A 115,343-nucleotide genomic window follows, 5' to 3' on the forward strand; every position below is an offset into this window, starting at 1 on the left:
CGGGCCGATCTTTGCCTTCGTCGCGATCTGCTTTGCCGCACTGGGTTTCAAATCCGCGTCTTCGCTGTTCTGGCCGATCCCGCAGGCCTATCTCGATGCGCGGATCGCCGCTGCCGTGATCGCGCTGATCAACTCGGTGGGCAACCTCGGCGGCTTCGTCGCTCCCACCACTTTCGGCTTGCTGGAACAACACACCGGTTCGATCCAGGGCGGCCTCTATGGTCTGGCCGCAACCTCGATCATTGCCGCGATCATCGTGTTCGCCGCCCGTATGACACCCAAATCCGCACCTGACATCGCCGTGGCCGATGCCGCGCCGAAACACGCTTGAAAGGACAATCCCAAATGACCGCACACGACATCGCCAAAGCCCCGATCATCACCGAGATGCAAGTCATTCCGGTGGCTGGCCACGACGGCATGCTGCTCAACCTGAGCGGCGCCCACGGGCCGTTTTTCACCCGCAACATCGTCATCCTCAAGGACAACGCCGGCCATACCGGCGTCGGCGAAGTGCCCGGCGGCGAACGCATCCGCCAGACCCTCGAAGACGCCCGCAACTTGGTGGTCGGCAGCCCGATTGGCACGTATCAGAAGATCCTCAACCAGGTTCGCCAGACGTTCGCTGACCGTGATGCCGGCGGCCGTGGCCTGCAGACCTTCGACCTGCGCATCACCATTCACGCCGTCACCGGGCTCGAAGCCGCCCTGCTCGACCTGCTCGGCCAGCACCTCGACGTGCCGGTGGCCGCATTGCTCGGCGAAGGTCAGCAACGTGATGAAGTGAAGATGCTTGGCTACCTGTTCTACGTGGGCGATCGCCGGGAAACCGACCTCGCCTACCGCAGCGAACCGGATGCCGACAACGACTGGTTCCGCGTGCGTCACGAGAAAGCCATGACCGCCGACGCCGTGGTGCGTCTGGCCGAGGCTGCGCACGCGCGTTATGGCTTCAAGGACTTCAAGCTCAAGGGCGGCGTACTCAGCGGCGATGCGGAAATCGAAGCGGTGACCGCACTGGCCGAACGCTTCCCCGACGCCCGCATTACCCTCGATCCGAACGGCGCGTGGTCATTGAAAGAAGCGATCCGTCTGTGCCGCGACCAGCATCATGTACTCGCTTACGCCGAAGACCCGTGCGGTGCAGAAAGCGGTTATTCGGGCCGTGAAGTGATGGCTGAATTCCGTCGGGCCACCGGGCTGAAAACCGCCACCAACATGATCGCCACCGACTGGCGCGAAATGGGCCATGCGATCCAGTTGCAGTCGGTCGACATTCCGCTGGCCGACCCGCACTTCTGGACCATGCAGGGTTCGGTGCGCGTGGCGCAGATGTGCCACGAATGGGGCCTGACCTGGGGCTCGCACTCCAACAACCACTTCGACATTTCCCTGGCGATGTTCACCCACGTCGCGGCCGCCGCACCGGGCGACATCACCGCGATCGACACCCACTGGATCTGGCAGGACGGCCAGCGCCTGACCAAGGCGCCGCTGCAAATCGTCGACGGCTGCGTGCAAGTGCCGAAGAAACCGGGGCTGGGCGTGGAACTGGACATGGATCAGGTGGCCAAGGCCCACGAACTCTATAAAGGCATGGGACTCGGCGCGCGGGATGACAGCGTGGCGATGCAGTTTCTGATTCCGGGCTGGACGTTTGATAACAAGAAGCCGTGCCTGGTGCGCTAGGCCTGCGCAGCCTCCAGCAACCAGTGTCTGAACGAAGCCATCGCCGACGTCTCCGGCCGTGACTGCAAGCGCGTCAGCCAATAGCTGCCGGTGGTGATTTCGATGGCAAAGGGTTGGCGGATCAGGTCCGCCGCCAGTTGTCGGGCAAACATCAACGGCGGCGCCAGTGCCACCCCGCCGCCCTGCAACGCCGCTTCCATCATCGCCAGCGACGAGTCGAACACGATGCTCTGGGGCGGCGCGGCATGGGTCGCCAGACCCGCCGCGTGAAACCATTCCGGCCACTCATCGGTGCGATAGGAGCGCAGCAAACGGTGCTGCAGAAGATCCCCCGGCGTGTGCAGTTGCCGGGCGATTTCCGGCACGCAGAGCACCGACAATGGCGCCTCCAGCAAACGGGTCGCCTCGATACCGTGCCATGCCCCGGCACCGAAGCGGATCGCGTAATCCAGCCCTTCGGCGGCGACGTCCACCCGGTTGTTGTTGGTCGACAGTCGCAAATCTATGAGCGGATGTTTCGCCTGAAAGTCTGCCAGCCTCGGCAACAGCCATCCCACCGCGAAGGTGCCCACCGCGCCGACCGTGAGCATTTCCCGATATTGCCCGCCCGCCAGACGCTCGAGCATCTGCGCGATATGATCAAACGACGTGGTCAGCACCGGCAGCAGGGTTTCGCCCTCGCCGGTCAGCATCAGCCCACGGGGCAGGCGTTTGAACAGAATCACGCCGAGTTGCGCCTCCAGGCTTTTGACCTGATGGCTGACGGCCGCCTGAGTTACACACAACTCCACGGCGGCGCGGGTGAAGCTCAAATGACGCGCAGAGGCCTCGAAGGCGCGCAATGCATTCAAAGGCAATTGAGGTCGAATCATGCCAAGTCCCAAATTTTTCTAATGGCTCGTCCGAGTTTTCATCGTTTGTCGAAAGACGCCGGACTGCCTAGATTTGGCGGCGCCGATCAGCCGCCCCGACGGAAAACGCTCGCAGTGTAGCGGGATAACACCATCAACACTCATGGAGAGTGGTTCAAGCATGTCTTCGATCAACCTGAACAAATTCAAGTCCTACAGCGCTTTCGGACTTTTCTTCAGCACCGCCACTTGCTTGGCCGCCCCGCCAACCGACGATCAGTTGCAGGCGCTGGTCAAGGCCACCGTGACCCCGGTCATGCAGCAACAGGACATCGCAGGTCTCGCCGTGGCCGTGACAGTCGATGGCAAGGCGCATTACTTTAATTACGGTGTCGCCGACAAAAGCACCGGGCAAGCGGTAAGTGAAAACACCCTGTTCGAAATCGGTTCGGTGAGCAAAACCTTCACCGCGACCCTCGCCGCGTACGCCCAGGCCAGCGGCAAACTGCAATTCTCCGACAAGGCCAGCCAGCACTGGCCCGAACTCAAAGGCAGCGCCTTCGACCACATCAGCCTGCTGCAACTGGGCACGTACAGCGCCGGGGGTCTGCCGCTGCAATTCCCGGATGCTGCGGACTCTTCCGACAAGATGCTCGGCTATTACCAACAGTGGAAACCGACCTTTCCGGCCGGCAGCCAGCGCCTGTATTCCAATCCAAGCATTGGTCTGTTCGGTTACCTGGCCGCAAAAAGCCTCGGCCAGCCGTTCAATCAGGTCATGACCGAAACCCTGCTGCCGAAACTCGGGCTCAAGCACACCTTCCTGTCAGTGCCGGCGTCTGAACGAAAGCTCTACGCCCAGGGCTATGACAAGAACAACAAACCGATTCGAGTCAGCCCCGGCGCCCTCGATTCCGAAGCCTACGGCGTAAAAACCAGCGCCGCCGACCTGCTGCAATACGTCCAGGCCAACCTCAACACCGCCAAACTCGAAACACCTCTGCAACAAGCCATCGCCCTCACCCACACCGGCTACTACACCGTCGGCGACATGACCCAGGGCCTGGGCTGGGAACGCTACACCTACCCGATCAGCCTCGACCGCCTGCTGGACGGCAACTCGACGCCAATGGCCATGGAGGCGCACAAGGTCAAATGGCTGAATCCGCCACAGCCAGAACTGGCGAACGTGCTGTTGAACAAGACTGGCTCCACCGCTGGCTACGGTGCGTATGTCGCGTTTGTACCGTCGAAGAAAGTCGGGATCGTGATTCTGGCGAACCGCAATTATCCGAATGGAGAGCGGGTGAAGATTGCGCACAGGATTCTGGGTGAGTTGACCCGGTAATCACGCCATAAAAAACGGGCGACCTGAGAAGGTCGCCCGTTTTTGTTTGGGGGATTGAAAACTACGCCTGTAGCTTCCAGCCCAGTACATCCATCAGGTCGCAGCTGTCGCGCAGAGGGATTGCCAGTACACGGGCGAAGTCCTGCAACAGTAACGCGTCGTGGCCGGTGCCGTCGCTCAATGAAAGTGTTTCCAACAACTGCGTCACGCTGCGCAAGCGGTAGGCGGCGGTGCCGTGGAGTACATCTACCGGAGCTTCTCGGTCGATCAGGAGACAGGGGATCTGGCAGTCGATGCCGGTGATGGGGATGTAACGGGGTTTGGTTGATTCGGTGGAAATGTCAGGTGATTCGAAATCCGTTTTCTTCATGGGTGTAACTCCGATGGGATTGTAAAAAACGCTACCCATCTCACTTCCACATGAGGGTGGTAGCTGTACGCAGGTGTGGAAGACCGAGCCAATCACCCGAACCCGGCGCACTCGAAAGCGCTCCCGCGTACAGCCACCATAAGGCCGCGATGTTGACATAAAAGATGTCGCCATGCGCTTTATGAGGCTTGGTGAATGAGTCTGAAACCGGACTTCCACATCCGACCGCTGATTTTGCAGCGGCCCGATGAGGTTATCGGCATACGACTCAAGCTACCAGTTCATCAACGCCGCCGCGATTTGAAGGAAATCTCCGACGGCATTGAAGGCCTTTGCGCAGCTAGATTACGTGACATGTGCGGTAACTATTTTTCAAAGATGAGCGATTGGAATGGATGTATCTAAACTGCACCAGATCAATCTTGGGCAGGGGATGACATAATGCTCGTCAAATTCTTTAATCCGGCTGACCCTCAAAGGGCATTGCAATGGAAATCAACAAATTCTTTGTCGAAAATATCAGTCGGTTCACCGATCTTGAGATTCAGTTGGCGCCAACAAGAAGCCACACTTCAAATGTCACGGTGCTTGTAGGCAATAACGGCGCAGGTAAAACTACTCTCTTAACATCATTAGCCGTTTCACTCAGTTGGTTTGTAGCTAGAGTTCGCAACGAGAAGGGCAATGGCAACCACATTACGGATGAAGCTATTCGTAACGGGGCGTCCAGTGCGCTTGTGGTCATTGAAGTTGCAGATTTAACGCATCCACGGACCCATGCTCCCGATGCAGAGAAAAACTCTCACCTCTTTGCATGGGGTGTAGCGCGTACGCGACAAGGGCGAAAAGCAACATTCTTTAGTTCGTTGACCGATGCTTCCGCTCTTGCAGACCACTATCGGAATCAGCTCACAACCGATGAAAAGGCGTCGCTACCGCTGATCGCGTACTACCCAGTAGAGCGCTCCGTGCTCGAAATCCCGCTAAAAATCAAAACCAAACACACCTTCGACCAACTCGACGGCTACGACAACTCACTCAACAGAGGCGTCGACTTCCGCCGTTTCTTCGAATGGTTCCGCGAGCGCGAAGACAGCGAAAACGAAACCGGTATTTCCGACACTGCACTAGCTGAAATCTCCGAAAAGTTCGGCTCGGACAGCGAGGTCTGGCAAACCCTGTCCAAACTGAAAGCCTCCTCCCGCGACCGCCAACTGACTGCCGTGCGCTCCGCCATCGCCGCGTTTATGCCCGGCTTCACCAACTTGCGTGTGCAACGTAAACCTCGCCTACACATGGCCATCGACAAGGACGGTGTCACCCTCAACGTCGCCCAACTCTCCCAAGGCGAGAAGTCGATGATGGCACTGGTCGGCGATATCGCCCGCCGCCTGGCGATGATGAACCAGTCGCTGGACAACCCGCTCCACGGCGACGGCATCGTGCTGATCGACGAAGTGGATCTGCACCTGCACCCGAAATGGCAACGCAGTCTGATCCGCCAACTGAGCGAAACCTTCCCCAACTGCCAGTTCGTACTGACCACCCACTCGCCACTGGTGATCAGCGACGCCAAGGATGTGCTGGTTTACGTGCTCAATGACGGTGAACTCCACGAACACAACGGCCTGTACGGTCTCGATGCCAATCAGGTGTTGCTGGAAGTCATGGACACCGATATCCGCAACAGCGACGTTCAAAAACGCTTGAACGCGCTGCTCGAACGCTTGCAGGACGGTGATCTGGAAGCCGCACAGAAACTCTTCGCCGAACTGGCAGAAGAACTTCCGGACGGTCATATCGAACTGGCGAAAGCCGCGCTGTTGCTGCGCAAGCTGGAGTTGCGCCGTGCGTAAGATCACTAAGGGACCCGAGCCGGAACAACTCATCAGGTGGAAACGAGCCAACACAACATCGCGTTACCAGGACTTGTCCGGCGAAGAACGTGTGACTTTGCGCACAGCCTGCATCGCAGAACAATTCAGCCTTTGCGCCTATTGCTGCCAGACCATTGCAGTCGATGACTCACATAACGAACACGTTGAGGCCCAGGATAAAGCCCCCAATCGCACATTGGAGTTCACCAACATCGTCGCCAGTTGCCAGCGCCAGAACCAATGTGGACATCATCGAGGCACGCGCCCACTGGATCTGACGCCTTTGATGGAGGAATGCGAGTCGGAATTGAAGTTTTATCTGTCCGGTAGAGTGACCGGCAAAACTGAACGCGCAAATTCAGCTCTGGAAATTTTGAATCTCGGTCATACCGAAGAAAGCAATCGCGGACTCATAGGGGCGCGGAAACAGCTGGTTGATCAGTTGATCTTTACAGGAGGCATGCAACCCGATGACCTTGAAGATGAAGAGCTTCTGGGCATTCTCCTTGATGACATGCTGACTCCCAAGAATGGCCAGCTCGCGGCTTTTTCTCCGGTTCTGGTCAATGTCATCCGTCAGCTCCTGCCCTGATATTCAAAGTATCGCGGTCATTCCGGCGGGCAAAAAAATGGCGAACGCTTTACAACGTTCGCCATTTTTATTCAGAGCCTGCCTCAATCAATCATCCGGCATTTCCGGCGGCTTGGCCGGTTTGGTCGGTTTCGCCGGCTTGGTCCCTTTTGCGCCCTTGGCCGGCGCCGGTTCTGCAGCAGCCGGGGCCGTGACCACGGTGGAAGTGGCTTCTTTTTCAGCGGCAGGCAACGCATCAATGGTGTCGAAGATCTTCTTCAGATCGACCGCCGCCGCTTCCTCTCCAGAAGCCGTCAGTTTGGTCTCTCCATCCTTGCCCACCAGGAAGACTTTCGGATACGCCCCGGCGCCCAGCTTCAGCGAGCGCAGCAGCGCCATGGTTTGCTGCTGCTCGAGGCTTTTGCCATCGACCTGACCGCTCATGCTCAGGATGGTGTAGACCTTGATCTTGCGGTCGGCGATGCCTTGTTTGTTGGCCGGGTCGTCCAGCGCTTTTTTCAGGCTGACCCAATAAGAATCGACTGTGCTGGAAGCGATCACGATCAATGGGCGGTTAATACCCTTGTCGACGTCCAGAGGGGAATCGCCGTCGGCGGCGAACAGGGGGCCGGCAATCGCCAGCAAGAGTGTCAGGGTCAGTGACCTGATGAGCATGCGCATCTCCTTTTGATATCCACGCTCTAATGATTGCGCATCGCGGCGATTGTTCCGGGGGCTGCCCGGCAAAAGTGTTTCGCCTTGCCCAAAGCTTAGGTCAGCACCGATTTTGCGCAACCGGTTGGGCGCGACCCTGCGCCCATTTGTTTACCTTTCATGCCGCGTCAGCTGACGCTCGAGCCTTCGGGGTCATGGATGCTCGCCGATCAGAACGCCAGCTTGTAACCGATCAACACCAGCATCGTCGCCAGGCACGGGCGCAGCAGTTCATCGGAGACGCGGCCGGTCAGGTGGCTGCCGAGCCAGATGCCCGGCAGCGAGCCGACCAACAGAAAGCCCAGCACGCCCCAGTCCATGTTGCCCATGCTCGCGTGGCCGAGGCCGGCGACCAGGGTCAGCGGGACGGCGTGGGCGATTTCGGTGCCGACCAGGCGGCGGGTCGGCAGCAGCGGATAGAGGATGAACAGTGCGACGGTGCCAAGGGCGCCGGCGCCGATGGAGGTCAGGGCAACCATGGTGCCGAGGATCAGACCGGTGATCACGGTCATGCCATTCAGGCGCGCACCGCTGGGGTTGTAGTTGCCGCCAGCACGTTTGTGGGCGAATTCCAGCAGGCGTTTCTTGAACAGAATCGCCAGCGCCGTGGCGAACAGCACGAAGCCCAGCGCTTGCTTGATGATGGCGTTCATCGCATCCGGCGCAGTGTGCAGGGTGCTGAGGAACCACAAGGTCATCGCCACCGCCGGAACACTGCCCAGGGTCAGCCAGCCGGTGATGGCCCAGTCGATGTTCTTGTTCTTCCTGTGCACCAGCACGCCACTGGATTTGGTGATGGCCGCGTACAGCAGATCCGTGCCCACCGCCGTGGCCGGATTGATGCCGAACCACAGCAGGATCGGCGTCATCAACGAACCGCCGCCGACACCGGTCATGCCGACGATGAACCCCACCACCAGCCCGGCAATCACCAGGCCGAAATTTGCCAATTCCATTAAGACGTCCAGACAAACCACAGGAAAAATCCGGCCCGCAGCATAACCAGTTTTCTTATAACGCCCTATATCGATCGGATCTATCGTTATGCCATTTCACTGCACTGGCAAAAAATTCAAAAACAGCAGGCTCTGGGCGTAATTCAGTCCAATGCGCCGGTAGCGCTCGTCGAGCATCTGGGTCAGCAGATCCAGACGCGCCACGACTTTGCCGAACTCCGTGGCGAAACTCAGGTTGCTGCCCTCCTCGGAAATCTCGTTGGAAAACAGCAGCGGCTGGCCATCCTTGTTCTGCCGCTGGGCGAGGATCCAAGTGGCTTTCTCGATATTGCGCGCGGCGTTGTTGACGAAGGTCGGGTTGATCGCATCGGTCATGTAGAACTCGGTGCGATTGCCGTGGGCGGTGACCAGCATGCTGCCGATCGCATAGATGAACGCGCCGACCCGGTCGCCGAGGAATTCCGGGCTCATGGCATAGCTCAGCGCTGCCAGATCCTTTTTGCCGCCGAGGGTCGGCAAGGGTTGCTGTTGCTCGATGGCCAGTCGCACCTGCTTGACCGCCGTGCGAATGTCGAGAAAACCGGATTTGCGCAGTTCCTCCGGGTTACGCAAATACAACTTGCCCATCAAGCGGTAGAGGCTGTCGAGGTTGTCACGCATCGCCAGAGTTGCCATGCGATCGACGCTGGTCTGGAGAAATTCCTGAGGCCTGCCTTCGCGCATCTGGGTGATGAAATTGTTGCCGTCCTGATGGCTGCAACCGCCGAGCAGCAGCGTCGACAGACAGGCCAGCAGCAAGCACGGGCGATGAATGAATGCAGCGATGGGGTGCAAAACTCTCGGCATGAATTCTTTGACGGACACGTTCCTGTGCGGCGGAAGTCACCGCACCCTGGCCATGGATAGAGCCGGGGATTTCGCAAAAGTGCAGTGCCGGCGTGGATTCCCGACCTTCGGCGCCCTTGGCTCAATCAATTTAGTCCGACTTTATTTTTGCATTAATCGTTTAATCCGCTATAAATCCTCACTCAAGCATTAATTAGCATGACTATTTAAAGATTTTCAAAACAACAACAAAAAGGAAGGTCAACCCATGCTTCAATCCCGACACTCACTCTGCGGCCTCGGACTGTCCCTGATGATCGCCACCCTCTCCGCCCAGGCCGCCGGCCTGACCAGCGAACACAAAGCCTTCGGCAAAACCAATGACGGCACGCCGGTCGAGCAATACATCCTGCGCAACAGCCACGGCATGCAAGCCACGGTCATCACCTACGGCGCGACCTTGCAGGCGCTGCAAGTGCCGGACAAGCACGGCAAGCTCGACGACATCGTCCTCGGTTTCGATGATGTGCAGGGTTATCAGAAAGGCACCGCGTACTTCGGCGCAACCATCGGCCGCTTCGGCAATCGCCTGGCCGACGGCGCATTCGAACTCGACGGCAAGCGCTATCAAGTGCCGCAGAACGACAAGACCAACGCCTTGCACGGCGGCACTCAGGGCTTCGACAAAAAGGTCTGGAAGGCGAAGGAAACCAAAGACAAGGATTCGGTCGGCGTGACCCTGACCTATCTGTCGGCGGATGGTGAAATGGGTTTCCCCGGCAACCTCACCACCGAGGTGACCTACCGCCTTACCGACTCTAACGAGCTGCGCATCGACTACAAGGCCAGCACCGACAAACCCACTGTGCTCAACCTGACCAACCACAGCTACTTCAACCTTGCCGGCGCCGGCAATGGCGATATCCTCAAGCAAGTCGCCACCCTGCACGCCAGCCATTACACCCCGGTCACCGCCAAGCTGATTCCGACCGGCGAACTGGCGCCCGTGGCCGGCACGCCGATGGACTTCACCAAACCGACCGCCATCGGCCAGCACATCAAGGCCGACCATCCGCAGTTGAAATTCGCCGAAGAAAAACACGGCGGTTTCGATTTCAACTGGGCGCTGGACACCAAGGGTGACGTCAGTAAGCTCGCCGCCGAAGTCAGTGACCCGCAATCCGGTCGCCACTTGCAGCTGTTCACCAACGAACCAGGCGTGCAGTTCTACACCAGCAACTTCCTCGACGGCACGGTCAAGGGCAAGGGTGGCAAGGTCTATCCGCACTGGGGCGCGTTCACCCTGGAGACTCAGCACTACCCGGATTCGCCGAATCAGCCGAACTTCCCGAGCACCCGGCTCGATCCCGGCCAGACCTACACCCAGAGCGTGGTGTTGAAGTTCTCCGCCAAGTAAGCACCTGACCTCCTTTCTGGAACCGGACGGAACCCGTGGGCTATTCTGCTGCCCACCCAAGGTATCGACCGTTTCAGAAAGGAGGTTTGAATGCGTACCCTCGAATTGGCTGGCGTGCAGGTGCCGGTGATTGGTCAGGGCACCTGGCGCATGGGCGAAGACCGCTCGGCGCACACGCGTGAAGTGGCGGCCCTGCGCAGTGGCATCGAACTGGGGATGACCTTGATCGACACTGCGGAAATGTACGGTGAAGGCGGTGCCGAAACCGTCGTCGGCGAAGCCATTGCCGGCCTGCGCGATCAAGTGTTTCTGGTGAGCAAGGTCTACCCGCACAACGCCAGCCGCAAAGGCATTCCCCAGGCCTGCGAGCGCAGTCTGCGCCGGCTCGACACCGATTACATCGACCTTTATCTGCTGCATTGGCGCGGCCAGTATCCGCTGGAAGAAACCGTCGAGGCTTTCGAGCGTCTGCGCGAGGACGGCAAGATCGGCCGCTGGGGCGTGTCGAATTTCGACGTCGACGATCTTGAGGAACTGTCGAGTTCGGCCTGCGCGACCAATCAGGTGCTGTACAACCTGGAAGAGCGCGGCATCGAATTCGACCTGCTGCCGTGGTGCCAGCAACAGCGCATGCCGCTGATGGCGTACTGCCCGATCGGCCAGGGCGGCGCGATGCTCGCCGAGCCGGTGTTGAAACAGATTGCCGCTCGTCACGGCGTGACCCCGGCACAGGTTTCGCTGGCGTGGATTCTGCGTCAGGATGGGCTGATCGCGATTCCCAAGGCCGTGCGCCCGGAACACGTGCAGCTCAATGCACAGGCGGCGCAGCTGCAACTCGAGGCCGGGGATCTGGCGGCGCTGGACCAGGCGTTTCACGCGCCACAACGCAAGCAGCGGCTGGCCATGGTCTGAGCCACCGCAGACTGACAGAGGGCTTCGCCATGAGAAGCACTGATCAGGACGATCCATTCAACCTGCAACGCTTCGTGCTCGCCCAGGACCCGGTGTTCGAACGGGTCCAGCGCGAGCTCGGCGAGGGCCGCAAGCGCAGCCACTGGATGTGGTTCGTGTTCCCACAGTTCGCCGGGCTCGGCGGCAGCGAGATGTCGCGGCGGTTCGCAATTGGCTCGGCCGGTGAGGCCAAGGCCTATCTGGCCCATGATCTGCTCGGCGCCCGGCTGCGGACCTGCACGCAGTTGGTGCTGAACGTGCAGCAGCGTTCGATTGCCGAGATTTTCGGCCATCCGGACGACTTGAAATTCCACTCATCAATGACCCTGTTCGCCCAGTTCGCTGTCGACGACAGCCCTTGGCATCAGGCGCTGGAGCGTTTCTTCCACGGCATTCAGGACGAGTGGACCCTGCAACTGCTGGACTCAAAACAAGCCCAATTGCCCCCCGATCAGGGTTGAGAAATCGTCGTCGACAAACGGCAGGATCGCATCCGCCACCGGTTGCAGCTGGCGAGTGATGTAGTGGTCGTAGTCGATGGCCGCGCGGCGAACTTCCAGCGGTTCGGGCCCGGCGAGGGTGATGACGTAGCTGATCCAGCCACCGTTCTGATACTGGCGCGGGCGACCGTGTTGCGCGTTGTAATCATCGGCCAGCCGCGCGGCGCGCACGTGGGGCGGCACGTTGCGTTCGTAATCGTCGAGGGTGCGGCGCAGGCGCTTGCGGTAGACCAGTCGCTCGTCGAACTCGCCGGCCAACGTCTTGCGCACGTACTCGCGCACGTAATCCTGATACGGCTTGCGCTGGAAGATCCGCTCGTACAGCTCCTGCTGGAATTGCCGGGCCAGCAGCGACCAGTCGGTGCGCACGGTTTCCAGGCCTTTGTAGACCATTTCTTCGCTGCCGTCGGCGCGGGTCACCAGGCCGGCGTAGCGCTTTTTGCTGCCCTCCTCGGCGCCACGGATGGTCGGCATCAGGAAGCGCTTGTAGTGGGTCTCGAACTGCAATTCGAGGGCGCTTTCCAGCCCGTACTGCTCGCGCACATGCTCGCGCCACCAGTCGTTGACGTGTTGCACCAGCGCCCGGCCGATGGTTGCCGCCTCTTCCTGACCATGGGGGTGACGCAGCCAGACGAACGTCGAGTCGGTATCGCCATAAATCACCGCGTGGCCCTGGGCTTCGATCAGCTGCCGGGTGCGCAGCATGATTTCGTGGCCACGCAGGGTGATCGAAGACGCCAGCCGCGTATCGAAAAACCGGCAACCGCTGGAACCGAGCACGCCGTAAAAGGCGTTCATGATGATCTTCAGCGCCTGGGACAGCGGCGCGTTGTGCTCGCGCTTGGCGGTCTCGCGGCCCTCGGCGACCCGAGCGACGATGGACGGCAGGCAATGCCGGGTACGGGAAAAGCGCGCACCGCGAAAGCCCGGCACCGAGTCGCTGTCATCCGGATGCTGCAAGCCTTCGATCAACCCCACCGGGTCGATCAGAAAGGTGCGGATGATCGACGGATAAAGGCTCTTGTAGTCGAGCACCAGCACCGATTCGTACAGCCCCGGTTGCGAGTCCATGACAAACCCGCCGGGACTGGCCTGCGGTGGATTGGTGCCAAGGTTCGGCGCCACAAAACCCTGGCGGTGCATCAGCGGCATGTACAAATGGGTGAATGCCGCCACCGAGCCGCCGCTGCGATCCGCCGGCAGGCCGGTGACGCTGGCTCGCTCCAGCAAAAATTTCAGCAGCTCGGTCTTGGCGAAGATCCGCGTGACCAGTTCGCAGTCCTTGAGGTTGTACTTGGCCAGCGCCGGTTTGTCCTCGGCGAACATGCGGTTGATCTCGTCCATGCGCTGGTACGGATTGTCGATGGACTTGCCTTCGCCAAGCAGGGTCTGGGCGACGTTTTCCAGGCTGAACGAGGGAAAGCTCCAGGTCGCCGAACGCAGGGATTCGATGCCGTCGATGATCAACCTTCCTGCCGCTGCAGCGAAGTAGTGATTGCGGCTGCCGTGTTCGCGCCACTGCATTTCCTCGCCGCCACGCCCGAGCTTGAGCGGCACGCCGAGGCGCCGGGCGTGTTCGTGGAGGATGCGCAGGTCGAACTGCACGAGGTTCCAGCCGATGATCGCGTCGGGGTCGTGGCGGGCGAACCAGTCGTTGAGCTTCTTGAGGATCAGGGTCCGCGACTCGCAGTACTCGAGATCGAAGTCGACAAGGCTGTCATCGCCGTTCGGTGCGCCGAGCATGTATACCTGGCGCTCGCCGCAGCCTTCCAGGGCGATGGAGTACAACTCGCCCTGCTCGGTGGTTTCGATGTCCAGCGAGACCAGCCGCAGTTGCGGGCGATAGTCAGGTGAAGGTTTGAGGTGGGCGTCGAGCAACACGCCGTCGGCATCGGGCGTGCCGCTGAACCAGACGGGCGCGGTGATGAAACGCTCCATCAGGTAGCGCTCGGGCGGTCGCACGTCGGCTTCGAAGACATCGACACTGTGCCGGTTGAGCGCGGTTTCGAGGCGCATCAACTGACCATGCTGCTGGCAATACAGCCCGAGCACCGGGCGATGCTCGAAATCCTGCAGGGCCAAGGGGCGCAGCTCCACGCTCTTTTCGTCCGCCAATACCCGCTCGGCCTGCTCGCGCTGCGCCGCCGGGATGAACGCCACCGACGGCTGATGCGGCAGGCGCACACGGCGCGGCCCGGCGTCGGTCGCCAGCCAGAACTCGACTTCGGTGCCGGCCGGGGTGTCGCGCCAATGCCGGGTCAGGACGAAGCCCTGCTGTAAATCCACCACTGCAACCTCAGGAATTGATTCAGACGGGCATTCTACGCGGCATTGCCGCCACCCGTGACAAAGGCCTCGCCATGAAAAACCCGGTCAAATGACGTTTTTTGCGTGTTATCTGCCGTTTTGCGGCCTTGCCCTGCGCGCCTGCGTCTACGATGCTTGGAGAACAACGACAACACCTGAGTAACCGCCATGAAAACCGTCGCCCAGCTGCTCAAGCTCAAAGATCCGAAAAATCAGGAAGTGCACCAGATCAAACCCGATCACATGGTGCTCGAAGCGCTGATGAAAATGGCCGAGAAGAACGTCGGCGCCTTGCTCGTGGTGGAAGACGACAACGTGGTGGGCATCATCAGCGAGCGCGATTACGCACGCAAACTGGTGCTGCACGGACGCTCCTCGGTGGGCACGCCGGTGCGCGACATCATGGTGGCGAACGTGATCACGGTGGACACCCATCAGACCGTCGACACTTGCCTTGGCATCATGTCCGACAAACGCCTGCGTCACTTGCCGGTGGTGGAGAACGGCAAGCTGATCGGCCTGCTGTCGATCGGCGACCTGGTCAAGGAAGCGATTGCCGAACAGGCCGAACTGATCAAGCAGCTGGAGCAGTACATTCGCGGGGAGTGATCAGCCGGGCCAATGCCGCGCAAAGACCGGCGCCAGCACCGGGTGACGGTCGATGCGCTGCAGCCACGCATGGAAACCGGGTCGGGCCTGGCGCAGGTGTTCGCGGGCACCGGCCCAGCGCGTGACCACTGCCGCCAGCACATCCAGTGCGCCCGGTGTTTCATCGTCCAGGTACAGCTCGGCCGAGAACTGATCGGCAAACACCTCCCAGCTCCAGTGCAGTCGTTCCCGCGCACCCGCCATCAGATTCTGTCGCGAGGCCTCGTCCGGCATCACCAGCCAGCGTTCCGGGTAATCAATGATCCCGATGGCCGCATAACAATTGCTGACGATGTACACCAGGCCCCGAATCGCCTGATCGCGGTCAGCGCCGTTGGCCGGCAGCAGGCCGGATTGCGCAAAGCTTTGCCCCAGATGAATCAGGATCGCCGCACTTTCGGTGATGACACTGCCGTCCGGCAGTTGCAGGGTCGGGATCTGTTTGAGCGGATTGAGCCGCGCCAGCTCCTGCGCCGCTTCCGCACTGGCCTCGATATCGATGAAGCGGTAAGCCACCTGGCACAGCTCGAGCGCCGCCTCGATGGCCGCTGCTCCTGAGTTGCGGTGTCCGTAGAGCTGATACATATCCCCTCCTCCACTGCGAAAGGCATCCCGCCTGGCCCTATTTATAGCCGTTGTATCGAATTTGGCACGGATTGCGCATTCATCGGCAGCTTGCGAATCCCTGATCTCGCAAAACAGCGCTGGCGGTGCCCATCCCGCACCAAGAGCAATCAGCGAACGCTATCCGCGTTCTTGTAAGGTGCGATACCGAACCAAAAGTTCGCGTATCCGAGCTGGCAACAAGGAGTTCACCGCGTGAATCTTCATCTGCTGCGCCACCCTCTTCTCTCCGTGCCCGTTTACCTGCGCCGCGTTCGCCCGCCGAACAGTCCGTGCATTCCTTTTATTACCTGAACACCTTCACTATTTATTTTTTAAATAGCACGCAAGCAGTCATTGCGTGCGCGCTGCATTAATGAATGCCAGAACAGATTGTTCGACAATAACTTTCAGACAGCACACCCGTACAACTTTTGCTGTTCGGAGTTGATGCTCGAAGCGCACCAAAACTGCACTTCCAGTCATTACATCGTTCATGCGGAACGACCGACTTTACTTAAACAAGAACAAGGAACATCGCCTGTGACCCGCTAAAACCCTGACCCGCACCAAATCAGTCCGCCACGCACCATCACGCGCCCTGGCCGACACGAGAACAGCCGCTCTATCTCGCTGAACAGCGCGATACCGCGCCAGAGCTGTCTCGCCCTGAAAAAAGCCCTGCAAACAGGGCCATCGGGACGTCATGCGCCCAGGAAAACCGGCCTGTTTAATGAAACTTATATAAATGCGACATACGTATCACCCATGAAATAACCGATACACATTTGGTCACTCTTTGGCACAGCGGTTGCTATTGCATCAACCATGAGGGCACGAATGATGTTCGCCACTCAATTGCACACTCACTTATAAAAGAACAGCCACGGACCGGATCAATGAACCATCGAAGTCGACATTACTGAAGCAATAAGCTGCACAAGCCCTGTTCAATAGATAGTTCAACTATCGGCTTCTGCACACCTGTATGAAAGTTGCGACCACTCACTCGAACAACGCCCTGTTGTTCGAACGGCACCTTATTGCCCTTCATCCACCCGAGGGAGCTTTAATGAACGATGCGGTAAAGCACAGAAGTCCGCCGGGGCCCTTGCGGGAAGCGCCGCTCCCGTCGGTTGCGGGCCGGCCCGTGTTTAAGGCCAACACTTCGCAGCCCGGCGGCCTGAACAAACAGCAGATGCTGTTGCTGGTGGCGGTGTCGGCGTTGATACACGGCGGCGCCTGGTGGTTTTTCCAGCAGGCGCGGGCCGAGCCGCTGCCCACGCCACCGGAAATTCCGGAAATGACCGTCGAGCTGACCAGCCCGACACCTCCGGCCCCACCGACACCGGAGCCGCCTCCACCCCCGCCGCCCCCTCCCGAACCGGAACAGCCGGTGGAAGACGAGGACGCGGTCAAGCCGCCGCCCAAACCGGTGGAGAAACCCAAGCCGATCGAAAAACCGAAACCGGTCGAGAAACCCAAACCGGTGAAAAAGGCCGAACCGCCGAAAGCGCCTCCCGCCCCTGCGCAACCGGCTGCGCCTGCCGCCCCGGCCACCCCGAGCGCGCCTCCGGCACCTGCTGCGGCACCGGGCCCGGTGAAAGAGTCGGCGGCGATTTCCGGCCTCGCCAGCCTCGGCAACCCGCCGCCGGAATACCCGTCGCTGGCCCTGCGGCGCAACTGGGAAGGCAGCGTGGTGCTGCGGATTCAGGTGCTGGCCAACGGTCGCGCCGGTTCGGTGACGGTGACCAAGTCCAGCGGCAAGCCGCAACTGGATGACGCGGCGGTCGCGGCGGTGAAGGCCTGGAAGTTCATCCCGGCCAAGCGCGGCGACACACCGATCGACGGCTTCGCCACCCAGACCATCGATTTCAAATTGCCGCAATGACGGCACAACAACCGAACTCACAACCGATTAACGCAAGCGAGGTGTAGCCATGAACGATTCCCTGTCTTCGATGATTGTCCCCGGCGTGCTCTGGGGGCTGGTGCTGTTTTCCGTGGTCAGTTGGGCGATCCTGCTGGTCAAGTCGGCGCAATACCTGCGCCAGAAAACCCAGAACAAGCAGTTCAGCAAAGCCTTCTGGGGCGCGCCGGACCTGCTCACCGCTGCCGAACACGCCAGCCAGTATCCGGGCTCCCTGGCGCGGATCGCCAGCAGCGGTTTCGAAGCCTTGCTGGTGGAAGAATCCCCTCGCACCACCCAGCAACTGGCGCACACCATCAACCGCGCCGACCGCCTGGAACGCAACCTGCGCCAGCAGATCCAGAAGGAACGTCGCTCGCTGGAAAACGGCCAGGCGATCCTCGCCAGTATCGGCAGCACCGCGCCGTTCATTGGTCTGTTCGGCACCGTGTGGGGAATCATGGAAGCCCTGCAAAGCATCGGCGCCAGCGGTTCGGCCAGCCTGGAAACCGTGGCCGGGCCGATCGGCCACGCGCTGATCGCCACCGGTGTGGGGATTGCCGTCGCGGTACCGGCGGTGCTGATTTACAACTTCTTTCTGCGGCGTCTGAAGCTGGCATCGGCGGATATGGATGACTTCGCCCACGACTTCGACGCCCTCGCCTCGCGCAGCGCTTTCTCCATCAGCCGCCAGGCCATCGCCAAAACCACGGCCGCCGTGCGGGAGGCCAGCTGATGTCCTTTTCCACTCAAGACAGCGATGAAGTGCTCAGCGAAATGAACGTCACGCCGCTGGTGGACGTGATGCTCGTGCTGCTGGTGGTGTTCATCGTCACCGCGCCGCTGATGACCAACGCGATCAAGGTCAACCTGCCAAAAACCGACGCCGTCGCTCCCGCCGAAAAGAAGGATCCGGTGGTGGTCAGCGTCGATCAGGACGGCAAGTTCTTCCTGGCCAAGACCGAGCTGGCGCCGGAATCACTGGAGGCCAGCCTCAAGGAGGTCAAGGCCAAGGATGCTGACGTGCGCGTGCAGCTGCAGGCCGACTCCGCCGTGAATTACGGCCAGGTCGCCAAAGCCATGGCGTCCATCGAGCGCTCGGGCATCACCAAAATATCGGTGATGACCACCCGCTGACGGCGGTGCCGGGCGCGCAGTGAGGGACGCGCCCGGCACCGTTCGTTGAATCCCGTCGCAATCGGCCGACCGAAAAACGCAGCGCGTCTTCGGAGGGGATCGGCTTGCTTGAAGAAAGTGGTTTTCGCGGCGCGGCACCACCGTGCTCCGTGCAAAGAGGGCTCACAAGGCCATTTCGATAAACGTCTAACAAAGTCGGAAACAACCATGCTGATGAACACTCCACGCTTCACGCTCAAACCCTTGGTGGCGACGATTTCCCGCCACCGTTTCGTTCCGTTGTACCTGGTGGCCATGGGGATGGGCGCCGGGGTTCAGGCCGCCGAGGACGACAACAGCGTCCCGGCCGCCGCGGCGGTGGTCGCGCCGACCACGCAACTGCAACGGGTCGAAGTGACCGGTTCGGCGATCCGTCGGGTCGACGCGGAAACGGCGGTGCCGATCACCGTGCTCAAGGCCGATGAACTGCGCAAACAGGGCGTGACCACCACCGCCGAACTGGTGCAGCGCATCACCGGCAGCCAGTCGATCAACAACAGCGCAGGCTCGGTCGGCGCGGCCACCGGCGGCGCCTCGTTCGCCGACATGCGCGGCATCGGCGCGAACAAGACGCTGGTGCTGCTCAACGGTCGCCGACTGGCCAACAACGCCCTGTCGGGCACCAACTCGGCCGGCGGCGCGGTGGATCTGAACATGATCCCGTTTGCCGCGATCGAGCGCGTGGAAGTGCTGCGCGACGGCGCCTCGGCCCTGTACGGCACCGACGCCATCGGCGGCGTGATCAACTTCATCACCAAGAAATCCATGACCGACGGCCAGCTCACCCTCGGCGGCGAAACCCCGACCCACAGCGGCGGCGGTGCGACCAAGGACATGAGCGCAAGCTGGGGCTACGGCGACCTGGAGCAGGACCGCTTCAACGTGCTCGGCGTGTTCAACTACAACAAGCAGCAGAACCTCGACGCCAACGATCGCTCCTTCGCCCGTGACTACGTGCCCGGCCGGGGCCTGGACCAGACCTCCGGCACCGCGTTCCCCGGCAACTACAGCCAGAACGGCAATGCCACCAACCCGCTGGCCAACAGCAATTGCAACGGCCCCAACCTGGTGGCCCGCGACGGCCTCTGCCGCTTCAGCACCCGGGAATTCATCGACCTGGTGCCGCAGACCGAGAAGACGTCGTTCTTCGGCAAGACCACCGGCAAACTGGCCGACGACCACAACGTCAACCTCGAATACTTCTGGTCGCGCAACAACAACGCCACCGCCGTCGGCCCGGCGCCATTGACCGGCCTGAGCCTGGATTCGTCCTCGCCCTATTACCCCGGCAATGGCATCACCCCGGCGCCCACCGATTTTGCCCTCGACCCGACGCAACCGGTGGACGTGAACTGGCGCGAAACCGCCGCCGGCCCGCGTGAATCGAAAGACCAGAACACCAGCCAACGCTTTTTGCTGAGCTTCGACGGTCTGGTCGGCGGCTGGGACTACAACGTCGGCGCCTCGTACAACCAGAACAAGATCGTCTCCAGCGTCACCAGCGGCTACGTCAGCGATCAGGCGATGATCGACGGTCTGGCCAGCGGTCTGCTCAACCCGTTCGGCCCGCAGAGCAGCGCCGGTCAGCAGTACATCGATCAGGCCGCGTACCACGGCGCCTATTCCACGGCGGTCGGTCGGGTCGCCGGTTTCGACGGGCGAATCAGCCGCGAAATCGGTGACTGGTTCGGTGCCGGTCCGTCCGGCCTGGCCCTGGGCGGCGAGTACCGCAAAGAGAAATTCCACCAAGACTACGAAGCCTTTGCCGGCGACATCCAGAGCCTGGGCATCGACCCGGCCGGCAGCGTCGAGGGCGACCGCAGCGTGAAAGCCGCCTACGCGGAAATCAACGTGCCGGTGCTCGACAGCCTGGAATTGTCCGCCGCCGTGCGTCACGACAAATACAGCGACTTCGGCAGCACCACCAACCCGAAATACTCGTTCCGTTATCAGCCGCTCAAGGAGCTGGTGGTGCGCGGCGCCTACAGCGAAGGCTTCCGCGCGCCGTCGCTGTATGAGCTGTATTCGCCGCGCAGCATCACCTACACCCAGGGCTACTACAACGACCCGGTACTGTGTACCGGCGGCGTGGTGCAACCGGGCGGCAACGGCGGGCGCGATTGCGGTCAGCAGTTCCTCAACCAGATCGGCGGCAACGAAGACCTGGCCCCGGAGAAGGCGCGCAACGTGACGCTGGGCTTTGTCTATCAGCCGGTCAGCAACCTGTCCGTGGGCCTGGATTTCTGGTGGATTCACATCTCCAACCAGATCCAGCCGTTTCCGGAATCCACCGTGTTCGATCAGGCCGGCAGCTACCCTGACCGCTTCGTGCGCAACGCCGACGGCACGCTCAACTACATCGTCACCGGCAACGCCAACTTGGGCATCGTCGAAACCAACGGCGTCGATGTGTCGCTGGACTATCGCTTCCCGAACACGCCGTACGGTCAGTTCGGTCTGGGCCTGCAAGGCACCTATGTCGACGAGTACGACTTCCAGAGCACCATCAAGGGCCCCTTCACCGACAAGGTCGGCGACTTCCGGGGTGATGGTGTGATCGCCCGCTGGAAACACAACCTGACCGGTTCCTGGACCTTCGGCGCGGCCCGTGCGGCACTGACCAACCGCTTCACTACCGGCTACAACGACTACGACCGCGAGACCAACGCGCGGGTCGCGTCGTATTCGGTGTGGGACCTGTCGGCCGGCTACACCTTCGACAAGGTGCTGGACGTCGATGCCGGGGTGAAGAACCTGTTCGACCGCGATCCGCCGTTCTCCAACCAGGCCTACAACTTCCAGAGCGGTTATGACCCGCGCTACACCGATCCGCTGGGCCGCACGCTGTTTGCGCGCATGACGTACCACTTCTAACCGGAAACAGAACACATCTCACCTTGTGGGAGCGAGCCTGCTCGCGAATGCGGTGTGTCAGCGAAGGATGTGTTGACTGACAAGACGCCATCGCGAGCAGGCTCGCTCCCACAGGGAGTCCGTTTCCATTCAGGATTTGGGGGATTTACTTCATGACATTCATGCGCAACATGGCCGGCCTGCTGCTCGGCAGCGCGCTGCTGTGCAACGCGGCATCTGCGCTGGCCGGCGGCAGCTACGCGATGACGGTGTACGGCGAGGCGCCGAAATACCCCGCCGGTTTCCAGCACTTCGATTTCGTCAATCCCGACGCCCCCAAGGGCGGCTCGCTCAGCCGCGCTTCGATGGAGATCGGTCAGTACAACTACATCACCCCGTACGCCGATCAGGGCATTTCCGTGGTGCAGGTCAACGACTGGGTGTATTCGCCGCTGGCGTTCCGCTCGCTGGACGAGCCCTATACCGTCTACGGTCTGGTGGCGCAAACCATGGAGCGCGATCCCGACGGTCTGTGGGTACGTTTCAACCTGAATCCCGAGGCGCGCTTTGCCGACGGCACGCCGATCACCGCCGAGGACGTGCGCTACACCTTCGAACTGTTGATGACCAAGGGCAGCCTGAGTTATCGCCAGCAATACGCCGACGTGCAGGACGTGCTGATCGAAGGCCCGCGGCAGATTCGCTTCACCTTCAAGAACAACCTAAACCGCACCCTGGCGCTGGATCTGGCGTCGCTGCGACCGGTGCCCGAGCACTGGTGGAAAACCCGCGACTTCGCCAACGGCGGCGGTTTCGAACCCCCGCTGGGCAGCGGCCCGTACCGGGTGAGCAAGGTCGATGCGGGACGTAGCATCAGTTTCCAGCGTGACCCGCAGTGGTGGGGCAAAGACCTGCCGGTCAGTCGCGGGATGTACAACTTCGACAGCCTGACCGTGAATTTCTACGGCGACACCGACGTCGCCCGGCAACTGCTGCAGGCCGGCGCGTTCGACTACAACCGCGAGTTTTCCTCGTCCGGTTACGTGGTCGGCTACGACAGCCCGGCCCTGCACGACGGTCGCCTGCAACAGGCAATTCTCGCCCCGGACAAACCGACCTGCGCCCAGGGTTTCGTGTTCAACCTGCAGAATCCGCTGTTCAAGGATCGCCGCGTGCGTCAGGCGCTGAGCCTGCTATGGGATTTCGAGTGGACCAACAAGCAGATGATGCGCGGCTTCTACGTGCGCCAGAACAGCTACTGGCCGAAGAGTGAAATGGCCGCCACCGCACTGCCCGACGCCGAAGAACTGGCGATCCTCGAACCGTTGCGCGGACAGATTCCGGACGAGGTTTTCAGCCGGGTCTATCAGGCGCCGAAAACCGATGGCAGCGGCTACATCCGCGACAAGCAATTGCAAGCCCTGAAGCTGCTGGCCGAGGCAGGATGGACGCCGAAAAACAATCGGCTGGTGAACGCCGCCGGCGAGCCCTTCGAATTCACCTTCCTCGACGGCCAGGGCGGCTTCGACCGCATGCTGCTGCCGTACAAACGCACCCTGGCGCAGATCGGCATCACCCTCAATCTGCGGCGCATCGATTCGGCGCAGTACATCAACCGGCTCAACGCCCGGGACTACGACATGATCGTCACCAGTTTCCCCCGCAGCGGCGATCCGATCGTCTCGCCGGGCCGCGAGTTGTACAGCCTGTACGCCTCGCAGAGCGCCACTCAGGTCGGCAGCTCCAATTCGATGGTGCTGGCCAACCCTGCGGTGGACCGGCTGATCGACGGCCTGGTCCAGGCCAATACCCGCGACGCCATGGTGCGGTACGCCCGCGCCCTCGACCGGGTGCTGCAATGGGGTGACTACATGATTCCCAACTACTACTCCAAAGGCACGCCGACGGTGTTTCAGAACCGCTTCGGCAGGCCGGCGGTGCAGCCGATCTACAGCGAAGGCCTCGATACCTGGTGGGAGGTCTCGGCCAAGCCGCTGACCAACCAGCAGATGAGTGCCCTGCGCCAGCTCGCGGGGGGCCAGTGACATGTGGCGTTATCTGAGTCGACGTCTGTTGCTGATCATCCCGACGCTGCTGTGCATTCTGGTGGTCAACTTCGTCATCGTGCAGGCCGCGCCCGGCGGCCCGGTGGAACAGGCCATCGCCCGCCTGCAAGGCTTCGGCGGGCACAGCATGGGCGGCGCCAGCGAGGTCACCGCCATCGGCGGTGCCGGGCGCAGCAGCCGTGGCCTGGACCCGGCGCTGATCGAAGAGATCAAGCACCACTACGGTTTCGACCGACCGATGCACGAACGCCTGTGGTTGATGCTCAAGAATTACGCCCAACTGGACCTGGGCAGCAGTTTCTTTCGCGGTGCCAAGGTCACCGATCTGATCGTGCAGAAGCTGCCGGTGTCGCTGTCCCTCGGCCTGTGGGCGACCTTGATCACCTACCTGATTTCGATCCCGCTGGGCATTCGCAAGGCAATCAAAAACGGCAGCGCTTTCGATGTCTGGAGCAGCACGGCGATCATCGTCGGTTACGCGATGCCGGCGTTTCTGTTCGCGATTCTGTTGATCGTGGTGTTCGCCGGGGGTAGCTACGTCAACTGGTTTCCGGTGCAGGGTCTGGTCTCGGACAACTTCGCCAGCCTGAGCCTGTGGGGCAAGGTCGGCGACTACTTCTGGCACCTGGTGTTGCCGGTGACGGCGCTGGTGATCGGCGGTTTTGCGACGCTGACGATCCTGACCAAAAACAGCTTCCTCAACGAGATCAGCCGCCAGTACGTGATCACCGCGCGCGCCAAGGGTCTGACCGAAAGGCACGTGCTCTACGGCCATGTGTTTCGCAACGCGATGCTGCTGGTGGTGGCAGGTGTGCCGTCGGCGTTGATCGAGGTGTTTTTCGCCGGCTCGCTGCTGATCGAAACCATCTTCAACCTCGACGGCCTCGGGCGCATGAGCTACGAAGCGGCGGTGTCACGGGACTACCCGGTGGTGTTCGGCACGCTGTTTCTGTTCACCCTGTTCGGCCTGTTGATCAAGCTGATCGGCGACCTCTGCTACACCCTGCTCGATCCGCGCATCGACTTCTCGGCGAGGACTGCCTGATGTTCACACTCTCCCCTCTGGGCCGGCGGCGCATCGCCCAATTCAAGGCCAACCGGCGCGGGCGCTGGTCGCTGTGGCTGTTCATCGGGCTGTGCCTGATCTGCCTCGGCGGCGAGCTGATCGCCAACGACAAGCCGCTGGTGATCCGCTACCACCACGCCTTTTACTTCCCGATCCTCAGCGAGTATCAGGAAACCGATTTCGGCGGTGAACTGCCGTTCCAGCCGGATTACGCCAGCAATTACGTACACAAACTGATCGAGGATCAGGGCGGCTGGATGCTGTTCCCGCCGATCCCGTTCAGCTACGACACGGTCAATTACGACCTCACGGAACCGGCGCCGAGCCCGCCGTCCTCCAGCAACTGGCTGGGCACCGACGATCAGGCTCGGGACGTGTTGGCGCGGGTGATTTTCGGCACGCGGATTTCGATCCTGTTCGCGCTGATTCTCACCGCGGTCAGTGCGCTGATCGGCATCGTCGCCGGAGCGTTGCAGGGTTATTACGGCGGCTGGGTCGACTTGCTCGGGCAACGGGTGCTGGAGATCTGGTCGGGGCTGCCGGTGCTGTACCTGCTGATCATTCTGTCGGGGTTCGTCTCGCCGAGTTTCTGGTGGCTGCTGGGGATCATGGCGCTGTTTTCCTGGCTGGCACTGGTGGACGTGGTACGCGCCGAGTTCCTGCGCGGACGCAGCCTGGAATACGTCAAGGCCGCGCGGGCCCTGGGCCTGACGGACAGCGAACTGATGCGCCGGCACATTCTGCCCAACGCCATGACCTCCACCCTCACCTACCTGCCGTTCATTCTGACCGGCGCCATCGCCACCCTCACCGCGCTGGATTTTCTCGGCTTCGGCATGCCCGCCGGCACCGCGTCGCTGGGGGAACTGATCGGCCAGGCCAAGCGCAATCTGCAAGCGCCGTGGCTGGGGCTGACGGCGTTTTTTGCCCTGGCGCTGATTCTGTCCTTGCTGGTGTTCATCGGCGAAGCCTGCCGTGACGCGTTCGATCCGCGATCCTGATCCCCGGAGCTGAAATGACCGACAACCTGATTGAAATCCGCGACCTGCGCGTCGCCTTCGCCGGGCACGAAGTGGTGCACGGCGTGAACCTCGACATCCGCCGTGGCGAGTGCCTGGCACTGGTCGGCGAATCCGGCTCGGGCAAGTCGGTGACGGCGCACTCGATCCTGCGTTTGCTGCCGGCCAAAACCGTCAGCAGCACAGGCAGCATCCGCTACAACGACGTGGACTTGCTGCACGCCAGCGAACAGCAAATGCGCAGCTTGCGCGGCAACCGCATCGCGATGATTTTCCAGGAGCCGATGACCTCGCTGAACCCGTTGCACACGGTGGAAAAACAGATCAGTGAAGTGCTGGAGATCCACAAGGGCCTCAAGGGCCGCGCCGCGCGCCAGCGCACGCTGGAACTGCTGGAACTGGTCGGCATTCGCCAGCCGTTGCAGCGTTTGAAGGCCTATCCGCACCAGCTCTCCGGCGGCCAGCGGCAACGGGTGATGATCGCCATGGCGCTGGCCAACGAGCCGCAATTGCTGATCGCTGACGAACCGACCACCGCGCTGGACGTGACCGTGCAGCAGAAGATTCTCGAGCTGCTGATCGAGTTGCAGCAACGCCTCGGCATGTCGCTGCTGCTGATCAGTCACGACCTCAATCTGGTGCGGCGCATCGCCCAACGGGTGTGCGTGATGCGCCACGGGGAAATCGTCGAACAGGCCGATTGCGAAACGCTTTTCCGCGCCCCGCAGCATCCTTACAGCCGCCTGCTGATCGAGGCAGAACCGTCGGGCGCGCCGGTGCCGAGCCGCTACGATCACAACTTGCTGGAAGTGGACGATCTGAAAGTCTGGTTCCCGCTGCCCAGGGCGCTGTTCAGTCGCACTCAGGAGTACATCAAGGCCGTGGACGGCGTGAGTTTCCGACTGCAACGGGGCAAGACCCTGGGGATTGTCGGCGAGTCCGGTTCGGGCAAGTCGACGCTGGGCCAGGCGATTCTGCGACTGGTGGAATCCGAGGGCGATATTCGCTTCGGCAACAAGCATTTGAGCCTGCTCAATCAGCGCTTGATGCGCCCGTTGCGCCGGCAGATTCAGGTGGTGTTCCAGGACCCGTTCGGCAGCCTCAGCCCGCGAATGTCGGTACAGCAGATCATTGCCGAAGGCCTGCTGACCCACGGCATCGGCACGCCCGAAGAACGTGAGGCAGCGGTGATCCGCGTGCTGGAGGAAGTAGGCCTCGATCCGCAGAGCCGGCATCGCTATCCCCACGAATTTTCCGGCGGCCAGCGCCAGCGCATTTCCATCGCCCGGGCGCTGGTGCTGGAACCGGCGCTGATTCTGCTCGACGAACCGACCTCGGCGCTGGATCGCACGGTGCAAAAACAGGTGGTGGAATTGTTGCGACAGTTGCAGATCCGCCATGGCTTGACGTACCTGTTCATCAGCCATGACCTGGCGGTGGTGCATGCACTGGCGCACGACTTGATGGTGATCAAGGACGGCAAGGTGGTTGAACAGGGATCGTCCCAGGAGATTTTTGCGGCGCCGCAGCATGCCTATACCCAGGAACTGCTGAAAGCCTCCGGCCTGGCCTTGGTAAAAACCGGGCGCGAGCGGGTTACAGCAATCTGACCTTCAGAGCTTTCAGATTTATTTTCCGGCCACTGCATCCAAACGCCTCCGTCACGGGTAGTCCCTGTAACAGCCCTCTTTCGGCTGTCAGCGGTTTACCCTTTTTCGGAGAAACACTGATGAACATCACCCAACTGATCGGCTTCACTGGTTTGCTCGCCGTCGCCTCGACAAGCTTCGCCCAAAGCAGTTATCCCGACGCGATCAAAGTGCCGGACGGCCACAAGATCGCGATGGAAACCACCGGGGTCGGCGAGATCACCTACGAATGCCGGGACAAGGCCAATGCCGCCGGCCAGACCGAGTGGGTGTTCGTCGGCCCGAAAGCGGTGCTCAACGATCGCAGCGGCAAACAGGTCGGCACCTACTTCGGCCCACCCGCCACCTGGCAGGCCAAGGACGGCTCGAAAGTCACCGGCACGCAACTGGCCGTAGCGCCGTCGAGCCCGGGCAACCTGCCCTATCAACTGGTCAAGGCCAACCCCGCCGAAGGCAAAGGCGCCATGAGCGGCGTGAGCTACATCCAGCGCGTGGCGCTCAAGGGCGGCGTGGCGCCGGGTAGCGAATGCACGGCGGCGAACAAGGGTAAACAGGAAGTGGTGAAGTACCAGGCCGACTACATTTTCTGGGCGGCGAACTGAGCCTGACTGGACGTTTGGCCGATGCTTGCTAGATTGCAGGACATGCCATTACCCGAAACCGCGTTCGATTACGAAGCCCGCCTCGCCGCCTGTGCTCGCGGCGAGCGCGGGGCCCTGCGCGAATTGTATGTGCAGGAAAGTCCGCGGCTGCTCGGTGTGGCCCGACGTCTGGTGCGCGACACGGCGCTGGCCGAAGACATCGTTCACGACGCTTTCATCAAGATCTGGGCCGGCGCGGCGGGTTTCGATCCGGCGCGCGGTTCGGCCCGGGGCTGGATGTTCAGCGTGACCCGTCATCTGGCGCTGAATGTGCTGCGCAATCACGACCGGGAAACCCCGCTCAATGACAGCAACGAATCTCTGGCGAGTGATGACGACTTCGATGCGCTGGCGCAATCGACCCGCATCCATCGCTGCCTGCATCAACTGGAACCGCAACGCCGCCGCTGCATCCTTCACGCCTACGTCGACGGTTACAGCCACGCGCAGATCGCCCACCGCCTCGACACGCCGCTGGGCACCGTCAAAGCCTGGATCAAACGCAGCCTCAATGCGTTGCGGGAGTGCATGGGATGACCACCGAATCGGCGCAGGAACGCGATGAACTGGCCAGCGAATACGTGCTCGGCACGCTCTCGGCCGAAGAACGCACCGAAGTACAACGACGATTGCCCAACGAGCCGGAACTGCGAGCGGCCGTGGATGCCTGGGAGCGACGTCTGCTGGAACTGACCGACCTTGCCCCGGCGCATCAACCTTCTTCGCAGCTGTGGCAACGCATCGAACGCAGTGTCGGGCAACTCACCCACAAGAGGGCGCCAGAGGTTTCCTGGTGGAACCGTCTGACGCTGTGGCGCGGCTTGAGCGCTGCCGGGCTGGCCGCGACCTTGTTGCTGGGCTCGATCCTCCTGACTCAAACAACACCGAAACCGAGCTTTCTGGTGGTGCTGGTCGCCCCGCAGGACAAGGCGCCGGGCTGGGTGATCCAGGCCAGCAGTCCACGGGAGATTCAATTGATTCCGCTGGGCGTGGTCGAGGTGCCGGCCGACAAGGCGCTGGAGTTCTGGACCAAGGCCGACGGCTGGCAAGGGCCGGTGTCGCTGGGGTTGGTCAAACCGGGGCAAGCGCTGTCGATCCCGCTGGATAAGCTGCCGCCGCTGCAACCGAATCAGTTGTTCGAGCTGACGCTGGAGGGCGCCAACGGTTCGCCGATCGGCAAACCCACCGGGCCGATCCAGGCAATTGGCCGCGCAGTGAAGGTGCTATGACAAACCATCATCGGCGTCGATGTTCACCATCACGTCAATGAAGTTCTCTTAAAAATTCCCGGGCGTAACATCCGCTCCATACCAAACAAACAACACCCCCGGAGCACACGACCATGAAACGCCAAGTCATCCTCAGCATTGCCCTTTCGGTTCTGGCCTTCAACGCATTTGCCGCCAAACCGGCTCACACCATGATCGCCGAAGGCGGCTCGGATCGTCTGATCGAACGCCGCGTTGCCGAAGGTGGCTCGGATCGTCTGATTGAACGTCGCGTTGCCGAAGGTGGCTCGGATCGTCTGATTGAACGTCGCGTTGCTGAAGGTGGTTCGGATCGTCTGATTGAACGCCGCGTTGCCGAAGGTGGCTCGGATCGTCTGATTGAACGCCGCGTTGCTGAAGGTGGCTCTGATCGTCTGATTGAACGTCGCGTTGCCTGAATGAATGGCTTGACCGCAACAACCCAGAAAAAACCCGGCTCCCGTCAGCCGGGTTTTTTTATTCCCTTTTGATCGTCCTCAGCCCTTGGCCATGCAGCGCCGATAGCGCTCGTCGACCCGTTTGGCAAACCACGCCGTGGTCAGTTTGCGGGTGATCTTCGGGCTCTGCAGCACGATGCCCGGCAACACCGCACGGGGCAATGTCTTGCCTTCCGCACGCTCCGCCAGCTCAAAGACCCGTTGATACAGTTTGGTCTCCTCGAAGGCCAGGCTATCGCCCTTCTCCAGTTGATCGCGGATCACCGGATTGCGCATGCCCAGTGATTTGCCGAGGGCGCGCACCGCCAGTTCAGTGCTGCCCGGCATGATCGCGCCCGGGCGGATCAGGTCGCCATCCAGCGCCAGCGGAATCCCCGACGCCCGGCTGACCGCGTTCTGAAACGCCGCGTTGCGACTGGCGTACCAGCCGGCGTTGAAGTCGGCGAAGCGGTACAGCGGTTCGCGATAACTCACCGGATAACCGAGCAAATGGGCGATGCCGAAGTACATGCCGCCCCGACGGCTGAACACCTCGCGACGAATGGTCCCGTCCACCGGGTACGGATAGTCCTTGGCATGCTGCTCGGCGAATTCGATGCTGACCTGCATCGGCCCGCCGGTGTGCACCGGGTTGAAACCGCTGAACAGCGTACGACCCATCGGCACCGAGCCGATGAAGTCATCGAAGATCGCGCTCAATTCCTTTTCGCTGCGGGCGGCGCTCAGGCGTTCGCTGTAGGTCTTGCCGTTCGGCGAGCGCACCTGCAAGGCACCGCTGACCAACAGGCTCGGGATGTGCACCTTGGCGGCGCGGCGGTCGATTTCGTCACGGGCGATCTTGCCCAGGCCGGGCACAGGCGGATCGACCTGGAAAGTGGATTCCTGCTCGGTGACGGCCAGCACCGAACACAGATTCTGCGTGGTCGGGCTGATACCCTGGGCGGCGAACGCGGCGTAGATATCGGTGGCCCAGCCCTGACGGTCGACGGTTTTGGCCGGCAGCAGGCGCACGATCTGCGCCTTGACCTCGGCGGGCGGGCGCGGCGCCGCTTCTTCGCTGCGTTGACCGGCGCAACCGGCCAGTACCAGCAGCGCGGCGAGGCTGACGAATAATCGAGGGGGGTGCATAACGCTTCATCCAGTCCGTTGAGCCGGGTTAACCCTACGCTCAATCGCAGGGTGCAGGATAGGACTGCGGGCCGGCGGCGCTGTTCCATCGTTCCGTTTGGCAGGCCGACTGGCCGCCCTCGCCGTCTGATCCATACTTGCTGCTGCAGTGGCAAGTCTCGGATCAGGACACGCGAGGAGCACAGACCATGAACCGCAGTGATGTTCTGATCATCGGCGCGGGCCCCACCGGGCTGGTGCTGGCCCTGTGGCTGAGCAAACTGGGCGTGCGCGTACGCATCATCGACAAGACCTCCGCCCCCGGCACCACCTCGCGGGCGCTGGCGGTGCAGGCGCGCACCCTTGAGCTGTACCGGCAACTGGATCTGGCCGATACGGTGGTGCGCAACGGTCATCGGGTGGCCGCGGCGAATTTCTGGGTCAAGGGCAAACCGGTGGCGCAGCTGCCGCTGAACCGGATCGGCGAAGGCCTGACGCCCTATGCCTTTCTGGAAATGTACCCGCAGGACGAACACGAGCGGCTGTTGATCGACCGACTCGAAGACTACGACGTGACCGTCGAGCGCAACACGACGCTGGAGAGCTTCACGGAAAACGATGACGGCCTCACCGCGCACTTGCGCCTGCCGGATGGCGAGCAGGAAATCTGCCAGGCCTGCTATCTGGCCGGGTGCGACGGCGCTCGTTCAATCGTGCGCAAGACCCTCGACACCGGTTTTCCCGGCGGCACCTATCAGCAGATTTTCTATGTCGCCGATGTGCGGGCCAGCGGTCCGGCGCTCAATGGCGAGTTGCATCTGGACCTGGATGAAGCGGATTTTCTGGCGGTGTTCCCGCTGGCCGGCGAAGGCCGCGCGCGGCTGATCGGCACCGTGCGCGACGAGCGTGCGGATCGCGCCGAAACCCTCGAGTTTTCCGATGTCAGCAACCGCGCCATCGAACACCTGAACGTGCACATCGAGGACGTCAACTGGTTCTCCACCTACCGCGTGCATCACCGGGTGGCGGATCACTTTCGCAAGGGCCGAGCGTTTCTGCTCGGCGATGCGGCGCACGTGCACAGCCCGGCCGGCGGTCAGGGCATGAACACCGGCATCGGCGATGCGATCAACCTGGCGTGGAAACTCGCGGCAGTGCTCGGCGGCGCGGCCACGCCCGGGCTGCTCGACAGCTACGAAACCGAACGCATCGCCTTCGCCCGGCGACTGGTGTCGACCACCGACAAGGTCTTCAGCTTCGTCACCGCCGAAGGCCGCATGGCCGACCTGTTGCGCACACGGCTGGCGCCGTTCCTGATTCCGAAAATGGCCTCATTCGAGAGCAGCCGCGAATTCCTGTTTCGCACGGTGTCGCAGATCACCCTCAACTATCGGGGCATGGCGTTGAGCGAAGGCGTGGCCGGGCACGTCCACGGCGGCGACCGCTTGCCGTGGGCCCATGATGGCGAGGGGGACAATTACGAGCCGTTGCGCCAGCCGTGCTGGCAGGTGCATGTGTACGGCGACACCAGCGACGAGATGATCGCCTGGTGCAATGAACATCACTTGCCGCTGCACGTGTTCGACTGGCGTCCGGCGTTTGAAACGGCGGGCCTGGGGCGCAACGGCTTTTATCTGCTGCGCCCCGATACCTACGTGGCGATTGCCGACAACAGCGCGGATCCGAAGGTGATCGAGCGGTACTTTCGTGATCACGGGATCCGGCCGTTTTTCAATTGCCCCTGAAGGATCAGATCCCGGCCAGGGCCAGATCCATCGCAAAGTAGGTGAAGATCAGATCCGCACCCGCGCGCTTGATCGCGCCGAGGCTTTCGCGCACCACGCGATCTTCGTCGATGGCCCCGGCCTGGGCGCCGAACTTGATCATCGCGTACTCGCCGCTGACCTGATACGCCGCCAGCGGCAGGTTCGAGGCTTCGCGGATGTCGCGGATGATGTCCAGGTACGCGCCGGCCGGTTTGACCATCAGCGCGTCGGCGCCTTCCTGTTCGTCGAGCAACGATTCGCGCAGGGCTTCGCGGCGGTTCATCGGGTTCATCTGATAGCTTTTGCGATCGCCCTTCAGCGCGCTGCCGCCGGCCTCGCGGAACGGGCCGTAGAGCGCCGAGGCGAATTTGGTCGAGTAGGCCATGATCGGAATCTGCGTGAAGCCGGCATCGTCCAGCGCACGGCGAATCGCCCGTACCTGGCCGTCCATCGCTGCCGATGGCGCGATCACATCGGCGCCGGCACGGGCTGCTGCAACTGCCTGTTTGCCGAGGTTGATCAGGGTCTGGTCGTTGTCGACTTCATGGTTGTGCATCACGCCGCAGTGGCCGTGGTCGGTGTACTCGCAGAAGCAGGTGTCGGACATCACGATCATTTCCGGCACGGCGTCCTTGGCGATCCGCGACATGCGCGACACCAGGCCGTTTTCGCGCCAGGTGTCGCTGCCGTTGGCGTCCAGATGATGGGACACGCCGAAGGTCATCACCGACTTGATCCCGGCCCGAGCGTAACGCTCGATTTCGCCGGCCAGTTTGCGCTCGGGAATGCGCATCACGCCGGGCATGCTCTTGATCGGCACAAAATCGTCGATCTCTTCTTCGACGAAGATCGGCAGCACCAGATCGCTGAGGGAAAACTCGGTTTCCTGGAACAGGCTGCGCAGGCTCGCATTGCGGCGCAGACGGCGTGGACGTGCTTCGGGGAACTGACTGGACATGGGGCCTTTCCTGAAAACAGCGGATGAGACGAAAGTCGTAGGGGGCGAAGCTTATGCCTTGCGGGGATCGGGGTACAAACCTGGATCAATCAACAGTGCGTTACCGGGCACGCAACAATCTGCGCCCCCGGTTCCCGCAGAATCAGGAAGGAATGGTCAGGCCGCGCACAACCGCCGGCCGCGCGAGGAAGCGCTCCAGCACCCGGGTGACGTTCGGGAAGTTGTCGATGCCGACCAGATCGCCCGCCTCGTAGAAGCCGATCAGGTTGCGCACCCACGGGAACGTGGCGATGTCGGCGATGGTGTAGCGCTCGCCCATGATCCAGTCGCGCCCTTCCAGGCGGGTGTTCAGGACGCTTAGCAGGCGACGGCTTTCTTCGACGTAGCGGTCACGGGGACGCTTGTCTTCGTAGTCCTTGCCGGCGAATTTGTTGAAGAAACCGAGCTGGCCGAACATCGGGCCGATACCGCCCATCTGGAACATCAGCCACTGGAGGGTTTCGTAGCGCAGCGCGCCTTCCTGGGCCAGCAACTGACCGCTTTTGTCGGCGAGGTAGATCAGGATCGCGCCGGACTCGAACAACGGCAGCGGTTTATCCTCTGGACCGTGGGGGTCGATGATCGCCGGAATCTTGTTGTTCGGGTTCAGCGACAGGAACTCCGCAGACATCTGGTCATTGGTGTCGAAGCCCACGCGATGCGGCTCGTAGGGCAGGCCGATCTCTTCAAGCATGATCGAGACCTTGACGCCGTTGGGGGTCGGCAGGGAATAGAGCTGAATCCAGTCAGGGTACTGCGCCGGCCATTTCTGGGTGATCGGGAACGCGGACAGATCAGTCATGTGTAGCATCCAGTCACAAAATGAAAGGCCTGAGCATAATCCACGATCAGCGCTCTGGCTCGGGTTCTTTACACCCTCGCCCGCCGGCTTACTTAAATCCGCAACATCCTGTGGTTAACCTTCCCTCCAACCGCACAGCCTCAACGGTAAAGTGCGGCGCACTCAAGCGGATCGAACCAAACGGGCCTCAGGGGGCTCCAAGCAAGCCAGTGATGACAGGGAAAACAGCCGGCGCGCATGCACCGGTGCAGAGGTTTGTCAGCCTTAACCGAACAGACTGAAGACTCCTTATCCCATGACGAACTTGATGAAAGTCGCCAACCGCTTCAAGCATCGCGCGTATGTGGCCCTGCCCACCCTGCTGGCAGTCAGCGCGCTGTTCCTGTCGCTGGAATCCAGCGAAAGCCGTGCGCAACCGGTGGACGGCACCCAGACCCTGGTGTTCCTGCGCCATGCGGAGAAACCGGCCGGTGGTCTCGGCCAGCTCAACTGCCAGGGCCTGAACCGGGCCATCGACCTGTCGACCCTGCTGCCGGAAAAATTCGGCAAGGCCGACTACGTGTTCGCCGCCAATCCGACGCGCAACGTCGAAGAAGGCGAACTGGACAACTCCTACAGCTACATCCGCCCGCTGATGACCATCAGCCCCGCCGCGATCAAACTCGGCCTGCCGGTGAACATCGAGTTCTCGGCCAACGACACCAGTGACCTGGCCCGGGAGCTGATCGACGACAAGTACCACAACTCGACCATCTACACCGCGTGGTCCCATGGCTACCTGCCGGAGCTGATCAACAAGGTGGCGGACAAGGCGGTCGGCGGGAAGCAGAAGATCACAGAGGATTGGGAATCCAGCGATTACGACTCGCTGTATGTGCTGACCCTGACCTGGCACAACGGCAAGGCCAGCCTGCAGAGCCACAGCTACAAACAGGGACTGGATAACGGCCAGGAAAGCTGTCCGACCTGAGTTTGTCCGGGGCCCGATGGGGTCCCGTCAGGCCTTGGGTTTGACCCGCTCACGCAGGTACTCGATAACGGCCTGCCGCTCCCCCGCAAACTCGATCCGCCCGCCCTTCTTCTCGCGCTGAAACACATACATCGGGTCGTAATACTCGCGCAGCAAACCTTCGATCCACGCGCGATGCAACTCCACCGTCCCGCTGCGGCCCTGCTCCGCCAGCGCCTCTTCCATCAACACCCGCATCCGTCGATGCCGCTCGCCGCCCAAGCGCTTGTGCACGTTGTCGAGGCTTTCCAGCAAGCGCTCGCAAAACCGCGCGAAACCCTCGTCGCCATGCACAGCCTGAAACTCGGCAGACAAATCCACCACGTAATCGCGCAGGATTCGCTCGACGCGCTGCTCGAAACGATCTTCGAGCCAGACCATCGGGTATTGCTGCATGCCCTGATACAGCGGCAAGGGCAGCGCGCAGCTCCCCACAACCCGGCTCTCATCCTCCAGCACAAACTGATCGATGCCGGCCGCACGCTTTTTCAGGAAGTCGATGGCCAGCCGGTTCTCGAAATCGATGTTCGACGGCTGACCGGTGGCGCGCTTGCCGAAACTCGAGCCCCGGTGATTGGCATGGCCTTCCAGATCCACACTGTTGCGCAGTTGCACCAGCACTTCGGTCTTGCCGGTGCCGGTCATGCCGCCCAGCAGCACGAAATCACACTCGTCCATAGCCGATTCGAGGGTGTCGATCAGAAAACCTCGCAGCGCCTTGTAGCCACCGCCGATACGCGGGTAGTCGATGCCGGCTTCCGACTTTAGCCACTGCTGGACGATTTGCGAACGCAGGCCGCCACGAAAGCAATACAGATAACCCTCGGGATGCGTCCGGGCAAACTCCGCCCAGGCCTGGAGACGCTCGGCCTTCACCGCGCCGGAGACCAGTTGATGGCCCAGTTCGATGGCGGCCTGCTGACCGTGATGTTTGTAGCAAGTGCCGACCCGCTGCCGCTCGATGTCGTTCATCAGTGGCAGATTGACCGCCCCGGGAAACGCGCCCTTGTGGAACTCGACCGGCGCACGGGCGTCCATCAGCGGCCGATCGTTGAGGAAGATGTCGCGGTAGTCGGTGAAGTCGGCGGTCATCAATTCACCTCGACCGCGTGGCTCTGTCGCGCGATCAATTCACCGACCGGCTCAAGCGCGAGGCCGAGTTCGGCAGCGACGGCGAGAAACTCGGCATTGCCCTCGGGAGTCACGGCCACCAGCAACCCGCCGCTGGTCTGCGGGTCGCACAGCACGCGCTTGTGCAATTCCTGCACTCGCCCGACGCGGCTCGAATAACTGTCGAAATTACGTAGAGTGCCGCCGGGCACGCAGCCCTGTTCGAGGTAGTACTCAATGCTCGAAAGCCGCGGCACCCGGTCATAAAAAACCCGCGCCGTCAGGTGACTGCCGTCGGCCATTTCCACTAGATGCCCGAGCAGGCCAAACCCGGTGACGTCGGTCATGGCGGTGACCCCGGCCAGTTTGCCGAAACGGCTGCCGGGCTTGTTCAGCGTACACATCCAGTCCCGGGCCACGCCGATGTCGTCGGGGCGCAGCTTGCCCTTCTTCTCGGCGGTGGTGAGGATGCCGATGCCCAACGGTTTGGTCAGGTACAGCAGGCAACCGGCGGTAGCGGTGTCGTTGCGTTTCATGAAGCGCTTTTCCACCAGCCCGGTGACAGCCAGACCGAAGATCGGCTCCGGCGCATCGATCGAATGCCCGCCGGCCAGCGGAATCCCCGCCGCATCGCACACCGCGCGCCCGCCGCGAATCACGTCTCGCGCCACTTCCGGCGCCAGCACATTGACCGGCCAGCCGAGGATCGCAATCGCCATCAACGGATCGCCGCCCATGGCGTAGATGTCGCTGATGGCATTGGTGGCGGCGATGCGGCCGAAGTCGAACGGATCGTCGACGATCGGCATGAAGAAATCCGTGGTCGACACCACCCCGCGCTCGGCATCGATTTCATACACCGCCGCATCATCGCGCGACGCGTTGCCGACCCACAGTTTCGGATCAAGGTTCTGCGCCCCGCTGCCGGCCAGAATCACCTCCAGCACCTTGGGCGAAATCTTGCAGCCACAACCGGCGCCGTGGCTGTATTGGGTCAGACGGATGGGCTCGGTCATGGGGGCAATCTCCGGGAGGCAGTGGGGCAAATACTAGCAGAGGGGATGGGAAGCACGTTTCTGCCGCTCAATGCAATCGACCACCCTGCGTCCCTACTGCCCCTGGGACTAGCGTTGCACCGCGGCAAAGATCTCGGTGATCGGTCGATGCGGTTGACGCTTTTGCAGTTGGCGTACTTGCTCACTGAGTCGCAGCAACTCTTCACTCGGCTTGGCCCACTGCTCTTTCGGCAGCGGTTCCGACCATTGGCGCATGGCTTCGGGCAACGCCTGTTTGCCGATCCGTTCGAGACGGCGCACTTCCCATTCGACGAGGTGGTTGGGAATCGTCCACAAGGTCATGACGTGATAGAGGTACCAGAAGAAACCCGACAGCCGAGTACGTGAACCGTCGCGGATCTGCTGGTGCATGCGTGCGCGGGCGTTGCGGAAGGTGTGCAGGCCTTCGTGGGGCGGGTCATCGGGGCCTTGCAGGTCTTGAAGGTCTTGAATCGATTTGAGGTCGTGGATTTCGTATTCCATGTAGCCGCGAATGGCCTCCCAATGGCTGATCGCGAGGGGCAGGCCGGCGCATTGGAATTCGAGGCTGGTGAGGGTTTCGCCCTGGTAGAAGCCGATGCCCATGCCGTATTGGCGGTGGATGCCGTATTGGGTTGCGCCCTGGGCTTCGATGATCCATGCGGAGAGGGATTCCCAGGGGACGAACACCGGTTCGGTGGCGCCTTCGGGCATGAAGCAGACTTCGCGGCGTTGGCGGTTGAAGCGGGTTGGGATGATTGAGGCGCGTTTTTTGTGGTTGTGGTGCCAGACCGCGAGACCAATGAGCAAAATAAGGGGGTCTACCATTAGCGAGTTTTCATAGCCTGTTTCGAACATGCCCACCATTGACTCCCATATAGCCTCCTGTCCATACCCAAAACTAATCCCCATCAGTCCGGTAATTAGCGGGAATAAAAATATAACCAAGACAGACAAGCTCAATGGCCCGCCCAAAGTCATCTGCCACATAAATACTTGTGGTGACCCCAGCCCAAAGTCCATATGAACATCATTCAACTCACCAATATGTGGGCCGTAGGGTGGAATCGGTGCAGGCAAGGGTAATGGGGCTAGATAGGTGACCTTACCGCCCGGAAACGGCTCGACATCCCCTGCTTTTCGAGGTGTCTCGACTTGCGGAATAACTCCCGGCTCGACGTGATTATTCAGCATGAGCGGCCTGCTCCAGTAATTGCGTTTCAACTAGCAAAATCGATGGTTTCTCTTTCACCAGTTACGGAGCAACCACCGCAAAATGTCCCTCCCCCCGTGGATCGATATGAATGACACGAGTGCGCGATGTCCATTCATCTTTGTCGTTCAAGTTCTGAACACAAACGGCCAACTCCAGAGTTTCCTTCGCTGGCGTGAATTCGGCCCCCGTGCGCTGTTTGGGAAAACAATTCATGCACGGCGCTTACCCGTAGATGCCGTGCGCTGCACCTCGGCAAAAATCTCGGTGATCGGCCGATGCGGTTGGCGTTTTTGCAGTTGGCGTACTTGCTCACTGAGTCGCAGCAACTCTTCACTCGGTTTGGCCCATTGATCTTCCGGCAGTGGCTCTGACCATTGGCGCATGGCTTCGGGCAGTGCCTGTTTGCCGATTCTTTCGAGACGGCGCACTTCCCATTCGACGAGGTGGTTGGGAATCGTCCACAAGGTCATGACGTGGTACAGGTACCAGAAAAACCCGGATAACCGAGTGCGCGAACCTTCACGGATCTGCTGATGCATGCGTGCGCGGGCATTGCGGAAGGTGTGCAGTCCTTCGTGGGGTGGGTCGTCGGGGCCTTGCAGGTCTTGAAGGTCTTGAATCGATTTGAGGTCGTGGATTTCGTATTCCATGTAGCCGCGAATGGCCTCCCAGTGGCTGATGGCAAGCGGCAGGCCGGCGCATTGGAATTCGAGGCTGGTGAGGGTTTCGCCTTGGTAGAAGCCGATGCCCATGCCGTATTGCCGGTGGATGCCGTATTGGGTGGCGCCCTGGGCTTCGATGATCCACGCGGAAAGAGATTCCCAGGGGACGAAGACCGGTTCGGTGGCGCCTTCGGGCATGAAGCAGACTTCGCGGCGTTGGCGGTTGAAGCGGGTCGGGATGATTGAGGCGCGTTTTTTGTGGTTGTGGTGCCAGACGCCGAGGCCGATAAGTAGTCCCCAGAAAAGGGCAAGAAATGCTTTTCCATAGGCCTCGTGAAAAATCCCGTTTATGGCATGAGTTATGTCCTCCCATCCCATGCCGAATAAGAAAAACAGGAAGCCACCAATTAAGGGAAACAGAAAGGCAATCATGCATGCAACGCTGAAGGGGCCTCCAAGAGTCATTTGCCACATAAATACTTGAGGTGATCCCAAACCGAAGTCCATATAGCCATCATTCAACTCTCCAATGTGTGGGCCGAAAGGTGGAAGCGGTGTAGGCAATGGCAACGGAGCCAGATAGGTAACTCTGCCACCCGGAAACGGCTCGATATATCCTGCCGTTCGAGGTGTCTCAACTTGCGTAATAAGTAGCGGCTCGACGTGATTATTCGGCATGGTCGGCATGCTCCAGAAACTGCGTTTCAACTAGTAGAACCGGCGGCTTGTCTTTTACCAGTTGTGGAGTAAGCACTGCAAAGTGCCCCTCTCCCCTTGGGTCGATATGAATGACACGGGTGCGGGATGTCCATTCACCTTTGTCGTTCAGGTTCTGAACACAAACCGCCAACTCCAGTGTTTCTTTCGTCGGGGTGTACTCGGAATCCGGGTCTATCGGGTACTGGAGGCAAAGCACCAAGCCTTCCGATGACGACTTGACGATGCGCAGGCTGCGGAGGACCTCTTCGCTGACCACATCCTTGCGCTCTCGTGGGGTTCCGCGACTGTGAAGCGGCATTGAAATACGGTGAGCGCCGATGCCCAATAAATGAGTAGCTTTCCCACCCAGAGGCGGCAGTAAATCACCTAGTGTCAGCCTGGGTAACACGAGGTGGATATCGCTGGGTCTGGCTTTGAATAGCAGGGTCTTCAGCCAGGAGTCATACGGATTGAGGCCCAGTTGTGCGTAAGGCGCGTGGATCAGAAAGGCCAGATAACTCTGATAGTCTTCCAGCGAGTGGTCCCCGCGCATTTCGGCATTTCGGCTCCAAGGGGTGATTTTCAGCCACTTGTCGTGAGCGCTAAGGTTGTAGCGATTGAACAGCCAAGTGCCGCTCAACTCCAATACAGTGAACAAAGCCCCCGCTAGATTGAAGCGGAAAAACACAGTAGAGAGACGCGTGCCCGCAGCAGCCCAAGCGGCTGTTCGTGCGGCCTGATTTGGTGACGAGAATACGGTGTAACCCGCATGCAAGGTGTTGCCTAAACCGTAAGCATTAATGGCGGTCATTCCTCCGGCACCTAGTGTGGCCAATTCGGCTGCAGTTTGCGCAGAATGATTGCCGCCGCGAATTGATTGCTGCCACTTCTCTCGATGAGCGCTCGTACTTGCAAGCGAAGAAATAAATCCAAAAAGATAGGTGGGTATTCCTAACCCTACGTGTAACTTCCCCATCTGCACATACACATTCTGCAGTGCATGGCGCTGGAGATTTGCGACTAGCTCTGTACTTCGAGCCTTCAACGCCGTATCACCCAGACTTTGTGCCGCCGTGAACCCAGCAGCACCGGTGGCCATCAAGGCATTCAAAACCGGCCCCCAGCTCCGTTCGTTTCTGGACTGTTTTTTCAGCTCCTTTGCTGCCCCCACCAAATTCACCACCTGCACCAAAACCACCACCAACCCCATCCCTTCCGTCTTCACCAGACTCCCCGCCGATACCCCGCCCAACCCCATCCGGATATTCCCCAACAACCCGCGCAGTTCCTGCTGCTGCGCCGGCGGAAATACCACCGTCACCCCTGCCCTCGCAGGCGTCGCGCCGTACAACCGGGCCGAGCGGTCCGGCAGTTCTTCAATCGGGCTTAACGCTGCCGCCAATCGCCCTTCGATCTGCGTCAATTGCGCCCGCACCCGCACGATCTCTTCCTGCAGCTCCACCGCTCTCGCCGTCTTGTGCCCCTGACGATTCTTGTTGTGGGTGATCTGGTTGCGCTCACGGTTGAGGGTCTTGAGATATTCGCGTTCGCGCAGAACTTCCTTGATCACCGTTTGCAGCGCGGACTGCTCAGCCGGGCTGGCGACAGTGAAGGTCACGCCGCTGGTTTTTGCCGCGTCGAACAGGCGCAGGCGCAGTGCTTTGGGCAGGCGCTGGAACAGTTCATCGAGGTCGGGGATTTTCTCGGCCGAGAGGTCGAAGCCTTCCAGCACGCGGTTCAGGCCCAGGTTCAGTGCCGGGCTGTAGGTGTCCTGCACCGCCGCCGCGACGACGCGGGTGTGTTCGGGCATTTCATCGAGGGCCGGCAGTTGCGGTTGTTCGATCCTTTTCAGCTTGGCCAGCCAGTCCGGCAGGTTGTTGAACGTGGCCATGAGGGCGTTGAACAACGTTGAGTATTGCCCGCTCTGCTCCGATTGCAGGCGCAGCGGCAAGGTGTAGAAGACCGTTCGGGTCAGTTCCGGGTGTTCCTCCAGATAACCGAGCATTTTTTCGCTGGCTTCGTCGCTGCGGCACAGGTCCTTGAGGCAGGCGTATTCGGCGCTGAGGGCCTGATGGAGTTGCGCCGCCACTTGCGCGTCGTAGTACCAGGCTGAACGATGGAAGCGTCCGCCGACCAGCAGTTGCGTGCGGTCGGCGGTGATGCGTTCGAGCATGCGGTTCCAGCGACCGAGGTCGTCACGCAGGAGGTTCAGTCGCTCGTCCATCGCCGGGCGGTCGATCAGATCGTTGATACCGCGTTTACCGCTGAGTAGCGGGCCATCGAGCACGTCTTTGATGCGCCGATCCTGATCCTTGCCGAGGCGGATCAGCGTCTCCAGATGCAGTTCGACAAAGTCCTGGGGAGCGACGGCTTCGAAGTACTGGCGCGTATAAAAACGCCGATCCACCTCAGCCGTAGGGGCCAGACGATTCTGTCCCATGCCGTCATCAAAACCCTGAGCGCGCAGTTTTTGCAGTTCGGGCGGCGCCGGCGCATCGGCTTGGACATCCCCGCCCTTGTTCAAATAATCGAGCAACGCCTTGCGCGTATTCTCGCGATCCGGCTCGGGCAACTGTTCCAGATCGGCAAACAGGGCTTTGGCATGCGGCTGTTCGCTGGTCTTGGCCAATCCGTCGACATCGGTCTCGCTCAGTTGGCTCAGCGACTCGATATAGCTGGCGAGCAGATAATCGCGCGCGTTGTTGCCGGTGTTGCTCCACTCATCGACCCAGCCGACCACGGTGTCCTGATACTCGGCCAGATCGCGCATCACACCCAGATCGTCGTTGACCAGCAGAAACAGCGTGTCGTCCTGATAGGGCCCGCGCACCCGGCCGAGGAATTCGCCGATGTGCGCTGGGCGAAAACGCCGCGGTTGCTCCCACAGATAAGGTTCGCGTTCGTGCTCGGGAGCGTCGCTGACCTGCACGGTTGGCATCCGCGTTGCGTCAACCTCCGCGACAGGTTCCGCGCCGGCGGCCACCTCCGCCAACCACTGTCTGGTCTGCTCCACGGTGAGTAAATGCTCGCCACCGGTCAGACAGTTCACCGCTGCAAGATCGACCGCCTGCATGAAGTGCTCGCGCTCTTCGCGGCTGTCCAGCACCTGATGGCACTTGCCCGCCGTCCACTGCACCTCGGCAAAGGTCACGTACAACGTACTTTGCCGGGGAAAGATCAGCGCCGGATGCGCTTCAATCGCTGCGCGCTGATCCTCGCTGACCTGTTTGCCCTGGTGCAGCAGGGCCGTGACGATACCGTCGAGCATTCGGTATTCGTACAACTGGCCGCTGAGGCTGTCGATGATGTACAGCCAGCCATCGCGCAGCCGGCGAATGCCCAGCGGGCGGGCGGTCAAGGTGTACGGCAATTTCAATTCGGTGCCCGGATCGAACGCTCTTTCCACCAGGCCGTAGCTCAACGGCAGCAGTTGCACATGGGTTTGTTGCAGCGGGCAAGCCGCGGGCGCAACGATGGGGGCTTTCGAGGCGGCGGCAGCGTCGAGGATGGCGGGATGGGTCATGGGCGTTCCCTTTGACTGGCCCAACGCTGCGCCACATCAACGGCCAGCGTGAGGCGCTCGCCCGGTTATTGCAGAGAAGGCGTGTGGAACAAGTGGTGGATTTGCGGGTGTTGGGCGATATCGCGGCTGTCGAGCAACGCCAGCAGGTTGGCGAAGTTGAACAACTCGGATCGGCTGCTCAGGCCAAGCGCGCTGGCCTGGGCTTCCATTTGCTGCAGCGCTGGCCAGCGCTGGGTCAGGGTTTCTCCGACATGAAATCGGGAAAAGTGCTTCAACAGATGCGCATCCAGATCCAGCAACGCTCGGCGCCGATCCACCTGATCCAGCGCCGCGTTCTGTTCCGGGTTCAGACAATAAGGGACGGGCAGCTCCGGACACTCGGCCTGCCGAGGCCGATGGACGTGCCAGGCATCGTTGACGCAGTCCGCCGTCACCACACAGGTCAAAGGCCCGAACAAACGCTGATCGCCACTGGCATACAGCGCATGCACCACCCCGGCATCGGCCAACCGCAACAACGCCGATTGCCCGGCCGGCAATTCGACGCTCAGCAGTTTGCGCAGGTGTTCACCAACGCTGTGCATCGGCGCGCAGCTGAACAACAGCACGCCCCACTCTTGCGCTGCGTGTTGCAGGAAGAACCGTACCAATGGCTCGTCAGCCCGCTCGATGGCCACGAGCAGAGGCGATAGATCGCGCAGTGCCGCGAAGGGTGGCTGGTCATACAGAGCAAATGTGCTGACCGAAGGGTTAATCTGCTTCAACCGCGTTGGCAGATCACTGATCGTCGCCCCATCCAGCAGCAAAAAGGCCTGGTGTCGGGTCCATGGCAAATCGTCGGGCAGACCGGTCGAAAGGCTCACGCGCGGGCAGCCTCGCAGATCAGACAACGCGAAGTGCGCGTAGACACCAGGGCGTGGCGTTGCTGAACCGGATCAAATGCCACTTTCAACAATGGCAACGCCCCCGGCACCAGCGGTTGCGCCGCCATTCCCGGCGCAGGCGCACCGCCCTGAAGAATCGGCACGCTGCTGCAAATGCCTTCGGGCCCCAGCGTCAACCAATGCCCGCCGGCCTTGATCGTCACATGGGTGCCGCCGTCGATGACCACTTGCTGACCGGCCCCGAGGTGGATTTGCTGACCGGCGCTGAGCCGTTGGCTGGCGACCCGAATGTGGCGGTCGCCATGCACCCACAGGTGATCTTCCTGTTTGAGTTCGGTCAGGCGATTGCCGTGGGTCAGATGGTGTTCGTCGCTGTGCAGCTCATGACTGGCAATGCCGCCAACGACCACGGTGCGTTGATTGTCGACCTGGACTCGCTGGTCATTGAGCACAAGCTGGACAAGGTCACGTTGCGCGCGGATGGCGATCTCTTCGGCGCCTTTCTTGTCCTCGATGCGCAACTCGTTGTAACCGCCACCACCGGGGCTGCTCTGGCTGCGCCAGATACTGCGGGTCTGCTCTGCTGGCAGATCCAGCGGCACTGGTGTCACGGCGTTGGGCAGGCAACCCAGCACGAACGGCTTGTCCGGATCCCCCTCGGTGAACCCGACCAGCACTTCCATGCCGACGCGCGGAATCTGCACGCTGCCGTATTGGTCATGAGCCCAGCCTGTGGCTACGCGCAACCAGCAACTGGATTGTTCATTGAGCTGGCCTTCGCGGTCCCACAGCAGTTGGACTTTCACCCGGCCGTAGGCATCGCAGTAAATCTCTTCGCCGGGCGGCCCGGTCACCACAGCATGTTGGTTGCCGTTGATTCGGGGTTTACGGTGTTCGAGGGCGGGGCGAAAAATGACGTCCCAGGGCGTCGCGACGAAGTGGTTGCGATAGCCCTGAGTGAAGCCGTCTGCGGTAGCAAGATCGGTCGCCGACTCTTCCAGCACTTGCGGCTGTCGGCCAACGTGATCGACACGGGTCAGCAGCCATAAACCGTTGTAATCGGCGCGCGGATGTTCCCTGATGTCGACGAAGCTGCCACTGCGCATCAGGCTCTGATCGCTGCGCCCCTGTGCTTGACGGTAATCGGCGCGATGCCGCTCAAGGGCGCGTTGACTGAGATGTCTACCCTGATCGCGATGAGTGAACTGACCGGGAAAGCGGTAATCCTCAAGCACTGGAAGCCGCATTTCTTTGGCTTCGGCGTCCAGTTGCACGCTTGGCTTTTCGAAGTGGTAATCACGGCGACTGACGTGCGTGGTGCGGGTTTCCAGGCGGACGTTGAAGCGGTCTATGACCGCAGTTTCGGCAACCATGCCGCTGCCTTGTGCATAAGCTGTCGGTGCAGCCGGCGTGGGGAAAGCGCTCTGATCATCACCGAATACCAACAGGTGCCCGTCGCGACTGTGCTGAAAATGAAAGTGCAGTCCCTCCTCCTCACACAAGCGCTGGATGAAGAACAAGTCCGTCTCTTCAAATTGCACGCAATACAGACGAGGCTGGTAATCGGCGCTGAGCTGGAAACGCCAGGCATCCGGCTGCATGCCGTGGTCGCTCAACACGCGGGCGATGATTTGCGGCACGCTCTGATGCTGGAAAATTCGTTGGTTATGACGATGGGCGAGGTAGGCCAGATGGGGCACCAGAACAATCTGGTAGCGGGTCAAGCGTGTGCCCGAATCACCTTGGGCGACTCGATGGATCTGGCCGTGAATGCCAGAGCCGTCCGGGCAGAATGACAAAAAGGCAGGCCGGTGCAGCAGGGCTTCGAGATCAAGGTCGCGGCGTTCACTGACCAGCTCAAGTTCGACCTGGTAGATTTGGTTGAGCGCTTCCCGGGCCCGGAATTCGAACACCTGAAGGTCGTGGGGAAAACCCTCTATCTCGAGTCTGAATACAACGGGTTTGCTGGCGCCAAACATCCACTTTTTCCTGTGCCTTTTTCAGGCTCGGGACTTTGCGTGGGTCTACGGTTCGACGCAGTCAGGACAATCGTTTAATCATGTAGGACATGTCCGTGATGCCAGAAACAAGCCTGCCGCTTTAGCAAACTCCTACAGCAAGATCCGAGTTGCGGTGAAAGCACGTCCGCAGCCTGTGATCGGGCAAAAAAAAACCGCCCTTGCGGGCGGCTGAAGTGCTTCGCTCCTGAATCAGAACCCGAGGCTGAAGCTGATGGTCATCGCATGGTCGTTGCTCTCGTTCGACAGCTGCCCCGAGTAACCGATACCGAGTTTGCCGGTCGGGCTGATCTGGAAGTCCACGCCCGCTTCGACCACCGCGCTGTCCTTGGCAATCGGCACGCCCTGGGTGTTGAACGAGGCGCCGCCGTCGATGAAGGTCAGGTCGGCGTCGGGTTTGGTGTCGCCAAAGGCATGCCGCCAGCCGAGGGCCGCGCGCGGGGTGAACTGCCCGCCGTTGGCCAGGGTGATGACCTTGCCGGCGCGCACGCCCAGGGTCGAGAAGGTGATGTCCTGATCGGACTCGGCGCGCAGACGCCCCACCCCGCCTTTTTCCTTGGCCTTGTCGCTGTCGTAGTTGACGTACGCCAGACCGGCGAACGGCTCCAGGGCAATCCCGGCCGCTTCGATGGCATAGCCGACTTCACCGAACACCTGGGCGCTACGGGCGTCGTAATTGGCTTTCAACCGATCGTTGTAGGCGCCGACGCTGACGTCGCGTTTGGTCTCGATGTCGTGCCAGCTGTACGCCGCACCAAGGCGCACCGCCAGGGCATCGAATTGCGAGTTGAGGTACGCCGCCAGGTGGTAGCTCTCGACCGTGGCATCCGAGCGACGATCATGGGCATCCAGATCGCTGCGGGTGTAGCCGGCGGCCATGCCGACGCGCCATTGGTCGTCGAGCTGCTTGTCGGTGCCGAGCATGAAACCGCTCAGGTTGCGATCCAGCTTCGCACTGTTGCTGTTGCCGTCCGACTCGCCCCAGGCGCCGAGTGCGCGGGCCCAGCCGACCATCTCGCCGTGGCAGCCGTTGCTGCTCAACTGATTGTCGCTCGGGGCCAGGGCCCGGCGTGGATCGTCCGGCGCGCTGCACGACGGCTGGCGCATACGGTCGTTGACCGCGTCCCGCACGTAGCGCGAATCCTCGAGGATTGCGCTGGCGGTGCTGGCATGGATTTCCCCCGACAGACTGTCGAAGGCGTTACGTGCCCCGGCTACGCTGAGGTTGACGATTTCGTCCTGCAACGCACTGCCCGCCGCACCGTTACGCATCAACGCCGAGGCGGTGTTGCGCTGGTTGCGGGTGGCGGCGACGTCGACGAACGAGTTGCCGTTGCGGCTGACCACCAGGTTCACCGCGTTAGCGTCATACACCAGCGCCGTGTCGAGGAACGCATATTGCGGCAGGTCGGCGGCGCTGAAGGTGCCGGTCACTCCGCCACCGGCGGTGATCAGCGAGTACACGGTATTGCCGGTGAACGGTGCCAGGCTGTTGACCTGCAGACCGCCGCCCAGGGTGGCGGTACCACCGACCGCCAGTGGGGTGGCGGTCGGCGAACTGACGGTCAGGGCCAGCACACCGTCGGCGGCGTTGGTCAGGTTGCCGGCGACACTCAAGGTGCCAGCCTCGGCACCGGATTGCACCACGCCATGGTTGACCAACGAACCGACGCTGCCGTTACCGCTCAACCCGGCGCCGTTGGCCACGGTGACCTGCCCGCCGAGCGAAGCCCGAGCCGAACGGCTGCCGACCTGCAACACGCCTTGATCAACCGCCACCGTGCCACTGAACGGCTGATTACCGGTCAACAGCAGGGTTCCGGCCCCCCGCTTGGCCAATGCGCCGGTACCACTGAGCACACCGTTGAACTGACCATTGGCGTTCTGCTGGAACACCAGCAATGCGTTGTTGAGGATGTTGCCCTGCAGGCTGGTGGTATTACCGATCAGCGTACCGCCGCTGACCGTAGTCCCGCCGCTGTAGGTGTTGGCGCCGCTGAGGATCAGGGTGCCGGAATCCAGCTTCTCGATGCCGCCACTGCCCACCAGCGGTACGGAGATTTCCGCACTGCCACCGGCATTCACCCGCACCGGCGCGAGGCTGCCGCCCGGGCCGTTGACCGGGGTCAGCGTACCGCCGGCGCCTGGCACCAGGCTGTAACCGCTGGACAGGAACTGCAACCCGGTGAAGTTCTGATTGCCTTGCACCGTGACTATGCCGCTCTGCCCGCCGAACACGGCGAACTGACCGTTCGACGCCAGCGCCTGAGTACCGCTCGGATCGGTCCAGTTGGTGCCCGGCCCCCACACGCCGCTGCCGCCACCGATGCTGCCGTCCGGATTGGTGGTGCCACCGTTCCAGAACTGCACTTCGCCCGGGGTGTTTTGCACCAGCAGGTTGACCTGATTGGCCAGCGCGGTCTGCAGGGTCAGATTGGCCGCCGACACCGGCAGGCTGCCGTAGACCAGACCGTTGTTGGTCAGGCTGCCGCCGTAGCTGAACAGTTGATAGACCCCGGTGCCGAAGCCGCCGGCGTTGCTGATGTTCAGCGTGCCGTCGAGGGTCAGGTTGCCGGCGACGTTGACCACCGTTGTAGAACTGGCGGCCGAGCCGAGGCTGAAGTCCAGGTTGGTGCCTGAAGACAATGCCAGCGAACCCACCGACAACGGCGTTGCAGTGCCGCCGCCGGTCAGCGTCGCACCGTTGGCCAGTTGCACGGCGCCGGCGAACACGCCGCTGCCGCCGACCTTCGCCCCGCTGGCTACGTTGACGCTGGCACTGTTGAGCACACCGTTGACGTTCAGCGAACCGCCCTGCACCGCGGTGTTGCCGGTAAAGGTGTTGTTGCCGGTCAGCAGCAAGGCGCCGGTGCCGGTTTTGTTCAGGACGCCGGCGCCCGTCAGATTGCCGGTGTAGCTGCCGTCGCTGTTCTGCTCGAAGGTCAGCGTCGCGTTGTTGGCGATGGCGCCTTGCAGGCTGCTGGTGTCGCCACGGGTGCTGCCGCCGTTCAGCGTCGTGCCGCCGTTGTAAGTGTTGGCGCCGCTGAGGACGAGATCGCCACTGCCGTTTTTCACCAGACTGCCGCTGCCGGTGATTGCCCCGATCAGCGTGGTGTTCTGGTTGCCGGCCAGGGTCAGTTGCGCCCCCAGGTTGATGGCGTTGGCCAGTTGCAGCGCGCTGGTGCTGTCGAGGGTGCCGTTGCCCAGCACGCTGAGGGCGCCGCTGCTGATCGCGCTGTTGTTGCCCAGGATCAGCGAGCCGCCAGACAGTTGAGTGCCACCGCTGTAAATGTTGCTGCCGTTGAGGGTCAGACTCGACGCGCCGGTCTTGATCAGACTGCCGCTGCCGCTGACCACTCCGCCGAGGGTCAAGGCGTTGGAGCCGGCGACGGTGAGTCCGCCATTGAGCACCACATCGTTGGCCAGACTGACTGCCGCGTTGCTGTCCAGCGCCGTGCCGTTGGCGGCGGTCAACACGCCGGTGCCGAGGGCCGCGTTGTTGCCGACCACGATCTTGCCGCCGTTGAGCGCAGTGCCGCCGGTGTAGCCGTTGGCCGCGTTCAGCACCAGGGTGCCGGTGTCGTATTTGCCCAGTGTGCCGGCGCCGTTGAGCGCCACGCCCACGGTGGCGGTGACGTTCGGGTCGACCCGCACGGTGGCATTGCCCAGCGACCCGTTGACCAGATTCAACGACCCGGCCGTGCCGTTCTGCAGGCTGTAGCCATCGGTGACGAATTGCATGCCAGTGAGGGTTTGCGCGCCGTTGACGGTGACAGTGCCCGCCGTGCCCTGGAACACCGCGAAGTTGTTGGTCCAGGCCTGATTGGTGGTGCCGTTGACGTCGGTCCAGTTGGTGGTGCCGGTACCCCAGGTGCCGCTGCCGCCATCCACCGAACCATTGGCGACCAGTTGGTTGCCGTCCCAGAACTGCACGGTAACGCCCGGTGCGGTAACCAGCAGGTTGATCTGGTTGGCCAGTGCGGTTTGCAGGGTCAGGTCGCCCGGAGTGACGCTGCCCGGCACAGTGCCGATCAGCATGCCGTTGTCGGTCAGGCCGCCGGTGTAGTTGATCAAGCGGTACACGCCGCTGCCGAAACCGCCGATGTCGCTGACGTTGAGGGTGCCGTCCAGGGTCAGGTTGCCGCCGACGTTGACCAGCGCGTTGCCGCCACCGGAGACCGGTGTGCCGAGGCCGACATCGAAGTTGGAATTGGCGTTGAACACCAGCGAATTCACCGAAAGCGTGCTGCCGGTGGCACCGGCCAGATGACCGCCATCCGCCACGGTCACGGCTCCACCGAGCGAGCCGCCGCCGGTCAAGGTACCGCCGCTGTTGACCAGCACACTGGCGCTGTCCAGCGAGCCGCTGACGTTCAAGGTGCCGGCGTTGACCGTGGTGTTGCCGGTCAGGCTGTTAAGGCCGGTCAGGGTCAGCGTGCCGGTGCCGAGTTTGCTCAGTTCGCCGGTGCCGGTGAGCACACCGCCGAAAATGCTGCTGGCGTTGTTGCCGCCGATGCTCAGCGTGTTACCGCCGCCGATCAGTGCGGTGCCGCTGCCGGTCAGGCTGGCGAGGCTGCCCGAACCGCCGAGGTTCAGCGTCGCGGCATTGCCGAGATTGACTCCGGCGTTGCTGCCCAGTGCCGAGTTGCCCAGGGTGGTCAGGCTGCCGGACTGCACGTCGAAGGTGCCGCTGAAGGTGTTGTTGCCGGACAGCGTCAAGTCGGCCAGACCGTTCTTGGTCAGGGTGCCCGCCCCGGCGATCACGCCGCCGAGCGTCAGGTTGTTGTTGCCGGCCACGCTCAGGTTGGCATTGACGTTGAGGTTGTTGGCCAGCACCAGCGGCGCCGTGGTGTCGAGGGTCGACGCGCCTGCCACAGTCACCGCGCCGGAACCCAGGCCCGCCGCGGTGCCGAGGGTCACGGTGCCGGCGTTCAGCGTGGTGCCGCCGCTGTAGGTGTTGATGCCGTTGAGGGTCAGGTTAGAGGCGCCGTTCTTGATCAGACCGCCAGTGCCGCTGACCACGCCGCTGAGGGCCACGTCGCTGTTGCCGGTGTTGGTCAGATTGGCGTTGAGCACCACGTTGTTGCCCAGCGACACCGAGGTGTTGCTGTCCAGCGCCGAAGCACCGGCCACCGTCAGGTTGCCCAGACCGAGGGCGCCGTTGCTGCCGGCGGTCAGGGTGCCGGCGTTGAGGGTGACGCCGCCGAGGAAGTTGTTGGCCCCGCTCAGGGTCAGGTTGGCCGCGCCATTCTTGGTCAGGCTGCCGGCGCCGTTGATCGCACCGCTGAGTGTCAGATCGTTGCTGCCGACGATGCCGAGGTTACCCGCCAGGTTGATCGCGTTACCCGCCGTGACAGCACTGCTGGCATCCAGAGTAGTGCCGTTCGCCGCGTTCAGGGTGGCCGAACCCAACGCGCTGTTCGACGCCAGAACCAGTCCGCCCGCGTTCAATGCCACCGGGCCGAGGAACGCGTTGTTGCCGCCAAGGGTCAGGTTGGCGGAGCCGTTCTTGATCAGCCCGCCGGTGCCGTTGATCACACCGTTGAGGGCCAGCGCATTGCTGCCAACGATCGTGAGGTTACCGTTGAGCGTGGCCGCGTTGGCCAGGGTCACGGCGGTGTTGCTGTCCAGTTGCGTGCCGGCATTGGCGATCAACGCACCGCTGCCCAGCGCGGTGTTGCTGCCGACCACGATTTTGCCGCCATCGAGTTGCGTGCCGCCGGTGTAGCTGTTGGCGCCATTGAGCACCAGGGTGCCGCTGTCGAGTTTATTGAGAATGCCGCTGCCGTTGATGTTCACGCCGACTGTGGCGGTCACGCCCGGATCAACGCGCATCGCCGTGGTGCCGCCGGCACCGTTGACGGCGGTCAGCAGTCCCGAGGTGCCGTTGACCACGTTGTAGCCATCGGTGAGGAACTGCATGCCGGTGAACAGTTGCGTGCCGTTGACCGATACCGTGCCGGCCGTGCCCTGGAAGACCGCGAAGTCGCCGGCCCAGGTCTGATTGACCAGACCATTGGCGTCGGTCCAGTTGGTGCCGGCGCCGTTCCAGGTACCGCTGCCGCCATCGACAGTGCCGTTGGCGATGGTCTGGCTGCCGTCCCAGTAACGAATGTCCGAATTCGGCGCCGAGACCTGAATGTTGATCTGATTGGCAACCCCGATCTGCACCACCAGATCGCCCAGCCCATAACCGACCGGCACGCTGGCAACGTCCAGGCCCAGATTGGTCAGGGCACCGGTGTAGTTGAACAGACGATACACACCGACGCCGAAACCACCGGCATCGGTTACGTTGAGATTACCGTCGAGGGTGAGGTTGCCGCCGACGTTCATCAGCGACGTGGTCGAAGGTGCCCCCAGCGCCGCATCGACATTGCTGCCGGCCGCGAGCGTCAACGATCCGGCCGAAAGTGTATTACCCGACGACAGGGCCAGGTGACCGCCGCTGTTGATGGTCATCGCGCCGAGTGCCGAACCGTTACCGGTGAGGGTGCCGCCGGTATTGACGTTGACCTGGGCACTGGCCAGCGAACCGCTGAGGTTCAGGGTGCCGCCGTTGACGGCGGTGTTGCCGACGATGCCGTTGATCCCTGTCAGGTTCAGGGTGCCGGTGCCAACCTTGGTCAGACCGCCGTTGCCGCTGAGGTCACCGTCGAAGGTGCTGGTGCTGCTCACCCCGCCCACGGTGAGGGTATTGCCGCCACCGATCTGCACGCTGCCGCTGCCGCTCAGGCCGTCGAGGCTGGCGCTGCTGCCGAGGTTGAGGCTGGCGCCGGCGCTGATGTTGGCGCCGGAGGTGTTGCCCAGCGCCCCGCTGCTCAGGGTGGTGACGCTGCCGGCGGCAATGTTCAGCGCGCCGGTGAAGGTGTTGGTGCCGCTGAGGGCCAGGTCGTCCAGACCGGTTTTGGTCAGGCTGCCGGCGCCGTCGATCACGCCACTGAGGGTCAGGCCGTTGTTGCCGGCCACCGTCAACCCGGCATCGAGAGTGATGTTGTTGCCGAGGGTGAAGGCGCTGCTGTTGTCCAGCGTCGCGGCGCCACCGACAGTGAGCGTGCCGCTGCCCAGTGCGCCGGGCGCGCCGACGGTCAGGGTGCCGGCGTTGAGCGTGGTGCCGCCGCTGAAAGTGTTGGTGCCGTTGACGGTCAGGTTGGCCGCCCCGTCTTTCACCAGTTGGCCGGTGCCGCTGAGCACGCCGCCGAGGGTCAGGTTCTGCGTGCCGCCGACGTTCAATGCCGCATTCAGCACGACTGCGTTGGCCAGGCTGACCAGCGGCGAACTGCTGTCGAGGGTTGCTGCCCCGCCAACGGTCAAGGCGCCGGTGCCGAGCGCCGAGCTGTTGCCGACAGTCAGCGTACCCGCGTTCAGAGTGGTGCCGCCGACGTAGGTGTTAGTGCCGTTGAGGCTCAGGTTGGCGGCACCGTCTTTCACCAGGCTACCGGCGCCGGCGACCGTTCCGGTGAGGCTCAGATCCGCGCTGCCGCCCACATTGAGCGCCCCGGCGAGGTTGACCTGGTTGCCCAAAGTGACGGCGGTATTGGTATCCAGCGTGGTGCCGGCCGCTGCGTTCAGTGCACCGCTGCCCAGCGCGGTGTTGCTGCCGACGATCAGTTTGCCGACGTTCAGCGCGGTGTTGCCGAAGTAGGTGTTGGCGCCGTTGAGGATCAGATCGGCCGGGCCGCTCTTGATCAGGCCGCCGACACCTGAGACCACACCCGCGAGGGTCAGCGCATTGCTGCCGCCAATGGTCACGTTGCCGCCAAGGTTGACGTTGTTGGCCAGGCTCGCCGCCGTGCTGGCATCCAGTGTGGTGCCGTTGGCGGCGTTGAGTACGCCAGTGCCGAGGGCGGTGTTGGAGCCGACGACCAACGTCCCGGCGTTCAGCGAAGTAGCGCCGGTGTAGGTGTTGTTGCCGGTCAGGGTCAGGGTCGAAGCACCGGTCTTGATCAGGTTGCTGCCGCCGCTGATCACACCGCCCAGATTCAGCGGGTTGGCGCCGCCGGTGGTGAGGTTGGCGTTCAGCGCGATGGCGTTGTTCAGCGTCACGTTGGCGCTGCTGTTGAGCGTGCCGCCCGCCCCGCCCACGGTCAGCGTGCCGGTGCCGAGCGCCGCGCCGTTGCCGATGGTCAGGCTGCCGGCGTTGAGTGCGGTGCCGCCGGTGAAGGTGTTGGCGCCGTTGAGGGTCAGGTTGGCCGTGCCGTTCTTGATCAATTGACTGGCGCCGCTGACCACCCCGCCAAGGGTCAGCGCATTGCTGCCGCCGATCCCCAGATTGTTGTTGAGAATGACGTTGTTGTTCAGCGTCACCGCGGTATTGCTGTCGAGAGTCGCCGCGCCGCCGACAGTGATATTGCCACTGCCCAGCGCAGCGTTGGCACCCGCTGTGATGGTGCCGGCGTTCAACGCAACAGCACCGAGGAACGTATTGGTGCCGTTGAGAATCAGGTTCGCCGCGCCGTTTTTGGTCAGCCCGCCGCTGCCGCTGACCACGCCGCCGAGGGTCAGGTTGGCGCTGCCACCAATGTTCAGGTTACCGCCGAGGGCGACGGCGTTGCTCAGTGCCACAGTGGTGCTGGCATCGAGGGTGGTGCCCGCCGCCGTGGTCAGCGCGCCGGTGCCCAGCGCGGTGTTGGAGCCGACGATCAGCGTCCCGGCATTCAGCGCCGTGCCGCCGGAGAAGGTGTTGTTGCCGCTGAGGGTCAGGTTAGCGGTGCCGTTCTTGATCAGGTTGCCGGCGCCGCTGATGACCCCGCTCAAGCCCAGCGCCTGAGTACCGCCGATGGTCAGATCCGCCGCCAGCGCCACCGCGTTGGCCAGGGTCACGGCGGTGGTCGCATCCAGCGTAGTGCCGGCCGCCGCGTTCAACGCACCCGTGCCGAGGGCGGTGTTGCTGCCGACGAGCAAGCTGCCGCCATTGAGCGCGGTGGTGCCGCTGTTGGTGTTGTTGCCGGTCAGGGTCAGGCTGGCGCTGCCGCTTTTGGTGATCGCGCCGGTGCCGGAGACGATGCCGGCCAGGGTCAGGGCATTGCTGCCAAGCACGTTTAACGCACCGGTGATGCCGACGTTATTGGCCAGGGTCACGTTGCCGGTGCTGTCGAGGCTGGTGCCGTTGCTGGTGTTGAGTACACCGGTGCCCAGCGCGTTGTTGTTGCCGACGCGCAAGGTGCCGGCGCTGAGGCTGGTGTTCCCGGTGTAGGTGTTGATGCCGTTGAGGGTCAGGCTGCCGCTGCCGGTCTTGGTCAGGTTGCTGGTACCGCTGATCACCCCGCCCAGGGTCAGCGCTCCGGTGCCGGTTGCGGTCAGGGTGCTGTTGAGCGTGATCGCGTTGGCCAGCGAAATCGGCGTCGTTGCCGAGATGCTCGAAGCGCCGCCAACGGAGATGCCGCCGGTGCTGAATGCCTGGTTGTTGCCCACCAGCACCGTCCCGCCGTTGAGCACGGTGTTGCCGGTGTAGGTATTGATGCCGTTGAGGTTGAGCTGACCGCTGCCGATCTTGGTCAGGCCGCCAGTACCGGAAATCACGCCGTTGAGGGTCGTGCCGTTGATGCCCTGCAGGGTCAGGCCGCTCGCGCCCAGATTGATCTGGTTGGCCAGCGACAGTCCCGCGTTGCTGGCCTGGAGGATCCCGCCGTTGGACGTCAGCACACCGCTGCCGAACGCGGCGTTGTCGTTGAACTGCGCGACACCGCCATTGAGTGTGGTCGCCCCGCTGACCAACGGCCCCTGCAAGGTCCAGGTGCCGCTGTTGAGGGTCAGGTTGTTGAAGTTGACGTAGGTCGCGCTGGACGCGGTGCCGGTCCCGGTGACGCCACCACCGACGCCGCTCGGGTTTTGCAGGATCAGCGTGTTGGTGCCCCCCGCGCCGCCATCGATGGTGCCGGTCGGGGCGAAGGTCAGGTTGATGCCGACCAGGCCACCGAGGCCGACGGAGACTTGCACACCGTCACCGACGTTAACGCTGGAACCGGTGATCGCGTAGAAGGTGTTGGTGCTGCCCGCACCCATCGACAAGCCGCCAGTGATGTTACCGGCGTTGGTGAAGGTGTTGCCTGCTGCCGACGTCTCGAACGCGATCCGGCCGTTGATCGTGCCGCTGGCACTGTTGGTCATGTTGACTTGCGAACCGCCATACACCCCGACCACCGGGGTATCGGCCAGGGTGATGCCGCCGACCGACAGCCCTGTGGACGTAATGGTGCCGTTGTTGGTAATGGTCGTGGTACCCGCCGCCGCGTTGTTCACGCCGATAGCCAGGCCGTCAATGCTGGTCAGGTTGAGGCCGAGCAACATCCCCGTGCCACGCATGATCCCGCTGGCATTGTTGACCACGCTGACCGTGCTGGTCGCGCCGGTGCCGATGAATGCACCGCCACTGAGGATCGACACCAGGCCCAGCAAGGCCGGGTCGACGGTGCCGGAGTTGTTCAGATTGATATTGGCCCCGGTCAGGTTGATGACCTTGCCGCCCAGCGTCGCATTCATCTGCGCGCCCGAGTTGACGTTGACCGTCAGGCCGCTGGTGGCACTGCTGTAGTCATTGAGAAACAGCGGCAGGCTCGGAACGCCCGAACAGGTAATCGTGGAGCCTGCCGCCGAACAGGTGGCTAACGCCTGCTCGCTGACGCCACCGAACAGCAGTCCGACGACGCTCAGATGCACAGCAAGGGACAGTGGGGAAAAACGCGAAACGAGGGCGACACCAAACCTTGCTTCCACGGGCTACTCCTTTCGTGGCCGATTTCGTCCTTGAAGGCGTGTAACAGCTGCAAGATCCAACACGCGTATCAAGCGTATGACGGTCATCAGATAAACCGTCCTGTTCCAGACACACGCTAGTTGATGCCCCGCGAAGGGGCACCGGTTAAATAGTGTTAATACTTTTGTGCGATAAGGCCCTGCGTCGATACTTCCGGCCGTTCTGAGCAAGGGCTTGAGGATGATTTGAGGCGCTTTTGAGGGGAGTTGACCGAGTCGCCAGGTAATCCCACCAATCAATCGAATTTTCAGCCACTTGAGAAACTGGTACGGCTTATGCAAACGTTTGCGAGTCGCTGTTGACCGCCTTTTCGTTACAAAACCGTACAGGCCCATGATTCCGGGTCTTGATCCGCAAAAAGGACTTTGAATGCACGCTTCTTCCTGCAACCGCCTTCGCGGTGCGCGCACTTTTGCTGTTTCCCTGCTACTGGCCGGCGTTACCGGAGTTCTCAGCCACACCGCACTGGCGCAACCGGTCTTGCCCGATGAATCCGCCCAGGGTGAAGCCCTCAGCCCTGAAGCCAGTCCGCCAAAAAAAGGCGCATACCTGTCGGATTGGTACAACCAGGATCTGATGCTGATCGGCAGCAAGGACATCAGCTTTGGCCCGCAACCGGCCGACGACATCTACCTGGAATATGAATACTTCGGGCGCAAGGGCCCGTTCGAGCTGTATGGCTACATCGACATTCCGAAGATCTTCAATATCGGCAACAGCCACGACAAAGGCGTGTGGGACCATGGCTCGCCGGTGTTCATGGAGCACGAACCGCGCATCTCCATCGACTACCTGGCCGGGCGCAGCCTGGCCATCGGGCCGTTCAAGGAATGGTACGTGGCGTTCGACTGGATCTACGATCACGGCAGCCGCAAAGAGAACCGCGCCAACACGCTGTACAGCGGCTTGGGCACCGACATCGACACCCATTCAAGGGTCAATCTGTCGGCCAACCTGTACGGGCGCTACCAGTGGGAAAACTACGGCGCCAGCAACGAATATTCGTGGGACGGCTACCGCGCGCAGCTCAAGTACATCGTGCCGATCAACACATTCAGCAACGGCGCCTCGCTGACCTACATCGGCTTCACCAACTTCGATTTTGGCTCGGACCTGCACAAGGACAACCCGGCGCGCACCGCCAATGCCACCGTGGCGACCAACGTCTTGCTGTACTCGTTCACCCACCTGCGCTTCACCCTGGTCGGCCGTTATTTCCACAACGGCGGCAACTGGGAGGACGGCAGCGAGCTGAACTTCGGCGACGGTAATTTCCGTGCGCGTTCCAATGGCTGGGGGTATTACGCGGGGGTCGGGTATCAGTTCTAAAGCACAAGGGCTCGCAGCCATTGGCTGCGAGCCCTTGTCGTTTTGCATCAGGGGATGAGGATGACCTTGTCACCGCTGCCCTGATTCACATCGGCATACCGCGCCAGCCCTTCGGCCAGCGGCGCTTCGACAAGCCCTTGCGGCAGTGGCAGCAGGTCTTCGTCGAAGAACCGGCCGAACTGTTCCAGCATCGCCGCGCAGGCTTCAACGCCATACAGCAACGAGTTGATGCCGACCACCGAACCGCCCTTGCGATACAGCGCCAGCGCCGGCAACTGCACATGCCCATCGACTGGCGCGGCGATGATCGCGATCCGGCCGAAGGTCGCCAATGCCGCCACCGAGGCCGGCAGCCAGAAACCGGTGGTGTCGAAGATCACGTCGGCGCCGCCGCGATACACCGCGTTGACCTGCGCACCCAGATCCTCGGGTTTATCCAGCTGGATCGTCTGAAAACCCTGCGCCTGCAAATCCTTGACCTGCTCCGGCCGCCGCGCCGCCGCCAGCAACTGCGCACCGCGCACTTTGGCCAGCGCCAGCGCCGCCGTCGCCACCGCCCCGCCGCCGATCACCAGCAAACGGGTTTCGGCACTGACCAGGCTGCGCTCCAACGCATCCCACGCCGTGGTGTAAGGCACGCCGAGGCTGGCGGCCTGGGTGAAACTCAAATGCGAAGGCTTGTGCGCCACGCCATTGGCCGGCAGTTTGACGAACTGTGCGTGGGAGCCGTCGGCGAAGAAGCCCAGCTCACGCCCGGTGCCCCAGACCTCCTGGCCGATCAACGCCTGCGGTCCTTCGACCACCACACCGGCAAAATCCCGACCGGGAATACGCGGCAGCGTGGTGTACGGGAAACGCCCGAGCACGTTCTTCACGTCGCTGGGATTGAGACCAGCAGCCTTGATCTGCACCAGCACCTCGTCAGCGCCCGGCACCGGCGTCGGCACCTCGACGAAGCGCAGGGACGACAGGTCGCCGGTTTTATCGAATTGCAGTGCTTTCATGGAAATCTCCACCGAAGGGAAAGGACAGAATTCAGGACAGCCAGCCACTGACCAGTTGCCGACCCATTGGCCACAACTGCTCGCCCGCCAGCATGCCCAGCAGGCCCACCAGCGCGATGGTCGGCGGCGCCGGAGAACGGACATCCAGCGCGCCATAAAGCAGGCCGACACCCAGACCGACGGCCAGTGAAATGAGGTAATTCATGGGATCACTCCGCCACACAAAGGGAATGGGCAAAGTCTAGGGAAAGGCGGCGACCGGCATCGGCCAAGGACTTCTGAATTTCTGCCAAATCAGTCGGCGAGCGGCCCGCCATCGAATTGCGAAGGGGCGACACCCAGCTCCCGGCGGAACATGTCGCTGAAACTGCTCGGCGAATAACCCAGCTCACGGGCAATCGCGCTGACCGGCACGCCCTGGATCAACTCCGCCACCGCCGTCGCCAACTGCACCTGCCGCCGCCACTCGGCAAAGCCCATGCCCAGCCCTTCCTTGAACAAACGCGCCAGGGTGCGCACGCTGGCCCCGGCGTTTTCGGCATGTTGTTCAAAAGGAATGTCCAGCGACGGCGCGGCCATCACCGCCTGACACAGACTCATCAACCGCCGGTCGGCATCGTCCGGCAGCGGGATCTTCAGCTGTGAACGCCTTGCACGTTTCAGCTCCAACAGCGCCAGTCCGACCAGCGCCTCGTAATACTCGGCATCACCGTTGTCGCCCTGCGCCACCAGCCCGACGATCAACTCACGCAGCAGACCGCCGACCTCGATCACCTGCACCGTCTGATCCAGCGTCGCCGCCAGCGCCGGGCGCAAGTAGATATTGCGCATCTGCAAATCCGACACCACCCGAATCCCATGCGGCACCCCCGGCGGCAACCACACCGCCCGCTGCGGCGGCACCACCAGCGCCTCGTGGGGCGTCTCGACCCACATTACGCCGCTCATCGCGTACAGCAACTGCCCCCAGACATGCTCGTGCGGCTCGATAAACAACCCACGCGGATACGTACGCGCCAGCGGTTGCACCGGCACATCGGTATCACTCAGATCAGGGGGCGCAGCGAGGGCCATGGCGAACATTCATCGGGGTTGGCGAAAGCGCCATGGTAACCAGTCCGACCGGGACCTCGCCATTGATAGATACCGTCGGACAATCCGAGTGAATTTTCCCGCAGCCCAGCGATCCTTCTATTACCACAGGGAGGAAGATGGGCTTTATGAACAACGCAAAACTGTACGTCATCGATTACACCCTTCACGGCACGCCAAAGTCGTTCATTATCCGCTCGGACAAAATGGACAACACCGAGGCGTGGCACTGGGCAAGCTGCGACGCAGGGGTCGGCCGCATCCCGCGTTTCGGCCGGGAGAAAGTGCAAAAGACCAGCAAGCCGATGGCAGAAAAATTCGGCGTGGAAAACGTTACATGGCGACCGGCCAGCTAAGCTTGCGCGCAGGCGGGGACACTTTCGGGGGGGAACACACATGACAACCATCAACAGCCCGGCGCACCTGGACTACGGCCTGGACACCCTGTTCGGTCGCATCACCAAAAGCGTCGACTGCCCGGTTGGCCTGGAACCCGTCGAAAACGACCCCTACCGCTTCGCCCTGCGCGTCCCGGCCCCCTTGCCGGAAGACCTTGAACAGGCCAAGACCATCGTCGTCAACGTCGAAGGCCGCCGCCTGCACGGCAACGTCCGCCATACCGAACGCCTGGACGACGACAGCCTGAAACTGGAAGTGGAGCCTGATTAGGCTCCACCTTTTCAATACCCGAGATTACTTGGGATGCGCACACTGACACCCCTTGCCCGAACACTCCTCACCACTCTTGTGATGATGCGCACAAGCCTCACAGCAATAATGCTTCCCGTGCGCCACATAAGAATGCTCACCCTCCTTGATCGTGCAACGACATCCCGGACAATCGCATTTTCTATCTGCCATGAAACAGACTCCTCTGGTGGTGGTTGTCTGAGGCCGAAAGAACAGCCGTGCTACCAGTGTAGAACGTGAAAACCACCTAACCTCCCAACCCACACCACTCACCAGTCACAACGATGAGCGTTAGCTCGAGTACCGCTTTTGACGTGCCGGCCCCATCGGCAGGCTGAGTGGAGGGATTTATCCGGGGGTGGGAGCGCAGCGACCGTGCGGCGCAGCCGCATGCATCGAGAGGAGGTGCAGCGAAGCAAACCGTAGGCGATGCCCCCGGATGAATCCCGGAACGAAGGAACCCCGAGCCCCAGCGAGGGGCCGAACGCCGGGGCCCAGACCTTTGGTTACTTTGGGGCGTTTGCCAAAGTGACTCGCTGTAAGAGCGAAACCGCCAGCGGCCGCACCCGAAGAAACGGATATGTACTCAATAATCCGAGAACCTGGTCGGCCCAAAGGCCGCCAAGTTCAAACAGCCTGCCGCACGCTACTGCGATACATGAACACCAGCGCCAGCCCCAAACAAACCATCGCCAAAACCCGACTCGAAGACAACTCAATAGCGGGATTCCCCAACCAGCCAAAATTGTCGATCAACATCCCCATCCCAAGCTGCCCGACAATCACCGCCACCGTCGCCACAGCCGCACCAACGCGCGGCACTGCACCAACCATGACCATCATATAAACCACCCCAAACAGCGCCCCACTAAGCTGCCACTTCGGCACCTCCAGCAAACTCACCGCCTGAGCAGGCTCAAAAAACAAAATCAACAACCCCGTAGAAACAGCGCCGACGACAAACGTCAACAAACTGCTGCGCAACACACCAACGGTTTCACCAAGACGCCCATTGATCGCCGCCTGCACACTCAACACCGCACCGGCCAACACTACGACCGCCAACAAAATAACCAGACTCATCGCATCAACCCCGCGCAATCAAAATCAGTGCCGCCACAATCAACACCAAGGCCAGCCAACGTTCGGCATTGACCTTCTTGCGCGTAGCCCCAAACCACCCGAAATGGTCAATCAACACACTCTTGCCAACCTGCCCCGACAGAATCGCAATCATCGTCATCGCAATCCCGATATGCGGCGTGGCCAGCGTCAGCACCACCACATACATCGGCCCCAGAAACCCGCCGATCAACTGCCAGCGCGGCAGATCCGTCAGCGCCGGCCCCTTCTGCGGCCCCGCAAACAACAACAGCAAAAACAGAATCGCCGACCCAACCCCGAAAATGCTCAAGGTCGCCCACAAATGCCCGACCTGCTCACCCAACGGCCCGAGCAACCCCGCCTCCACCGACAACCCCATGCCGGCCAGGATCACCAGCGGCAACAGCAACAACCGCAAACCGGGCCGGGCGACCGGGGCCGGCGCGGCACTCACTTCATCTAACGACTGCATCTGAAAAACCTCTGAAGGAAACGATGGCGCGGATTATCGGCTGGCGCAGCTGTGCGATAAATGGGAGCATCCGGACAACACTTTTGCGCAATTCGCACAGCAGGACAGACGATGCATGGGCTCAACGAACTGGGATTCAAGGCGCTAAGGCTATTTGTAGCCGTGCTCGACCACGGCAGTTTTTCCGAAGTCGCCCGCCGCGAGGGCGTGGCGCCCTCGTCGATTTCCCGGCAGATCCAGTTGATGGAACAGGCGCTGAACCAGCAACTGCTCTACCGCCACACCCGTGCGGTCACGCCGACCGAAGCCGGGCGCATGCTCGGCCACCACGCGCGGCTGGTGCTGGTGCAACTGGAAGAAGCCGAACAGGCCTTGCAGGAACAGCAAAGCGAACCGACCGGTCTGGTGCGGATCAACGCCCCGGTGGTGTTTGGTCAGCGCCATCTGGCGCCATGGCTGGGTCGTTTGTGCGAGCGTTATCCGAAGCTGCAACTGGATATCCAGCAGACCGACCACTACATCGATCCGTTGCAGGAAGGCGCCGACCTGCTGTTTCGCATCGGCCCGTTGCACGACTCAAGCATGCAGGCGCGAATCCTCGCGCCGCACCGCTTTCAGGTCGCGGCCAGTCCCGCGTATCTCAAGCGCTTCGGCACGCCAAAGCATCCCGAAGACCTCGCCCGCCACCAGTGCCTGGCCTACAAGGGCGCGACGGGCCTGCAGCGCTGGTTCTTCCGGCAGGATCAGGGCGAGTGGACGCCGTATGCAGTCAAGGGCCCGATCACCGGCAACCACGCGGACACGTTGACCCAGGCCGCTGTGCAAGGCCTGGGGCTGGTGATGTTTCCGTCATGGCTGATCGGCGAGGCGGTGCGTGCGGGCACGCTGGTGCCGGTGCTGGAGGATTATCAGGTGTCGAACAGTGTCGAGCCGCAGCAGATTTCGGTGCTGTGGCCGGGGAGCCGGCGGTTGTCGGTGAAGGTGCGGACGGTGATTGATTTCTTTGTTGAGTGTTTTGGGGAGGTGCCGTATTGGGACAGAGCATGAGCCTTACACAAAACCCAATGTGGGAGCGGGCTTGCTCGCGAAGGCGTCGTGTCAGTCAGCCATTCTGTATCTGACACAGCGCATTCGCGAGCAAGCCCGCTCCCACAACATTTTTGCAGCAACCTTTAAATACGGAACTGGCCCACCAGTTTGCCCAGTCGCTGGCCAAGTTCGGCCAGACTCCGCGAAGTCTGCGCCCCCAACTGTGTCTCGTCCGCCACGTTATCCACCGCCACCGCAATCTGATGCACGCTGCGGTTGATCTCTTCGGCCACCGCCGTCTGCTCCTCGGCAGCACTGGCGATCTGCGCGTTCATCGAATTGATCGTCGCAATCAGATCCGCCATCGCATCCAGCGACGCCCCCGCCTGATTGGCCTGAGCCGAAGTACCGTCACCCGCCTCGCTGGAACGACGCATCGCTTCAACCGCCGACTGCGTCCCCGCCTGCAAGCGGTCGATCATGCCCTGAATTTCCTGAGTGCTGATCTGCGTGCGCGACGCCAGCGCCCGCACCTCGTCCGCCACCACCGCAAACCCGCGCCCGGCTTCACCGGCCCGCGCCGCTTCAATCGCAGCGTTGAGTGCCAGCAGGTTGGTCTGTTCGGCGATCGAGCGGATGACCCCGAGCACGCCGACAATCGACGACACGTCCTGCTGCAGGCTGTCGAGGGACACGCCGCTGCTGCGGATGTCGTCCACCAGCGCATGAATCTGCTTGATGCTGCCAGCCACCACGCGCTTGGCGGTCTGGCCTTCTTCGTCGGTCTGCTGCGCGGCGACGGCGGCGTTCTGCGCGCTCTTGGCGACTTCCTGGGCAGCGGCGGACATTTCGTTGATCGCCGTGGCGACCTGATCGGTTTCATGGCGCTGACGCTCCATGGCCTGATCGGAGCGCTGGGCCTGATCCGACACTTGCGTCACCAGCCCGGTCAGTTGCGAGGTCATCTCGGTGATCTGCCGCACCAGGCCGTGGATCTTGTCGACGAAACGGTTGAACGAGCCCGCCAGTTCACCGAGTTCGTCCTGGCTGGTGATGGTCAGGCGCCGGGTCAGGTCGCCCTCGCCCGCCGCGATGTCATCGAGGTTGGCTTTCATCAGGGTCAGCGGTCGCAGAATGGTGTTGGCCAGCAGCATCCCCGCTGCCGCAATTACCAGCAACACCACCACCGCCACGCCGACGATGCTCAGCACCACGCCCTGCATGCGCTCCTGCACCTTGGCCTCGACCACCGCCACTTGTGCTTCGATGCCATCGAGGTTGACCGACGTCCCCACCGCCATGTCCCACTTCGCCAGGTATTCGGTGTAACCGAGTTTCGGCACCAGCACTTGCGCGTTGCCCGGCAGCGGCGAGCTGTATTGCAGGTAATGGGTGCCGTCCTTCGCGACTTTCACCAGGTCGCGGTTGACGTAGACGCCGTTCGGGTCGCGGTTGTCCTTGAAGCTTTTGCCCACGCCTTCGGGGTCGTTGGCCTTGAACAGGCGCACGGTCTCGGAGTCGTAGCCGAAGAAGTAGCCATCCTTGCCGTACTTGATGCTCGACAGCAGTTTGATCGCTTGCGCCCGCGCCTCGGCGTCGCCGGGAGCGGCAGCGTCGTACAACGGTTTGATGGTGGTCATGGCCACGGCGACGTAGCTGGCCAGCGTGGCTTTGGCATCGCCGAGCAGGCGTTCGCGGGTCTGCTGGACTTCATTGCGCGCCTGTTCCTGAAGGATGAACAGCGTGGTCAGGCTGATCACCAGCGCAAAGAGTAGCACCGGAAGGACGGCAAGGGACAGGACTTTAGCCTTGAGACTCAGGCGCATGGGGGCTCACTCTTTTGATTTTATTGGCGTGGTTAAAGGCTTTAACGGCACGCGGAACCAAAAGTTGAGCTTAGACCTGAGTTCGACATCCCGATGCAGATCGTTCCCACGCTCCGCGTGGGAATGCCTCTTGTGACGCTCTGCGTCACGCTTTGGGACGCGGAGCATCCCGGGCTGCATTCCCACGCAAAGCGTGGGAACGATCACGGGGGGTTACAGGACCATCGCAGCCACCCAGCCAAACGCCAGCAGCGGCAGGTTGTAATGCAGGAAAGTCGGGACGACGGTGTCCCAGATGTGGTGGTGCTGGCCGTCGATGTTCAGCCCGGAGGTCGGGCCGAGGGTCGAGTCCGATGCGGGCGAACCGGCATCGCCCAAGGCACCGGCCGTGCCGACGATGCAGACAATCGCCATCGGGCTGAAGCCCAGTTGCACGCACAGCGGCACGAAAATCGCCGCCAGGATCGGCACCGTGGAAAACGAAGAGCCGATGCCCATGGTTACCAGCAGCCCGACCAGCAGCATCAGCAAGGCACCGATGCCTTTGCTGTGGTTGATCCACGACGCCGACGACTCGACCAGCGTCTGCACCTCGCCGGTGGCCTTCATCACTTCGGCGAATCCGGAGGCGGCGATCATGATGAAGCCGATCATCGCCATCATCTTCATGCCTTCGGTGAACAGGTCATCCGTCTCGCGCCATTTGACGATGCCCGACGCCGAAAAGATCAGGAAACCGGCCAGCGCCCCGATAATCATCGAATCCAGCAGCAACTGAATAATGAAGGCCGCCGCAATCGCGACACCGGCGATCAACAGGCTGCGCGGGTTGTACTGCACTGCCACCTGCTCGACCTGCTCGATTTTTCCCAGGTCGTAGACGCGTTTCTTGCGGTAACTGATAAAGGCGATACCCAGCCCTGCCAGCATGCCCAGCGCCGGAATTCCCATGGCATGGGTGACGTTGATCCCGCTGATGTCAACGCCACTGCGGGCAACGTTGGCCAGCAGGATTTCATTAAGGAAAATGTTGCCGAAGCCCACCGGCAGGAACATGTACGGCGTAATCAGGCCGAAAGTCATGACGCAGGCGATCAGCCGGCGGTCCAGTTGCAGCTTGGTCAGTACATAGAGAAGCGGCGGCACCAGCAGCGGAATGAACGCAATGTGGATCGGCAGGATGTTCTGCGAAGCGATCGCCACCACCCACAGCAGGCCGATCAGCAGCCATTTGACGCTGCCGCCACCGGTCGCATGCTGACGGTCGACCATCGCCAGAGCCTTGTCGGCCAGCGCATGGGCCAGTCCGGACTTGGCAATCGCCACGGCGAAAGCGCCGAGCAACGCGTAGGACAACGCCACCGTCGCCCCGCCGCCCAGGCCACTGTTGAAAGCCTTGAGCGTGGCGTCGATACCCAGACCACCGGTCAGGCCACCGACCAGCGCACCGACGATCAACGCGATCACCACATGCACCCGGGACAGGCTGAGGATCAGCATGACGCCGACCGCAGCAATCACTGCATTCATTTCACTACCTCAAAAACACGACGGCAAAGCCATTCACCGCCAGACAGGATGAGTCCGGCCGACAAGCCACGAGGGTCGCCAGCGGATTTGCATAGAGGGTCTTATTAGAAGGGCGCGCACTGTGCCGCAGCGCGGGCGCAGTGTCAAAGCGACTGGTCGCAACACTGTGTAACTTTCCATGATCAAACCGCTGAACAAGGCATATCCGCCACAACATGCGTCAATTCGCCCTATTGCATTTACGCCATAAAGAAAGCCGAAACGCGGCCGTTACAGTGCAAAGTCTCAGATATTTATCGAATAAGGACGTTTCCATGTCACTCAGACAACTTTCCATCCAATGGAAAATCACCCTGCTCGCCGGGCTCTGCCTGGCCGGTATCGTGACCCTGTTGGTAGGTCTTTCGCTGTATCGCATGGAGCACAGTTCCGAACTGGTCAAAGCTTCGAGCATGGAAATGCTCACCGAGTCGGCCCAGGCCCGCATCGAATCCCAGGGCGAAGTCCAGGCAGCGGGCATTCGCCAGCAGTTCATGGATGCCTATCAATATGGCCACGGTTTCTCGCGTCAGGTGCTGTTCCTGCGTGAGCAGGCCGAGAAGCGCTTCCTTGATGCCTTCGACCTGCGTGAGGACATGACCCGTCAGGTGAAATCGGCCTTGCAGGCCAATCCGGATCTGCTCGGCCTGTCGCTGGTGTTCGAAGCCAACGCGCTGGATGGCAAAGACGAACTATTCGCCGGGCAAAGTGAATTAGGCAGCAACGACAAGGGCCGTTTCGCCCTGTACTGGTCGCAGCCGACTCCGGGCAAGGTGACCTCGATGGCCCTGCCGGAAAGCGACATGGCCGACACCAGCACCGGCCCCAGCGGTCAGGCCGCAAACGCCTGGTTCACCTGCCCGCGCACCACGCTCAAGCCATGCGTGATCGAACCCTATTTCTATGTGATCGACGGGCAAAAGGTGCTGATGACCAGCATCGTGTTCCCGCTGATGGTCAACGGCAAAGTCATCGCCTCGCTGTCGGTGGACATCAACCTCAACAGCCTGCAAGCGATCAGCCAGAGCGCCAGCAAAAAGCTCTACGACGGCCAGACCGCCGTGAGCATCATCAGCCCCGCCGGCCTGCTCGCCGGTTACAGCCCGGACGCCAATAAACTCAGCCAGCGCCTGGATGCCGTGGACACCACCAGCGGCGCCGAACTGCTGCGTCTGCTCGCCTCGAGCAACGCCGTCAGCAGCCTGCACAGCAACGCGCAACTGAAAGTGCTGTCGCCGTTCCAGCCGATTCCCGGTGGCCCGTCCTGGGGCGTGCTGCTCGATGTGCCGGAAATGGTTCTGGTAAGCCGCGCCGAAGCGCTCAAGCAACAACTGGATGCCAGCAACACTTCGGGCACCCTGATCGAACTGAGCCTGGGCGTGCTCGCGGCGCTGATCGGCCTTTTGCTGGTGTGGCTGATGGCGCGCAGCGTGACCAAACCGATCCTCGGCGTGGCCCACATGCTGGAAGACATCGCCAGCGGCGAAGGCGACCTGACCCGCCGCCTGGCCTATGACAAGAAAGACGAACTCGGTCAACTCGCTGGCTGGTTCAACCGTTTCCTCGACAAGCTGCAACCGATCATCGCCGAGGTGAAACGCTCGGTGCAGGACGCGCGTAACACCGCCGACCAGTCTTCGGCCATCGCCACTCAAACCAGCGCCGGCATGGAGCAGCAATACCGTCAGGTCGATCAGGTCGCCACCGCGTCCCACGAAATGAGCGCCACCGCCCAGGACGTGGCCCGCAGCGCGGCACAAGCCGCCGAAGCCGCCAAGGACGCCGACCGCGCCACCCGTCAGGGCCTGACCGTGATCGACCGCACCACCGCCAGCATCGACACCCTCGCCGCCGACATGAGTGCAGCGATGGTGCAGGTCGAAGGCCTGGCCGCCAACAGCGAGAAGATCGGTACCGTGCTGGAAACCATCCGCGCCATCGCCGAACAGACCAACCTGCTGGCCCTCAACGCCGCCATCGAAGCCGCCCGCGCCGGTGAAGCCGGGCGCGGTTTTGCGGTGGTCGCCGACGAAGTGCGCAACCTCGCCCGCCGCACCCAGGAATCGGTGGAAGAAACCCGCCAGGTCATCGAGCAATTGCAGACCGGAACCCAGGACGTGGTCGGTTCGATGGGCAACAGCCATCGCCAGGCCCAGGGCAGCGTCGAACAGGTCGGCCAGGCCGTGACGGCGCTGCGCCAGATCGGCGATGCGGTGACGGTGATCAGCGACATGAACCTGCAGATCGCCAGCGCCGCCGAGGAACAGAGCGCGGTGGCTGAAGAGATCAACAACAACGTGGCGACGATTCGTGATGTGACGGAGTCGCTGTCGGGGCAGGCGAATGAATCGGCGCGGGTGAGTCAGTCGCTCAATAGCCTGGCGAATCAGCAGCAGAGTCTGATGGATCAGTTTCGCGTCTGATGCGGGATTGCTGAAGATCAAGAGCTTACCCCCTCACTGTAGAGACCGGTACATCCTTTACACATTAGACCGGGGACATCGTTTACACCTTTTACAGGCTTGATACGCGGTTGGCACCGCGCTCAAGCCTGCCTAAACAGAAGTTGCAAAGGTACAGCTCCCACACGTCATCAGCCACTTCCTTCAGCGCGATGTCCTCGCCGATCAGCGCCTCGCCCAAAAACATTCGTTGCCCCTTCCACTTGAACTCGCCGTTCGAGCGAACCTTGCGTACCTCAACCTCAGGGCCATATTCGACCGCGGGCAAGTAGCCCGGATACGGGCGCAACGAAGGTCTGTAGACGGAAGCCGGCGGTTTCATGCCCAGTGCGGTGTGTGGTCGATCATGGTTGAAGTCCTGAACGAACTCTTCAAAGGCCAGCTGTTGGCGTACGAGATTTTCCGCCGGTGTTCGCAGTACCGCTGCTTTGAGGGTGCGGTGCATCCGTTCGTGTCGACCGTTCTGGTCAGGACGCCCTGGTGTGATTGTCTCGATATGGATGCCATGCCTGATGAACCAGACGGACAGCTTCGACAGCCGCGACAAACCGGTCGATGCGAAAGGCGCCCCGTTATCTGTGCGGATTACGTCCGGCAATCCAAACTCCCGGAAAGCCCATTCGAATCCCTGTCGCGTCGGCTCGCTGTGCGTGCCGGGCAGCGCCCGGCAGAGCAGCAGATAGCGACTCATCTGATCGGTAATGGTCAGCGGATAGCACCAATTGCCGTCCTGCATCCTGAACTGCCCTTTGAAGTCGGCACACCAGGTCTGGTTGGGTTCATCGGCCGGGCGTAAATGCGTCGGAGCACGCGGGCGCAAAGGATAAGGGCGCCGCGCAATGACCAAGCCAGCCTTCTTCAACCACTCACCAGCAGTGCTCGCGGCCGGCCATGGGATCTGTGGATCGGACTTTCGCAGGCGATCAATGATCTGTTTGGGGCCTCGATCGGGATGCTCGTTTTTCCTGGCCAGCAATGTGGCGATGATTTCATCCGGGGTTTGATGAGGGCAGTTCAAAGGCTTGCGGGATTGCTCTTTCAAGCCATCCACACCGAGCGCTGCATACCGATCCAGCCATTTATCGACGGTTGGCCGGCTGACCCCATAACGCCGGCTCAATTGGCTCTTGGTGTAGCTGCCACTGAGCCAGTCACTGACTAATTTCACTCGTTGATCCATCGGGGACTCTTGATTCCAGGGCATGGTCAGCACCTCCTGACCATGATTGATACCTGTAAACCATGTCCCCGGTCTCAAACGTAAAGGATGTACCCGGTCTTTACCCACCCCAGCCCTCTCCCCCAGGGGGGCGAGGGGGAAAGGGAGCCGATCTCCAAGGTGTTCAAAACCTGAGTTCGACTGAAGACTTTCAGGTCGGTGTAGCTCGGAAAAACAACTCGGTCAGTTCCCTCTCCCCTTGGGAGAGGGCTAGGGTGAGGGGGCTCTTGAAGCTCACCGCCGAGGCAACTGAATCTCCACCTTCAACCCGCCCCACTCGCTTTCGCCCAGCACCAGCACCCCGCCCCAGGTGTCGACGATGTCGCGCACAATCCCCAGCCCCAAGCCATGCCCGTCGGTCTGCTCATCCAGCCGCGTCCCCCGGCTGAATACCTGAGCCCGCTGCGCCTCGGGAATTCCCGGCCCGTCGTCTTCCACACTCAGCACAAAACCATCAGCCGTTTCGACCACGCTCAGCCGTACCTCGGCATCCGCCCATTTGCAGGCGTTGTCCAGCAGGTTACCGAGCAGTTCCAGCAGGTCCTCACGATCCCACGGCAATTGCAGGCCCGGCGGGGCCACGTAACTCAGTTCCAGATGCTCGCCATGGATCATGTTCAACGTCGACAGCAACCCCGGCAGCTCGGCGTCGCAATCGAACAGCGCTCCCGGCAACGCATCGCCAGAGAGCCGCGCACGGTTGAGCTCGCGGTTCAGTCGTTGCTGAACCTGCTCCAGTTGTTCCTTGAGGATCTTGCGCAGCTCCGGGTGTGCGTCGAGCCTTTCACTCGACGCCAGACTCAACAGCACCGCCAACGGGGTTTTCAGCGCATGCCCGAGATTGCCCAGGGCATTGCGCGAACGCTTGAGGCTGTCTTCGGTGTGCGCCAGCAAATGGTTGATCTGCGCCACCAGCGGTTCCAGTTCCGCCGGCACTTGTTCATCGAGTTGCGAACGCTGGCCCTGCTGCAACTGGGCGATCTGCTCGCGGGCCTTTTCCAGCGGCCGCAACGCGCGGCGCACGGTCAGACGTTGCAACAACAGAATCAGCAGCAACCCGGCCAAACCGAGGCCGAGGCCGATCTGGCGCATGCGCTGGAAACTCTCGCGCACCGGCGTGTAATCCTGAGCCACGCTGATGGAAATCGACTGACCGAGCCGTCGATAGTCCGAGCGCAGTACCAGCAATTGCTGGCCGTCCGGCCCCAGTTGCAGGTTGCTGTGCAGGCCGGAGCGTTTGAGCAACGGCAGATCCTGATCCCACAACGAGCGGGAGCGCCAATGGCTGTCGGCGAAGTCGATGCGGAAGTAATGCCCGGAAAACGGTCGCTGGTAGGCCGGCGACAAGTGCCGCTCATCCAGCTGCAAGCCTTGCGGGCCGCGAACCAGCGCCACCAGCAGGCTCTCGCTGTCGTTGCGCAATCCGGCTTCGAGATAGCGCTGCAATCCCACTTCGAACAGCCACAGGCTGGTTTGCGCCAGCAGCACACCGACGACCACCAGCACGCTGATCAACCCCAGGCTCAAGCGGCGCTGGATCGATCTCACGAAGCCTGTCCGCCGAACAGATAACCCTGACCGCGACGGGTTTCGATCACGCTCTTGCCGAGCTTGCGTCGCAGGTGATTGACGTGAACTTCCAGCACGTTGGAATCGCGCTCGGTCTCACCGTCGTAGAGGTGCTCGGCGAGGTGGCTTTTGGAGAGGATCTGTTCCGGGTGAAGCATGAAGTAGCGCAGCAGACGGAATTCGGCGGCGGTCAGCTGAATGTCGGCACCGTCGCGCACGACACACTGGCGGCCCTCGTCCAGGTGCAGTCCTGCGGCCTTGAGCGTCGGCTGGTTGGCCTGGCCCTTGGAGCGGCGCAGCAGCGACTGGATGCGCAAATACAGTTCTTCCGGGTGGAAGGGTTTGGTCAGGTAATCGTCGGCACCGGCCTTGAGGCCTTCGATACGCTCGGCCCAGGAATCGCGGGCGGTGAGGATCAGCACCGGAATCGTCAGACCGCCGGCACGCCACTGCGCCAGCACCTCAAGCCCCGGCACGCCGGGCAGACCGAGGTCGAGGACGATCAGGTCATAGGGCTCGCTGCTGCCCTGATAGACCGCATCGCGCCCGTCCGCCAGCCAGTCTACCGCGTAGCCCTGACGTTGCAGGCCTGCCAGCAGTTCGTCGGCCAGCGGTACGTGGTCTTCCACCAGAAGCAAGCGCATCGGTCAATCTTCCTTGTCTTTCACGAGTTCGCCGGTATCGGCCTTCAAGTGCAGCTCGCGGGCCACACCCTCGACGGTCAGCAACTCGACTTCATAAATGTAGACGTCGTGTTTTTCTTCCAGCTCGACTTCCAGCAGTTTCGCGCCGGGATAACGGTCCATCGCCTGGTGTAATACCTGCTCCAGCGGCAGGATCACACCCTGCTTGCGCAGATTGAGGGCTTCGTCGGGACCCAGGTCGCGGGCCATGGCCGTCGAGCAAAACATCACCAGCGCCAATGCCGTACGGCGGGTGGCGCGAACATTCACCTTCATTACGTATCCTGATGATCCTTGAGCACTTGCCCGCTCACCGCGTCCAGTTCCAGGTCCCATTCCAGCCCCTGCGGATCACGCAGCTCGATCTGGTAGATGTACTTGCCGTACTGTTCTTCCAGCTCGGTGTCGGTGATCGTCGAACCCGGGTGTTTGGCCAGCGCGGTGGCGTTGAGCTTCTCGAAGGAGACGATAGTACCAGCGTCGCGCAGGCGCAGGGCTTCATCCGGGCCGAGATCGCGGGCGTGAACGGTGCTGGCGGTGAGGCCGATGATCGAGGCGATGGTCAGGGCAGTCAGGGTTTTCATGGTGTCTCCGTATTTTTATGTGTCGCTACGGGCCGCACCTTAACGGTGCGAACTTAACTGAAACTGAATTGCCATCATTGGGCCTGTTCCTGCAGCCACGGCAACATGTGCTTATAATCTTTCGCTTGCTAACGATCGAGACCGGTATGACCGCCATTCACATCAAGTTCCCTGCCCTCACCCTCAAGGCCGGCCCCAGGGCCATGGCGCGTATTCGTGCCCAAGGCCTGAACGCCGCCGACGTCGGCACCCTGCCCGGCGCTGCCGGTGGGCCCAAGGCATTGGGGATTCAGGGGCTGGATCTGGCGTTGTTCGGCGAGTGGCTGCCGGCGGCGCCGCGCGAGCGTTCGCTGATCGGTGCGTCGGTGGGTTCCTGGCGCTTCGCCAGTGCCTGCCTGCCGGACGCCGCCGAAGGCATCCGCCGCCTTGGTCATCTGTACACCGAGCAGAACTTCAACAAAGGCGTGACCATTGCCGAGGTCAGCCGCAGTTCGCAGCGCATGCTCGATGACCTGCTCGACGGCCGCGATGCCAGCCTTCTGACCAACGCCCATTACCGCTTGAACATAATGGTGGTCAAAAGCCACGGCGGGCTGGCGGACGATCATCGCGGCCGGCTCGGGCTGGCACTGGGTTCGGTGATCGCCGACAACCTGCGCGGCCGCGCGCGGCTGTCGCGGCACTTCGAACGGCTGATCATCCACGACCCGCGCCTGGCGCCGCCGGTGCATGCGCTGAATGACTTCCCGTCGCGCTTCGTCGCCCTCGATGCCGGCAACCTGCGCCAGGCGCTGCTGGCCTCGGGTTCGATCCCGATGGTCATGGAGGGCGTGCGTGACCTGCCGGGCGCCGGTGCCGGCACGTTCCGCGACGGCGGTCTGCTCGACTACCACCTCGACCTGCCCTACAGCGGCGACGGCATCGTGTTGTATCCGCACTTCACCGACCGAGTGATCCCGGGCTGGTTCGACAAGACTCTGCCGTGGCGCAAAGCTTCGGTGGAACGCTTGCAGGACGTGCTGTTGCTCGCGCCGTCGAAGGAATACCTGGCGCGTCTGCCCTACGGCAAACTCCCCGACCGTAACGACTTCAAGCGTTTCATGGGCGATGCGCCGAGCCGACAGAAATACTGGCGCGCGGCGATGGACGAGAGCCGCCGGATGGGTGACGAATTCCTTGAACTGATTGCCAATGGTCGCCTCGCCGAGCGCTTGCTGACCCTTTAGTCAGCACAGCCGGGAACAAGCTGATAAACTCGCCGCCTGCCCGAATTCGCTGCGGCGAACGCCATCTGAACAGAGCTGAAATCACTGTGGAAATCTTCAAGGAATTTACGTTCGAATCCGCCCACCGCCTGCCCCACGTACCGGACGGCCACAAGTGCGGACGCCTGCACGGCCACTCGTTCAAAGTGGCGATTCACCTGAGCGGCGACCTCGATCCGCACACTGGCTGGATCCGTGATTTCTCCGAGATCAAGGCGATTTTCAAGCCGCTGTACGAGCGTCTGGACCACAACTACCTGAACGACATTCCTGGCCTTGAGAACCCGACCAGCGAAGTGCTGGCCAAATTCATCTGGAATGAATTGAAGCCCCTGCTGCCGGAACTCAGTGCGATCCGCATCCACGAGACCTGCACCAGCGGTTGCATCTATCGCGGCGAGTAATTCCCGCGACACAAAAAAACCACCGAGACCGGTGGTTTTTTTACGCCTATGCTTTTTGGCTCGAACCCGCCAAGAGGACAGGCTCATGACGGACTGGCTGCTGGATCAGGTCTTTGATTTCAACGGGCAACAGATTCGCCACGGGGTGCGCGGCGACGGCCCGCCGCTGGTATTCGTGCACGGCACGCCCTTCTCTTCCTATGTGTGGCACCGCATCGCGCCACACTTTTTCGCCACCCATCGGGTGCATTACTTCGACCTGCTGGGCTACGGGCAGTCCGAGCAACCGGACGCCGATGTCTCCCTCGGCGTGCAGAACGAATTGCTCGCGCAGTTGCTCGATCACTGGAATCTGCAACGCCCGGACGTGGTCGCCCACGACTTCGGCGGCGCCACCGCCCTGCGCGCGCATCTGCTCAACGGCAAGGATTACCGCAGCCTGACCCTGATCGACCCGGTGGCGCTGACGCCCTGGGGTTCGCCGTTCGTGCAGCACGTGCGCCAGCATGAAGCGGCGTTCAGCGGCCTGCCGGATTACATCCAGCGCGCCATCGTGCCGGCCTATATTCGCGGGGCGATTCACCGGGAGATTCCCGATGACGAACTGGCGCCCTACGTGCAGCCGTGGCTGGGCGATCCGGGGCAAGCGGCGTTCTACCGGCAGATCGCGCAGATGGATCAGCGCTACACGCTGGAGGCACAGCCGCTGTACCCGACGATCCGTTGCCCGGTGCAGATTCTCTGGGGGGAAGAGGATCAGTGGATTCCCATCGAACGCGGGCGTGAGTTGCACAAGATGATTCCAGGATCGCAGTTTCATCCGATTCCGAATGCCGGGCATCTGGTGCAGGAAGATGCGCCTGAAGCCATCGTCGCCGCGCTGCTGCGGTTTCTCTGATGCAATCCCGTGACACTGTGGGAACAACTGCTCCCACATGGTTCGGTGCGGCGCCCGATGCACTGCTTTCGCGCCGATCATCCGTGCCTCGTCTATAAATACCCGCAACATCGCGTTTGGCACGACCGCTGCAACCTCTTCGCGTCCTCCCCTTCCAGCAAGGAACGCCCCCATGACGCAAAACGATCCCGGCAACGATTACCCCCTCAGCGAAGTGCCGATGCACGCGCGCAAAGGCCTGGCCTCCACGGCGATGGTGCTGCTGGGGTTCACCTTCTTCACGGCGACCATGTTTGCCGGCGGCAAGCTCGGCGTGGCGTTCAACTTCGGCGAAATGCTCGCCGTCATCGTCATCGGCAATCTGCTTCTCGGTGTGTATGCCGCAGGCCTCGGCTACATCGCCTTCAAGAGCGGGCTGAATTCGGTGCTGATGGGGCGCTTCTGTTTTGGCGAAGTCGGCAGCAAACTCAGCGATCTGATCCTCGGGTTTACCCAGATCGGCTGGTACGCCTGGGGCACCGCGACGGCGGCGGTGGTACTTGGCAAGTATTTCGACCTGAATGAAGCCACGGTACTGGGGCTGATGGTGCTGTTCGGCCTGGTGTTCTGCGCCACGGCGTATGTCGGCTATCGAGGGCTGGAGATTCTGTCGTACATCGCGGTGCCGGCGATGATGTTGCTGCTGATGCTGTCGATGTGGGTCGCCACCGTGAAAGTCGGCGGCCTCGACGGACTGCTCAGCGTCGTGCCCAGTGGTTCGCTGGACTGGTCGACCGCCATCACGCTGGTGTTCGGCACCTTCGTCAGCGGCGCGACCCAGGCCACCAACTGGACGCGTTTTTCGCGCTCGGCGCGCATTGCGGTGCTGGCCAGCCTGATCGGCTTTTTCATCGGCAATGGCCTGATGGTGCTGATCGGCGCCTACGGCGCAATCGTCTACCAACAACCCGACGTGGTCGAAGTGCTGCTGTTGCAAGGCTTCGCCATGGCGGCGATGGCCATGCTGTTGCTGAACATCTGGAGTACCCAGGACAACACCATCTACAACTTCGCCGTCGCCGGCTGCAACCTGCTGCGCACCGGGCGCCGCAAGACCGTGACCCTGGCCGGTGCCGTGATCGGCACGGCGCTCGCGCTGCTGGGCATGTACGACATGCTGGTGCCTTATCTGATCCTGCTGGGCACGGTGATCCCGCCGATTGGCGGGGTGATCATGGCGGACTTTTTCTTCCGCTGGCGCGGGCGTTATCCGCGTCTGGCCGACGCACGGTTACCGGCGTTCAACTGGCCGGGGCTGGCGGCTTACGCGGCCGGAACCGTCGCCGCGTTCGGCTCGCCGTGGGTCGCGCCGCTGGTCGGCATCGCCGTTGCCGCGTTAACGTATATCGCAGTGACCGGCCTGCTCGGCGCCCGCAACGCGGCCGCCCCTCTACAAGATCTATAAAAGGATTCGCCCGATGCACATCATCAACGCCCGACTGCGCAACCAGGAAGGTCTGCACGAATTGCACCTGGAAGATGGCCTGATCCGCAGCATCGCTCGCCAGACCGAAGCGCCGACTCTGGGCCCCGACGACCTCGACGCCGGCGGCAATCTGGTGGTGCCGCCCTTCGTCGAGCCGCACATCCACCTCGACGCCACCCTGACCGCCGGCGAGCCGCGCTGGAACATGAGCGGCACGCTGTTCGAAGGCATCGAGTGCTGGGGCGAGCGCAAAGTCACCATCACCCAGGAAGACACCAAGACCCGGGCCAAGAAAACCATACAAACCCTCGCCGCCCACGGCATCCAGCACGTGCGTACCCACGTCGACGTCACCGACCCGCAACTCACCGCGCTCAAGGCGATGCTCGAAGTGCGCGAGGAAAGCCGTCACCTGATCGACCTGCAAATCGTCGCGTTCCCCCAGGAAGGCATTGAGTCGTTTCGTAATGGTCGCGAGCTGATGGAAGAAGCAATCCGCATGGGCGCGGACGTGGCCGGCGGGATTCCGCATTTCGAATACACCCGCGATCAGGGTGTCAGTTCGGTGAAGTTCCTGATGGACCTGGCCGAGCGCACCGGCTGCCTGGTGGACGTGCACTGCGACGAAACCGACGACCCGCATTCGCGCTTCCTCGAAGTGCTGGCCGAAGAGGCCCGCAGTCGCGACATGGGCGCCCTCGTGACCGCCAGCCACACCACCGCGATGGGCTCCTACGACAACGCCTACTGCGCCAAACTGTTCCGCCTGCTCGGGCATTCGGGGATCAGTTTTGTCTCCTGCCCGACCGAAAGCATTCACCTGCAAGGTCGCTTCGACAACTTCCCGAAACGCCGCGGCGTGACCCGCGTCAACGAACTGCTCGAAGCCGGGATGAACGTCTGCTTCGGCCAGGATTCGATCGTCGATCCGTGGTATCCGCTGGGCAACGGCAACATCCTGCGGGTCCTCGAAGCCGGCCTGCACATCTGCCACATGCTCGGTTATCGCAACCTGCAGAGCGCGCTGGATCTGGTCACCGACAACAGCGCCAAAGCCATGCACCTCGGTGAACGCTACGGCCTGGAACAGGGCCGCCCGGCGAACCTGCTGATCCTGTCGGCGGACAGCGATTACGAAGTGATCCGCAGCCAGGGCCTGCCGCTGTATTCGATCCGCGACGGCAAAGTGCTGATGAAGCGGCAGATGCCGGTGGTGGAATTCGTCTAAGGTGTAGAAGTCGGCGCTGCAACGGCGCCGACTTCTTCCGATGGACGCACTGTCATGCCGTAGTTCGCGCGCTGTTGCTCCGCTGCCATCCTCATTGATCCGTGAGGACGCGACATGAATCAAAAGACCACTTCCGATCCCATGGCCACGCTTTACCAGGAAGGCCGCCATACGTTTGTCGAACTCGTACCCGATGGAGGGGCCAGGCTCGACGCCTTGTTTCATACCGTTCCCGCATTGGGCCAACTGGCCGTCGGCGTGGTGTACGGGCATTTACACTCACGTCCCGGTCTTGATCCGCGATTACGCGAAGCGGTGTCGTTTGCCGCCATTGTCGCCTCGGGCATGGTCGGACCACCGCTGAGCGTGCACCTCAAAACCGGCCTGGCATCGGGCCTCGCACCGGGTGAATTGACTGAAATACTGCTGCAGGCTTCGGCCTTCGCCGGTTTCCCCCGAGCGGTCAGCGCTGCGGAGCAGCTCAATCATCTGTTTGCAGACGCGGACCTTGAATCACCACCGCCCCCTACCCCGAGAGAAGTCACTTCGAGATTTTGCTCTGACGTTCGCGAGGGCCATTCACCAATTCCGTTGAGTGCCGCCGTGAAACGCCAATTGCGGCACGCAGACCGTTTGGCGCTGCAAGCCTGCACAGCACAGGCTGTGATCGTCGAGTGTTTTCAAAGCCCCGAAACGCAGCCCAAAGCCCTGCTGTATGTGACGGTGGACGATGACACTGTTGCCGCCGTGAAACTGTTCAAGGGCCAATGAACGGTTTCATGGTTATGGATCGGGGCGGCTTTATCGCCAAACGATAGAGCCAACCTGTCAGATCTGACAGGCGACAAGCGCTGCGTGTCGGCTCACAGTAAGCCCCAAGGGATCCATCGTTCCCGGGGGGACGATCATGAAAGGGACTTCACCTTTTTGTCCGATGTGCGGTGCCAAACAGACGCACGCCGAGCAACTCGCCATCGAGTTCTTCCAGTAAAATCGGCGCCGTACCACCCGGCATTACCACCTGCACCTCTCCCGCCGACACCCAGCCTACCCGCCATGCCGCAGACGCCACCGCACTGGCGCTGGTGCCGGAGGACGCCGTCGGCCCCTCGCCCCGTTCGAACACCCGCGCCACAATGCGTTGATCACCGGCGCGCATCGCCCATTGCAAATTGACCCCGGCCGGGCACGGCTGGCCGGCGCCGGTGGGCATGGCGTAGGCGATGGCGGTCAGACTTTTCGCCAGCGGTGCTTCAAGCATCTGTGCGTTGCTCGGCAATGCGGCTTCATCCTGCACCAGGGTCACGCAATGCGGATTGCCGATGCGCACGAACTGGCTGTGCACCCAGGCGGGATCGAGTTGTGCCAGCGGTCGAACACCGCTGACTTCCACGCCATTGAAAGGGTGCGACTCAACCCCGAGCGCACCGACCGCCGCCGGGCCGAAACCGGGCTGGCCGAGGTCCAGCCAGAAGCCCTGAACGCTCGCCACTTGCGCTGGTTTCACCGACGTCGGCACTGGCGATTGCGCATCCGGTTTATCGTGATGCACCCGTAGCGTCGCACCCTCCTCCGGCATCACCCCCTGTTCGAGCAGCGCCTGGGAGAAGATCGTCAGGCCGTTGCCACTGCGTTCAGCCAGCGTGCCGTCGGTGTTGACGATCAGCACATCAAAGGGTGGCGAGGCTTGAAACGGGCCGATCAGCAAGCCATCGCTGCGATGGGACTTGCTGCCGACAGGTCGCTGACCGTCGGGCCAATCGCAGCACAGGGCGATCGCGGCGCGGCTCCACGCCAGTCGAGACAAGGCACACTGCGTGGCACTGGCGGGCAGATCGATACCCGAGTCCCGCAGCGCCTGCGGTGAAATCACCCCGTAGATATTGCCCCGTGCATCGTAGAACTGCGTCATGTACTGACCCTTGTTTTCGAGTTGCCAAAGACGTCACTGTAAAACGCAATTCCTTGTGGGAGCGAGCCTGCTCGCAATGCCGTAGTGTCAGTCGAACTTTCATTGTCTGATACACCGCCATCGCGAGCAGGCTCGCTCCCACAGAAGAGCTGTGCAAGGATGTCCACTGCTGAAACGTTTTTTGCCAAGGATCGTTATGACCAGCCTCACCCCACAAGACACGTTCGTTCCCGGACGCCTCGAACAGATGTCCACGCGCATCGCTTTCTTCATCGCCGGGCTCGGCATCGCCGCGTGGGCGCCGTTGGTGCCCTACGCCAAGGCGCGCGCCGGGCTCGATGAAGGCACGTTGGGTTTGTTGTTGCTGTGCCTGGGCGTCGGCTCGATTCTGGCGATGCCGCTGGCGGGGATTCTGGCCACGCGGTTTGGCTGCAAAAAAGTGGCAACCGGCGGCACGCTGCTGATCTGTGCAGCATTGCCGTTGCTGGCGACGGTGTCGTCGATTCCGGCGCTGATCGCCACGTTGTTCATGTTCGGCGCCGGGCTGGGCACGGTGGATTCGACGGTGAACCTGCAAGCGGTGATCGTCGAGCGGGCCAGCGGCAAGAACATGATGTCCGGGTTCCACGGCCTGTTCAGCCTCGGCGGGATTGTCGGCGCGGCGGGCGTGAGCGCCCTGCTCGGTCTCGGGCTGTCGCCACTGGCGGCGATGCTGGTGGTGGTTGTAGTGCTGATTGCGGCGCTGTTCAAGGCGGTGCCGCACATGCTGCCTTACGGCAGTGAAAGCTCGGGGCCTGCGTTCGCGGTGCCCCACGGGATCGTGCTGTTCATCGGCGGCATGTGCTTCATCGTATTCCTCACCGAAGGCGCGGCGCTGGACTGGAGCGCGGTGTTTCTGGCCCAGGAACGCGGGATCGACACCGCCTATGCGGGGCTGGGTTACGCAGCGTTCGCTCTGACCATGACGGCCGGTCGTTTGACCGGTGACCGGATCGTCCGCGCACTGGGCGCAACCCGGATCATTCTGTTTGGCGGTCTGCTGGCAGCGGCGGGATTGTTTCTGGCGACCTTTGCCCCGAGCTGGCAAGCCGCGCTGCTGGGTTATGCGTTGGTCGGCGCCGGGTGTTCGAACATCGTGCCGGTGCTGTACACGGCGGTGGGCAAGCAGACGGTGATGCCGGAAAGCATCGCCGTGCCGGCAATCACTACGCTGGGGTATGCGGGGATTCTGGCGGGGCCGGCGGTGATCGGCTTTGTCGCCCACGCCAGCAGCCTGAGTTTTGCCTTCGGGTTGATGGCGACGTTGCTGGTGGCGGTGGCGATTGGCGGCAAAGCGCTCAAAGTCTGAAAAACATCATCTGAACGCCCCCGAAGCGAACCCGCTCCCACAAGATACAAACGTTCCCTGTGGGAGCTGCGGTTCGACGATTCGACTTGCCCGCGATGCAGCCACCTCGGTCTATCAGAAACCGACGCTGGCCTGCACGAAGAACGTCCGCGGCGTACCCACGTAGATCCCCGAGTTGTTGTCGCTGGAGCGGGTGAAATACTGCTTGTCGAAGATGTTTTTCACCCCGGCGCCGAGCTTCAGGTTCGACAGCTGCGAACCAAAGTCATAGCCGCCGCGCACGTTCCAGGTCACGTAACCCGGAATGTCGCCGTACTGCCCGTCCGCCGTGCCTTCGGTGATGTAATTGCCATTGAAGCTGCCATCAGCATTCACGCCGGTGCCCGGTGAGCGCTGTTTGGACTGGGCGAAGCCGTCGATGTTGTAGGTCCAGCGGTTGATGTCGTAACGCAGGCCGACGGTCGCCACCTGACGCGAATAGAACGGCAGGTCGCGGCCCTTGAAGCCGGGGATCTCGCCTTCGTAGGTCGCGCGGGTGTAAGTGAAACCGGCGTTGGCCGTCAGACCGTCGAGGCGTGGATCGAGCGCCGCCATGTCGTAGTGCACCGAAGCCTCGATGCCTTGGTGCTTGGTCGCACCGAGGTTGGTCCAGCCCACGTCGTTGCTGATGTATTGCAGTTCGTCATCAAAGTCGATGTAGAACAGCGTCACTTCCCCGCCCCACACGTCATCGTTGTAGCGCGTGCCGATTTCGTAGGTCTTGGCTTTTTCCGGCTCCAGACCGTTGGCGGTCTGGTCACCCGAGCCGCCCTGGCCGAGCTGAAAGTACTGAAGGCTGCCGAACGACGTCTCGTAGTTGGCGAACAGCTTCCACGCATCGGACAGGTGATACATCACGCTCAGGGCCGGCAGCGGCTCGTTGCTTTCGATGCTGCGGTTTTTCTCCGGGACGCGTTTGCCGGCGGTGTCGAGCACGGCGCGATCATGCCAGTCAGTGCTGATGTGCTCGAAGCGAATGCCCGGGGTCACGGTCCAGTTGCCGACATCGATCTTGTTGTCGATGTAAACCGAGTTGGCCTCGGTGCCGCCGGTGCGGTCCTGGAACACATGACCGTCGGAGGTCTTGGTGACCACCGGCACATTGTTGACCAGCGCCAGGCGGCTCGATTGCTCGTGCATCGCCTCTTTCAGATAACGGTAACCGACGCTGACTTCCTGGGTGGTCGGGCCGACGTCGAACACTCGCGAGACACGCGGCTCGATGCCCAGCGTGTAGTAGGAACGCGGGAACGAGCTGAGGGTTTTCTGATCGCGGGCGGCGATGGTGCTGCCGCGAAAACTGTCGGAATAGTAGGTCAGCACTTCCGCCTGGGTGCGCTCGTCGATCTGCCGGATCCACTTGAACGACACGTCCTTGCGGCGGCCGCTGAAGCCGTCGTAGTCGCGGTCGGACTGGAACGGTTTGTCGTCGTACTGTTTCTGCGTCAGGCCACCGGGCATGTCGGCGCTGGCGTCGTAGTAGTGGAAGTTGAGGCTGAAATCGTCCTGATCGGTCGGCGCCCAGTGGGTCTTGAGGATCACGTCGTCGATGTCGTTGCCGTTGTTGCGCTCGCGGTAACCGTTGCCGTTGACGCCCGAGTACAACAGCGCCATGCCGATGCCGTTGTCGGCAGTGCCGCCGAGAAACGCGGTATCGATGTGTTTCCAGCCACCGTGCTGGGAGGTTTCCAGGGTGGTGCCGATTTCACCGGTGGTTTTTTCCGGGATCGCGCGGGTCACGAAGTTGATCACGCCGCCGACGTTCTGCGGCCCGTAACGCACGGAGCCGGCACCACGGACCACGTCGATGCTGTCGAGGTTGCCGGAAGAAATCGGCGCCATCGACAGTTGTGGCTGGCCGTACGGAGCAAACGCGGCCGGCACGCCGTCGATCAATACGGTGGAGCGTGGCGACAGACGCGACGTCAAACCCCGCACGCCGACGTTCAACGAAATATCGCTGCCGCCGGTGCCGTTGGCTTCCTGCACCTGCACGCCCGGTACGCGGCGCAGCACGTCGCCGACGTTCATCGCGCCCTGCTCGACCATCGCTTCACGGCGAATCACCGTGCGCGCGCCGGGGTGGTTCTGCACCACGGCGGCGTCGGCGTCGCCGAGCCAGTCGCCGACCACCTTGATGTCGGTCACGCCCAGTTCCAGCGGGCCGCTGGCAGCGGAAGTCGGGGCCGGTGACAAAGTCACCGAGCCTTCATTGATCTGATAATCCAGACCGCTGCCTTGCAGCAATTGGCGCAGGGCCTGCTCCGGAGAAAGATTGCCATCCACCGCCGGCGCCTGTTTACCGGCGACCAGGTCCGGGCTGAAAAACACCTGCAACGACGTTTGCTGGCCCAGTTCGCTCAGGGCCTGACCCAGCGGCTGGGCGCGGATGTGAATGGCTTCGGCGGCGAAAGCCATCGGCATGGCGGCGTTGACCGCCAGCGCGAGCGCCAGCGGTAACCAAGGGGATTTGTTGTTTTTGGCGGTGGAGGTTTTCACGTCGAACGGAGTCCTGTGGATCGCAAGAGTGTGCGGCTGTTAATGCAAACCAGTTGCAGTTGAACAGGAAGACGACGAACTCGAAAAAAACCTGAATTTTATTTTGAAATTATTTCCTGGCTGCCGTCGGCAAGGGTGCGCACGGCCACCGGAAGGATGTTCGGCAAGGCCTTGAGCAAGGCATCGGTGTTGTCGGATTTGAACACGCTGGTCAGGCGCAAATTGGCCACGGCGGAGTTGGCGACTTTCAGCGGCTTGTCGCGATAACGCGACACTTCCTCGGCGACTTCGCTGAGGCTGGCGTTGTTGAACACCAGTTTGCCGCTGCGCCAGGCCGTCAGCTCCGCCGGGTTGACCGCATAAGCTGGCGCCACTTTGCCCTGGGCATCGATCCGCGTGCCGAGGCCGGCGGTGAGGCTGATGAAATCGGCATCGGCCGCATCACGGCCCTGTACCCTGACCGCGCCCTGCTCAACGGCGACCCGGGTCTGAGTTACGTCGCGGCGCACATCGAAGCGGGTGCCAGTGACCGTGACCTTGCCGCTGCCCGCCTCGACCACGAACGGACGGGACGTGTCGTGCTCGACGCTGAACATCGCTTCGCCTTCGGTCAGCTCGATGAGCCGCCGATCCTTTTCGAAACGCACCTGCAAGCGGCTGCGGCTGTTGAGGTCGATCACCGAGCCGTCCGGCAACGCCACATGCTTGCGCTCCCCCAGCGCCGTGGCGAACTCGGCGCTGTAACCTTGCGGGTGATTCAGACCGCTGAACAGGCCGAGCCCGAGCGCCACCGCGACCACGCTGGCCGCCACGGCGTAACGCAACAACGGACGGCGTTCGCGTCGCGTCGGCGGGGTTTCGCACAAGGCCTTGAGCCGTGGCGCTGGCAGCAGATCCGCCGCCGTCCACAAGCCTTGCAGCAACTGGAATTCGTCACGGTGCTGCGGATGTTCGTTCAGCCAGGCGTCGAAGCGCTGCTGTTCGTCGACGCTGACGGCCGGCTCCTGCAAACGCACAAACCAGCGTGCCGCGTCATCGCGCACCGTTGTTTGCCCGCACGCGCAATCACGAGTATCCATCATGGAATGTCCTGTTTGGCTGGGGATGAAAAGACGCCACGGCTCATGATTGCGCCCCGTCCAGGCGATCACGCAGATGCCGCAGGGTGCGGATCATATACTTTTCCACCATGTTCTTGGACAGGCCCAGGCGCTCGGCGATTTCCGCCTGGGTCAGGCCTTCAATCTTCTGCCAGACGAAAATCCGTCGGCAGTTGACCGGCAACTCGGTGAGTGCGCGTTCGATGGAATCGGCCAGCTGGATCGCATGCATGTAATGCTCCGGGTCGCCGGTCGGCGCCTCACTGAGATCGATCGCCTCCGACTCCATGGCGCCCCGCCGGTCCTCACGCCGATAGCCGTCCACCGCAATATTGCGCGCGGTCTGGTGCAGATACGCCCGGGGTTGCTGCACCGCCGACGAATCGGATTCGAGCACCCGCACAAAGGTGTCGTGCGCCAGATCCTCGGCCTGCGAGCGATTGCGCAGGCGACGGGTCCAGGTGCCGATCAACTCTTCGTAATGCTCGAGAAAGCCGGGTCTGCGGGGCAGCATGGGGGTCATTGCGGCGTGCTGAAGAAAGGGGCGTGAATAGTAATGCTTCCTATTAAGCCGAAGCAATGGATTCCTCGGGTGTGCCGACGAAGCTGTTTTCCCTATCCCTTCGGCGCTCTAATTCGCGGCAGTCCCTGCCTTGCGTGGGCAGAACCACCCGCGTACCAAGCCCCCTGGTATTCACCGTCCATGGCTCTAATGAAAAGCACCGCGATAGTCGCGGTGCAGTTTCCATCCCGCCAGGCTGCCAAGCCACTCTGGCTGAACAGCCCTTGATGCATGGCGGCTCAGCCTTTTTCGTCAATACCCGCTTGAAGTGACTGACTGTCGAAATGACCGCTGACGGTCACCGGACCAACTTTCAGATTGCCGTTTTCAAGGGACACCTTCGGTGCGTTTTCTTCGGTTTTGTGCGGCAGATCCAGGCTGGCTTTCACACCGTAGTCGCGGTTGCTCAGGTCGCTGCTGCTGACCTTCGAACCACCCAGATCGACCTTGCCTTCGGTGGCGGAAATCCGCGCGCCGGTTAGCTGGGTAGTGCCGCCGACAGTGAGATTCACACCCTGACCAGCGCTAATGCCGGAAGCCTGTTTCACGCTGTCCTTGTGCGCGTATTCGCCTCCGGCTTTCAGCGTTGGCTTGTAGTCGGTGCCCGCCAGTTTGCCCTTGTTGTCGGCCGGGGTCTTCTTGGCGGTCAGGCCCAGATCGACATCAACCTTGGCGTGAGTGCTGGAGTCCTGACGGCTTTCGACCGACAGATCACCGGCCACGTTGCCGCTGACGTTGCGCGCATCGATCCGCGCACCGCTCAGGCTCGCATCACCGGCGCTGTTCAACACCACCGTGTCAGCCTTGATCTGACTGTTCTGCTGGGTGGTGCCTTGCAGGTAGTCCACGCCGACCTTGGCCCCGGCATTGAAGCCGTGGTCGCTGCTGACTTTTTCATCGGCAGCGGCCGGTGTGCTTTTGCTCAGATTGCCACCGGCATTCAACGCCACCTTCCAGTTGTTGCGGTTGTCGGTGTACTGCGCGGACTCCTGAACGAAACCGCCCTTCTGCGCGTCGATGCTGACGTTTGGCGCGCTGACCTGAGTGCCTTGCAGGCGCACCGAATCGCCGCTCAACGCGATGCCGTTCTGGCTGTTGAGCTGGCCACCGCTGAGGGTCTGGGTGTTCTCGTTGACCCGACCGATGTTGAAGTTGCCGCTGAGGTTGCCGCCCTGATCGCGGCTCTTCTCGCTGCTGGTCTTGCTGCCGCCGGCCTTCAGGCCGCCGCCGAGATTGCTGCCGGTGGCGACGTGCGAATCCGTGGCCGCTTGCAGGTCGAGCTTGCCGTCAGCTTTGAGGTCGATAGCACCAGCGCTGTCGATCTTCGAGCCCTGCTGAACCTGATTGCCGCCGCTGCTCAATTGCACCGGGCCGTTGCCGCTGATACTGGCGACGTGCGCCTGGCTGTCGGTGGTCTGGTTGCCTTTGTGATCGAGCTGGAACCCGGCGCCGAGATCGACGTTGGTGCCGTCGGTGCCCGGCAAGGTGCCGACAGTCAGCGAGCCATTGCCGCGCAGGCTGGAGCTGTCGCTGCTCTGACGGTCGTTCGCCTGATTCAGCGCCAGATCCCCGCCGGTCTTGACGCTGACACCGCCCTGGCCGCCGTCGAAACGACTGCCTTCGAACTGTGCGTCGCGGGCGACATTGACGTTCACGCCCTGATTGCCAGCGTAACCGCCGACCACCGCCGTGGAGCTGTCCTTGCTCGACTGGCTGCTACCACCCGCGCCGCTGCCGGCCACGTTCACGTCTTCGCCGGTCTTGGTGTAGACGCGCACATCGACCTTGGCATCCACCGACTTTTCGGTATTGCTGTGGGTGTTGTTCGCGGCATCGGCCACCAGTTTGTCGGCGCTGATGTTCACTTGGCCGGCGCTGGCGTTGTACTGGGTGCCCTGGTCGTGCAGCGTGCCGCCGACCTTCACGTCCACGGTCTGGCCGTCGAACCGGCTGACCACGGCGTTGCTGCCCTGCTCGGTTTTATCGGTGCTGGCATGACCGACTGCCACGTCGATCCCGACGTTCGGCTGACCGATATTGGCCAGTGCGTCCTTGTCCGGCACCTTGCCGTCGAGCACGTCTTTCACCGCGCCGGCAATCGGCCGGGCGATGTCTTTGTACTCGACGTTGGCGCCGATGTCCGCCGACCAGTTGCTCTCCTTGTGGGTGCTGCCCTCGGTGTTGCTGGCGGCACGGTTGTCGACTTCGTTGGCGGTGACGTTCAGACCGTTGCCGGACTTCAGTTGCGCGCCCTCGGTGGCGAGTTTGTCAGCGTTGATGTTCAGGCTGCCGCTGCTCTGCACGCCGGTGGTTTGCGCGGTGGTTTTGCCGGTGGTGTCTTGCGAGGTGCTGTGCGAGAAATCCACGCCGCTGCCGGCGCGGTCGAGGCCGCCGGTGTAGTAGAAACCGCCGCCGGTGCTGCGGGTTTCGGTCGAGGTGCTGTGGCTGTCCTGCTCGGCCAATAGCGAAACGTTCTTGCCGCTCAGGGTGGTGTCGCCGGCGGTGGATTTCACCTCAGCGCCCTTCAGCGTCAGATCGCCGCCCGCCTTCACCTGCACGCTGCCGCCGCTGAGGCTGGAACCCTGCTGCGTGACGTCGTTGGCGGTGACGGTTTGCGCCTTGTCTGAGTAATGCACGCCGGCGCGATATTGCTCCGCCGTCTGCTCCTTGGCATAAGCGTCGAAGCCACGGGTTTGTGTGCCGTTGCTGCTGTCGTGGGTGTTCTGCGCCGAATGCACATTCACGTCACCGGCCGCCTCCGCCGTCAGCGAACCACCGGCCTTGACCGTGGAACCGGCGACTTCGATGTCCTTGGCGCTCTTGAGCTTGAGGTTGCTGTCGGAAGCCAGTTCGCTGCGCACCGTGGTGCTGTCCTTGCTGTTCTGCCGGGACTCGTCCTTGGTGATGCCGAAGAACTTGCTGTCCTTGTCGTGATTGTTGCTGTGCGAGGTGTCCTGCACGCCGTCGATGGTCAGCGAACCGTTGTCGCTGATCACGCTGGCGTCCTTGGCGCCACGCACCTGGCTGCCGCTGATGCGCACGTCGTCGGCCTTGACCACCAGTTTGCCGGCCGCGTTGACCTTGCTGCCCTGATGCTGGGTCTGGCCCTTGTCGGCGTCGCCGGTCTTGCCGAAGAAACCGCCGCCGACCAGGTCACCGGAATAGCGGTTGTCGCTGCTGCGATTGGTGCGGGTCGCGGTGGTGATTTCCACTTGTTTACCGGCCAGTCGCAGATCGCCGGCGCTGTTCAGCTCGGCACCTTCGGAGCGCAACAGTGCAGCGGTTTGCAGCGCAATGTTGCCGGCCTTCAACTGGCTGGTGATGCTGCGCTGCTCTTCGCTGCTGCTGTCCCAATCGGCTTTCCACAGGTGCTTGCGGTGCTTGCCCTGATCAGTCTGGGTGTGGCTTTCAGTGGCGGCGGTCAAACGCAGGTCGCCGCCGCTTTGCACGCTGAGGTTGTTCTTCGCCTCGACCTTGGCGGCTTTCAGTTCGGTGTCTTTGCCGGAGGACAGTTGCGCGTCGCGGCTAGCGACGATCTGGCTGCCGTGCTGGCGCGCATCGCTGTCGGTCCTGGTGCGTTCGTAGGTTTCCCAGGTGATGCCGATGGTGCTGTTGTTCCAGTTCTCGCGCTGCTCCTGGAGCTTGCGGCTTTCGACGGTGGTCAGGGTCAGGTTGCGTTTGGCCTCGACCTTCACGTCGCGACCACTGACATCGGTGGCGGCCAGCGTCAGGTCCTTGCCGCTGTGCAGGCCGACGTCGCCCTGGCTGCTGCGAATGCCGGCACGGGTCACTTGGAGGCTGTCCGGGATCGCCTGGCCGCTGACGCTCAAGTCGCCCGCCGAACGAATCTGCACGCCGTCACGTCCGGCGACTTGCACCGCGCCCACTTTCACGCCCGCGCCTTCCGCGGTGCTGACGATGTTGATGCGCCCGGCCTGCATCGCGCCGAACAGGCTGGCGTCGATCCGCTGATCGGTGGTGTTGCCCGCCGGGTCCACGGCTTTCACCTGGCCGCTGGCGTAGTCGATCTGATTGCGCCCGACGGTGAGGTTCAGTTGATCACGGGCAGTGATCGCGCCCTGGCTGTCGATGCGCGGCGCGATCAGGTTGATCGAACCTTCGCCGTTGCGCAGGCCGCCGCCCTGAATCTGCAACTGACCGGTGGCGTCGCGGGTGCTCAGGGCTTGCAGCTTGCCGTCGTTCAGCTCGGGACGGCCGACCAGCAGATTGGCGTTCGGCGTGTTGATGAAACTGCCGCCGTTCACCGAAATGCCGTTCGGGTTGGCGAGCACGTAGTCGGCGGCGCGACCGAAGATTTCCTGGGCGCCGTTGATGGCCGACGGGTTGCGGCTGATCACTTCGTTGAGGATCACGCTCGCGGCCTGGCCCTGCAATTGCGGGTTGGCCGCCAGTTGCCCGGCAAGCTGCGATTGCCCGGCCTGAAGGGCGTTGTTCAGGACCAGGCCCTGACGGTCGACGTTGTAGTCGAGGAACTGGTTGTGCGACAGACCGGAGCCGTTCGGCGCGACGATGTTGACGATCGGGACGCCGCCCTGGGTCTGCAATTGCGCGGTGCCGCCGGGGCCGGGCGCAACCACCACACCGCCGGCCATGGCGCCCGGCAGGTGAGCGACCAGAAACAGGCTGGCAATCGCCCAGCGCAGTTTGCCCCGCGGGGAAAGATGAAACGCAAAGGTATTCATTGGCATAAAAAACTCTCCATGTAGTGCGGCATCACGTTGCGCGTTGAGTTGAAGGCCACGGCTGTCGCGCTCAGGTCCGATGGCTGTTGTTCACTGACGTTCATAACTGCAATCCGACCCGCATCAGCCAGGTTTCAGGCTCGCGTTGCAGGCCGGTCGGGGTGTTCAGGCTGCGTTGGTAATCGACATCCACTTGCAGGTTTTTCCAGCCCAGGTTGAGGCCGATGCTGGCGCCGCTCAGGCGTTGAACCGGGGCGCCGTGATCGGCCTTGATCCAGCCGTGGTCGAGACCGACGCGCGGGGTGAGCTGCATCGGCAGATCGCTGCGCAACGGCAGGCGCAAGGTGTTGCGCCAGATCGCGCCGCTGGCGCCGGACGCGCTGCTGACCCGATAACCGCGCACGGCGGAATCATCGGTGCCGAGCAGTTGTTCGATGGCTGGCAGCGGATCCGGGCTGTACTGCAAATTGAGTTGGCTCTGCCATTGCCAGGCTTGCGCGCCGAGCTGGCCGTTGCGCCATTGGCTGAGGCCGGCGCGGTACTTGCGAAATTGCGCCTTGGGTAGGTTGTTGACCTGGCGATCGGCATCGTCGTCGGCGCCGAACCCGCTTAAACCCTGGGCGTAATTGACGTCGAGATTCCACACCGCGCGGTCGAGCCAGAACAGATTGAGCCCCGCTTCGGCCACAGTCAGAGTCGGGCTTTGAATACCGAGGCGGACATTTTCCAGATAGCTGTCGACGTCCTTGTGCGCCAGTTGCAGGTTGGCACTGAGCTGATGGCTCTGGTCACGCCACAACACCCGGTCGGCGCGCAGGCTGAGTTGATCGGTGATGCCGGTGCTGTGCAGGGTCGCCGCGCTGAGTTTGAACGGCGCGCGATACTCGGCGTGGCTGGCGAAGGTGCTGAACGTCCAGTAACCGTAGGGAATCGCGTAATAGAGGCTGGCGTTGCGGCTGTAGCGGTCGCCCTGATTAAGGGTGTCGCTGGCGCTGAGGCTCAACAGGTCGTTGAGTTCGAGCGGGCTGTCGAGGGTCAGGCTCAGCGTGTCGCGATCACGACCGGTGCTGGCACTGCCGAGGTTGTCGAAACCGGCACCGAGGGCCCAGCGTGACTGCCCGGAAGTACGTGAACGCAAGATGATTTTTGACGCACCGGGCTGGCTGCCGGGGGCGATGTCGGCGGTCAGATCGAGCGAGCGCAGACGGTTCAACTGATCCAGACCCTGCTCCAGATCCCGCAGGTTCAGCGGTTTGCCGAGCATGCCTGGGAACGCGCCACCGAGGGAAACCGGCAGGCTTTGATCCGCCAGTTCGATGGACTCGATGTAGCCTTCGTCGATCAGGATATCCAGCGACTGCCCCGCCGCCGGCGCACTGCTCAGGTACGGCCGGCTGGCGACGTAGCCCTTCTCCACGTACAGCGCGGTGATGGTCGCCAGCAGATGGTTGATCTGGCCGACACCCATGCACGGCGCCAGCAGCGGTTTGATCCGGGCGTTGAGTTGGTCTTTATCGATCAGCGTGACACCGCCGATGCGCGTGCCGCTCAAGGGCCAGCAGCGCGCGTCGGGTTTGATCGATTCAGGAATGGCCGGTGTGGCCGGGGTCGGGCCGAACGCGCCGCGCTCCAGTTGGCGCTTGCGCTGTTCGAGTTGCAGTTGTTGCAGATCGCGCTGTTGCAGTTGTTGCTGGCGCAGCACTTCCTGGCCAGGGGCTGGCGCTTCGACGGCGAGAACGCTGGGCGCACACACACTCAACAACAAGGCCGACAACAGCGGGCGCGGCAGGGAACGACTACTGGAAACAGCGCAAAGCGAATACGGCACTCAACATCCTTGCAATCAACTGGCGTAATGCCACCCCATCAATTGCGGTGATAGTCAGAGCCTTCCTACACAAATGCAAGACGCTTCCTACAGCGCTTACATTTCTTAAACAAATGGTCAGCTTCTTCTTTCAACAACCTTCATCTGACGACCGGCGATAAAAATCAATTGCCACAAAATATTACTCGCGTCATATTATGGTCGTAATAGCCATTCCGCTTCTTCAGGTATTACGCCATGACCAGCATGCCCACCGTAGAACCCGATCTCGCCGTTCCGGTCAGCGCCCCCAAACCTCCTCTGCTCAAATGGCTGCTGTTGCCCACTGCGGGTTTGGCCGCGCTGGTGTTCGCCGGCCTGTATGCCTTGCATTGGTGGGGCACCGGGCGATTTCTCGAGGAAACCGACGATGCCTACATCGGCGGCGACGTCACGGTGATCGGACCGAAAGTCGCCGGTTACATCGAGGAAGTGCTGGTCAGCGACAACCAGAAGGTGAAGGCCGGCGACGTGCTGATCCGCCTCGACGCCCGCGACTACCGCGCCAATCTGGCCAAGGCCGAAGGCGCGGTCGCCGCCGAGGAAGCGCTGCTGGCCAACCTCGATGCCACCGAACAACTGCAGCAAGCGGTGATCGGTCAGGCCCGCGCCGGCATCGATGCCGCCAGCGCCGAAACCGCCCGTTCGCGGGACGACAACGCGCGCTACAAACGCCTGGTGACCACCAACGCAGTCTCGGTGGAAAGCGCGCAACGGGCCGACGCCACCTTCAAGACCGCGCAAGCCTTGAGCGCCAAAGCCCAGGCCGAATTGCTGGCCGCGCAACGCCAGCTCACCGTGATCGAAACCCAGAAACAACAGGCCCGCGCCGCCCTCCAGCAAGCCCGGGCCGAGCGTGATCTGGCGCAACTCAACCTCGGCTACACCGAACTGCGCGCTCCGGTTGACGGCGTGATCGGCAATCGCCGCGCGCGGGTCGGCGCTTATGCCCAGGCCGGTTCGCAGCAGTTGTCGGTGGTGCCGGCCAGCGGCCTGTGGGTCGATGCCAATTTCAAGGAAGACCAACTGGCGCGGATGAAACCCGGCCAGCGCGTGAGCATCCGCGCCGACGTATTGTCCGGCCAGGAATTCCACGGTCGCCTCGATAGCCTCGCCCCGGCCACCGGTTCGCAGTTCAGTGTGCTGCCGCCGGAAAACGCCACCGGCAACTTCACCAAAATCGTCCAGCGTGTACCCGTGCGGATCCTGCTCGACCCGGCGGACGGCGTGCTCGGCCATCTGCGTCCGGGCCTGTCGGTGACCGCTGAAGTCGACACCCGCGCCCAACCTGAAACCACGGCTGTGGCCAGCGCGCCATGAGCACCGCCCTCACCGCCTCCGCGCAGCCATTCAATGCCGCCGAGATGGCGACGGCGACCAAAGTGTTCGCCTTCGCCACGATGTGCATCGGCATGTTCATCGCGCTGCTGGACATCCAGATCGTCTCGGCCTCGCTGCGCGATATCGGCGGCGGGTTGTCCGCCGGCACCGATGAAACGGCATGGGTGCAGACCAGTTACTTGATCGCCGAGATCATCGTGATTCCGCTGTCGGGCTGGCTGTCGCGAGTGTTCTCCACGCGCTGGCTGTTCTGCGCCTCGGCGGTCGGCTTCACCCTCGCCAGTCTGCTCTGCGGCATCGCCTGGAACATCCAGAGCATGATCGCCTTTCGCGCGCTGCAAGGGTTTCTCGGTGGGTCGATGATTCCGCTGGTGTTCACCACCGCGTTCTTTTTCTTCACCGGCAAACAGCGGGTCATCGCCGCTGCCACCATCGGCGCCGTGGCTTCGCTGGCGCCAACATTAGGCCCAGTGATCGGCGGCTGGATCACCGACATTTCCTCCTGGCACTGGCTGTTCTACATCAATCTGGTGCCGGGGATTTTCGTCGCCGTGGCGGTGCCGATGCTGGTGAAGATCGACCAGCCGGAACTGTCGCTGCTCAAGGGCGCGGACTATTTGAGCATGGTGTTTCTGGCGCTGTTTCTCGGTTGCCTGGAATACACCCTCGAGGAAGGCCCGCGCTGGAACTGGTTCAGCGACCAGACCATCCTGACCACCGCATGGATCAGTGGCCTCGCGGGGCTGGCCTTCATCGGCCGCACGCTGCACGTGGCCAATCCGATCGTCGACCTGCGCGCCCTCAAGGATCGCAACTTCGCCCTTGGCTGCTTCTTTTCCTTTGTCACCGGGATCGGCCTGTTCGCGACGATTTACCTGACGCCGCTGTTTCTCGGCCGGGTGCGCGGGTACGGCGCGCTGGACATTGGTCTGGCGGTTTTCTCCACCGGGGTGTTCCAGATCATGGCGATTCCGCTGTACGCCTTTCTGGCCAATCGCATCGATCTGCGCTGGATCATGATGGCGGGCCTGGCGTTGTTCGCCTTGTCGATGTGGGAATTCAGTCCGATCACCCATGACTGGGGCGCCGGAGAATTGCTGCTGCCACAAGCCCTGCGCGGAATCGCCCAGCAACTGGCGGTGCCGCCGGCAGTAACGTTGACGTTGGGTGGCCTGGCACCGGCGCGGCTCAAGCATGCGTCGGGCCTGTTCAACCTGATGCGCAATCTGGGCGGTGCAATCGGAATTGCGGCGTGCGCGACCATTCTCAACGACCGCACCAACCTGCACTTCACCCGGTTGGCGGAGCATCTGAACAGCAGCAACGAAGCAGTGAATCAGTGGCTGGCCCAGGTCGGCGGCAACTTTGCCGCGCTGGGTCAGAGCGGCGATGTCGGCCTCACTGCCAGCCTGCGTCAGCTGTGGCTGCTGACCTACCGTGAAGCGCAGACGCAAACCTACGGCGACACGTTCCTGATGATCATGGTGTGCTTCGGCATCGCCACGGCGATGGTGCCCTTGATGCGCAAGGTGCAACCACCGGCCGCGCCGAGTGCCGATGCACATTGATCGATCAGGCCTGTGGGGTTTTACGGAAGCCCACGGCCAGACGGTTCCAGCTGTTGATGGTGCTGATCGCGACCGTCAGGTCGACCATTTCCTGGGGCGAGAACTGCGCAGCGACCACTTCGTAGTCTTCGTCCGGGGCGTGGGTCAGGCTCAGCTGGGTCAGGGTTTCGGTCCACAACAGCGCGGCGCGTTCACGTTCAGTGAAAAACGGCGCTTCACGCCATGCGGTCACGGCGAACAACCGGCGCGGGGTTTCGCCGCCCTTGATCGCGTCGGCGGTGTGCATGTCGATGCAGAACGCACAGCCATTGATCTGCGAAGCGCGCAGCTTGACCAGTTCGATCAGGTTTTTTTCCAGCGGCAATTTCGAGACGGCGGTTTCCAGGGCGATCATCGCTTTCAGGGCATCTGGGGACGCGGTGTAGAAATCGATACGAGGTTTCATGGCGACTCTCCGGGGCAAGTGAATGTGGGGCTACGTTAGTCCCGGCGTCCGGACCGGCAAATAGCCAATCTCCCGGAAGATGGGTAGGCCACTGCGCTGGTGTCAGAAAAGAAAGTGTGAATGGGCAATTGCCAGCACTCGTTGCGCGCCACTAGAATGCGATCAATTCTTAATTGCACCCTAATCGCACTCTCGATTGCATCTCTGGCAACGGACGCCCGAAACGAGTACCTGCCCTCCATGTCGTCCCTCAATCAGCCGTTGAATCAGCAAGTCCAGACGCTCTACAGCGAACACCACGGGTGGCTGCAGGGCTGGCTGCAGCGCAAGTTGGGCAACCGCTGCGAGGCGGCCGATCTGGCCCACGATACGTTCCTGCGCCTGCTCACCCGTCAGGTGATCAAGCCGCTCGGCAACGAGCCCCGGGCGCTGCTGACGCACATCGCCAAAGGCCTGATGATCGATCGCTGGCGGCGTCAGGACCTGGAGCGCGCGTACCTGGAAACCATCGCGCACCTGCCCGCCGCCGAAGTGCCGTCGCCGGAAACCCGCTACCTGATCCTCGAAACCCTGTGGCGCATCGAAGCGCTGCTGCGCGAACTGCCCGAGCAGACCCGCGAGACCTTCCTGCTGTCGCAGATCGAAGGCCTGACCTACGCGCAGATCGCCACGCGCCTGAATGTTTCGCTGATCACCGTCAAACGCCACATGCGTGCCGCGTTCATTGCCTGCCTGAGTGTCGCCTGATGAATTCGTCGATGATCAATCCGCAGATTCTCGGCGAAGCCGCCGACTGGCTGGTGCAACTGCATTCCGGCACCGCGACCCCGTCCGACCATCAGGCCATCGCCCAATGGCGCACCCGCAGCGCCGAGCACGCCATTGCCTGGCAACGGGCCGAAGCGTTGCTGGGGGACTTGCGCAGCGTGCCGACCAACGTCGCGATCCAGACCTTGAAACGCGCGTCCCGCAAAGAGGGCCTGAGCCGTCGCCAGACCCTCACCCGCCTCGGCTTGCTGTTGATGGCCGGGCCGCTGGGCATCGCTTCGCAGCATGTGCCGTGGGAGCAATGGACCGCTGACCAGCGCACCGCCGTCGGCGAACAAAAGAACCTGCAATTGCCGGACGGCACTCAACTGGTGCTCAACACCGACAGCGCCGTGGACATCGCTTTCAGCTCGGTGGAGCGTCGCGTCCTGCTGCTCAACGGCGAAGCGCTGATCAACACCGCCGCAGACACCAGCGCCCGTCCGTTCATTGTCGAAACCCCGCAAGGTGTGGCCCGCGCAGTGGGCACGCGATTCTGCGTGCGCACCGAGGGTTCGCGCAGCCTGGTGTCGGTGCTCGAAGGCCAGGTCCAGATCACCCCGCAACTGCTCCAGCACAGCGCGATTCTCCAGGCGGGCGAGCGCCAGCGCTTCAAGCTCAACAGCTTCGACAGCAGCGAAACCTTCGACACCGCTTCCCTGGCCTGGGACAAAGGCATGCTGCTGGCCAGCAACATGCGTCTGGACGAATTGCTCGGCGAATTGAGCCGCTATCGCCGGGGCGTCCTGCGCTGTCATCCGGACGTGGCGGCGATGCGCGTATCCGGAGCGTTTTCCCTGCGTGACACCGACGCCAGCCTGCGGTTGCTCAGCGATACGTTGCCGCTGAACATCAACAGCCTGACCCGTTATTGGCTATCGGTGGAGCCCCGTGTCTGAGCCCTCGGAAAATATTTTCAATATTCACTGATACCTTTTCGCGTCTCGTCCGGTGAGTGGATAGACCTTCCGATTCCACGCCCCCACAGGAACACCGAATGACCGCAATGCCATCGCCCCGCCCCGCCACGTTTGCGCTCAAGGCCCTGAACCTGAGCCTGGCCCTGGCCTTCAGCGCCCTGCTGCCGAGCGCCGCCCACGCCGCCGACAGCGTCAGTGAAAGCGCCAGCCGCAGCGTCAATATCGGCCCCGGCCTGCTCAGCCATGTGCTGGCGCAATTTGCGGTCAGCGTCGGCGTGCCGCTGTCGTTCGATCCGGCGCAACTGGGTAATCGCCAGAGCCCCGGCCTGCAAGGCAGTTACACCGCGCAGAGCGGTTTTGCGCGGTTGCTGGAAGGCAGCGGTTTCGAGCTGATCAGCACCGGCCACAACGGTTACACCGTGGCCCCGAAAGTCGCGGCGGACGGCGCGCTGGAACTGGGCGCCACCAACGTCAGCGCCCTGCGCGACGACAGCGGCGATACCTACGGCGGCGAACAGGTCGCGCGCCGCGCGCAGATCGGCATGCTCGGCAACCAGGAGGTCAACGACCTGCCCTTCAGCGTCACCAGCTATACCGCCAAGACCATGGCCGACCAACAGGCCCAGACCGTTGGCGATGTGTTGCTCAACGATGCCTCGGTGCGCCAGTCCAACGGCTTCGGCAACTTCTCGCAGATGTTCATGATCCGCGGCCTGCCGCTGGCCTCCGATGACATTTCCTATAACGGCCTCTATGGCGTGCTGCCCCGGCAGATCATTGCCGTCGAAGCGCTGGACCGGGTCGAACTGTTCAAGGGCCCGAATGCATTCGTCAACGGCGTGACCCCGAGCGGCAGCGGCATCGGGGGCGGGATCAACCTGCAACCCAAACGCGCGATGGATACGCCGACCCGCAGCGTCACCCTCGATTACAGCGCCGACGGTCGGGTCGGCGGGCATCTGGATCTGGGCCAGCGTTTTGGCGAGGACAACCGCTTCGGCGCGCGGGTCAACCTGATGCAGCGCGAAGGCGATACTGCCGTCGATGACGAAGACCAGCGCTCGTCGCTGTTCAGCGTCGGCCTGGACTATCGCGGTGATCGCCTGCGGGTCTCGACCGATTTCGGCTATCAGAAGCAGGTGATCAACCAGGGCCGCTCGGTGGTCTATGTCGATTCGAGCCTGACCAAAGCCCCCAAGGTGCCGCACGCCAACGCCAGCTACGCCCAGAGCTGGAGCTATTCGCAACTCGAAGACACCTTCGGCATGGCCCGCGCCGAATATGACCTGAACGACAACTGGACGGCCTACGTCTCCGGCGGCGCCAAGCACACCCGCGAGAACGGGGTGTACTCGTCGCTGACCGTTACCGACCTGAACGGCAACGCCCGTGGCGGCATGCTCTATTCACCCCACGACGAGGACAACCAGAGCGCCATGGCCGGGCTCAACGGCCGTTTCGACACCGGCCCCGTCACGCACCAGTTGAACCTCGGCTGGGCGGGCATCTGGGGCGAGCAGCGCTCGGCGTTCGAAACCATCGGCACCGCCGGGCGCTACAGTACCAACCTGTACAACGTCACCGACAAGCCGCGCCCGGCCCCCACCTCGTTCGCCAGCGACATCAATGACCCGCGCATCACCGGCAAGAACACCCTGCGCAGCGAGGCGATTTCCGACACCCTCGGCTTTGTCGATGACCGCATTCTGCTGACCCTCGGCGTGCGCCGCCAAGAGCTGAAAGTCGATGGCTGGAGCACCGCCACCGGCGCCCGCACCTCCAGTTATGAAGAGTCGATCACCACCCCGGTCTACGGCCTGGTGATCAAGCCGTGGGAGCATGTGTCGTTCTATGCCAACCGCATCGAAGGCCTGGCCAAGGGCCCGACGCCGCCGACCACCGCGATCAACCGCGACGAAACCTTCGCCCCGGTGCGCAGCAAACAGATCGAGGCCGGCGTGCGGCTGGACATGGGCAGCTACGGCGCCAACCTCGGCGTCTATCGCATCGAGCAACCGTCGAGCTACACCCAGGACGGGATTTTCCGGGTCGACGGCCAGCAGACCAACAAAGGCGTGGAACTCAACGTCTACGGCGAACCGCTCGACGGTCTGCGCCTGCTCAGCGGCGCAACCGTGATGAAGACTGAACTGGAAGGCAGCAGCAACGGCGTGAATGACGGCAATCGCGCCGTCGGGGTGCCGCGCTTCCAGTTCAACCTCGGCGCCGACTGGGACATTCCGGGCCTCGAAGGCGCCGCCCTCAGCGCGCGGATGTTGCGCACCGGCGGCCAGTACCTGAACGCGGCGAATACTCAAAGCATTCCGGCGTGGAACCGTTTCGACCTGGGCACGCGCTATGCCTTCAAGCTGGATGAAAAGCAGATCACCCTGCGGGCCAATCTGGAGAACGTCGCCAACGAAGCTTACTGGGCCTCGGCCAACGGCGGTTACCTGACCCAGGGCACGCCGCGTACGCTGAAGGTGTCGGCCACCGTGGACTTCTGACCGCTCGTCATCCGGCCGGCACCAAGGGTTCGGCGCGTCTGACCAATATCAGGTAATCCCCTTTCCGGAGACAGACCATGATGACGCGCAGACTCACCTCGCTGTTGTTGATCGGCCTGCTGGCCACAGGCTCAGCCGCGACATTCGCCGCCAACGACGGCGCCGATGCCACGGGCACCAAATCCGGCTCCACCAATGGCTCGCCCATGCCACCGGACAATACGCCGGGCTCGCCGTCCGGCGGCAGCGGCGCGGGTGGTGGGACCGGCACCAACGGCGGTGCCAGCGGTTCAGGCTCGGGAGCAGGAGGTGGCACCGGTTCGGCCGGTGGCGGCACGGGCGGTGCCGGCGGTGGCACTGGCGGCTGAACGAACAAGAGCAGGCCGTGGTGAACGCCATGGCCTGTGTCTGAAACCGATTGTTTTTTTGTCAGCGATCCGAGCGCAGTAACTCGCCGAATCCGACGTCCATCGACAACACGGCCGCGCGATTGCGGCCGGCGTTTTTGGCCTGATACAGCGCCGCATCCGCTCGCTGGATGAACAGCTCAGGGCTGTCATTGCCCAGCGGAATAAACGAATAGCAGCCCAGGCTCACCGTCAGATAACCGGTGGGCGAACCGCTGTGGGTGATGTGCTTGTCCATGACGCTGCGGCGGATCTGCCCGGCAATCGCCAGCGCGCCGTTGATGTCGGTGTCCGGCAGCAACACCGCGAACTCTTCCCCGCCATAGCGCACCGCCAGATCGGACTTGCGCTGGCAGCAGTTCTTCACCACCTGCGCGACCTGCGTCAGGCAATGGTCACCGGCCACGTGGCCGTAGGCATCGTTGTAGCTTTTGAAGAAATCGATATCGAGCATGATCAGGCTCACCGGGCTCGACTGCCGCGCGCCCCGGGCAAACTCCACCTCCAGCGAGCGCTCGAACAGACGCCGGTTGGCCAGCCCGGTCAGGCTGTCGTGGGTGGCGATCTGCTCCAGCGTCCGCTGGGCCTTGCGCAGGTTTTTCTCGATCCGCTCGCCATCGCGCACCTGATGAATGAACACCCAGCCGAACAGCCCCACGCCGAGCATCACCAGCGCCACGATGACGCTGGACTGGAACGCCCGGTCATACCAGCCCTGGAGGATCGTGTCCCGGGACGAAGACGCCGCGACCACCAACGGGTAGCTTTCCAGCTGCCGGTAACCATAAAGACGGGTGACACCGTCGACCACCGAATCGATCATCGCGGTGCCGGCGGCTGCATTGGGCAGCAACTTCTGGTAGATCTCGCCCTTGGCCAGCGAGGTGCCGATCAGGCTCTCGTCGAAAGGCCGCCGGGCGAGCAAGGTGCCGTCGGTCAGACCGAGGAACATGGTGCCGTTGTCGTCCAGGCTGAAGCTTTTGAAGAACCGGTCGAAGTAGGACATCTTGATCCCGGCCAGCAATACGCCCTGAAAATTGCCGGCGTGGTCGTTGACCCGTTTCGAGATCGGGATGATCCACTCGCCGTTCTCACGGCTGCGGATCGCCGGGCCGATGTGCGCCACGGCCGAGACGTTCTGCTGGTGAAACTTGAAGTACTCGCGATCGGCCACGCCATGGCCGCGCGGCAGATCCGCGAACGAGGTAATCACCCACTGCCCTTCGCGATCGAACAGGAACATGCCGTGCAACTGCTCCAGTTGCTGCACCCGCCGGGCGAGGGTTTTCTGCAAACGCGGCTTCTGCTCCGCGCCATAGCCATCGTCCTGAACCCAGTCGACCAGGCTGGTCAGCACCAGATCCGCTGCCAGAAAAGTGTCTTCAGCCTGCTGCGCCATGGCCCGGGTCAGGTTGGCCGACGACACCTGCGCGTTGGCCAGATCCTGGCGCCGCGACTGTTCGATCTGCAAATACAACAGGCCGGACAGGCTCAGACACACAGCCACGATGAACAACACCGCCGCCTTGCGCAGGGGCAAACGCTTGAGGGTGCCGCCGGGGGCCTGGTGCGGATCGTGAATGGGGATAGGCAAAAGCGTGTCCTGGGCAGGTACGACAGGGGCAAAAGCCCGAAACCCTTGTTTTTGTGAGCGTAGCCCACCGGGTTGTGTGGGGCAACCAAGTGCCACCGAGACAATCCCGACCCTTTTGCTATCGGCGCGCAGGGCAATTGGATGACCTGCGACGCGAATTATTTTTGCCTGCCCGTTTTCCTCGCTTTTACCCCCGGCTCGCCAACCGCCGCATTGCACTGTGCAGATGCGCCCGCGCACTTTCCGGATCGCCCTCGCGCATCTGCTCGTAAGCCCGTTGCGCAACCGCGTGCGGCACCGGTTTCAACTCCCGTTGCGTGGCCATCGCCAGCAGTTGCACCTGCGCGGCACGCTCCAGGTAATACAGATCGTCCCAGGCTTCGGCGATGGTCGGCGCCGCGACAATCACTCCGTGGTTCTTCAGGAACAGAATGTCGGCCTCGCCCATCACCTCGGCAATCCGGTCGCCTTCACGCTCATCCAGCGCCAGCCCGTTGTAATGCTCGTCCACCGCCGTGCGCCCGTAGAACTTCAGCGCGGTCTGACTCAGCCACAACAGCGGCGGCCCCTCCAGCAGGCACAACGCTGTCGCGTTCGGCATGTGCGTATGGAACGCGACCTTCACCCGAGGCAGCCGCTGGTGCAGGCGCGCGTGAATATAGAAAGCAGTCGCTTCCGGCTGACCCTCGCCGTCCACCACGTTGCCGGCGAAGTCGCAGACCAGCAGGTTATGCGCCGTCACTTCGGAAAACGCATAGCCGTACGGATTGACCAGAAACAGGTCATCGTGCCCCGGCAACATCGCCGAAAAATGATTGCAGATCCCCTCCTCCAGCCCGTGCAGCGCCGCCAGTTGAAAGCACGCTGCCAGCTCGTGACGGGCAGTGAGGATGGCTTCGCTGTCGAGGTTCAACGAGGCGTAACGCGCGGGTCGGGCGCTGCCGGTCAGGGTATGGGCCATGGCGAAACTCCTTGATGAGGGGCGTGTTTTCTTACCAGCCAAGGGATGCGAACAGCGGCAGCACTTCGTCCAGCGTGTTGAGGATCGCGTCGGGCCGATAGTCCGGCAGCAATTGACGACCGGTGCCGCGATCGATCCAGACGCAACGAAAATGCATATCGCGGGCCGCCGTGTGGTCGAGCATCGGGCTGGCGCAGATGTGCACCACCTGATTGCGGCTGACGCCCAATTGCTCATGAGCGTAGTCGAACAGCCGCGGCGCCGGTTTGTAGGCGCCGGCCTGCTGCGCGGTGATTACCCGGTCGATGTGGCCACCCAATTGAGCGACGTTGCCGGCGATGATGTCGTCATCGGTGTTGGAGACGATGCACAGCTTGAAACCCATGGCCTTGAGCTGCGCGAGGGTCTCGACGACTTCGGGAAACGGCGGCATCTGCGGGATCGCGGCGGCCAGGCGCTGACTGTCTTCGCTGGCACTCGCCAGGCCCAGTTCTTCCAGGGCCAGTTGCAGGCCGAGAGTGCTCAGCTCGCGGAACGAGCGGTGCGGCGGTGTCTGTTCCAGGCGATGTTCGTGGCGGTCGTAAACCTCGATCAGGCGCCCGGCATCGACCCGGTGCTCGCCCTTCTCGCTGAGGATCCGCTCGGCCACGGCGCGCAGGCCTTCGTCCCATTGAATCAAGGTGCCGTAGCAATCGAATGTCAGCCATTGCGGGCGCGGTGTGTTGATCAACGTCATGGGGGCATTCCTCTGTAAGTGAGGGCTTCAGCTTATGAACTCGGGGTGATAGTGTGAAATTAAATAAATAGCCAATCGTCAGTTGCCAAACAAATATCGAGACCGTCGCCATGCTGGATCTGGAACTGCTGAAAACCTTCGTCTGCGTGGTTGATGAAGGCAGCTTCACCCGCGCCGCCGAACGCGTCCACCGCACCCAATCCACGGTCAGCCAACAGGTACGCAAACTGGAAGACCTGGTCGGCCACGCCCTGTTGTTGCGCGACCGCACCGGGCTGAACGTCAGCGTCACCGAGCACGGCGAACTGCTGATCCACTACGCTCGCCGCCTGCTGGCCTTGTCCGCCGAGGCCAGCGAAGCACTGGCCAGCGACGTGGATCTGGAAATCCTGCGCATCGGCATGCCGGAAGACTTCGACGCCCGACGCATGGCGCTGATCCTCGCCGGCTTCACGCGCAGCCACCCGCAAGCACGGCTGGAAACCGTCAGCGGCATGAGCCTCGACCTGCGCCAACGCCTCGACAGCGGCGAAATCGACATCGCCCTGATCAAACGCGAACCCGACAGCGGCCCCGCCTGGGCGACCTGGCCGGAGCGACTGGAGTGGGTCAAAGGCGTGGAATTCGATGCCTCCACTGGCGTGCTGCCGCTGGCGCTGTTTCCCCAAGGCTGCCTGTACCGACAACGGGCGATCCGCCTGCTCGACGTGGCGCAACGCCCATGGCGTGTGGCCTTCGGCAGCCACAGCCTGACCGGCATTCAGGCGGCGGTGGCCTCCGGGCTCGGGGTTTCGGTGCTGCCGGCGTCGGCGGTGTTGCCGGAGCATCGGGTGTGCACGGACTTGCCGCCGCTGCCACCGACGGAACTGGCGCTGGTCAGTCGCGAGGGGGTGTTGAGTGGATTGCAGCGGGGGCTGGTGGAGTTTTTGCGGGGAGAACTGGGGGTGGATGCGGGGGGATTGCTTGATCCCCCCAAATGGCGCTGAGCTCAGGGCTTGTTGACTTCGCGCAGCAGGTCTGCGACCGGGAGGTTCATGGTGTTTGAGTAGTAGGGTTTGTAGCCGTAAGCGGTGACGACGACTTTGCAGGGGATTTGTTGTTTGCCTGAGAGGAGTTGGTTCAGTTCGGCCGCTGACAGATTTCTGTCCGTACTTCTATCGCTAGAGGTTTCGATCAAAAACGCGCTGGTCAGATAGGAAAATCCCGTTTTGTTCGCCTGCCCCTTATCCGAGGTAATCAAACCGAGGGCAGAAAACTGCATTGATTTATCAACCGCAAAGTCTTCGTCGTCTCCCAAGGCGCACTCAAGAGTACCCGACGCCATTCCTTTACGTTCGCCTCGGTCAAAAAGATCCAGAACATCCACGTCCGATTGATACCGAATGTCGTACAAGAGCGTTCGTTCTCTTACAACAGACACAAAGATCAAATTTGCCGGAGGCTTTACATGATCCTTTGCACACCCGGAGCAGATGACCAGAAACATGCAAAGAAGAAATTTGTACCTCACGAGAACTCCTCCATGATCGATTCAAGCAGTAAGTCGCTGGCCGATTTACTGCCTACTTCTCTGGTAGAAAATCGCCCTGACCCCACGTATGTTCCCTTTTAGCAATGAGCTCAGAACTTGTTACCTTCGCGCAGCAGGTCTGCGACCGGGAGGTTCATGGTGTTTGAGTAGTAGGGTTTGTAGCCCCAGGCGGTAATGACGACTTTGCAGGGGACCTGGAGCTTTCCGGACAACAGGCCATTCAACTCCTGAATTGAAAGAAATTCCTGAGTTGAACCGTTATTTACGGTTTGCCTTAAAGTTGCACTCGTCACGTAGTTGTATTTCCCGCCGGCTTTGTTGGTCTCATCTACATCAATCAGTCCGTACGCCGAATATCTGAATCGGTTAGTGATAGAGAAGTCCTGATCGTCACCCAGTGCACACTCCAACATTGTCGAAGCGGCGCCTTCCCTCATTCCTCTCCCAAACAGATCCAAAAGGTTTACATCAGAGGCGTAGTAAATTTCGTAATACAGGCTGCTGGGTTTTCTCTCTATAGTCAGAAAATTGAGATTTGCAGGCTGGACCGTATGGTTTTTAGCGCAAGCTGAACACAAGATGGTCAATAGAAGAAGCAATAAGGTTTTCTTACCGCTGGTGCCATGTCCCGGCAATGGGCAGGCGGTCGGGTCGGTCACTCGGGCAGCGGGTTTTCCGCTCATGAAAAGCTCCTTGCGGTGTCGCGTCATCATCCATTGGCGCGCGAGCATGAACAAAGTCGCGGCGTTGTTCAAACCCGCACGCAAAAAAACAGGCGCCTAAAAAGGCGCCTGTTTTTTATGACCGGTAACCGCTCCGGTCAACGCGACGGCGGTACTCGAATATCCCCCGCCCGGCACTGGGTTTTCACACCCTTGCCGCAGGCGCCGAATTGCAGGTCCTTGCCCATGCACACGCGCACTTCCGAGAGTTCCGGGCCGTTGCAGATGACGGCGATGCCGTCTGACGGGATGCCCGGATTGCTCTTGCGGAACAGATCGGCAATTTCCTGCGCTTCGAAGTAATAGGAGCTACTGAACGGTTGCAGTTCTTCCGGGATTTTCACCGCCGCCACGGCCTTGTCCGCTTCGTCCAGATAACCCATGGCGCCGAGGCCGCTGCAGGTGCCGTGCTTGCTCCATTCGTGATCGAGCAGTTTTTTAGTCGGGAACAGCGTCAGGCCTTTGGCCGTCTCGGCGGCCGACAGGTTGGTCAGCGGTGGGCAGGATTGCGGCCAGCCGCCCTTGGCGTATTGCGGCCACAGTCCATGCAGGACAAAACCGTAACCCTTGCCGGTGCATTGCGGGTCATCCTTGTGGGTCAGGCAAAAGGTCGGCGACCAGGACAACGTCAGGAGGTAGTAATCGAATACCCCCGCCACCGATTCCGCCTTGCTGGCAGACGACTGGCGCGCCGAACTCAGGCCGATGCTACCGACCGTCAGCGCAATCAGCGCCATAATTGTAAAAAGCTTTTTCATGTTCCCGTTCCTTGGGACGCGTGCGTCCGTGGTTTCTGTGGTCTGACCATCACTTGGCCAGACGCTGATTGAGTCATGCCCGTGTTGCAGGCGCATGACGCAGGGCAAAACCTGCATTACTTTGAAAGGACTACGATGATGTTGAAATCACCACAGGGAACCGACATGAGTAAAGCAGACGAACTCGCCGCGAAACTCAAACAAACCCGGCACACCCATGCTGACGAAATCACCTGCGCCGAACTGGAAATCGATTGTTGGCCGGCTCAGGTCTACGCCTTGTATCACCGTATCGAGGGCTGGTTGCAACCGGTCACCGAAGTAGGACTGAAGATTCGGCGCAATCCTACGCATGTTTGCGAATCTTCTTCGGATGGCGAGACCCACGACTACGCCATCGACCAGTTGATCATCGAAGCCAACCACCACAGCCTGACGTTCGATCCCATCGCCCGCTTCACCGAAGACGGCGCAGGGCGCGTGCAAATCGTCCTGCCGGGGCGCGAAGCATCGCTGCTGCGCACGGTCGATGAGCACGGTGAAAGCCATTGGTGGTTGCAGACGCTCGAAACCGGGCAACAGCTGGATGCGATTGCGTTGACGGAAAACAACCTGCTGCTGGTAGTCCAGGAAGGGCTCGGTCTGTAGGTTGAACCTGACACAACTGTAATCCGCCCCTCAGCCAGCTGAAAGCTGCCGCTGGTTAGCCTCCCCGTCATTGGTCAAACGGGGACTTCCAGCGCATGCCTTCCACCACCTCAAGACGCACCTTCGTCAAAGGCCTCGCCGCCGGCGGTCTGCTCGGCGGCCTCGGCCTGTGGCGCACGCCGGTCTGGGCCTTGAACAGCCCCGGCCAGGTCAACGAGTTAAGCGGCACCGACTTCGAGCTGTTCATCGGCGAAACCCCGGTCAACTTCACCGGCCAGCCCCGCACCGCCCTGACCATCAACGGCAGCCTGCCCGGCCCGGTGCTGCGCTGGCGCGAAGGCGACACCGTGACGCTTCGGGTGCGCAACCGCCTCAAGGACAGCACGTCGATCCACTGGCACGGCATTCTGCTGCCGGCCAACATGGACGGCGTGCCGGGCCTGAGCTTCAAGGGCATTGAGCCGGGCGGCGTGTACGTCTACCAGTTCAAGGTTCGCCAGCACGGCACCTACTGGTATCACAGCCATTCCGGCTTGCAGGAACAGGCCGGGGTCTACGGGCCGCTGGTGATCGACGCCCGGGAACCGGAGCCGTTCCACTACGACCGCGACTACGTAGTGATGCTCAGCGACTGGACCGACGAAGACCCGGCCAGCCTGATGAAGACCCTGAAAAAACAGTCCGACTACTACAACTTCCACAAGCGTACCGTCGGCGACTTCATCCATGACGTCGGCAAAAAAGGCTGGGGCGCCACCGTCGCCGACCGCACGATGTGGGCGCAGATGAAGATGAATCCCACCGACATCGCCGACGTCAGCGGCGCCATGTACACCTTCCTGATGAACGGCCACGCTCCGGATAACAACTGGACCGGCCTGTTCCGCCCCGGCGAAAAACTGCGGCTGCGGCTGATCAACGGCTCGGCCATGACCTACTTCGACGTGCGCATCCCCGGATTGAAAATGACCGTAGTCGCCGCTGATGGCTTGCACGTCAAACCGGTCAGCGTCGACGAGTTGCGCGTCGCCGTGGCGGAAACCTATGACGTGATCGTCGAACCCGCCGCCGACGCCTACACCCTGTTCGCCCAGGCCATGGACCGCACCGGTTATGCCCGAGGCACCCTTGCAGCGCGCGCCGGATTGTCGGCCCCGGTGCCGGCGCTGGACTCGCGCCCGCTGGTGACCATGGACGACATGGGCATGGGCGGCATGGATCATGGTTCGATGGACATGAGCAGCATGGATCACTCGAGCATGAAGATGGGCCCGATGCAGTCGCACCCCGACAGCGAAAAGGACAACCCGCTGGTGGACATGCAAGCCATGACCACCGCCGCGAAACTCGACGACCCTGGCCTTGGCCTGCGCGACAACGGGCGCCGTGTACTGAGCTACGCCGACCTGCGCAGCACCTTCGAAGACCCGGACGGCCGCGACCCGAGCCGCACCCTCGAGCTGCACCTCACCGGCCACATGGAGAAATTCGCCTGGTCGTTCAACGGCATCAAGTTCTCCGACGCCGAGCCTCTGCTGTTGAAGTACGGCGAGCGGATTCGCCTGGTGCTGGTCAACGACACGATGATGACTCACCCCATTCACCTGCACGGCATGTGGAGCGATCTGGAAGACGAAAACGGCAATTTCCAGGTGCGCAAACACACCATCGACATGCCGCCCGGCACCCGTCGCACTTACCGCGTCACCGCCGATGCGCTCGGCCGTTGGGCCTATCACTGCCATCTCCTGTACCACATGGAAATGGGCATGTTCCGCGAAGTGCGGGTGGAAGAATGAGGACGCCGACCATGACTCGATTTACCGCGTTTTCGTTGTCGCTCCTGTCGATGGCTCCGGCCTTCGCCTCCAGCGACATGCAGGGCATGGATCACAGCCAGATGGGCGATCTGCAAAGCATGGACGACGGCATGATGCAGCCCGCCGCACCGACCGAAAGCCGCACGCCGATTCCGGCACTGACCGACGCCGACCGCGCCGCCGTGTTCACCAGCCACGCCGGACATCAGGTACACGACAGCGCCATCAACACGTACTTCCTCGCCGACAAACTCGAATGGCAGGACGCCGACGACGCCAGCACCCTGGCCTGGGATTTGTCCGGCTGGATCGGCGGCGACGTCGATCGACTGTGGCTACGCTCCGAAGGTGAACGCAGCAACGGCAAGACCGAAGACGCGGAAATCCAGGCGCTGTGGGGCCACGCGATTTCGCCGTGGTGGGACGTGGTCAGCGGCGTGCGTCAGGACTTCAAACCCGGCGCCCCACAAACCTGGGCCGCGTTCGGTCTGCAGGGCATGGCGCTGTACAACTTCGAAGCCGAAGCCACGGCATTCCTCGGCGAAAACGGCCAGAGCGCGGTGCGGCTGGAAGGCGACTACGACATCCTGCTGACCAATCGCCTGATCCTGCAGCCCACCGCCGAACTCAACGTCTACGGCAAAAACGACCCGCAACGCGGGATCGGTTCGGGCCTCGCGAACACCGAAGCCGGGCTGCGCCTGCGCTATGAAATCCGCCGCGAATTCGCGCCCTACATCGGCGTGACCTGGAACCGCACCTACGGCCGCACCGCCGGTTACGCACGGGAAGAAGGCGAGAATCACAGCGAAGCGCGACTCGTCCTCGGCGTACGGCTGTGGTTCTGAATCCCTTCAAAAAACAACCCAGAGGTCTTGCATGCGCACATTGAAAATCTCCCTCGTCCTCGCCAGCGGTTTGCTCCTGAGCACCCTGGCCCAGGCCCATCCGAAACTGCTGTCGTCGACCCCGGCCGAAGGTGCCGACGGCGCGGCGCCCGGCAAGATCGAACTGCGTTTTTCGGAGGATCTACTGACCCAGTTCTCCGGCGCCAAACTGGTGATGACCGAAATGCCCGGCATGGCTCATTCGCCGATGCCGATGAAGGCCAAAGTCAGCGCCGGCAGCGACCCGAAAACCATGCTCGTCACCCCGCTCTCGCCCCTGCCGGCCGGCACCTACAAGGTCGAATGGCGCGCGGTGTCATCGGACACGCACCCGATCACCGGCAACGTCACGTTCAAAGTGAAATAAGTGATGGCTGAACTGATCAACATCCTCCTGCGTCTGGCGCTGTATGTGGATTTGCTGCTGTTGTTCGGGCTGGCGTTGTTCGGGCTGTACAGCGTTGACGCGGCGCTGCGGTTTCGGCCGATGCTCCGCGGGATGGCGTTGATCGGGGCACTGCTGTCAGTGGCGAGTCTGGTGCTGATGACCAGCGCCATGAGTGGCGAGACGGAGTTCGCGGCGCTGTGGACGCATCTGCAAATGATGGTGCTGGAAACCGACGTCGGTCTGGCGTGGACGCTGCGGATGATTGCGCTGATCGCCGTGATGATCTGGCCGGGATTGTGGCTGGCATCAATGGCCGGCGCCGTCGCCCTCGCCTCTCTGGCCTGGAGCGGGCACGGGGCGATGGATAACGCGTGGCATCTGCTCAGCGACATCCTGCACCTGCTCGCGGCGGGTGCGTGGCTGGGCGCCATGCTCGCGTTGATCTTGATGGCGCGGCTCGACGCACTGTGCAGCGAGGCGCGCATTCGTTCGCTGGCGGATTCCGTCAAGCGCTTCGAAGGCGTCGGCGCGGCAATTGTGCTCATCCTCTCGATCACCGGCGTGGCGAATTACCTGTTCATCGTCGGTCCGGCACTGGGCGAAGTCCTGCTCGGCAGCTACGGCATTCTGCTGGCGATCAAAGTTGCGCTGTTCGGGGGCATGTTGGTACTGGCCGCGTTGAACCGCTTCCACCTCGGGCCGTTGCTCGAGCAATCTTTGCGTGCGGGGCAGCATCAAGTGGCGGCCAACGCCTTGCGCCGCAGCGTGGCACTGGAGCTGATGATTGCGCTGGTGATCGTGGGACTGGTGGCGTGGCTGGGCACGTTGAGCCCGGAACCGGGATGACACCCGGCAAACCCATTCACTACACTGGCCCGCACCTCCACTGCACAAGCCCGATCACAATGACAATTCCAAAGAGCACGATGATCTTCTGCGGCCTGCTGGCCATGGCCGGCGCCGCCCAGGCACAAGAACCGGCCTCGCACCTCGACACCATTCAGCAACAAGGCCAGTTGCGCGTCTGCACCACCGGCGACTACAAGCCCTACACCTTCAAACGCCCGGACGGCGGATTCGAAGGCATCGACATCGCCATGGCGCAAACCCTGGCCGACAGCCTCGGCGTCAAGGTCGAATGGGTACAGACCACCTGGAAAACCCTGATGCCGGACATGCAGGCCGGCAAATGCGACATCGGCGTCGGCGGCATCTCGGTGACCCTCGAACGCCAGAAAAAAGCCTTCTTCAGCAACACCCTCGACGTCGACGGCAAGATCCCGCTGGTGCGCTGCGCCGACCAGTCCAAATACCAGACCATCGACCAGATCAACCAGCCGAACGTGCGCCTGGTCGAACCCGCCGGCGGCACCAACGAAGCCTTCGTCCACGCGTTCCTGCCCAAGGCGCAACTGGCGTTGCACGACAACGTGACCATCTTCGAACAACTGCTCGACAACAAGGCCGACGTGATGATCACCGACGCCTCCGAAGCCCTCTACCAACAAAAACTCAAACCCGGCCTGTGCGCCGTCAACCCGAGCCAGTTCATGCAATACGGCGAAAAAGCCTACCTGCTGCCGCGCGACGACATCAGCTGGAAACTCTACGTCGACCAGTGGCTGCACCTGAGCAAAGTTACCGGCAAATACCAGAAAGTCCTGAGCGAATGGATCGCCGTACCCGCGGCCCAGTAACCCTCAATCGTCATGCATCAGGCCGGAGCTGTACTGGTTGAAACTGTTACCGATATTGCTCCCGCCGAACTTCAACGTATTCACGTTCCGCGCCTGCGGCGACTGACAGTCGCTGGAGAAACAACTGGTGGTGGTCAAGCCACCGGAGCCGGAACAGGCGGTTAGAACCGAGATGGTGGCGACGAGCAGCAGCGCTTTGAGTGGATTGTTCATGGTGTGTGGCGCTCGGGGGGATCGGGATCTTGTGGAGGGATCGTAGGCCTGCGCGGGTGGCGGGAAGATGAAACTTGCGAGGTTTTCAGCGTGGGTTCAGGTTGAACCCACGTCTAACGATCAACCCTCCACCGCAGAGGGTTGCCCGAACCTACTTCGGCTCGACATTATCCAGCGCCTGATTCACCGCCAAAGACCCCAACATCACCAACTGCGCAATGCCGATGGCGGTTTTGCGGTGGACGGGTTCCAGGGTGGCGGCGAAGTTGTTGAGCATTTCGGAGGCTGATCCCAGGGATTCGCTGGCGTTGGCGAGCAGGGATTCGGTGTCGTAAGCCGGGTTGGCGAAGTACATCGGGTCATGTTGGGTGTGGCTGCCCATGATCCGTTGCTGTGGGGTGAGGTAGTGATCGAGGGCGCGTTCGGCGGCTTCGTTCAGGGTTCGTGAATCGGGGAATTTGTAGGGGGAAACTGGATCGGTTTCTGGTGGGTTGGGTGTTGGTTTGAACATGGATGAAACTCCTAACACTTTTAGTGAAGGCTTCACCCTTTCGCTACCAAACGAAGGGTGGCGGCCATGAACAGGTTGGTAGACCGGGTGTCAGGAGCCGGCGCGCCCGAAGACGCCCTGTACATGACCACCATAGACCCCGGCCGAAAGCACGACCGGAGACGATGACGCTGTACATCTAACACACGGGCTACCAAACCCGATCACTGGTTTTCAGTGACCCGAGAACGATAAAAGCCACGGGGTAGACGCACAAGCCGGCGGATTCTGTCTTAGGTGTAGGGGGTGGCGCAAGGTGGTGTAGGCGCTGACACTACGAGAAGAAACAGTTTTAAACGATATCGCGTTTTATCGTTTATATCGATGTCGGTGCCGGTGCCGGTGATGGATTAGACATAGCCCCTCGTCTGCCCCCCGGCCAGCCTGACCATGCCCTCAAAGACACCATGCTTTGTAGCAATTTCTAAGCATCCAACTACTACCGCCCACAAAGGACACTATCGGTACTATGCTCTTTCCTTTTCGAAAGGGAGTCGATGGTATGGCTGACGGATATTCGTTATCGGGTGTGCTGTAAAGGGTCTACCAGAAATCAGTTCGGTCTGGAATCAGCCCTGATGGAGTTGACGCTTTATGCTGAACAGCAAGGTTTCAACGAAGTCGGAGACAACGTTCGGGGTGCCCTGTGGGCGATTGGAGAGAATGCCGGACACATTATGCAGGGCTTGGCAAAGCCCCTAAGTAAACGTGTCTGAACGGCCACACCCCGATTGTGCTCGAGTATTAGAAGAGGCTGAGGTTAAAGCCCGTGTTTGCTGGACGATACGATGTTTCAGGATGCGTGCACAAATGAATGGTGGGCATGAAATGGCTAGTTTGGCGTACGGTTTGCCCCATTTTTGACCCATTCACCAGAGCACTCCCATCAGGTACTAGCCCTGTTCGATCATGGTTTGCACCTACCCTTAGCTCAGGCATTGCTCTACTTGGCATGAACGAGAGACGAATATTCTCCGTACCACTTCTGTACCACCAGTGGCGTATCCAAGAGTGACGGACCTCTATGATCACAGCATCATTGCAGGTGCTGAAAACAGGAATCTAATAAAACACAAATAGCACTGCTATTCATTGGGTATGGATACAATATAAGCAGTAAAATGTGCTAGAAAATGTACTTTTATCTCACTTCCTTCTTCTATGATCAATTGATGCTCCCGCTGAACAACATTATGATGATGAGGCCGCTGACTCGGCCAATTTTTTAGCCGCGTCAATCAAAGACCATCGGTGAGAGCAGCACAGATGCTTTAATAAGCTACTAATTAAGACTTGGCATTAAAGACCAATACACGATTTACCACGACCACCTTCGAAGGATTGTAAAGCACTGGAGTTTCACATGAGCTTTAGATTGGATTTAGTTAATCGAGCTGGCCTATTTAGAAACTATGCAGAGTGGCACGAAGCAGACAAAAATTGGGCTGACCTTAGCCATATCAACATGGCGCACGGACTGTCTTCTATCGTGTATGCATTAGAGCGCATACACTTACTAAAAAAAGAATGCCTAGATCAATATACACTATTTGATGACAAGTACAGATGGCCTCAACCTGAAATTCTTTTTCGCTCGCCAAGCATGTTTGACCTGTTTGCAAGTTAT

The 115,343-nt window shown here is 61.9% G+C and carries 95 protein-coding genes and 2 pseudogenes (2 of these 97 only partly in view); 50 read left to right on the forward strand and 47 right to left on the reverse strand.

What is annotated here, in order from left to right:
• Positions 1–331, forward strand: partial view of an MFS transporter gene (locus tag PDR5_RS18690; RefSeq protein ID WP_064597891.1) — the end only. 1,016 nt of this gene lie to the left of the window's left edge; the window shows 331 of its 1,347 coding nt (coding positions 1,017–1,347); its start codon lies beyond the left edge, outside the window; the stop codon is at positions 329–331.
• Between the two features lie 14 nt (positions 332–345).
• Positions 346–1,689 (forward strand): glucarate dehydratase, encoded by a 1,344-nt coding sequence (gudD, locus tag PDR5_RS18695; protein WP_064597893.1) that lies wholly within the window; start codon positions 346–348, stop codon positions 1,687–1,689.
• Here the strand turns inward: gudD and PDR5_RS18700 are convergent.
• Positions 1,686–2,561: a LysR family transcriptional regulator gene (locus PDR5_RS18700; protein WP_064597894.1), complete on the reverse strand. Its 876-nt coding sequence runs from the start codon at positions 2,559–2,561 to the stop codon at positions 1,686–1,688. The two genes, gudD and PDR5_RS18700, sit on opposite strands and share 4 nt — an antisense overlap.
• Before the next feature lie 160 nt (positions 2,562–2,721).
• Here PDR5_RS18700 and ampC point away from each other — a divergent pair, with 160 nt between their 5' ends.
• The gene (gene ampC / locus PDR5_RS18705; RefSeq protein WP_064597896.1) at positions 2,722–3,888 is read left to right on the forward strand and encodes a class C beta-lactamase; all 1,167 of its coding nucleotides are present in this window, start codon (positions 2,722–2,724) and stop codon (positions 3,886–3,888) included.
• 61 nt (positions 3,889–3,949) lie between these two features.
• Here ampC and PDR5_RS18710 read toward each other — a convergent pair whose 3' ends face one another.
• Positions 3,950–4,258, reverse strand: coding sequence for a hypothetical protein (locus PDR5_RS18710; protein ID WP_064597899.1), 309 nt, complete (start codon positions 4,256–4,258; stop codon positions 3,950–3,952).
• 488 nt (positions 4,259–4,746) lie between these two features.
• Here PDR5_RS18710 and PDR5_RS18715 point away from each other — a divergent pair, with 488 nt between their 5' ends.
• On the forward strand, positions 4,747–6,114 hold the full coding sequence (locus PDR5_RS18715; protein WP_064597901.1) for an AAA family ATPase: 1,368 nt from the start codon (positions 4,747–4,749) through the stop codon (positions 6,112–6,114).
• On the forward strand, positions 6,107–6,727 hold the full coding sequence (locus tag PDR5_RS18720; protein WP_064597903.1) for a retron system putative HNH endonuclease: 621 nt from the start codon (positions 6,107–6,109) through the stop codon (positions 6,725–6,727). The genes PDR5_RS18715 and PDR5_RS18720 overlap by 8 nt, the downstream gene beginning before the upstream one ends.
• A gap of 87 nt (positions 6,728–6,814) precedes the next feature.
• Here PDR5_RS18720 and PDR5_RS18725 read toward each other — a convergent pair whose 3' ends face one another.
• The 3 genes from PDR5_RS18725 to PDR5_RS18735 form a co-directional block, all read right to left on the reverse strand.
• Positions 6,815–7,381: a DUF4174 domain-containing protein gene (locus PDR5_RS18725; protein ID WP_064597905.1), complete on the reverse strand. Its 567-nt coding sequence runs from the start codon at positions 7,379–7,381 to the stop codon at positions 6,815–6,817.
• Positions 7,382–7,590: 209 nt separating this feature from the next.
• Positions 7,591–8,376 carry a sulfite exporter TauE/SafE family protein gene (locus tag PDR5_RS18730; RefSeq protein WP_039767649.1) on the reverse strand — a complete coding sequence of 262 codons (786 nt, stop codon included), beginning with the start codon at positions 8,374–8,376 and terminating at the stop codon, positions 7,591–7,593.
• Positions 8,377–8,472: 96 nt separating this feature from the next.
• Positions 8,473–9,222 (reverse strand): hypothetical protein, encoded by a 750-nt coding sequence (locus PDR5_RS18735; RefSeq protein ID WP_039767696.1) that lies wholly within the window; start codon positions 9,220–9,222, stop codon positions 8,473–8,475.
• Positions 9,223–9,469: 247 nt separating this feature from the next.
• On the opposite strand from PDR5_RS18735, the gene PDR5_RS18740 reads away from it, so the two are divergent.
• From PDR5_RS18740 to PDR5_RS18750, 3 genes are all read left to right on the forward strand, one after another.
• A complete protein-coding gene (locus PDR5_RS18740; protein WP_064597907.1) occupies positions 9,470–10,618 on the forward strand; it encodes an aldose epimerase family protein in 1,149 nt (382 codons plus the stop codon).
• A gap of 90 nt (positions 10,619–10,708) precedes the next feature.
• The gene (locus PDR5_RS18745; RefSeq protein WP_064597908.1) at positions 10,709–11,530 is read left to right on the forward strand and encodes an aldo/keto reductase; all 822 of its coding nucleotides are present in this window, start codon (positions 10,709–10,711) and stop codon (positions 11,528–11,530) included.
• 29 nt (positions 11,531–11,559) lie between these two features.
• A complete protein-coding gene (locus tag PDR5_RS18750) occupies positions 11,560–12,030 on the forward strand; it encodes a DUF1810 domain-containing protein (RefSeq protein ID WP_064597910.1) in 471 nt (156 codons plus the stop codon).
• Here PDR5_RS18750 and PDR5_RS18755 read toward each other — a convergent pair.
• Positions 11,995–14,355 carry a DNA polymerase II gene (locus PDR5_RS18755; protein ID WP_172829493.1) on the reverse strand — a complete coding sequence of 787 codons (2,361 nt, stop codon included), beginning with the start codon at positions 14,353–14,355 and terminating at the stop codon, positions 11,995–11,997. The genes PDR5_RS18750 and PDR5_RS18755 overlap by 36 nt on opposite strands.
• A 189-nt stretch (positions 14,356–14,544) precedes the next feature.
• Between PDR5_RS18755 and PDR5_RS18760 the strand changes: the two genes are divergently transcribed.
• The gene (locus PDR5_RS18760) at positions 14,545–14,985 is read left to right on the forward strand and encodes a CBS domain-containing protein (protein ID WP_011335068.1); all 441 of its coding nucleotides are present in this window, start codon (positions 14,545–14,547) and stop codon (positions 14,983–14,985) included.
• Here the strand turns inward: PDR5_RS18760 and PDR5_RS18765 are convergent, their stop codons facing one another.
• Positions 14,986–15,609: a glutathione S-transferase N-terminal domain-containing protein gene (locus tag PDR5_RS18765; protein ID WP_011335069.1), complete on the reverse strand. Its 624-nt coding sequence runs from the start codon at positions 15,607–15,609 to the stop codon at positions 14,986–14,988.
• Between the two features lie 1,090 nt (positions 15,610–16,699).
• Between PDR5_RS18765 and PDR5_RS18770 the strand changes: the two genes are divergently transcribed.
• From PDR5_RS18770 to PDR5_RS18825, 12 genes are all read left to right on the forward strand, one after another.
• Positions 16,700–17,518 (forward strand): TonB family protein, encoded by an 819-nt coding sequence (locus PDR5_RS18770; protein WP_064597914.1) that lies wholly within the window; start codon positions 16,700–16,702, stop codon positions 17,516–17,518.
• A gap of 49 nt (positions 17,519–17,567) precedes the next feature.
• On the forward strand, positions 17,568–18,272 hold the full coding sequence (locus tag PDR5_RS18775; RefSeq protein WP_039770206.1) for a MotA/TolQ/ExbB proton channel family protein: 705 nt from the start codon (positions 17,568–17,570) through the stop codon (positions 18,270–18,272).
• Positions 18,272–18,673 carry an ExbD/TolR family protein gene (locus PDR5_RS18780; RefSeq protein WP_011335072.1) on the forward strand — a complete coding sequence of 134 codons (402 nt, stop codon included), beginning with the start codon at positions 18,272–18,274 and terminating at the stop codon, positions 18,671–18,673. The genes PDR5_RS18775 and PDR5_RS18780 overlap by 1 nt, the downstream gene beginning before the upstream one ends.
• A 207-nt stretch (positions 18,674–18,880) precedes the next feature.
• Positions 18,881–21,586 (forward strand): TonB-dependent receptor, encoded by a 2,706-nt coding sequence (locus PDR5_RS18785; protein WP_064597917.1) that lies wholly within the window; start codon positions 18,881–18,883, stop codon positions 21,584–21,586.
• 152 nt (positions 21,587–21,738) lie between these two features.
• Positions 21,739–23,610 (forward strand): extracellular solute-binding protein, encoded by a 1,872-nt coding sequence (locus tag PDR5_RS18790; protein ID WP_064597919.1) that lies wholly within the window; start codon positions 21,739–21,741, stop codon positions 23,608–23,610.
• Position 23,611: 1 nt separating this feature from the next.
• A complete protein-coding gene (locus PDR5_RS18795) occupies positions 23,612–24,676 on the forward strand; it encodes a microcin C ABC transporter permease YejB (protein WP_064597921.1) in 1,065 nt (354 codons plus the stop codon).
• Positions 24,676–25,698 (forward strand): ABC transporter permease, encoded by a 1,023-nt coding sequence (locus PDR5_RS18800; protein ID WP_064597923.1) that lies wholly within the window; start codon positions 24,676–24,678, stop codon positions 25,696–25,698. Before PDR5_RS18795 ends, PDR5_RS18800 begins: the two co-directional genes overlap by 1 nt.
• A 14-nt stretch (positions 25,699–25,712) precedes the next feature.
• Positions 25,713–27,326 carry an ABC transporter ATP-binding protein gene (locus tag PDR5_RS18805; RefSeq protein WP_064597925.1) on the forward strand — a complete coding sequence of 538 codons (1,614 nt, stop codon included), beginning with the start codon at positions 25,713–25,715 and terminating at the stop codon, positions 27,324–27,326.
• A gap of 119 nt (positions 27,327–27,445) precedes the next feature.
• Positions 27,446–27,967 carry a DUF3455 domain-containing protein gene (locus tag PDR5_RS18810; protein WP_064597927.1) on the forward strand — a complete coding sequence of 174 codons (522 nt, stop codon included), beginning with the start codon at positions 27,446–27,448 and terminating at the stop codon, positions 27,965–27,967.
• Between the two features lie 42 nt (positions 27,968–28,009).
• Complete coding sequence (locus tag PDR5_RS18815; protein ID WP_172829494.1) at positions 28,010–28,543, forward strand: sigma-70 family RNA polymerase sigma factor; 534 nt, start codon at positions 28,010–28,012, stop codon at positions 28,541–28,543.
• A complete protein-coding gene (locus PDR5_RS18820; RefSeq protein WP_064597931.1) occupies positions 28,540–29,235 on the forward strand; it encodes an anti-sigma factor in 696 nt (231 codons plus the stop codon). The genes PDR5_RS18815 and PDR5_RS18820 overlap by 4 nt, the downstream gene beginning before the upstream one ends.
• A 113-nt stretch (positions 29,236–29,348) precedes the next feature.
• Positions 29,349–29,672, forward strand: a complete 324-nt coding sequence (locus tag PDR5_RS18825; protein WP_064597933.1) for a hypothetical protein — start codon at positions 29,349–29,351, stop codon at positions 29,670–29,672.
• Positions 29,673–29,750: 78 nt separating this feature from the next.
• Here PDR5_RS18825 and PDR5_RS18830 read toward each other — a convergent pair whose 3' ends face one another.
• Entirely contained in the window at positions 29,751–30,839 is a 1,089-nt protein-coding gene (locus PDR5_RS18830) for a DUF1615 domain-containing protein (RefSeq protein ID WP_064597935.1), read from the reverse strand.
• 188 nt (positions 30,840–31,027) lie between these two features.
• Between PDR5_RS18830 and PDR5_RS18835 the strand changes: the two genes are divergently transcribed.
• Positions 31,028–32,563 carry an FAD-dependent oxidoreductase gene (locus PDR5_RS18835; protein WP_064597937.1) on the forward strand — a complete coding sequence of 512 codons (1,536 nt, stop codon included), beginning with the start codon at positions 31,028–31,030 and terminating at the stop codon, positions 32,561–32,563.
• A 4-nt stretch (positions 32,564–32,567) separates the two neighbouring features.
• On the opposite strand, the gene hemB is transcribed toward PDR5_RS18835, so the two are convergent.
• A complete protein-coding gene (hemB, locus tag PDR5_RS18840) occupies positions 32,568–33,542 on the reverse strand; it encodes a porphobilinogen synthase (RefSeq protein WP_064597939.1) in 975 nt (324 codons plus the stop codon).
• Between the two features lie 142 nt (positions 33,543–33,684).
• Complete coding sequence (locus PDR5_RS18845; protein ID WP_064597941.1) at positions 33,685–34,383, reverse strand: glutathione S-transferase family protein; 699 nt, start codon at positions 34,381–34,383, stop codon at positions 33,685–33,687.
• A 295-nt stretch (positions 34,384–34,678) separates the two neighbouring features.
• Here PDR5_RS18845 and PDR5_RS18850 point away from each other — a divergent pair, with 295 nt between their 5' ends.
• Positions 34,679–35,353: a hypothetical protein gene (locus tag PDR5_RS18850; RefSeq protein WP_039770232.1), complete on the forward strand. Its 675-nt coding sequence runs from the start codon at positions 34,679–34,681 to the stop codon at positions 35,351–35,353.
• Between the two features lie 27 nt (positions 35,354–35,380).
• Here the strand turns inward: PDR5_RS18850 and mnmH are convergent, their stop codons facing one another.
• The 8 genes from mnmH to PDR5_RS18890 all read right to left on the reverse strand — a co-directional run bounded on the left by mnmH (position 35,381) and on the right by PDR5_RS18890 (position 57,254).
• Positions 35,381–36,484, reverse strand: coding sequence for a tRNA 2-selenouridine(34) synthase MnmH (gene mnmH / locus PDR5_RS18855; RefSeq protein WP_064597943.1), 1,104 nt, complete (start codon positions 36,482–36,484; stop codon positions 35,381–35,383).
• Complete coding sequence (selD, locus tag PDR5_RS18860; RefSeq protein ID WP_039770236.1) at positions 36,484–37,518, reverse strand: selenide, water dikinase SelD; 1,035 nt, start codon at positions 37,516–37,518, stop codon at positions 36,484–36,486. The genes mnmH and selD overlap by 1 nt, the downstream gene beginning before the upstream one ends.
• Before the next feature lie 108 nt (positions 37,519–37,626).
• Positions 37,627–38,346, reverse strand: a complete 720-nt coding sequence (locus PDR5_RS18865) for a hypothetical protein (protein ID WP_237233728.1) — start codon at positions 38,344–38,346, stop codon at positions 37,627–37,629.
• A 615-nt stretch (positions 38,347–38,961) separates the two neighbouring features.
• Positions 38,962–40,092 (reverse strand): hypothetical protein, encoded by a 1,131-nt coding sequence (locus PDR5_RS18870; protein WP_082934428.1) that lies wholly within the window; start codon positions 40,090–40,092, stop codon positions 38,962–38,964.
• Complete coding sequence (locus PDR5_RS30300) at positions 40,082–43,660, reverse strand: toxin VasX (RefSeq protein ID WP_257784418.1); 3,579 nt, start codon at positions 43,658–43,660, stop codon at positions 40,082–40,084. The genes PDR5_RS18870 and PDR5_RS30300 overlap by 11 nt, the downstream gene beginning before the upstream one ends.
• 41 nt (positions 43,661–43,701) lie before the next feature.
• Positions 43,702–44,499 carry a DUF4123 domain-containing protein gene (locus PDR5_RS18880; RefSeq protein WP_064597949.1) on the reverse strand — a complete coding sequence of 266 codons (798 nt, stop codon included), beginning with the start codon at positions 44,497–44,499 and terminating at the stop codon, positions 43,702–43,704.
• On the reverse strand, positions 44,496–46,499 hold the full coding sequence (locus tag PDR5_RS18885; RefSeq protein WP_064597951.1) for a type VI secretion system Vgr family protein: 2,004 nt from the start codon (positions 46,497–46,499) through the stop codon (positions 44,496–44,498). The genes PDR5_RS18880 and PDR5_RS18885 overlap by 4 nt, the downstream gene beginning before the upstream one ends.
• Before the next feature lie 231 nt (positions 46,500–46,730).
• Entirely contained in the window at positions 46,731–57,254 is a 10,524-nt protein-coding gene (locus PDR5_RS18890) for an autotransporter-associated beta strand repeat-containing protein (protein ID WP_064597953.1), read from the reverse strand.
• Positions 57,255–57,663: 409 nt separating this feature from the next.
• Between PDR5_RS18890 and PDR5_RS18895 the strand changes: the two genes are divergently transcribed.
• Positions 57,664–58,623 carry a nucleoside-specific channel-forming protein Tsx gene (locus tag PDR5_RS18895; protein ID WP_064597955.1) on the forward strand — a complete coding sequence of 320 codons (960 nt, stop codon included), beginning with the start codon at positions 57,664–57,666 and terminating at the stop codon, positions 58,621–58,623.
• Between the two features lie 47 nt (positions 58,624–58,670).
• On the opposite strand, the gene PDR5_RS18900 is transcribed toward PDR5_RS18895, so the two are convergent.
• From PDR5_RS18900 to PDR5_RS18905, 3 genes are all read right to left on the reverse strand, one after another.
• A complete protein-coding gene (locus tag PDR5_RS18900; protein WP_064597957.1) occupies positions 58,671–59,627 on the reverse strand; it encodes a quinone oxidoreductase family protein in 957 nt (318 codons plus the stop codon).
• Positions 59,628–59,658: 31 nt separating this feature from the next.
• Positions 59,659–59,832 carry a DUF1427 family protein gene (locus tag PDR5_RS29405; RefSeq protein ID WP_080770641.1) on the reverse strand — a complete coding sequence of 58 codons (174 nt, stop codon included), beginning with the start codon at positions 59,830–59,832 and terminating at the stop codon, positions 59,659–59,661.
• A gap of 89 nt (positions 59,833–59,921) precedes the next feature.
• Positions 59,922–60,710 (reverse strand): AraC family transcriptional regulator, encoded by a 789-nt coding sequence (locus PDR5_RS18905; protein WP_064597959.1) that lies wholly within the window; start codon positions 60,708–60,710, stop codon positions 59,922–59,924.
• A 137-nt stretch (positions 60,711–60,847) separates the two neighbouring features.
• Between PDR5_RS18905 and PDR5_RS18910 the strand changes: the two genes are divergently transcribed.
• Together PDR5_RS18910 and PDR5_RS18915 are read left to right on the forward strand one after the other, a co-directional pair.
• A complete protein-coding gene (locus PDR5_RS18910; RefSeq protein WP_064597962.1) occupies positions 60,848–61,075 on the forward strand; it encodes a DUF6555 family protein in 228 nt (75 codons plus the stop codon).
• A 40-nt stretch (positions 61,076–61,115) separates the two neighbouring features.
• A complete protein-coding gene (locus PDR5_RS18915; RefSeq protein WP_064597964.1) occupies positions 61,116–61,388 on the forward strand; it encodes a hypothetical protein in 273 nt (90 codons plus the stop codon).
• Between the two features lie 24 nt (positions 61,389–61,412).
• Here the strand turns inward: PDR5_RS18915 and PDR5_RS29410 are convergent, their stop codons facing one another.
• From PDR5_RS29410 to PDR5_RS18925, 3 genes are all read right to left on the reverse strand, one after another.
• A complete protein-coding gene (locus tag PDR5_RS29410) occupies positions 61,413–61,580 on the reverse strand; it encodes a metallothionein (protein ID WP_074689145.1) in 168 nt (55 codons plus the stop codon).
• Between the two features lie 456 nt (positions 61,581–62,036).
• Positions 62,037–62,492 (reverse strand): DMT family transporter, encoded by a 456-nt coding sequence (locus PDR5_RS18920; protein ID WP_039770319.1) that lies wholly within the window; start codon positions 62,490–62,492, stop codon positions 62,037–62,039.
• A gap of 4 nt (positions 62,493–62,496) precedes the next feature.
• Positions 62,497–62,985: a DMT family transporter gene (locus PDR5_RS18925; RefSeq protein WP_064597969.1), complete on the reverse strand. Its 489-nt coding sequence runs from the start codon at positions 62,983–62,985 to the stop codon at positions 62,497–62,499.
• A 111-nt stretch (positions 62,986–63,096) separates the two neighbouring features.
• Between PDR5_RS18925 and PDR5_RS18930 the strand changes: the two genes are divergently transcribed.
• Complete coding sequence (locus PDR5_RS18930; RefSeq protein ID WP_064597971.1) at positions 63,097–64,032, forward strand: LysR family transcriptional regulator; 936 nt, start codon at positions 63,097–63,099, stop codon at positions 64,030–64,032.
• Positions 64,033–64,157: 125 nt separating this feature from the next.
• On the opposite strand, the gene PDR5_RS30505 is transcribed toward PDR5_RS18930, so the two are convergent.
• The 3 genes and pseudogenes from PDR5_RS30505 to PDR5_RS18940 form a co-directional block, all read right to left on the reverse strand.
• A complete protein-coding gene (locus PDR5_RS30505; protein ID WP_371807413.1) occupies positions 64,158–64,979 on the reverse strand; it encodes a methyl-accepting chemotaxis protein in 822 nt (273 codons plus the stop codon).
• A gap of 84 nt (positions 64,980–65,063) precedes the next feature.
• A pseudogene (locus tag PDR5_RS30510) lies at positions 65,064–65,840 on the reverse strand (cache domain-containing protein); the annotation flags it as partial.
• Positions 65,841–66,053: 213 nt separating this feature from the next.
• Positions 66,054–67,370, reverse strand: coding sequence for a Na+/H+ antiporter family protein (locus tag PDR5_RS18940; RefSeq protein ID WP_039770253.1), 1,317 nt, complete (start codon positions 67,368–67,370; stop codon positions 66,054–66,056).
• Positions 67,371–68,827: 1,457 nt separating this feature from the next.
• Between PDR5_RS18940 and PDR5_RS30515 the strand changes: the two are divergent.
• Both PDR5_RS30515 and PDR5_RS30520 read left to right on the forward strand, forming a co-directional pair.
• Positions 68,828–68,974: pseudogene (locus PDR5_RS30515) on the forward strand (HAMP domain-containing protein); the annotation flags it as partial.
• A 102-nt stretch (positions 68,975–69,076) separates the two neighbouring features.
• Positions 69,077–69,832, forward strand: a complete 756-nt coding sequence (locus PDR5_RS30520; RefSeq protein ID WP_371262551.1) for a methyl-accepting chemotaxis protein — start codon at positions 69,077–69,079, stop codon at positions 69,830–69,832.
• A 91-nt stretch (positions 69,833–69,923) separates the two neighbouring features.
• Here PDR5_RS30520 and PDR5_RS18950 read toward each other — a convergent pair whose 3' ends face one another.
• The 5 genes from PDR5_RS18950 to PDR5_RS18970 form a co-directional block, all read right to left on the reverse strand.
• On the reverse strand, positions 69,924–71,075 hold the full coding sequence (locus tag PDR5_RS18950; protein WP_064592843.1) for an integrase core domain-containing protein: 1,152 nt from the start codon (positions 71,073–71,075) through the stop codon (positions 69,924–69,926).
• 249 nt (positions 71,076–71,324) lie between these two features.
• Positions 71,325–72,638: a sensor histidine kinase gene (locus PDR5_RS18955; protein ID WP_064597977.1), complete on the reverse strand. Its 1,314-nt coding sequence runs from the start codon at positions 72,636–72,638 to the stop codon at positions 71,325–71,327.
• Positions 72,635–73,303 carry a response regulator transcription factor gene (locus PDR5_RS18960; RefSeq protein ID WP_011335105.1) on the reverse strand — a complete coding sequence of 223 codons (669 nt, stop codon included), beginning with the start codon at positions 73,301–73,303 and terminating at the stop codon, positions 72,635–72,637. Before PDR5_RS18960 ends, PDR5_RS18955 begins: the two co-directional genes overlap by 4 nt.
• A gap of 3 nt (positions 73,304–73,306) precedes the next feature.
• Entirely contained in the window at positions 73,307–73,618 is a 312-nt protein-coding gene (locus PDR5_RS18965) for a PepSY domain-containing protein (RefSeq protein ID WP_064597979.1), read from the reverse strand.
• Positions 73,618–73,926 carry a PepSY domain-containing protein gene (locus tag PDR5_RS18970; protein ID WP_039770261.1) on the reverse strand — a complete coding sequence of 103 codons (309 nt, stop codon included), beginning with the start codon at positions 73,924–73,926 and terminating at the stop codon, positions 73,618–73,620. Before PDR5_RS18970 ends, PDR5_RS18965 begins: the two co-directional genes overlap by 1 nt.
• Before the next feature lie 146 nt (positions 73,927–74,072).
• Between PDR5_RS18970 and PDR5_RS18975 the strand changes: the two genes are divergently transcribed.
• From PDR5_RS18975 to PDR5_RS19000, 6 genes are all read left to right on the forward strand, one after another.
• A complete protein-coding gene (locus tag PDR5_RS18975) occupies positions 74,073–75,152 on the forward strand; it encodes a patatin-like phospholipase family protein (RefSeq protein WP_064597981.1) in 1,080 nt (359 codons plus the stop codon).
• A gap of 86 nt (positions 75,153–75,238) precedes the next feature.
• A complete protein-coding gene (gene queD, locus PDR5_RS18980; RefSeq protein WP_007955941.1) occupies positions 75,239–75,595 on the forward strand; it encodes a 6-carboxytetrahydropterin synthase QueD in 357 nt (118 codons plus the stop codon).
• An 85-nt stretch (positions 75,596–75,680) separates the two neighbouring features.
• On the forward strand, positions 75,681–76,493 hold the full coding sequence (locus tag PDR5_RS18985; protein ID WP_064597983.1) for an alpha/beta fold hydrolase: 813 nt from the start codon (positions 75,681–75,683) through the stop codon (positions 76,491–76,493).
• Between the two features lie 172 nt (positions 76,494–76,665).
• Positions 76,666–77,937 carry a cytosine permease gene (gene codB, locus PDR5_RS18990; RefSeq protein WP_064597984.1) on the forward strand — a complete coding sequence of 424 codons (1,272 nt, stop codon included), beginning with the start codon at positions 76,666–76,668 and terminating at the stop codon, positions 77,935–77,937.
• A 13-nt stretch (positions 77,938–77,950) separates the two neighbouring features.
• Positions 77,951–79,186: a cytosine deaminase gene (codA, locus tag PDR5_RS18995; RefSeq protein ID WP_064597987.1), complete on the forward strand. Its 1,236-nt coding sequence runs from the start codon at positions 77,951–77,953 to the stop codon at positions 79,184–79,186.
• 114 nt (positions 79,187–79,300) lie between these two features.
• The gene (locus tag PDR5_RS19000) at positions 79,301–79,957 is read left to right on the forward strand and encodes a carboxymuconolactone decarboxylase family protein (RefSeq protein ID WP_064597992.1); all 657 of its coding nucleotides are present in this window, start codon (positions 79,301–79,303) and stop codon (positions 79,955–79,957) included.
• A gap of 148 nt (positions 79,958–80,105) precedes the next feature.
• On the opposite strand, the gene PDR5_RS19005 is transcribed toward PDR5_RS19000, so the two are convergent.
• The gene (locus PDR5_RS19005) at positions 80,106–81,098 is read right to left on the reverse strand and encodes a diaminopimelate epimerase (protein ID WP_064597994.1); all 993 of its coding nucleotides are present in this window, start codon (positions 81,096–81,098) and stop codon (positions 80,106–80,108) included.
• Positions 81,099–81,294: 196 nt separating this feature from the next.
• Here PDR5_RS19005 and PDR5_RS19010 point away from each other — a divergent pair, with 196 nt between their 5' ends.
• On the forward strand, positions 81,295–82,446 hold the full coding sequence (locus tag PDR5_RS19010; protein WP_064597996.1) for an MFS transporter: 1,152 nt from the start codon (positions 81,295–81,297) through the stop codon (positions 82,444–82,446).
• A gap of 114 nt (positions 82,447–82,560) precedes the next feature.
• Here PDR5_RS19010 and PDR5_RS19015 read toward each other — a convergent pair whose 3' ends face one another.
• From PDR5_RS19015 to PDR5_RS19035, 5 genes are all read right to left on the reverse strand, one after another.
• Positions 82,561–84,984: a TonB-dependent siderophore receptor gene (locus PDR5_RS19015; protein ID WP_064597998.1), complete on the reverse strand. Its 2,424-nt coding sequence runs from the start codon at positions 84,982–84,984 to the stop codon at positions 82,561–82,563.
• A gap of 98 nt (positions 84,985–85,082) precedes the next feature.
• Positions 85,083–86,066 carry a FecR family protein gene (locus PDR5_RS19020; RefSeq protein ID WP_064598001.1) on the reverse strand — a complete coding sequence of 328 codons (984 nt, stop codon included), beginning with the start codon at positions 86,064–86,066 and terminating at the stop codon, positions 85,083–85,085.
• A 40-nt stretch (positions 86,067–86,106) separates the two neighbouring features.
• Positions 86,107–86,607, reverse strand: a complete 501-nt coding sequence (locus PDR5_RS19025; RefSeq protein WP_064598003.1) for a sigma-70 family RNA polymerase sigma factor — start codon at positions 86,605–86,607, stop codon at positions 86,107–86,109.
• Positions 86,608–86,885: 278 nt separating this feature from the next.
• Positions 86,886–91,355: a hemagglutinin repeat-containing protein gene (locus PDR5_RS19030; RefSeq protein ID WP_064598005.1), complete on the reverse strand. Its 4,470-nt coding sequence runs from the start codon at positions 91,353–91,355 to the stop codon at positions 86,886–86,888.
• A gap of 94 nt (positions 91,356–91,449) precedes the next feature.
• Complete coding sequence (locus PDR5_RS19035; protein ID WP_064598007.1) at positions 91,450–93,177, reverse strand: ShlB/FhaC/HecB family hemolysin secretion/activation protein; 1,728 nt, start codon at positions 93,175–93,177, stop codon at positions 91,450–91,452.
• Between the two features lie 237 nt (positions 93,178–93,414).
• On the opposite strand from PDR5_RS19035, the gene PDR5_RS19040 reads away from it, so the two are divergent.
• Complete coding sequence (locus PDR5_RS19040; protein WP_064598009.1) at positions 93,415–94,536, forward strand: HlyD family secretion protein; 1,122 nt, start codon at positions 93,415–93,417, stop codon at positions 94,534–94,536.
• Complete coding sequence (locus PDR5_RS19045; RefSeq protein WP_064598011.1) at positions 94,533–96,125, forward strand: DHA2 family efflux MFS transporter permease subunit; 1,593 nt, start codon at positions 94,533–94,535, stop codon at positions 96,123–96,125. The genes PDR5_RS19040 and PDR5_RS19045 overlap by 4 nt, the downstream gene beginning before the upstream one ends.
• Before the next feature lie 4 nt (positions 96,126–96,129).
• Here the strand turns inward: PDR5_RS19045 and PDR5_RS19050 are convergent, their stop codons facing one another.
• Positions 96,130–96,570, reverse strand: a complete 441-nt coding sequence (locus PDR5_RS19050; protein ID WP_064598013.1) for a carboxymuconolactone decarboxylase family protein — start codon at positions 96,568–96,570, stop codon at positions 96,130–96,132.
• A 240-nt stretch (positions 96,571–96,810) separates the two neighbouring features.
• On the opposite strand from PDR5_RS19050, the gene PDR5_RS19055 reads away from it, so the two are divergent.
• The 4 genes from PDR5_RS19055 to PDR5_RS19070 all read left to right on the forward strand — a co-directional run bounded on the left by PDR5_RS19055 (position 96,811) and on the right by PDR5_RS19070 (position 101,172).
• Positions 96,811–97,317, forward strand: a complete 507-nt coding sequence (locus tag PDR5_RS19055) for a sigma-70 family RNA polymerase sigma factor (RefSeq protein WP_064598019.1) — start codon at positions 96,811–96,813, stop codon at positions 97,315–97,317.
• Positions 97,317–98,276: a FecR domain-containing protein gene (locus PDR5_RS19060; RefSeq protein ID WP_064598021.1), complete on the forward strand. Its 960-nt coding sequence runs from the start codon at positions 97,317–97,319 to the stop codon at positions 98,274–98,276. The genes PDR5_RS19055 and PDR5_RS19060 overlap by 1 nt, the downstream gene beginning before the upstream one ends.
• A gap of 98 nt (positions 98,277–98,374) precedes the next feature.
• A complete protein-coding gene (locus PDR5_RS19065; protein ID WP_064598023.1) occupies positions 98,375–100,804 on the forward strand; it encodes a TonB-dependent receptor in 2,430 nt (809 codons plus the stop codon).
• Between the two features lie 77 nt (positions 100,805–100,881).
• Positions 100,882–101,172 carry a hypothetical protein gene (locus PDR5_RS19070; RefSeq protein ID WP_064598024.1) on the forward strand — a complete coding sequence of 97 codons (291 nt, stop codon included), beginning with the start codon at positions 100,882–100,884 and terminating at the stop codon, positions 101,170–101,172.
• A gap of 61 nt (positions 101,173–101,233) precedes the next feature.
• Here PDR5_RS19070 and PDR5_RS19075 read toward each other — a convergent pair whose 3' ends face one another.
• The 3 genes from PDR5_RS19075 to PDR5_RS19085 all read right to left on the reverse strand — a co-directional run bounded on the left by PDR5_RS19075 (position 101,234) and on the right by PDR5_RS19085 (position 104,502).
• Positions 101,234–102,805, reverse strand: coding sequence for a sensor domain-containing diguanylate cyclase (locus PDR5_RS19075; RefSeq protein WP_064598025.1), 1,572 nt, complete (start codon positions 102,803–102,805; stop codon positions 101,234–101,236).
• A gap of 187 nt (positions 102,806–102,992) precedes the next feature.
• On the reverse strand, positions 102,993–103,766 hold the full coding sequence (locus tag PDR5_RS19080; RefSeq protein WP_064598027.1) for an aldolase: 774 nt from the start codon (positions 103,764–103,766) through the stop codon (positions 102,993–102,995).
• Positions 103,767–103,797: 31 nt separating this feature from the next.
• Positions 103,798–104,502, reverse strand: coding sequence for a haloacid dehalogenase type II (locus PDR5_RS19085; protein WP_064598029.1), 705 nt, complete (start codon positions 104,500–104,502; stop codon positions 103,798–103,800).
• A gap of 110 nt (positions 104,503–104,612) precedes the next feature.
• On the opposite strand from PDR5_RS19085, the gene PDR5_RS19090 reads away from it, so the two are divergent.
• A complete protein-coding gene (locus PDR5_RS19090) occupies positions 104,613–105,488 on the forward strand; it encodes a LysR substrate-binding domain-containing protein (protein ID WP_064598031.1) in 876 nt (291 codons plus the stop codon).
• A gap of 2 nt (positions 105,489–105,490) precedes the next feature.
• Here PDR5_RS19090 and PDR5_RS19095 read toward each other — a convergent pair whose 3' ends face one another.
• The 3 genes from PDR5_RS19095 to PDR5_RS19105 form a co-directional block, all read right to left on the reverse strand.
• Positions 105,491–105,895, reverse strand: coding sequence for a hypothetical protein (locus PDR5_RS19095; RefSeq protein ID WP_223290674.1), 405 nt, complete (start codon positions 105,893–105,895; stop codon positions 105,491–105,493).
• A gap of 227 nt (positions 105,896–106,122) precedes the next feature.
• Positions 106,123–106,716: a hypothetical protein gene (locus PDR5_RS19100; RefSeq protein WP_237233729.1), complete on the reverse strand. Its 594-nt coding sequence runs from the start codon at positions 106,714–106,716 to the stop codon at positions 106,123–106,125.
• 137 nt (positions 106,717–106,853) lie between these two features.
• Entirely contained in the window at positions 106,854–107,513 is a 660-nt protein-coding gene (locus tag PDR5_RS19105; RefSeq protein WP_064598033.1) for a ribonuclease T2, read from the reverse strand.
• Positions 107,514–107,678: 165 nt separating this feature from the next.
• Here PDR5_RS19105 and PDR5_RS19110 point away from each other — a divergent pair, with 165 nt between their 5' ends.
• The 6 genes from PDR5_RS19110 to PDR5_RS19135 all read left to right on the forward strand — a co-directional run bounded on the left by PDR5_RS19110 (position 107,679) and on the right by PDR5_RS19135 (position 112,953).
• Positions 107,679–108,161, forward strand: a complete 483-nt coding sequence (locus tag PDR5_RS19110; RefSeq protein WP_064598036.1) for a hypothetical protein — start codon at positions 107,679–107,681, stop codon at positions 108,159–108,161.
• Positions 108,162–108,256: 95 nt separating this feature from the next.
• On the forward strand, positions 108,257–109,960 hold the full coding sequence (locus PDR5_RS19115) for a copper resistance system multicopper oxidase (protein ID WP_064598038.1): 1,704 nt from the start codon (positions 108,257–108,259) through the stop codon (positions 109,958–109,960).
• 11 nt (positions 109,961–109,971) lie between these two features.
• Complete coding sequence (locus tag PDR5_RS19120) at positions 109,972–110,829, forward strand: copper resistance protein B (RefSeq protein WP_064598040.1); 858 nt, start codon at positions 109,972–109,974, stop codon at positions 110,827–110,829.
• 31 nt (positions 110,830–110,860) lie between these two features.
• Positions 110,861–111,235 (forward strand): copper homeostasis periplasmic binding protein CopC, encoded by a 375-nt coding sequence (gene copC / locus PDR5_RS19125; RefSeq protein WP_064380958.1) that lies wholly within the window; start codon positions 110,861–110,863, stop codon positions 111,233–111,235.
• Positions 111,236–111,238: 3 nt separating this feature from the next.
• The gene (gene copD / locus PDR5_RS19130) at positions 111,239–112,102 is read left to right on the forward strand and encodes a copper homeostasis membrane protein CopD (protein WP_064598042.1); all 864 of its coding nucleotides are present in this window, start codon (positions 111,239–111,241) and stop codon (positions 112,100–112,102) included.
• Between the two features lie 59 nt (positions 112,103–112,161).
• Positions 112,162–112,953, forward strand: a complete 792-nt coding sequence (locus tag PDR5_RS19135; RefSeq protein ID WP_172829495.1) for a transporter substrate-binding domain-containing protein — start codon at positions 112,162–112,164, stop codon at positions 112,951–112,953.
• Positions 112,954–112,956: 3 nt separating this feature from the next.
• On the opposite strand, the gene PDR5_RS19140 is transcribed toward PDR5_RS19135, so the two are convergent.
• Complete coding sequence (locus PDR5_RS19140) at positions 112,957–113,166, reverse strand: hypothetical protein (protein WP_064598047.1); 210 nt, start codon at positions 113,164–113,166, stop codon at positions 112,957–112,959.
• 151 nt (positions 113,167–113,317) lie between these two features.
• Positions 113,318–113,677, reverse strand: a complete 360-nt coding sequence (locus PDR5_RS19145; protein ID WP_064598050.1) for a DUF6124 family protein — start codon at positions 113,675–113,677, stop codon at positions 113,318–113,320.
• A 1,402-nt stretch (positions 113,678–115,079) separates the two neighbouring features.
• On the opposite strand from PDR5_RS19145, the gene PDR5_RS19155 reads away from it, so the two are divergent.
• A protein-coding gene (locus tag PDR5_RS19155; RefSeq protein WP_064598053.1) for a hypothetical protein crosses the window boundary here: on the forward strand, positions 115,080–115,343 show its beginning. 666 nt of this gene lie beyond the right edge of the window; only the first 264 of its 930 coding nucleotides appear in the window; its start codon is at positions 115,080–115,082; its stop codon lies off the right edge, out of view.

Origin of the sequence: Pseudomonas sp. DR 5-09 (assembly GCF_001655595.1) — a bacterium.
Lineage (GTDB): Bacteria > Pseudomonadota > Gammaproteobacteria > Pseudomonadales > Pseudomonadaceae > Aquipseudomonas > Aquipseudomonas pharyngis.

What these genes read in the sequence shown, in the direction of transcription:
- gudD (WP_064597893.1), top strand. Translation starts at nt 346, where the DNA reads ATGACCGCACACGACATCGCCAAAGCCCCGATCATCACCGAGATGCAA.
- PDR5_RS18700 (WP_064597894.1), bottom strand. Translation starts at nt 2,561, where the DNA reads ATGATTCGACCTCAATTGCCTTTGAATGCATTGCGCGCCTTCGAGGCC.
- ampC (WP_064597896.1), top strand. Translation starts at nt 2,722, where the DNA reads ATGTCTTCGATCAACCTGAACAAATTCAAGTCCTACAGCGCTTTCGGA.
- PDR5_RS18710 (WP_064597899.1), bottom strand. Translation starts at nt 4,258, where the DNA reads ATGAAGAAAACGGATTTCGAATCACCTGACATTTCCACCGAATCAACC.
- PDR5_RS18715 (WP_064597901.1), top strand. Translation starts at nt 4,747, where the DNA reads ATGGAAATCAACAAATTCTTTGTCGAAAATATCAGTCGGTTCACCGAT.
- PDR5_RS18725 (WP_064597905.1), bottom strand. Translation starts at nt 7,381, where the DNA reads ATGCTCATCAGGTCACTGACCCTGACACTCTTGCTGGCGATTGCCGGC.
- PDR5_RS18730 (WP_039767649.1), bottom strand. Translation starts at nt 8,376, where the DNA reads ATGGAATTGGCAAATTTCGGCCTGGTGATTGCCGGGCTGGTGGTGGGG.
- PDR5_RS18735 (WP_039767696.1), bottom strand. Translation starts at nt 9,222, where the DNA reads ATGCCGAGAGTTTTGCACCCCATCGCTGCATTCATTCATCGCCCGTGC.
- PDR5_RS18740 (WP_064597907.1), top strand. Translation starts at nt 9,470, where the DNA reads ATGCTTCAATCCCGACACTCACTCTGCGGCCTCGGACTGTCCCTGATG.
- PDR5_RS18745 (WP_064597908.1), top strand. Translation starts at nt 10,709, where the DNA reads ATGCGTACCCTCGAATTGGCTGGCGTGCAGGTGCCGGTGATTGGTCAG.
- PDR5_RS18750 (WP_064597910.1), top strand. Translation starts at nt 11,560, where the DNA reads ATGAGAAGCACTGATCAGGACGATCCATTCAACCTGCAACGCTTCGTG.
- PDR5_RS18760 (WP_011335068.1), top strand. Translation starts at nt 14,545, where the DNA reads ATGAAAACCGTCGCCCAGCTGCTCAAGCTCAAAGATCCGAAAAATCAG.
- PDR5_RS18765 (WP_011335069.1), bottom strand. Translation starts at nt 15,609, where the DNA reads ATGTATCAGCTCTACGGACACCGCAACTCAGGAGCAGCGGCCATCGAG.
- PDR5_RS18770 (WP_064597914.1), top strand. Translation starts at nt 16,700, where the DNA reads ATGAACGATGCGGTAAAGCACAGAAGTCCGCCGGGGCCCTTGCGGGAA.
- PDR5_RS18775 (WP_039770206.1), top strand. Translation starts at nt 17,568, where the DNA reads ATGAACGATTCCCTGTCTTCGATGATTGTCCCCGGCGTGCTCTGGGGG.
- PDR5_RS18780 (WP_011335072.1), top strand. Translation starts at nt 18,272, where the DNA reads ATGTCCTTTTCCACTCAAGACAGCGATGAAGTGCTCAGCGAAATGAAC.
- PDR5_RS18785 (WP_064597917.1), top strand. Translation starts at nt 18,881, where the DNA reads ATGCTGATGAACACTCCACGCTTCACGCTCAAACCCTTGGTGGCGACG.
- PDR5_RS18790 (WP_064597919.1), top strand. Translation starts at nt 21,739, where the DNA reads ATGACATTCATGCGCAACATGGCCGGCCTGCTGCTCGGCAGCGCGCTG.
- PDR5_RS18795 (WP_064597921.1), top strand. Translation starts at nt 23,612, where the DNA reads ATGTGGCGTTATCTGAGTCGACGTCTGTTGCTGATCATCCCGACGCTG.
- PDR5_RS18800 (WP_064597923.1), top strand. Translation starts at nt 24,676, where the DNA reads ATGTTCACACTCTCCCCTCTGGGCCGGCGGCGCATCGCCCAATTCAAG.
- PDR5_RS18805 (WP_064597925.1), top strand. Translation starts at nt 25,713, where the DNA reads ATGACCGACAACCTGATTGAAATCCGCGACCTGCGCGTCGCCTTCGCC.
- PDR5_RS18810 (WP_064597927.1), top strand. Translation starts at nt 27,446, where the DNA reads ATGAACATCACCCAACTGATCGGCTTCACTGGTTTGCTCGCCGTCGCC.
- PDR5_RS18815 (WP_172829494.1), top strand. Translation starts at nt 28,010, where the DNA reads ATGCCATTACCCGAAACCGCGTTCGATTACGAAGCCCGCCTCGCCGCC.
- PDR5_RS18820 (WP_064597931.1), top strand. Translation starts at nt 28,540, where the DNA reads ATGACCACCGAATCGGCGCAGGAACGCGATGAACTGGCCAGCGAATAC.
- PDR5_RS18825 (WP_064597933.1), top strand. Translation starts at nt 29,349, where the DNA reads ATGAAACGCCAAGTCATCCTCAGCATTGCCCTTTCGGTTCTGGCCTTC.
- PDR5_RS18830 (WP_064597935.1), bottom strand. Translation starts at nt 30,839, where the DNA reads ATGCACCCCCCTCGATTATTCGTCAGCCTCGCCGCGCTGCTGGTACTG.
- PDR5_RS18835 (WP_064597937.1), top strand. Translation starts at nt 31,028, where the DNA reads ATGAACCGCAGTGATGTTCTGATCATCGGCGCGGGCCCCACCGGGCTG.
- hemB (WP_064597939.1), bottom strand. Translation starts at nt 33,542, where the DNA reads ATGTCCAGTCAGTTCCCCGAAGCACGTCCACGCCGTCTGCGCCGCAAT.
- PDR5_RS18845 (WP_064597941.1), bottom strand. Translation starts at nt 34,383, where the DNA reads ATGACTGATCTGTCCGCGTTCCCGATCACCCAGAAATGGCCGGCGCAG.
- PDR5_RS18850 (WP_039770232.1), top strand. Translation starts at nt 34,679, where the DNA reads ATGACGAACTTGATGAAAGTCGCCAACCGCTTCAAGCATCGCGCGTAT.
- mnmH (WP_064597943.1), bottom strand. Translation starts at nt 36,484, where the DNA reads ATGACCGCCGACTTCACCGACTACCGCGACATCTTCCTCAACGATCGG.
- selD (WP_039770236.1), bottom strand. Translation starts at nt 37,518, where the DNA reads ATGACCGAGCCCATCCGTCTGACCCAATACAGCCACGGCGCCGGTTGT.
- PDR5_RS18870 (WP_082934428.1), bottom strand. Translation starts at nt 40,092, where the DNA reads ATGCCGAATAATCACGTCGAGCCGCTACTTATTACGCAAGTTGAGACA.
- PDR5_RS18885 (WP_064597951.1), bottom strand. Translation starts at nt 46,499, where the DNA reads ATGTTTGGCGCCAGCAAACCCGTTGTATTCAGACTCGAGATAGAGGGT.
- PDR5_RS18895 (WP_064597955.1), top strand. Translation starts at nt 57,664, where the DNA reads ATGCACGCTTCTTCCTGCAACCGCCTTCGCGGTGCGCGCACTTTTGCT.
- PDR5_RS18900 (WP_064597957.1), bottom strand. Translation starts at nt 59,627, where the DNA reads ATGAAAGCACTGCAATTCGATAAAACCGGCGACCTGTCGTCCCTGCGC.
- PDR5_RS29405 (WP_080770641.1), bottom strand. Translation starts at nt 59,832, where the DNA reads ATGAATTACCTCATTTCACTGGCCGTCGGTCTGGGTGTCGGCCTGCTT.
- PDR5_RS18905 (WP_064597959.1), bottom strand. Translation starts at nt 60,710, where the DNA reads ATGTTCGCCATGGCCCTCGCTGCGCCCCCTGATCTGAGTGATACCGAT.
- PDR5_RS18910 (WP_064597962.1), top strand. Translation starts at nt 60,848, where the DNA reads ATGAACAACGCAAAACTGTACGTCATCGATTACACCCTTCACGGCACG.
- PDR5_RS18915 (WP_064597964.1), top strand. Translation starts at nt 61,116, where the DNA reads ATGACAACCATCAACAGCCCGGCGCACCTGGACTACGGCCTGGACACC.
- PDR5_RS29410 (WP_074689145.1), bottom strand. Translation starts at nt 61,580, where the DNA reads ATGGCAGATAGAAAATGCGATTGTCCGGGATGTCGTTGCACGATCAAG.
- PDR5_RS18920 (WP_039770319.1), bottom strand. Translation starts at nt 62,492, where the DNA reads ATGAGTCTGGTTATTTTGTTGGCGGTCGTAGTGTTGGCCGGTGCGGTG.
- PDR5_RS18925 (WP_064597969.1), bottom strand. Translation starts at nt 62,985, where the DNA reads ATGCAGTCGTTAGATGAAGTGAGTGCCGCGCCGGCCCCGGTCGCCCGG.
- PDR5_RS18930 (WP_064597971.1), top strand. Translation starts at nt 63,097, where the DNA reads ATGCATGGGCTCAACGAACTGGGATTCAAGGCGCTAAGGCTATTTGTA.
- PDR5_RS30505 (WP_371807413.1), bottom strand. Translation starts at nt 64,979, where the DNA reads ATGACCTCGCAACTGACCGGGCTGGTGACGCAAGTGTCGGATCAGGCC.
- PDR5_RS18940 (WP_039770253.1), bottom strand. Translation starts at nt 67,370, where the DNA reads ATGAATGCAGTGATTGCTGCGGTCGGCGTCATGCTGATCCTCAGCCTG.
- PDR5_RS30520 (WP_371262551.1), top strand. Translation starts at nt 69,077, where the DNA reads ATGGAGCAGCAATACCGTCAGGTCGATCAGGTCGCCACCGCGTCCCAC.
- PDR5_RS18950 (WP_064592843.1), bottom strand. Translation starts at nt 71,075, where the DNA reads ATGCCCTGGAATCAAGAGTCCCCGATGGATCAACGAGTGAAATTAGTC.
- PDR5_RS18960 (WP_011335105.1), bottom strand. Translation starts at nt 73,303, where the DNA reads ATGCGCTTGCTTCTGGTGGAAGACCACGTACCGCTGGCCGACGAACTG.
- PDR5_RS18965 (WP_064597979.1), bottom strand. Translation starts at nt 73,618, where the DNA reads ATGAAGGTGAATGTTCGCGCCACCCGCCGTACGGCATTGGCGCTGGTG.
- PDR5_RS18970 (WP_039770261.1), bottom strand. Translation starts at nt 73,926, where the DNA reads ATGAAAACCCTGACTGCCCTGACCATCGCCTCGATCATCGGCCTCACC.
- PDR5_RS18975 (WP_064597981.1), top strand. Translation starts at nt 74,073, where the DNA reads ATGACCGCCATTCACATCAAGTTCCCTGCCCTCACCCTCAAGGCCGGC.
- PDR5_RS18985 (WP_064597983.1), top strand. Translation starts at nt 75,681, where the DNA reads ATGACGGACTGGCTGCTGGATCAGGTCTTTGATTTCAACGGGCAACAG.
- codB (WP_064597984.1), top strand. Translation starts at nt 76,666, where the DNA reads ATGACGCAAAACGATCCCGGCAACGATTACCCCCTCAGCGAAGTGCCG.
- codA (WP_064597987.1), top strand. Translation starts at nt 77,951, where the DNA reads ATGCACATCATCAACGCCCGACTGCGCAACCAGGAAGGTCTGCACGAA.
- PDR5_RS19000 (WP_064597992.1), top strand. Translation starts at nt 79,301, where the DNA reads ATGAATCAAAAGACCACTTCCGATCCCATGGCCACGCTTTACCAGGAA.
- PDR5_RS19005 (WP_064597994.1), bottom strand. Translation starts at nt 81,098, where the DNA reads ATGACGCAGTTCTACGATGCACGGGGCAATATCTACGGGGTGATTTCA.
- PDR5_RS19010 (WP_064597996.1), top strand. Translation starts at nt 81,295, where the DNA reads ATGACCAGCCTCACCCCACAAGACACGTTCGTTCCCGGACGCCTCGAA.
- PDR5_RS19020 (WP_064598001.1), bottom strand. Translation starts at nt 86,066, where the DNA reads ATGATGGATACTCGTGATTGCGCGTGCGGGCAAACAACGGTGCGCGAT.
- PDR5_RS19025 (WP_064598003.1), bottom strand. Translation starts at nt 86,607, where the DNA reads ATGACCCCCATGCTGCCCCGCAGACCCGGCTTTCTCGAGCATTACGAA.
- PDR5_RS19030 (WP_064598005.1), bottom strand. Translation starts at nt 91,355, where the DNA reads ATGCCAATGAATACCTTTGCGTTTCATCTTTCCCCGCGGGGCAAACTG.
- PDR5_RS19040 (WP_064598009.1), top strand. Translation starts at nt 93,415, where the DNA reads ATGACCAGCATGCCCACCGTAGAACCCGATCTCGCCGTTCCGGTCAGC.
- PDR5_RS19045 (WP_064598011.1), top strand. Translation starts at nt 94,533, where the DNA reads ATGAGCACCGCCCTCACCGCCTCCGCGCAGCCATTCAATGCCGCCGAG.
- PDR5_RS19050 (WP_064598013.1), bottom strand. Translation starts at nt 96,570, where the DNA reads ATGAAACCTCGTATCGATTTCTACACCGCGTCCCCAGATGCCCTGAAA.
- PDR5_RS19055 (WP_064598019.1), top strand. Translation starts at nt 96,811, where the DNA reads ATGTCGTCCCTCAATCAGCCGTTGAATCAGCAAGTCCAGACGCTCTAC.
- PDR5_RS19060 (WP_064598021.1), top strand. Translation starts at nt 97,317, where the DNA reads ATGAATTCGTCGATGATCAATCCGCAGATTCTCGGCGAAGCCGCCGAC.
- PDR5_RS19065 (WP_064598023.1), top strand. Translation starts at nt 98,375, where the DNA reads ATGACCGCAATGCCATCGCCCCGCCCCGCCACGTTTGCGCTCAAGGCC.
- PDR5_RS19070 (WP_064598024.1), top strand. Translation starts at nt 100,882, where the DNA reads ATGATGACGCGCAGACTCACCTCGCTGTTGTTGATCGGCCTGCTGGCC.
- PDR5_RS19080 (WP_064598027.1), bottom strand. Translation starts at nt 103,766, where the DNA reads ATGGCCCATACCCTGACCGGCAGCGCCCGACCCGCGCGTTACGCCTCG.
- PDR5_RS19085 (WP_064598029.1), bottom strand. Translation starts at nt 104,502, where the DNA reads ATGACGTTGATCAACACACCGCGCCCGCAATGGCTGACATTCGATTGC.
- PDR5_RS19090 (WP_064598031.1), top strand. Translation starts at nt 104,613, where the DNA reads ATGCTGGATCTGGAACTGCTGAAAACCTTCGTCTGCGTGGTTGATGAA.
- PDR5_RS19100 (WP_237233729.1), bottom strand. Translation starts at nt 106,716, where the DNA reads ATGAGCGGAAAACCCGCTGCCCGAGTGACCGACCCGACCGCCTGCCCA.
- PDR5_RS19105 (WP_064598033.1), bottom strand. Translation starts at nt 107,513, where the DNA reads ATGAAAAAGCTTTTTACAATTATGGCGCTGATTGCGCTGACGGTCGGT.
- PDR5_RS19110 (WP_064598036.1), top strand. Translation starts at nt 107,679, where the DNA reads ATGAGTAAAGCAGACGAACTCGCCGCGAAACTCAAACAAACCCGGCAC.
- PDR5_RS19115 (WP_064598038.1), top strand. Translation starts at nt 108,257, where the DNA reads ATGCCTTCCACCACCTCAAGACGCACCTTCGTCAAAGGCCTCGCCGCC.
- PDR5_RS19120 (WP_064598040.1), top strand. Translation starts at nt 109,972, where the DNA reads ATGACTCGATTTACCGCGTTTTCGTTGTCGCTCCTGTCGATGGCTCCG.
- copC (WP_064380958.1), top strand. Translation starts at nt 110,861, where the DNA reads ATGCGCACATTGAAAATCTCCCTCGTCCTCGCCAGCGGTTTGCTCCTG.
- copD (WP_064598042.1), top strand. Translation starts at nt 111,239, where the DNA reads ATGGCTGAACTGATCAACATCCTCCTGCGTCTGGCGCTGTATGTGGAT.
- PDR5_RS19135 (WP_172829495.1), top strand. Translation starts at nt 112,162, where the DNA reads ATGACAATTCCAAAGAGCACGATGATCTTCTGCGGCCTGCTGGCCATG.
- PDR5_RS19140 (WP_064598047.1), bottom strand. Translation starts at nt 113,166, where the DNA reads ATGAACAATCCACTCAAAGCGCTGCTGCTCGTCGCCACCATCTCGGTT.
- PDR5_RS19145 (WP_064598050.1), bottom strand. Translation starts at nt 113,677, where the DNA reads ATGTTCAAACCAACACCCAACCCACCAGAAACCGATCCAGTTTCCCCC.